At 52.0% G+C, this 98,890-nt stretch carries 77 protein-coding genes (1 of these 77 running past the window's edge); 52 read left to right on the top strand and 25 right to left on the bottom strand.

What is annotated here, in order from left to right; genetic code table 11:
* Positions 1-189 precede the first annotated feature (189 nt).
* Positions 190-813, bottom strand: coding sequence for a recombinase family protein (locus tag CRP01_RS11140; RefSeq protein ID WP_099150094.1), 624 nt, complete (start codon positions 811-813; stop codon positions 190-192).
* Positions 814-829: 16 nt separating this feature from the next.
* On the opposite strand from CRP01_RS11140, the gene CRP01_RS41860 reads away from it, so the two are divergent.
* Positions 830-1,159 (top strand): hypothetical protein, encoded by a 330-nt coding sequence (locus tag CRP01_RS41860; RefSeq protein WP_143473350.1) that lies wholly within the window; start codon positions 830-832, stop codon positions 1,157-1,159.
* A gap of 88 nt (positions 1,160-1,247) precedes the next feature.
* On the opposite strand, the gene CRP01_RS11130 is transcribed toward CRP01_RS41860, so the two are convergent.
* The 7 genes from CRP01_RS11130 to CRP01_RS11105 all read right to left on the bottom strand — a co-directional run bounded on the left by CRP01_RS11130 (position 1,248) and on the right by CRP01_RS11105 (position 7,675).
* Positions 1,248-1,520 (bottom strand): HU family DNA-binding protein, encoded by a 273-nt coding sequence (locus CRP01_RS11130; protein ID WP_099150092.1) that lies wholly within the window; start codon positions 1,518-1,520, stop codon positions 1,248-1,250.
* Between the two features lie 89 nt (positions 1,521-1,609).
* On the bottom strand, positions 1,610-2,041 hold the full coding sequence (locus tag CRP01_RS11125) for a hypothetical protein (RefSeq protein WP_099150091.1): 432 nt from the start codon (positions 2,039-2,041) through the stop codon (positions 1,610-1,612).
* A 7-nt stretch (positions 2,042-2,048) separates the two neighbouring features.
* Positions 2,049-5,090, bottom strand: a complete 3,042-nt coding sequence (locus tag CRP01_RS11120; protein WP_170110323.1) for a CHC2 zinc finger domain-containing protein — start codon at positions 5,088-5,090, stop codon at positions 2,049-2,051.
* Positions 5,091-5,260: 170 nt separating this feature from the next.
* The gene (locus CRP01_RS11115) at positions 5,261-5,662 is read right to left on the bottom strand and encodes a hypothetical protein (RefSeq protein ID WP_099150089.1); all 402 of its coding nucleotides are present in this window, start codon (positions 5,660-5,662) and stop codon (positions 5,261-5,263) included.
* 291 nt (positions 5,663-5,953) lie between these two features.
* Positions 5,954-6,706, bottom strand: a complete 753-nt coding sequence (locus tag CRP01_RS11110) for a hypothetical protein (RefSeq protein WP_099150088.1) — start codon at positions 6,704-6,706, stop codon at positions 5,954-5,956.
* A gap of 85 nt (positions 6,707-6,791) precedes the next feature.
* The gene (locus tag CRP01_RS42260) at positions 6,792-6,938 is read right to left on the bottom strand and encodes a hypothetical protein (protein ID WP_170110322.1); all 147 of its coding nucleotides are present in this window, start codon (positions 6,936-6,938) and stop codon (positions 6,792-6,794) included.
* A 467-nt stretch (positions 6,939-7,405) separates the two neighbouring features.
* Complete coding sequence (locus tag CRP01_RS11105) at positions 7,406-7,675, bottom strand: hypothetical protein (RefSeq protein WP_099150087.1); 270 nt, start codon at positions 7,673-7,675, stop codon at positions 7,406-7,408.
* Between the two features lie 130 nt (positions 7,676-7,805).
* On the opposite strand from CRP01_RS11105, the gene CRP01_RS11100 reads away from it, so the two are divergent.
* On the top strand, positions 7,806-8,141 hold the full coding sequence (locus tag CRP01_RS11100; RefSeq protein WP_099150086.1) for a helix-turn-helix domain-containing protein: 336 nt from the start codon (positions 7,806-7,808) through the stop codon (positions 8,139-8,141).
* A 273-nt stretch (positions 8,142-8,414) separates the two neighbouring features.
* Positions 8,415-9,116 carry a DUF4468 domain-containing protein gene (locus CRP01_RS11095; RefSeq protein WP_099150085.1) on the top strand — a complete coding sequence of 234 codons (702 nt, stop codon included), beginning with the start codon at positions 8,415-8,417 and terminating at the stop codon, positions 9,114-9,116.
* A gap of 285 nt (positions 9,117-9,401) precedes the next feature.
* On the opposite strand, the gene CRP01_RS11090 is transcribed toward CRP01_RS11095, so the two are convergent.
* On the bottom strand, positions 9,402-9,794 hold the full coding sequence (locus CRP01_RS11090; protein WP_099150084.1) for a GxxExxY protein: 393 nt from the start codon (positions 9,792-9,794) through the stop codon (positions 9,402-9,404).
* Positions 9,795-10,137: 343 nt separating this feature from the next.
* On the opposite strand from CRP01_RS11090, the gene CRP01_RS11085 reads away from it, so the two are divergent.
* The 14 genes from CRP01_RS11085 to CRP01_RS11020 all read left to right on the top strand — a co-directional run bounded on the left by CRP01_RS11085 (position 10,138) and on the right by CRP01_RS11020 (position 26,727).
* Positions 10,138-11,052, top strand: coding sequence for a helix-turn-helix domain-containing protein (locus CRP01_RS11085; RefSeq protein ID WP_099150083.1), 915 nt, complete (start codon positions 10,138-10,140; stop codon positions 11,050-11,052).
* A gap of 156 nt (positions 11,053-11,208) precedes the next feature.
* Positions 11,209-12,870 carry a carboxylesterase/lipase family protein gene (locus tag CRP01_RS11080; RefSeq protein ID WP_099150082.1) on the top strand — a complete coding sequence of 554 codons (1,662 nt, stop codon included), beginning with the start codon at positions 11,209-11,211 and terminating at the stop codon, positions 12,868-12,870.
* A 74-nt stretch (positions 12,871-12,944) separates the two neighbouring features.
* Positions 12,945-15,296 (top strand): alpha-L-rhamnosidase-related protein, encoded by a 2,352-nt coding sequence (locus tag CRP01_RS11075; RefSeq protein ID WP_099150081.1) that lies wholly within the window; start codon positions 12,945-12,947, stop codon positions 15,294-15,296.
* A gap of 95 nt (positions 15,297-15,391) precedes the next feature.
* Positions 15,392-16,312, top strand: coding sequence for a TolB family protein (locus tag CRP01_RS11070; protein WP_099150080.1), 921 nt, complete (start codon positions 15,392-15,394; stop codon positions 16,310-16,312).
* 243 nt (positions 16,313-16,555) lie between these two features.
* On the top strand, positions 16,556-17,458 hold the full coding sequence (locus tag CRP01_RS11065; RefSeq protein WP_099150123.1) for a helix-turn-helix domain-containing protein: 903 nt from the start codon (positions 16,556-16,558) through the stop codon (positions 17,456-17,458).
* Positions 17,459-17,566: 108 nt separating this feature from the next.
* On the top strand, positions 17,567-18,058 hold the full coding sequence (locus tag CRP01_RS11060; RefSeq protein ID WP_099150079.1) for a cupin domain-containing protein: 492 nt from the start codon (positions 17,567-17,569) through the stop codon (positions 18,056-18,058).
* A gap of 133 nt (positions 18,059-18,191) precedes the next feature.
* Entirely contained in the window at positions 18,192-19,349 is a 1,158-nt protein-coding gene (locus tag CRP01_RS11055; RefSeq protein WP_099150078.1) for an esterase, read from the top strand.
* 47 nt (positions 19,350-19,396) lie between these two features.
* Entirely contained in the window at positions 19,397-21,175 is a 1,779-nt protein-coding gene (locus CRP01_RS11050) for a tannase/feruloyl esterase family alpha/beta hydrolase (protein ID WP_099150077.1), read from the top strand.
* Positions 21,176-21,231: 56 nt separating this feature from the next.
* Positions 21,232-21,801, top strand: coding sequence for a DapH/DapD/GlmU-related protein (locus CRP01_RS11045; protein WP_170110321.1), 570 nt, complete (start codon positions 21,232-21,234; stop codon positions 21,799-21,801).
* Positions 21,802-21,807: 6 nt separating this feature from the next.
* Entirely contained in the window at positions 21,808-22,203 is a 396-nt protein-coding gene (locus CRP01_RS11040) for a (R)-mandelonitrile lyase (protein ID WP_099150076.1), read from the top strand.
* A gap of 65 nt (positions 22,204-22,268) precedes the next feature.
* On the top strand, positions 22,269-23,492 hold the full coding sequence (locus CRP01_RS11035) for a PQQ-dependent sugar dehydrogenase (protein ID WP_099150075.1): 1,224 nt from the start codon (positions 22,269-22,271) through the stop codon (positions 23,490-23,492).
* A 62-nt stretch (positions 23,493-23,554) separates the two neighbouring features.
* Positions 23,555-24,736: an esterase gene (locus CRP01_RS11030; RefSeq protein WP_099150074.1), complete on the top strand. Its 1,182-nt coding sequence runs from the start codon at positions 23,555-23,557 to the stop codon at positions 24,734-24,736.
* A gap of 182 nt (positions 24,737-24,918) precedes the next feature.
* A complete protein-coding gene (locus tag CRP01_RS11025; protein WP_099150073.1) occupies positions 24,919-25,776 on the top strand; it encodes an aldo/keto reductase in 858 nt (285 codons plus the stop codon).
* Positions 25,777-26,364: 588 nt separating this feature from the next.
* Positions 26,365-26,727, top strand: a complete 363-nt coding sequence (locus CRP01_RS11020; RefSeq protein ID WP_099150121.1) for a cyclophilin-like fold protein — start codon at positions 26,365-26,367, stop codon at positions 26,725-26,727.
* 38 nt (positions 26,728-26,765) lie between these two features.
* Here the strand turns inward: CRP01_RS11020 and CRP01_RS11015 are convergent, their stop codons facing one another.
* On the bottom strand, positions 26,766-27,638 hold the full coding sequence (locus CRP01_RS11015) for a DMT family transporter (RefSeq protein WP_222845705.1): 873 nt from the start codon (positions 27,636-27,638) through the stop codon (positions 26,766-26,768).
* A gap of 280 nt (positions 27,639-27,918) precedes the next feature.
* On the opposite strand from CRP01_RS11015, the gene CRP01_RS11010 reads away from it, so the two are divergent.
* From CRP01_RS11010 to CRP01_RS10945, 14 genes are all read left to right on the top strand, one after another.
* The gene (locus CRP01_RS11010; RefSeq protein WP_099150072.1) at positions 27,919-28,335 is read left to right on the top strand and encodes a Fur family transcriptional regulator; all 417 of its coding nucleotides are present in this window, start codon (positions 27,919-27,921) and stop codon (positions 28,333-28,335) included.
* Between the two features lie 5 nt (positions 28,336-28,340).
* On the top strand, positions 28,341-30,548 hold the full coding sequence (gene katG / locus CRP01_RS11005) for a catalase/peroxidase HPI (RefSeq protein WP_099150071.1): 2,208 nt from the start codon (positions 28,341-28,343) through the stop codon (positions 30,546-30,548).
* A gap of 280 nt (positions 30,549-30,828) precedes the next feature.
* The gene (locus CRP01_RS11000) at positions 30,829-31,656 is read left to right on the top strand and encodes a T9SS type A sorting domain-containing protein (protein WP_099150070.1); all 828 of its coding nucleotides are present in this window, start codon (positions 30,829-30,831) and stop codon (positions 31,654-31,656) included.
* Positions 31,657-32,121: 465 nt separating this feature from the next.
* Positions 32,122-34,227, top strand: coding sequence for a family 43 glycosylhydrolase (locus CRP01_RS10995; RefSeq protein ID WP_233752666.1), 2,106 nt, complete (start codon positions 32,122-32,124; stop codon positions 34,225-34,227).
* 297 nt (positions 34,228-34,524) lie between these two features.
* Positions 34,525-35,292, top strand: a complete 768-nt coding sequence (locus CRP01_RS10990) for a DeoR/GlpR family DNA-binding transcription regulator (protein ID WP_099150068.1) — start codon at positions 34,525-34,527, stop codon at positions 35,290-35,292.
* 48 nt (positions 35,293-35,340) lie between these two features.
* Positions 35,341-36,750: an L-fucose/L-arabinose isomerase family protein gene (locus CRP01_RS10985; RefSeq protein ID WP_099150067.1), complete on the top strand. Its 1,410-nt coding sequence runs from the start codon at positions 35,341-35,343 to the stop codon at positions 36,748-36,750.
* Positions 36,751-36,798: 48 nt separating this feature from the next.
* Complete coding sequence (locus CRP01_RS10980) at positions 36,799-37,644, top strand: transketolase (RefSeq protein WP_099150066.1); 846 nt, start codon at positions 36,799-36,801, stop codon at positions 37,642-37,644.
* A 20-nt stretch (positions 37,645-37,664) separates the two neighbouring features.
* The gene (locus tag CRP01_RS10975) at positions 37,665-38,639 is read left to right on the top strand and encodes a transketolase family protein (protein ID WP_099150065.1); all 975 of its coding nucleotides are present in this window, start codon (positions 37,665-37,667) and stop codon (positions 38,637-38,639) included.
* Positions 38,640-38,693: 54 nt separating this feature from the next.
* The gene (locus CRP01_RS10970) at positions 38,694-40,127 is read left to right on the top strand and encodes a DUF1593 domain-containing protein (protein ID WP_099150064.1); all 1,434 of its coding nucleotides are present in this window, start codon (positions 38,694-38,696) and stop codon (positions 40,125-40,127) included.
* A gap of 312 nt (positions 40,128-40,439) precedes the next feature.
* Complete coding sequence (locus CRP01_RS10965) at positions 40,440-41,366, top strand: D-ribose ABC transporter substrate-binding protein (RefSeq protein WP_099150119.1); 927 nt, start codon at positions 40,440-40,442, stop codon at positions 41,364-41,366.
* 51 nt (positions 41,367-41,417) lie between these two features.
* Complete coding sequence (locus CRP01_RS10960) at positions 41,418-42,029, top strand: DUF2291 family protein (RefSeq protein ID WP_099150063.1); 612 nt, start codon at positions 41,418-41,420, stop codon at positions 42,027-42,029.
* A complete protein-coding gene (locus tag CRP01_RS10955; RefSeq protein ID WP_099150062.1) occupies positions 42,029-43,522 on the top strand; it encodes a sugar ABC transporter ATP-binding protein in 1,494 nt (497 codons plus the stop codon). The genes CRP01_RS10960 and CRP01_RS10955 overlap by 1 nt, the downstream gene beginning before the upstream one ends.
* Before the next feature lie 52 nt (positions 43,523-43,574).
* Positions 43,575-44,549 (top strand): ABC transporter permease, encoded by a 975-nt coding sequence (locus tag CRP01_RS10950; RefSeq protein ID WP_099150061.1) that lies wholly within the window; start codon positions 43,575-43,577, stop codon positions 44,547-44,549.
* The gene (locus CRP01_RS10945) at positions 44,546-46,042 is read left to right on the top strand and encodes an FGGY family carbohydrate kinase (protein ID WP_099150060.1); all 1,497 of its coding nucleotides are present in this window, start codon (positions 44,546-44,548) and stop codon (positions 46,040-46,042) included. The genes CRP01_RS10950 and CRP01_RS10945 overlap by 4 nt, the downstream gene beginning before the upstream one ends.
* 53 nt (positions 46,043-46,095) lie before the next feature.
* Here CRP01_RS10945 and CRP01_RS10940 read toward each other — a convergent pair whose 3' ends face one another.
* The 6 genes from CRP01_RS10940 to CRP01_RS10915 all read right to left on the bottom strand — a co-directional run bounded on the left by CRP01_RS10940 (position 46,096) and on the right by CRP01_RS10915 (position 54,858).
* Positions 46,096-46,698 carry a hypothetical protein gene (locus CRP01_RS10940; RefSeq protein WP_099150059.1) on the bottom strand — a complete coding sequence of 201 codons (603 nt, stop codon included), beginning with the start codon at positions 46,696-46,698 and terminating at the stop codon, positions 46,096-46,098.
* 58 nt (positions 46,699-46,756) lie between these two features.
* On the bottom strand, positions 46,757-47,500 hold the full coding sequence (locus tag CRP01_RS10935) for a DoxX family protein (protein WP_099150058.1): 744 nt from the start codon (positions 47,498-47,500) through the stop codon (positions 46,757-46,759).
* A gap of 108 nt (positions 47,501-47,608) precedes the next feature.
* Entirely contained in the window at positions 47,609-48,796 is a 1,188-nt protein-coding gene (locus tag CRP01_RS10930; protein ID WP_099150057.1) for an alpha-hydroxy acid oxidase, read from the bottom strand.
* 560 nt (positions 48,797-49,356) lie between these two features.
* Positions 49,357-50,178 carry a M23 family metallopeptidase gene (locus CRP01_RS10925; RefSeq protein ID WP_099150056.1) on the bottom strand — a complete coding sequence of 274 codons (822 nt, stop codon included), beginning with the start codon at positions 50,176-50,178 and terminating at the stop codon, positions 49,357-49,359.
* A gap of 50 nt (positions 50,179-50,228) precedes the next feature.
* On the bottom strand, positions 50,229-50,900 hold the full coding sequence (locus CRP01_RS10920) for a hypothetical protein (RefSeq protein WP_099150055.1): 672 nt from the start codon (positions 50,898-50,900) through the stop codon (positions 50,229-50,231).
* A gap of 4 nt (positions 50,901-50,904) precedes the next feature.
* The gene (locus CRP01_RS10915) at positions 50,905-54,858 is read right to left on the bottom strand and encodes a hybrid sensor histidine kinase/response regulator transcription factor (RefSeq protein ID WP_222845701.1); all 3,954 of its coding nucleotides are present in this window, start codon (positions 54,856-54,858) and stop codon (positions 50,905-50,907) included.
* A 637-nt stretch (positions 54,859-55,495) separates the two neighbouring features.
* On the opposite strand from CRP01_RS10915, the gene CRP01_RS10910 reads away from it, so the two are divergent.
* The 7 genes from CRP01_RS10910 (at position 55,496) to CRP01_RS10880 (ending at position 70,628) form a co-directional block, all read left to right on the top strand.
* Positions 55,496-58,642: a SusC/RagA family TonB-linked outer membrane protein gene (locus CRP01_RS10910; protein ID WP_222845700.1), complete on the top strand. Its 3,147-nt coding sequence runs from the start codon at positions 55,496-55,498 to the stop codon at positions 58,640-58,642.
* Between the two features lie 126 nt (positions 58,643-58,768).
* Complete coding sequence (locus tag CRP01_RS10905; RefSeq protein ID WP_099150052.1) at positions 58,769-60,658, top strand: RagB/SusD family nutrient uptake outer membrane protein; 1,890 nt, start codon at positions 58,769-58,771, stop codon at positions 60,656-60,658.
* A 23-nt stretch (positions 60,659-60,681) separates the two neighbouring features.
* On the top strand, positions 60,682-61,374 hold the full coding sequence (locus CRP01_RS10900; protein WP_099150051.1) for a DUF3823 domain-containing protein: 693 nt from the start codon (positions 60,682-60,684) through the stop codon (positions 61,372-61,374).
* 436 nt (positions 61,375-61,810) lie between these two features.
* A complete protein-coding gene (locus CRP01_RS10895) occupies positions 61,811-62,860 on the top strand; it encodes a cellulase family glycosylhydrolase (protein WP_099150050.1) in 1,050 nt (349 codons plus the stop codon).
* Between the two features lie 592 nt (positions 62,861-63,452).
* Positions 63,453-65,564 carry a CehA/McbA family metallohydrolase domain-containing protein gene (locus tag CRP01_RS10890; protein ID WP_099150049.1) on the top strand — a complete coding sequence of 704 codons (2,112 nt, stop codon included), beginning with the start codon at positions 63,453-63,455 and terminating at the stop codon, positions 65,562-65,564.
* A gap of 205 nt (positions 65,565-65,769) precedes the next feature.
* Positions 65,770-69,318, top strand: coding sequence for a CRTAC1 family protein (locus tag CRP01_RS10885; protein WP_099150048.1), 3,549 nt, complete (start codon positions 65,770-65,772; stop codon positions 69,316-69,318).
* The gene (locus tag CRP01_RS10880) at positions 69,315-70,628 is read left to right on the top strand and encodes a vanadium-dependent haloperoxidase (RefSeq protein ID WP_222845698.1); all 1,314 of its coding nucleotides are present in this window, start codon (positions 69,315-69,317) and stop codon (positions 70,626-70,628) included. The genes CRP01_RS10885 and CRP01_RS10880 overlap by 4 nt, the downstream gene beginning before the upstream one ends.
* Before the next feature lie 42 nt (positions 70,629-70,670).
* Here CRP01_RS10880 and CRP01_RS10875 read toward each other — a convergent pair whose 3' ends face one another.
* Complete coding sequence (locus CRP01_RS10875) at positions 70,671-71,399, bottom strand: NUDIX hydrolase (RefSeq protein ID WP_099150047.1); 729 nt, start codon at positions 71,397-71,399, stop codon at positions 70,671-70,673.
* Positions 71,400-71,650: 251 nt separating this feature from the next.
* Here CRP01_RS10875 and CRP01_RS10870 point away from each other — a divergent pair, with 251 nt between their 5' ends.
* The 6 genes from CRP01_RS10870 (at position 71,651) to CRP01_RS10845 (ending at position 79,595) form a co-directional block, all read left to right on the top strand.
* A complete protein-coding gene (locus CRP01_RS10870; RefSeq protein WP_099150046.1) occupies positions 71,651-72,976 on the top strand; it encodes an amino acid permease in 1,326 nt (441 codons plus the stop codon).
* Between the two features lie 86 nt (positions 72,977-73,062).
* Positions 73,063-73,944, top strand: a complete 882-nt coding sequence (locus CRP01_RS10865; RefSeq protein WP_099150045.1) for a dimethylarginine dimethylaminohydrolase family protein — start codon at positions 73,063-73,065, stop codon at positions 73,942-73,944.
* 322 nt (positions 73,945-74,266) lie between these two features.
* Positions 74,267-75,070, top strand: a complete 804-nt coding sequence (locus tag CRP01_RS10860; RefSeq protein ID WP_099150044.1) for an SDR family NAD(P)-dependent oxidoreductase — start codon at positions 74,267-74,269, stop codon at positions 75,068-75,070.
* A gap of 167 nt (positions 75,071-75,237) precedes the next feature.
* The gene (locus CRP01_RS10855; protein ID WP_099150043.1) at positions 75,238-76,449 is read left to right on the top strand and encodes a multidrug effflux MFS transporter; all 1,212 of its coding nucleotides are present in this window, start codon (positions 75,238-75,240) and stop codon (positions 76,447-76,449) included.
* A 272-nt stretch (positions 76,450-76,721) separates the two neighbouring features.
* Positions 76,722-77,177 (top strand): (2Fe-2S)-binding protein, encoded by a 456-nt coding sequence (locus CRP01_RS10850; RefSeq protein ID WP_099150042.1) that lies wholly within the window; start codon positions 76,722-76,724, stop codon positions 77,175-77,177.
* Positions 77,178-77,342: 165 nt separating this feature from the next.
* Complete coding sequence (locus tag CRP01_RS10845; protein WP_099150041.1) at positions 77,343-79,595, top strand: xanthine dehydrogenase family protein molybdopterin-binding subunit; 2,253 nt, start codon at positions 77,343-77,345, stop codon at positions 79,593-79,595.
* 408 nt (positions 79,596-80,003) lie between these two features.
* On the opposite strand, the gene CRP01_RS10840 is transcribed toward CRP01_RS10845, so the two are convergent.
* Together CRP01_RS10840 and CRP01_RS42255 are read right to left on the bottom strand one after the other, a co-directional pair.
* Positions 80,004-80,978: a helix-turn-helix transcriptional regulator gene (locus tag CRP01_RS10840; RefSeq protein ID WP_170110320.1), complete on the bottom strand. Its 975-nt coding sequence runs from the start codon at positions 80,976-80,978 to the stop codon at positions 80,004-80,006.
* A gap of 130 nt (positions 80,979-81,108) precedes the next feature.
* Positions 81,109-81,570 carry a hypothetical protein gene (locus tag CRP01_RS42255; RefSeq protein WP_170110319.1) on the bottom strand — a complete coding sequence of 154 codons (462 nt, stop codon included), beginning with the start codon at positions 81,568-81,570 and terminating at the stop codon, positions 81,109-81,111.
* Between the two features lie 317 nt (positions 81,571-81,887).
* Here CRP01_RS42255 and CRP01_RS10835 point away from each other — a divergent pair, with 317 nt between their 5' ends.
* Complete coding sequence (locus tag CRP01_RS10835) at positions 81,888-84,377, top strand: TonB-dependent receptor (RefSeq protein WP_099150117.1); 2,490 nt, start codon at positions 81,888-81,890, stop codon at positions 84,375-84,377.
* 500 nt (positions 84,378-84,877) lie between these two features.
* Here CRP01_RS10835 and CRP01_RS10830 read toward each other — a convergent pair whose 3' ends face one another.
* From CRP01_RS10830 to CRP01_RS10820, 3 genes are all read right to left on the bottom strand, one after another.
* Positions 84,878-85,756 carry a dienelactone hydrolase family protein gene (locus CRP01_RS10830; RefSeq protein WP_099150039.1) on the bottom strand — a complete coding sequence of 293 codons (879 nt, stop codon included), beginning with the start codon at positions 85,754-85,756 and terminating at the stop codon, positions 84,878-84,880.
* A gap of 84 nt (positions 85,757-85,840) precedes the next feature.
* Positions 85,841-86,542, bottom strand: coding sequence for a LytR/AlgR family response regulator transcription factor (locus CRP01_RS10825; RefSeq protein WP_099150038.1), 702 nt, complete (start codon positions 86,540-86,542; stop codon positions 85,841-85,843).
* A complete protein-coding gene (locus CRP01_RS10820) occupies positions 86,539-87,567 on the bottom strand; it encodes a sensor histidine kinase (RefSeq protein WP_222845697.1) in 1,029 nt (342 codons plus the stop codon). The genes CRP01_RS10825 and CRP01_RS10820 overlap by 4 nt, the downstream gene beginning before the upstream one ends.
* Positions 87,568-87,781: 214 nt before the next feature.
* Here CRP01_RS10820 and CRP01_RS10810 point away from each other — a divergent pair, with 214 nt between their 5' ends.
* From CRP01_RS10810 to CRP01_RS10790, 5 genes are all read left to right on the top strand, one after another.
* Positions 87,782-90,166: a TonB-dependent receptor domain-containing protein gene (locus CRP01_RS10810; RefSeq protein ID WP_099150035.1), complete on the top strand. Its 2,385-nt coding sequence runs from the start codon at positions 87,782-87,784 to the stop codon at positions 90,164-90,166.
* Between the two features lie 123 nt (positions 90,167-90,289).
* Positions 90,290-90,898 carry a YceI family protein gene (locus tag CRP01_RS10805; RefSeq protein ID WP_222845696.1) on the top strand — a complete coding sequence of 203 codons (609 nt, stop codon included), beginning with the start codon at positions 90,290-90,292 and terminating at the stop codon, positions 90,896-90,898.
* 237 nt (positions 90,899-91,135) lie between these two features.
* Complete coding sequence (locus tag CRP01_RS10800) at positions 91,136-91,681, top strand: PepSY-associated TM helix domain-containing protein (RefSeq protein ID WP_099150034.1); 546 nt, start codon at positions 91,136-91,138, stop codon at positions 91,679-91,681.
* 191 nt (positions 91,682-91,872) lie between these two features.
* Positions 91,873-93,177: a prolyl oligopeptidase family serine peptidase gene (locus tag CRP01_RS10795; RefSeq protein ID WP_099150033.1), complete on the top strand. Its 1,305-nt coding sequence runs from the start codon at positions 91,873-91,875 to the stop codon at positions 93,175-93,177.
* A 423-nt stretch (positions 93,178-93,600) separates the two neighbouring features.
* Positions 93,601-94,791: a PepSY-associated TM helix domain-containing protein gene (locus tag CRP01_RS10790; protein ID WP_099150032.1), complete on the top strand. Its 1,191-nt coding sequence runs from the start codon at positions 93,601-93,603 to the stop codon at positions 94,789-94,791.
* A 257-nt stretch (positions 94,792-95,048) separates the two neighbouring features.
* Here CRP01_RS10790 and CRP01_RS10785 read toward each other — a convergent pair whose 3' ends face one another.
* Both CRP01_RS10785 and CRP01_RS10780 read right to left on the bottom strand, forming a co-directional pair.
* Positions 95,049-95,366 (bottom strand): hypothetical protein, encoded by a 318-nt coding sequence (locus CRP01_RS10785; protein ID WP_143473349.1) that lies wholly within the window; start codon positions 95,364-95,366, stop codon positions 95,049-95,051.
* Positions 95,367-95,368: 2 nt separating this feature from the next.
* Positions 95,369-95,881: a hypothetical protein gene (locus CRP01_RS10780; RefSeq protein WP_099150030.1), complete on the bottom strand. Its 513-nt coding sequence runs from the start codon at positions 95,879-95,881 to the stop codon at positions 95,369-95,371.
* Between the two features lie 165 nt (positions 95,882-96,046).
* On the opposite strand from CRP01_RS10780, the gene CRP01_RS10775 reads away from it, so the two are divergent.
* A complete protein-coding gene (locus CRP01_RS10775; protein WP_170110318.1) occupies positions 96,047-96,403 on the top strand; it encodes a helix-turn-helix transcriptional regulator in 357 nt (118 codons plus the stop codon).
* Positions 96,404-96,562: 159 nt separating this feature from the next.
* Positions 96,563-97,888 carry a BNR-4 repeat-containing protein gene (locus CRP01_RS10770; protein WP_099150028.1) on the top strand — a complete coding sequence of 442 codons (1,326 nt, stop codon included), beginning with the start codon at positions 96,563-96,565 and terminating at the stop codon, positions 97,886-97,888.
* Between the two features lie 91 nt (positions 97,889-97,979).
* Here CRP01_RS10770 and CRP01_RS10765 read toward each other — a convergent pair whose 3' ends face one another.
* Positions 97,980-98,890: the 3' portion of a PQQ-dependent sugar dehydrogenase gene (locus tag CRP01_RS10765; RefSeq protein ID WP_222845695.1), read on the bottom strand. The gene runs 229 nt beyond the window's last position; only the last 911 of its 1,140 coding nucleotides appear in the window; the start codon falls outside the window, past its right edge; its stop codon occupies positions 97,980-97,982.

Below are 98,890 nucleotides of genomic sequence, written 5' to 3'. Positions count from 1 at the left end.
GTGCGCCGGTTTCGATGTAATATATCTGTACGTCATCGAATTGCTCTAAGGCTAGCTTACACGCCACCGTCGAAGTAATTCCCGCGCTAAACCAAGCTAGTCTCATAAAACGTCCATTTAATTTTTAAAAATCCCCAAACAGGGGAGAATTCATCATTACAGTAAAAAGTGTAGCAAAAACGCTCCCCTTTAATTAGTCTGTTTTTGAGGCTTCTTTTCACGTTTTTTGCTACGCTTTTCATAATCCACCTCCATGTGGTCTAAATATCTATATATGGTAGACCTGGCAATTTCCAAATGTTCGGATATCTCCGTAATACTCATGTTGCTGTTCAGGTATAGACCAGCAGTTACTACTGCTTTTTGCTTAGACTTTTTTGACAATCCTTTTGGCCGGCCGCCAACACGTCCCTGCTTTTTTGCGCGTTGCAATCCTGCTTTGGTGCGTTCGCTGATCAGATTGCGTTCAAATTCCGCAAAGGCTGCCATCATATGAAAAAAGAGTTTGCCACCCGCAGTATCATCGAATTGCGTATTATCGGATACACTGTAAAAGTCAATGCCTTTTTTTCTCCATTCAGTTACTATAGTCGTTAGCTCGATGATTGAGCGGCCTAGCCTGTCCAGCTTCCATACATACACTTTATCTCCACGTCTAATATGCCGTTTCAAAGCTTCCAGTTGTGGCCGCTTAGACTTCACACCACTTACTTTCTCCTGGAATATTTCTTCGCAACCAGCAGCCTTGAGCGCTTCTATTTGCTGTTCCAAGTGTTGCTCTCCGGTACTTACCCTTGCGTATCCTACTTTCATTTCAATCTATTTGAGTGTGAGTAAATCAATTCAGCACCAATCCAAACCCAATCTTCCCACCACTCTCCCACCGATACGATACCAGCAGGTGCGGGCCGGTGGAATGGATGTGAATCAGATTAGCCGTGTGCAATACGTAGATCATGAGTTATATAATTTCCAGTTCCCGAAGAATAGTCCAACACTGCTCGGTAGTGATTCCGAACTTAGGACCAATGCAATTCACCGGCACCCCGTAGGCAATGTGCTGGCGAAGCGACTGCTGCAGTTTAGCGGATTTTCGTATCTGGTCGAGTTGCTTTCGGCCGGCGGCAACTTGGTGGCGGTCCTTCCGGTTTACATCTAAAATCTTTAGATTTGTGGTATTCATTTGACACAGTATTTTAGAACGGGCTGCCGGGCATGGTAGCCCGTTCTTACGTTAGGGAATAGGGTTACGAATTCACAGCTTCTTTCAGCCGCTTGTAGGGTTTGAAATTTACCACCCAGGCTTCCGGGATGATTAGCGTTTCACCGGTCTTTGGATTGCGGCCGAAGCGTTCTTTACGAAGACTGGTATTGAAGCTACCGATGCCGTCCAGGCGAAAGTTCTTATCCTCCTGGATACACTCTATCAGGACGTCCTTCACGGCGTTCACGAGTCGGTCCGCCTCTGTTTTTGGGATGTCCAGCTTTTCAGCCAACTTGGTTTCTAACATCTTTTCCATTGGTACTTGAAGTTTTTGATCTGCGAAAAGCAGCCCGGAGGGGACGGGCTACAACCACTCGCAGGATTGAAAAAAAAATTGGTTTATTCTTATCGGGGGTATTGGTCGTTGTTGAACATACTCCCCTGATTGACCTTGGCTTTGATCTCCGTATCCTGGATCATTTGTTTGATGTCCTGGATCCGGAGGCCGCGGGTACCGGCCAGCTCCATTACTTCCTTTAGCTCCTGAATAATCAGATATCTTTTGGCAGCTTCCTTGGGGCTTAGTTTTTTCTGTTGGGTTTGCTTGGTATACACCGCCTGACGCATGGTCAGCTCCCGGGTGAGTTCTTTCACGAAATCTTCTGCGGTGAGATTGAAATCTGATCTTTTGAAGGTTCCCATGATGGTTTCTGTTTGTGGTTCAGGGACGAAGGCCGGGGCCTTGTCTCCCCAAATCAGGTTTATAGCGATCAGGAATCCGGCGAGTACTACGCCGATGATACTGAGATCCCCGAAGGCTTTTAAGATGTTTTTCATTTGAGTGTTATTTATTGAAAGGTAAATTCATGCCTCTCAGATCGTCGTCATTGTCGATGTAGCTGGCTTTCCGGCTGGCGTCGAATTGGTTATTCGTCAGCAGGAAATATTCCTTTCCGTTGCTCTTAATGCGTAGCCGGTCATTCTTGGCGGTGGGATTATATGCCAGCCCGGCGTACTCGCAGTATACCTGTAGCTTTTCCTTAAACTGCCGACTGTCGCAGTACCGGCGTTCGCTCGGGAACGCATCCAGGAACTTCCCATATAGGTAGTTGCGCTCGCAGGTTTTGTTCAGGAAGATGCCGATCGGATCACCGGTATGGTCGGGCTCTTGATCGAATACCAGGTTGGCCCAGTCCAGGAACTTCTCACCCATATTCTGGCGCTGCCGGCGGCGCTCGATATCTTCTTCCGGAATGCGGTGATCCAGACCGAACTGGAGGTATACCTGGATGCAGGTGGCAATGAAATTGTAGAACAGGTTCCACTGCCGGTTGTCCCATTCGTGGAAAAGCTGGTAGCCGAAGTCATCCCCTACCGTGCGGTACTGGTTGTAGTAGTCGCTGAACGCGATCGGGTACTGGCGCCGGCGGAAGCTGTTACCTTCGCCATTGATGGCGTGGTTGGTATTGATGATGAACTTCTTCGGCGGCAACTTCGTCCGGCGCTCTCCTTTCGGGTTTACCTCTACGCCCCGGGTGATCTGGGAGAACAGCCATTCAAAAGGGAAATTTACCCGTACATCATCAAAGATGATTAGGTGCGTACGTTCATCCACCAGTTCATACAGGTGGTTATCATCTTCAATATTCTTTTTCTTACCGTCCACTACTTCCGTGGGCACCAGTTGTTCAAACTGCAAACTCCAAAGACTTTTACCAGTACCGCCCTGACTGCGGCCTACTTCGCTTTCGATGCCATCCATACAGACAATTGCTTTCATATTGGCATAATCCCGGTAATCGTGCATCACATATCCGGCGGCAATCATCTTGGTGACCAGGTGCGACCGGTGTAGCTGGATATCTTGCGGAGTGATTTCTTCCGTATTGCTTTTCAGATCGTAATACTTTTTGCCGTCGTCTTCCGCCAGCTTCTGTAGCTTTTTCCAGTGGAACATGCTGGTGTTGTTATAGAATTGCAGCATGTCACAGGCTTTGCCTTCGTCCGCTATTTTAAGCTTCCACTTTTTATCCTCATGCGTCACTTCCACCATGGGCTTACCGATATAGGTGGGCTCAAAGTCGTTGATCTTATCCTTCCATACGTAGTGTGGTAGTTCGCTGAGCGGCCGCTGTTCGATATCATTAGCCGTGATCTTCCAGTAGGTGGTCTTGAAAAACAGAAACATGCAATCCTTATCGCTCTGCATAAATTGGAGATCACGCTGGTACATATCACTCAGTTTATCCGGCCCCAGGTACTGTTTGCCGCCGCGGAGCAGTACTTCCAGCACATCTTTCTCTTCGATCTCTTCGGTGAATTCCATCACGTAGCGGCGGATCTTCTGCGCTGTGGTTTCCTTCACGATCTTGCTATCTACGTGGATGAAGCGGAACTGGTCCGGCTGGTGTTCATACAGGCCGTATCCCCTATTGCGCAGGAAGTGCCGGCAGTTGGTATAGTTGAAGACATATTTCACCCGGTTATTTCCACCCCGGTCTTCCCATTCTTCTTTGGTCCAGTACTGTTCGTGCGGCAGTATCTTCTGAGCCAATTCAAACTTATCCTCATTCTCGTTGTATCTCCAGCGCAAGCGGCCCAGCTTGAATTCGTGTAGACCTTTAAGTTCTTCCCGGTAGTGGTTGAGGAAGGCCGGATTGCTGTGCAGGTACCAGAACTCCTTCAATTTGTAATCACTCATCTCGGTGATCTTATGCACTTGTACGTGCTCTCCACTCCCCTCTCGATCAATCATCGCAGCTTTGAAGTCTTCCGCCAGCTGGGCCTCTTTCTCTTTCAGTTCGCGCACCAGCACGTCATCCATACCCTTAAAGGCTTTGTTCTTGCCGTAGCCAAAATAGATATTGAGGTATACCCCTGATCCGGAATAACTGTAGAAGTAATCCCGGAACTTCATCACGGCCTTAAAGAAGGTCTTTGGCCTGGTGTCCGCGGGCTTACCGTTCTTGACGCTGATATCCTGCCAGTCGGCATCGAGGACGAACATGACGTTGGCGACGGCACACTTCTTGATGATCTGCTCAAAGACCGCAGGCATACTGTTAGCCGTAGCGAAATTGTGGATGCCCATCACTCCTACTGCCGGCATACCGTGCAGGCACATCTTATCAGCCTTCTTCTCTCCTTCGCAGATGTACAGGGTCTCAATAATCTGCTCCTGCTTCACAGCCTTGATAATGAGGTTCGGCAACCACAAGTGCGAGCCGGATCCGTAAGGGCTCTGGTATTTCATCGGGTTACCATCCTTACTTCGGTGTAGATCCGGATTGGCCCAGCGCACCCGGATGAGCATCTGTTCCCGGGCACCATTCGCTTTGTACTTGATCGGCTGGCCATCGAGCCCCAGGTAATGCAGCACCATATCATCTCCGGCTACTACATTCCAATTCCGATCTATGCTGGCAGCCTGGTACCGGTCGGCTTCTACCTGGGTAGCATTGGCGTCGTTCTTATGCAGGAACCACTTTTGCTCCTTCTCCGATATTCCGGAGTCACGCAATTGTTGGTCCCGAAATTTCATTTTCCGGTTCTTGGCCTTCGTGGCCTTCGTCTTTTTTTCTTCAGTGATGGCGATATTGTAGCGATCGGCTAGGTACAGCAGCGCTTCCTGATAGGTCTTACCAATCATCTCGGTGAGAAACTGCACGGCATTGTTGCCGCCTTTCTCACATCCGCTGAAACATTTGTAGATCTTCTTCCCCGGAGTCAGTGTGAATTTCTTGGCGTGGCAGTGCGGACAATCCCCCACCATGCTGCTCCCCTGTTTTTTGAGCACGGCGAAGTCCTGCACGATGTCAGTCAGCACGGCGGCGTCCTTGATCTTCTCGGCAGTTTCTTTCGGTATATAAACTGGTGTCGATAACATAAAATGTTCTTGGGCTTCCTCCGGCATTGGTCAGCGGAGAAAAACGATGATTAATAGCACACCCAGATCGGATGCAGATCCAATAAAAATTTACTTGAGTGATTTGGTATGTAGTAGTCTAAAGCCCGGGAGGCAGCTGGGGGGTGAAATAGCCGCTCTCCTATTATTAATTACTGTAGTAGCTGCTCGTATATCGGTTTGGCCTGGTACGTTGATATTTGAAAAAGTAGGTAGACCAAATATTTCCTGTGGTGTAGACATAGCCGCACATCGATATCATCCCCTTCTCCTTTCACCCACCTTTGTACACCGGCATCCAGAAAATGGATGGAAGCACAAAGGGTTTCGGTGATGATCAGCCCGTCTTGAAAAGATATGGTTCCGTTGTTCTTGGCCTGCTCTACGATGGTGGCCGACTGATTCAAGTATTGCTTTAAGCGTTCCTGCTTGACACCGATTGTTTCAACTCTTTTGAGCAGGTCTTTGAAGCCGTCCAGGTAGAATTTCCACTCTTCCTTTTTGACTACAAAGCCATCCTTTTTTTGTACATCGGATAAGTCATTGATTCTCATAGAATTAAGTACGCTTAGGGCGACGCTTCGCCGATTTTGTAAATACTTGTTTTTCAGCTTCTTAAAAACATCAGTTCAATCTTTTCAACAGGTCTATTTTGCGGCTGTTTTCGTGTATTTCCTTCCGTGATCTGGTTTTGTATTCCTCCCTTCGGTGACTATAAAAGTTCATTCGATGGGCATCTGTGCAAAACAAACTGTTTGATCGTCGGTGTTCGATATTGACGTTGCACCAGAGGCAACATCGGATCAGGTCGGGCTCGATTTCCAGATCATCGAACCCGACCTCGATCAGTTTTTTACATGGCCGTTGCCATTCGTTGAAAAACTAAATAGGGGTTCACTGATCACGTCTTCTGCTTCTTCCTCTGGTTCGTGGGTGTGCTCTTCGATCAGTGGGGTAGGGGCCTGCTTCGGAGCAGATGTCGGTTGTCTTTTTCGCAGGGCCCCACTCAATCTATCTCTCTTCGCATATTCCAACTCAATCTTTGCTTCGCCGATGGCAATCTGTAGATCGGCATATTCCCGCTCGTAATCGATCACTTGCTGGATCATATCCGGATTGGCTACCAGCACGCTTCGGTTGGTGCGGTTGATCTCTCCCAGGAAGTAAGCTTCCAGGAAGAACCCGGCAACGATAAACCCGATGGCACTGATCTGGGCCGCATCTCCGATACCCTGACTGCTGAATAAGTGATGTACTTCATAGCAGGCCCACACGGTGAGCACAAAAGCGAATACCATGCCCAGGTATTCCCACATCTTACTGATCCGGTAGGGGTTGGCCTGATTGAAATAGACCAGACTGCCACGTATCATCTGGCCAAACAAAGCCATTGGTGCAGCCACTATCCAGGATAGGGTAGGGCCCAGGGTGAGCAGCGCATCCTGTAGGGATACGGCGATCATCAAGGCAGTGCTGAAGTAAGTAGCGCCCAATAAAAACACGATCAACTGGCCGATATGCGCCTGGATCCAGAGAACTACTATCTCAAATTTCGGGTTGTTTAAAACGTTACCCTTTGAATTTTCTGTTTTTTTCATGATATTTGAATTCGAAATGTTAATGATACCGGCCCTGCCGGTGTTGTTGCAAACAAGCCTCTTGCCGTCCTACCGGTAAGGGGCTTTATTCTTTCGGAGGACCACCGTACCGGTATTCCTTCCAGGTTACCTTATCAAATTTCTTTTCCGGAAGCTGCTCAATAGGATCTTCCCGCCGATTGAAGAAGGCGGTGAGTATACTTCCGATGATGATGAGCCAAACGATTTCCATGGCAATTATAATTTTTTGAGTGAAAGAAGCTCCCCGTCTCGAATAGGGGAGCCTCATGGTATACAAATCATAAATCTCATGCGTGGTAAAAAAGGCCGACCCATCGGGCCGGCCTGGAAATAAAACTAAACCCCAGTTATATTCGTGGATTCGTTTCAAAAACCCCAGGCTCAGCGCTCTATAGAGCCCGGGGGTTCTTCACATGAAACAAATTTACTTCCGGTCAAAAAGCTGCTGCACCCGTCGGTGCAGCAGGATTGGATTGTATTATGCAGTCTGCTGGTGAGACCTCATTAAAGCCATTCAAAAGGCACCCGGCTTTACTTACCTCCTTCCATCCGCCGGGTGCTATGTTCCTGGTGCCCGCTTTCGGACACCGTCCATCTTTTACTTCTTCAAAAAACCGGGGGAGGGGACACCCGGCTTACTCAAGGTATTGCCTAATCAAAAACCTAACTCTTGTATCTTCAAGCCGCTTCCGGCTGTTGTTCTTCGATCGGGGTGAAGAGATCTTCCATTGCGCAGTCTAATGATTCTGCAATCACTTTCATTTGCCAGGCGCTGATCTCACTTACTTCACCCAGTTTATAATTTTGAATCTTACGAAACTGGCTTTCACTGATATTCAATCGACTGCAAATGCTACGCACGAATGCACTCTTATCGAGTTTAGGCTCCGTAGATTCTACCTTTTCGGTGATCTTTTCCTTGATGGTATACTTTAATATCTCCGTCACTTTACTTAAATTCACTTCTTAATATGTTCGCCCAACGAACAATAAAAGTTCGTAACACGAACAAACATACTTTACTTTTTCGAATTAAACAAGGTTTCGATTTACTAAATCGAATAAAGTCCCAAAAAGTGTGGAAATAAATCAACGGATAAAGGGAATCATTGACTATTACCAATTGGAGCAGCAGGAATTTGCCGAAAAAATTGGAGTGTCTGAATCGACTATAAGTGTGACAGTTAGAAACATCAAGCCAGTAGGCGCAAAAGTTGTATTCAATATCCTTCGTGAATTCCCAGATGTGAGCTGTGAATGGCTGATAAGAGGGGATGGAGAAATGTTGCTTCGAAAAAGTGAATCGAAGCAGTTAAAAGAACCCCAATCTACTATAACCCAAACCCAATACCAGGACCTACTACAAAGACTAGAGAAACTTTCAAACGACTTTGATGATTTTAGGAACGAGTAACTTGATGATACTATAATTGCGACCTTTCACCAGGTTACTTTCACGCGCAAAGCCCTGGATATGGCAAAACAAAAGTCCAAAAAGGACGACTATGAAAAACTGCACACAATCCTCCGCAAATTGGAAGCAGACTTTGAGAAAATGAAGAAGGGGAAAAAACAAAAGCTACCACAGGGTTAGGGTAGTAGTTCGTAGTCAAAAACAGATCTGGTCCATGAAGTATTTAGAAGGGACGCCGGTAGGTGATGGGAATTTCTTTTTCAAAAAAAATACATGATGAAAACCTCAATTATTATTGCTGCTCTTTTGATGTCTACCCTAAGTTTTAGCCAGGTCGTCCAGCCGTCTGCTCCGGATACCCTTATCCTGAAGTCTGGCCAGCTGGCCGAAGCTGAAATTGTGGACAGGGAAGGAGGGGACTTGAAGTATTATCTATTGGGGAAGGAGGATGAACTGCGGCGATCGCCGATCCGGATGTTTAAAGAAATTATTGAACATAGTTTTTCGGAGCAAAAGTTCGCCAGGAGTGATGAGGGCAAAATTTTGTATAGTGAAGTAGTACCTGTGGAAGGACTGACCGCATCGAATATATTCACTTTAAGTAAAGAATACTTAGCAGACACCTACGGAAACCTGGATAAGGTGATTGAATTGGAGGATAAAGAATTGGGGATGATCTTAGTAGAAGGTTTATTCACAATATGGATCGAGCATTTAGGCACTGCTTTTGAATATAAGGTTTGGCATTCTTTGAAGCTTGAAATGAAAGACAATCGATATCGGTATCAATTATACAATTTTGAGGTCCAATTTGGATTAGAAGATAGAGTTGCCGCAGAATCAATGTTCTCGGACGAAGAGAACCTGAATAAAGCTCAGATTAAAGTTAAAGATAAGATTTTGAAGAGTATCCACTTATTTGGTAATGATATAAAAAAGAACATTGTGGCAAGATCTAAAGATGATAAGTGGTAACCTCATTATACCTCACATACAATCCCACAGACAACGGACTGTCTGTGGGATTTTTATTTTATTGATAATCAAGAGTTTGGAGAGGTGTGGGAGAGATCCCCCCTTCGGCACTGGAATAAAGCCGCAATCCTTAATTGGGTTGCGGCTTTTTTCATTTTATTCTATTACCTCCGGACCAGGATAGCCGGGATTGATGGATAAGCAGGATGTGATATCTTTGATGATAAACTTATGTTCTCCACTCAACTATGTCAATGCCTTATCCTGGCCATCCTAATATCCTGGCTATCGTGGTTTAGCTATTGGTTGATACTTCTTATTCAATAATCGTTTGTATTCCAGTCTGGTGGCGCCGAAATTTAGCAATAAGCCCACTTCTAAATTTAAGGCCTCCAAATAATTCAGTCCTTGTGCCAAATGCACATCTTCCAATTTGATCACAGCCTTCAGTTCAGTGGAGATGATACCTTCAATCAGAAAATCGACCCGGCGGGTACCTACATGGGCCTCTTTGTAATGGACCTCCATTTCAAATTCTCTGGCATAGGAAATGCCTCGAAGGGATAGTTCGTGGGCCAGGGATCGTTGGTAAATGACTTCCGGGAATCCATTACCCAGGAAGCTGTGTACTTCCATGGCCGCACCAATGATCTGGTGGGTGAGCGCGCGATGTTGCATGTATACGTTTTGTTGTCAGAGAGAATGATGACAGACAATTTAGGAAAAAATAGGGTGCCGGTCAAGTGAAGGGTAATGACGTACCAGGATTGCCTGGATGATTGGATGACCGGGATAGGATTCGCATAGATTTAGAAACTATATCTACTATTGGATTTCTCTCTTCCCAGGCCTTTCGTAGGAAAGATATCCCAAATGACCAGAGTAATGCTACACAACCCACAAACAGAGTTTCTCACACCTCCCTTCCACTCCCACATCCCGGTCATCCAAAAATCGTTGCCATCCCGGTATTTTACTTACTTTTACAACACGACCCACACCGTCGAAGCCCAAGAGCAGCATGCCAAAAAAAGACAACAAATCGGAAGTCCCAAAATTAGATGCGGTGCAGCTGCTCAGCCACCTTTTCGGTGATTGGAAAGAGCCCACGGAAGATCTGTACGAAAGTTTCCATATTGACCGGATCGAAAATTACAGGAACCTCATAAAGCTTCCCATCTTACCGCACCGCCGGTCCGTTTTCTATTTTGTGTACGTGGCTAGCGGAAAAATTACCAGATCCAAACTGCTGAACCAATACGAGGTCTTACCCAACAACTTTTTTTTTATAGCGGCGAACGTCACTACCTCGATTGAGGACATCGCTCCGGATACGACCGGGTTTTACTGTCACTTTCATCCCCGGATATTTCAGCAGCTCCGGCCGCAGCTGGATCTGCACATGGACTTTTCATTTTTCGATCTGACGGCGGAGCCGATCATCCCGGTGGCGGACAGTCAACCATTGGTGCGCTTGATGGAAGCGCTCAAAAGGGAATACGATAAGCACCAAAATAAACGCTTTGAGTTGATCCCGCTGTACCTGCTCACGCTGCTCACGGAGGTCAAATTGGCCAATCCCCCATCATCTGACCACCAGAAAATTAAAGATCCGGCCGCCTTGCTGACTATGCGTTACAAACGAGCCATTTTGGAGTTGATGTACGAAAAGTCGAAAGTTTTTGAATACGCCGAATATCTTTCCGTAACGCCTAATCACCTGAATAAATACGTCAAGGCGGCAACCGGAAAATCCGCCCGGGACCTGCTCAGTGAGATGAAAATAATGGAAGCCAAAGTGCTGTTAAAGCAAACGGATCTGGGAATAGGGGAGATCGCCTATAAGCTGGGCAAAATGAGTCAAAGTGACTTCTCGCGTTTTTTCAAAAGCAAAACTTCCCTGACTCCCAAGCAATACCGAAAAAATACACCATGATTGATATTGCATAAAAAAAATTAGGTTTTGCCTAAAATTGGAAGCGTACTTTATTTTAATTTGACCTGCCTTATTGAATAATAATTTACTGTTCTTGTTGTCTTGCCACTTTAAATTCTGAGCTGAAATTCATCCACTGAATCAATAAGATAGATAATGCAGAGGAGACATTTTCTGAAAGACCTGTCCTTTTCAACGGTCTCTCTATTAGCCATGCCCGGAATGGGAAACCTGTTGCCCACCGGAGCACGACCCCTAACGGCCAACGATTTCGTAGATGCGGAAACCGCCTACGGGAAAGTGCGCGGAACCCGCACTAACGGCGTTAACATCTTCCGGGGCATACCCTACGCCGGGAAAGTATCGGGCGAAAGAAGATTTCGCCGACCGGCACCGCTGGAGCCCTGGAGGGGCATACGGGAAGCCCTGGAATTCGGGCCACCGTCCGTGCAGCCGCCCCGGCAGAATGAACCGGCTCCGGCGGAGGACTGCCTGTTCCTCAATATCTGGACCCCGGCCAATGACGGAAAAAAGCGGCCGGTCATGTTCTACAGTCACGGCGGTGGTTTTGTCATCGGCTCCGGTGCGTCCTCCTGGCAGAATGGGGCCAATCTGGCCCGGTATTTCGACGTCGTGGTGGTGCAGACCAATCACCGGCTGGGTTTACTCGGCTTCCTCTATCTGGATGAACTAGCCGGTCCGGATTACGCCGGATCGGGGAATATGGGAACCCTGGATATCACGGCCGGTCTGAAATGGGTGCACGAAAATATCGCCGAATTCGGCGGTGATCCGGACAACGTGATGATCTTCGGTGAGTCGGGGGGCGGGGCCAAAACTTCCTGCCTGTACGCCATGCCGGAAGCTGCGCCCTATTTCAATAAAGCCTCTATTGAAAGCGGCCCGGGCGTTCGGATGACCACGCCCGATGCGGCGGCGGCGACCACGGCCCTGGTCCTGAAGGAGCTGAATATCGATCCGAAAAACTGGCGAAAACTGCTGGAGGTACCCGCGGCCGATCTGCTGGCGGTCCAGTCGAAGATCCCAAATGTGCCGCCATCGCTGGGCCGGCGCAAAAAAGGATCGGAACTGCCCACCGGTTTCGGTCCGGTGGTTGACGGGCGGGTATTGCCGCACCATCCGTTCGACCCCAAAGCGCCGAAGATCTCCCGCGATAAGCCCCTGATGGTCGGCTGGAATGAGGATGAGTATACCTTCTTTGCCTGGCAAAGCCGGGATGTCAGCTTCACTAAAATCGACTTTGACGGACTGCGGGCGAAACTGGAACCGCAGTACGGCACGGACACACCCAAGATCATCGATACCTACCGGAAAGCGAATCCCAAGGCTACCGCTCCGGAAATTTTCATCGCCGTAGCTTCGATCAATATGATGGGACTGGGATCGGTGGTGATCGCCGAGCGCAAAACCAAACAGGGTGGCGCTCCCGTCTATCTGTATAATTTCGGCTACAAGTCGGAGGTGAAGATCCCCGGGAGTGATTACGCCTTGGGTACGCCCCACGCGATGGACATTACATTCAAGTTCAACAACGAAGTACCGCCCGAAAAAGGCGGACAGGAAAGTTCATTTTTCGGAGGCAGCAGCCCGGATCGTTACAAAGCTTCCCACCAGATGGCCGAACTTTGGACGACCTTCGCCCGTACCGGTACCCCCGCCGCTGAGGGCGTGCCCGCATGGCCGGCTTATACCCGGAAGAACCGGGCCACCATGCGCATCGATACGGAATGTGAGGTAATCGAGGATCGCTTCGCGGAGGAACTGAAAATGTGGCGTTCGATCGGGAAATTATCTTAGCATTTGCTCTATATTAGACTAAGCCATTTTAGACACTACAATCCGTGCAACAAAACGTTAACCAGCAATTAATTATGAATAAACTTTTAACCATACTAATCTTATTCACGGCAATAAGCGCTCACGCTCAATTCGGTAATTCCCGACAGGGGGAACCCTGGAACGCCAGTTGGATTACCGCTCCGAATGCAGCCGGTGAGGAAGCGGGGCTGTATTTATTTAGAAAAACGGTGGAGCTCGGTGCAGTACCCGACACTTTTAAAGTGCACCTGTCCGCCGATAACCGCTACAAACTGTACGTCAACGAGCAACTGGTATCCGTCGGGCCGGCCTGGGGAGACATCAAACACTGGAATTACGAAACGGTGGATCTGGCCTCTTATCTCCGGCCGGGTCAGAACATCATCGCCGCTAAAGTGTGGAATGAGGGATCGCTCCGGGCGGTAGCGCAGTTCTCCTGGAAAACGGCCTTCATTCTGCAGGGTGTGGATGAGCAAAGCCAGGTGATCAACAGCGACGAAACCTGGAAATGTACCGAAGATAAGAGTTACACGCCCCTGGCCCAGCGGGTGCGGGGATACTACGCTGCCGGTGCCGGCGATCTGATCGATATGCGACAGCAGGTGGGCGACTGGAACACACTCAGCTTTGACGACAGCAACTGGAAAACGGCCAAGAAAGTATTTGAGACCGAAGCCAGAGGTTTCGGTTTCCGCCAGCGGGCCGGCTGGAACCTGGTGCCTTCCATCTTACCGTCCATGGAGCTCAGCGAACAGCGACTGGTGGAAGTGAGAAAAGCGGAAGGCGTATCGGTACCTGCCGGCTTTCCGGCCCGGGCGGTACCTGTCCGGATCCCCGCGAATACCAGCGCCAAAATTCTGCTCGATCAGACCATGCTCACCAACGCCTACCTGACCCTCGTGTTCAGCGGTGGGGAAAACAGCACCATCCGGCTGACCTACGCCGAAGGCTTATACGACGAAAAGGGAGCCAAGGGCAACCGGGATATCATCGAAGGGAAAAGCATCTCCGGCCGGAAGGACAGCCTGATTTCCAACGGGGCGGATCGGCAGTTGTTCACCACGCTCACTTACCGGACTTACCGCTACGTGGAACTGCAGGTAAACACGGATGCGACACCCCTGACCATCGACGATATTTACGGCACCTTCACCGGTTACCCATTTGAAATGAAGGCCAAACTGAGTTCGGACCGGGAGGAATTGGCGGATATGTTCGAGATTGGCTGGCGCACGGCCCGCTTGTGCGCGGTGGATACCTACATGGATTGTCCCTATTACGAACGATTGCAGTACATCGGAGATACCCGGATCCAGCATTTTGTTTCCTTTTACAATAGTGGGGACGACCGGCTGGCCAAAAATGCCCTGAACCTGATGGATTATTCCCGACAGCCGAACGGGCATACCCTGAGCAGGTATCCCGACCGGCAGAACCAGGTGATTCCGACCTATTCGCTCTGGTACGTCAGCATGCTGTACGATTATATGATGTACGGCACCGATCCGGATTTCGTTAAGGGTAAATTACTAGGGTCCCGGCAGATCCTCAATTACTTCATCACTTACCTGGATACGGACGGATCGTTGAAAAATGTACCGGGCTGGAATTATACGGATTGGGTGCCGGAATGGCGCTTCGGCACGGCGCCTATGGCCGAAGACGGATCTTCCGCTGCGCTGGACCTGCAAATGCTGCACGCCTTACAATCGGCAATCGCGCTGGAAAAACACGTCGGCAAACCAGAATTTGTGCAATTGTACACCACGCTAGCCGGCCAACTCACCCATACCATCAAAGACAAATACTGGGATGCTTCCCGCAATTTGTACGCGGATACTCCGGAAAAAGAAGTATTTTCTCAACACGCCAATGCGCTGGCCATCCTGGCCGGCCTGGTAGACGATGCGGATAAACGGGCTATGGGAGAACAGATGCTGGCGGATACGTCTCTGGCCCCGGCTTCGATCTACTTCAAGTATTACCTGCACCTGGCCCTGAATGAGGCCGGCCTGGGTGATGACTACCTGGATTGGCTGGATATCTGGCGGAAAAACATGGAACTGGGACTGACGACCTGGGGGGAGACTTCACAGGTGGAAACGACCCGTTCGGATTGTCACGCCTGGGGTTCCAGTCCTAATATCGAATTTTTCCGGATTATTCTGGGTATCGAGAGTGCGGCGCCTAATTTCCAGTCGGTCCGGATAGCACCGCATCTGGGGAGCATCGCAAATATTGCCGGAGAGATGCCGCATCCGGCAGGAACGATATCGGTTGCCTACGTGCGGTCGGGCGAGAAGTTACAGGCGGCGATCACGCTGCCGGAAGGTATCGGAGGGACTTTTGTGTGGAAAGGGAAAACCCATGAACTGAAGGGCGGTGCCAATCAACTGGACCTTTGATCCGGAATCGGTATTTGCTTCCATTTGGGTTGGTCTTTGCCCATTGCAACCATTTTTTGCCATTAATTTTCCAAGAAACTTAAACTGCTTACGTAATGAAAAACGTTCTCACCTGCTTATCGCTCCTGCTGCCTTTCCTGCTATCCGCCCAGGTACCCGAAGGCAGGCAGGTGATCAGTTCCCTGTACATTTACAACCTCAAATCGGGGAAATCCAAACTCATCCTGGAAGAAAAACGCCACTTCGAAGCGCCCAACTGGTCGAGAGACGGCAAGTACCTGCTGATCAATTCCGGAGGAAAGCTGGAACGGGTAAGCGTAAAGGGAAAAAAACTGGGTGTATTGAACACCGGCTCTGTGCAACGGGCCAATAATGATCACGGTTACTCTTTTGACGGTGAAACCCTCTTCATTTCCAGCGGAAAGCCGGAAGTGGAAGGGTGGTCGTCGTTTATTTTCAAGGTGTCGGCGGAAGGAGGTACGCCCACCCAGATCACACCGCTTTCCCCGAGTTACTGGCACGGCGTTTCTCCCGACGGGCAGTATGTGGTGTATTGCGCGCCCCGGGAGGAAAACTACGACGTTTATAAAATGCACGTTGATGGGGGAGAAGAGATCCGGCTCACCACTACCGACGGACTGGATGACGGTCCGGAATACTCCGCCGACGGTAAGTATATCTATTTTAATTCCTACCGCTCCGGCCGGATGCAGATCTGGCGCATGAAGCCGGATGGTGCCGACCCGGAGCAAATGACCTTTGATGAGCATTCCAACTGGTTTGCCCATCCGGCGCCCAGTAGCAAGGTAGCCACGATCATCACCTATCTGGAAGATCAGGAGCAGTCGCATCCCTTCGGCCGACAGGTAAAGCTTCGCCTGCTGGACCTGGAAACCAAAGCGGTAACCGATCTGACGGAAGCCTTCTACGGTGGGCAGGGAACGATCAATGTACCTTCCTGGAATCCGAAAGGCAACAAGTTCGCTTACGTGAGGTATGCGCTGGCGGATGAATGATGCACGAATAACGGCATGCCGGCCGCCGGTTTGTATTTTGTAATTATCGGTTTGAATTTTGTTAGGAAATGCCTGTTTGTATCTGCTTCTTTGTTTGGAGGAATACAGCGCATATTTTGGTGAATTATCGGGGCAATAATAGTGATTCTGCCGACCGGGAATTTCCGACTCCCACGCGCTCAAAACGAACAGGAAATGCAAACCGAGTGGATTCGTTTTTTTAATGACATCATAAAGCAACCTATGGATTCCGTCGAATCACTGGAAGAATTTTACAAACGTAAGTTTGAATTATTACCGGAAAACCTGGGGAAAGACATTGGTCATTTCAACATCTTCCAGATCGCTCCTTTCCGGGAAGGCAAAGCCCGGTCGGTGCCGTACCGGCGCCGGGATTTCTATAAGATCATGCTGTTGCAGGGAAACAGTCAGGTCTATTTTGCGGATAAGGTATACGAGATCAAAAAGCAGGCGCTGGCTTTTTCCAATCCCCTGATCCCCTACAAATGGGAGCAGCTCGATAAAATGTACGATGGGGTGTTTTGCATCTTTAATGCGCAATTTTTCCACCAGAATACTTCTTTCACCGATTATGAGATCTTTCAACCCGGCGGCAATCACATATTTGAACTCACGGATCGGCAGTTTGCGGAGATCCAGGAAATATTTGAGGCCATGGAGGCCGAGTTCAATTCCGGCTACAAGTATAAATTTGACGTGATCCGGAACCGGATCTCGGATCTCATCCACTACGGGTTGAAACTGGAACCTTCCACTTCCCTGTTCAATCATTCCGTAGATGCGGCTTATCGGATCTCCCGACTTTTTATGGAATTGCTGGAGCGGCAGTTTCCCATTGACGACAGTCATCTCTCCATCGATCTGAGGTCCCCCTCGGAATTTGCCGAGCACTTGAACGTCCACGTCAACAGCCTCAACCGGGCCGTCAAGTCTACTACCAGTAAGACTACTTCGGAAGTGATCGCTGATCGAATTTTACAAGAATCGAAAGTATTGCTGAAGCACACGACCTGGAGTATTTCCGAGATCGCTTTTGCCCTGGGATTCAAGGAAGTAACCCATTTCAGCAATTTTTTCAAAAAACATATGGAGCTGAATGCTTCCAAATTTCGGAATGCCGGATAGCGTACCGCTGTTTGATTTTTATAACTATTCGTTTGTATTCTGCAATTTATTGACCGCTGTTTCTACGAATTTTGACCTTTACACGCTTTAATTTAAAATACTTACAACATGAGGTCAATAACCATTATGCTGCTTTTAGCGAGCACCCTTTTCTTCGCCTGTACGGAACAGCTTGCGGAGCAAACCGAATCATCCACACCATCCACCGAAGTCCAGGCCATTTTCCCGCAGGGCCAGCGGGGATCGGCGGATCTGTTTACCGGAGCTGCCTACAATTACGGTCTGGTAGGAATGGATTCAACGTATACGACTGTTATCGGAAATGTCTATTTTGAACCGGGAGCCAGAAGTAACTGGCACACGCATCCGGCCGGCCAGATCCTGATCATCACCGACGGTGTGGGCTACCACCAGATCGAGGGACAGCCCCGGGAAACCATGCAAAAAGGTGATGTGATAAAGTGCCCGCCGAACGTCCGGCACTGGCACGGTGCCAGCGAGGATACCGGCTTGCAACAGATGTACATTCTTCCGAATACGGAAAACGGGATCGTGGAATGGATGGAAGCGGTATCCGACGAAACGTACGCCGGTAATTGATCCGGATGACCTATAGACCAAAGACTGAGATCGCATCGGGGCATTCGGCCCCGGGCGGTTTGCGGTAAGCTCCCTCCACTATTCAGGGAAGCGGACTGCCGTTCCTTGCAATGCCCGTTCAACTTTAAACAAGATGAGCAAATTACAACAAACCTTCAACTCCCTGCTCGGGATATTCCTGGTGTTTCAGGTCGCGGCTCAACCTCCGGGACCTCCGCCATCTCCGAATGATACGCTACAATCTACCCGGGTACTTCCGGACGGAAGTGTGGTGTTCGGTATCTACGCGCCCAAGGCCACGCAGGTGACCGTAGGTGGAGATTTTGCCGGAATAGCGGTTGATGCGTCCCGCCCTTTTTCCCGGGAAAATGCAATGACCGTAAATGAGGATGGGGTCTGGACTTATACAACCCAGCCACTGCCCGCGGATGCGTACTCCTACGTCTTTACGGTAGATGGCGTCCGGACTTTGGACCCGCTGAATACGCTCGTCAAGGAAAGTGAGAACAGCCTGTCCAACTATTTCATCCTGCCCGGAACTGCCTCGGAGTATTGTCAGAATCTCAATATCCCCCACGGGACTGTAGAAAAAGTATGGTTCCATTCGACCACTACCGGTAAAATGACCCGTTTCCACGTCTACACACCGCCCGGTTACGAAAGCATGACAGAGCAGCTTCCGGTTCTCGTCCTGCAGCACGGCGGTGGAGACAATGATGCGTCCTGGGCGACAATCGGCCGGGCCAATTTCATCATGGACAACCTCTATGCCGAAAACAAAGCTAAACCGATGGTGATCGTGATGCCGATGGGGCATCCGACCGAAGGCTTTTTTATGGGGCTGGGCGTTGAGGAAGATCCTTATTACCGGCAATTGTTCGATGAGATCCTGCCCCTGGTCCGGAAGAAATACCGGGTGAAAGACGACCGCTACCAAACTGCTTTTGCGGGGCTGTCCATGGGCGGATTGCAGGCGTTGAATATCGCGCTTTTTGCTCCCGAAAAATTTGGCTACGTGCTGCCTCTAAGCACCGGCTACTTTGAGGCACAACGCAAATTGCTGGAGGAAGAACACACCGCTGCTCTGAAGAATCCGGAGATCAACAAGCTGCGACTGTTCTGGATCGCCATGGGTGGCGAAAGCGATATTGCCTACCGGAATGGACTGGAGGTCAATAAGATCTTTGATAAGTATGGGATACAGTATGAAACCAATACTTACGATGCCGGACATACTTTTATCACCTGGCGTCATAATCTGCGGGAATTTGCACCATTGCTTTTCCGGTGATCCGTCGCATTCACCAAAAGCCAGTCTAAACCATAAAACAAAAAAACATGAGCAAGACCTTCTCCTTCCTCATCATTACCTTTTTGCTGGGTAGCTGTGTAACCCAACCGCAGGAGAGCACCAGTGCGGAAGTAACCATTACCGCCGCCGATATCGGCAAAGTTGGCACTTCCATCCCAGTAGACGAGATCGGCGAAGCGGTCGGATCCGTCAAACTCTACCCTCCGCGCTGGGTGGAAGCTGACGAAAACACTCCGGCCCACGCGGTGGTAGAAGGTTCGATCCTGCCGGTGGACCCTAACGGATGGCCCATCAACTTCCGGGTACTGTTGCCGGAGAAATGGTCAAAACGGGCCATGCAGCAGGGGGGCGGCGGCAACAACGGCGTAATAACGGTGGAAGAAGCCAATAACCGCATGTTCAATGTGATCAAATCCACGATGCTCCGTAAAGGTTTTGCGATGTACGGGAGCGATTCCGGGCACCAGACCGTCCGGAACCGGCCGGGAGCACCGCCGGCACCGGCACCGCTGGCTACCGGCCCCACCACCGGGGATGAGTGGTCGCTGAACGACGAAGCTATCCGCAATCTGGGATACATGCAAATGAAAAAGACCCACGATGCGGCCATGGTCATCCTGCAGAGATTATACGGGGCGGAACCCGCCTACAATTACTACGTCGGGAACTCTCAGGGCGGCCGGGAAGCCCTGACGGTGGCCCAGCGCTACCCCGAAGATTACGAAGGTATCATCTCCAACGTGCCCATTGTGAATTTTTCTACACTCATGCTCAGTCCGGTGCTGATCCGGATCCAGGAAAAGCCGGAAGCGAACTGGATACCCACGGCCAAGGTAAAAGCCATTACCGCCGAATTTCTGCGGCAGACCGATGAACTCGATGGCCTGGCGGACGGCATTATCAGCAATTATGTGGATGCACGGGAAATTTTCAACGTTCACGACGGCGTAGGTCCGGATGATCCCTGGGCGGCATTGCGGGCTCCGAATAATACGGATCCCAATCCCTCGGATACGACGGATGCGGCCAAATTGACGGATGGACAGATCGAAACCCTGGAATTTGTCTACAGTTCCTACCGCTTTCCCCAACCGCTGGCCAATGGCGTTACCTCCTTTGGGATGTGGACGCCGACTACCGAGCCCGATGGGTTTGGTCTGATCACTGATGCCCGCTACCGGGGGCAGGAGGGCGCTGGTACGGAGGCACCGATGTTCACCCACCTCGGCATTCTGGGCGTAAAGGGATTTCTGATGCAGGATCTTTCCGCCAATCCTCTGGACTACCGGGAAGGTCCGTGGGAAGAGCGGCGGCAACAATTGTCCGGCTGGCTCGACAGTACCGATCCCGATCTGTCAAAGTTCCACGAGCGCGGTGGCAAGATCATTTTCACCATTGGCGCTATTGACAATATCGCCTCTTCGGGCGCGCAGATGGATTATTACCAATCCCTGCTGGATGAAATGGGTAGAGAAAAAATCGATCGCTTCGCCCGCCTGTATGTCATTCCGAACGGCAACCACATCCTATTCGGCCGGAGTTATTCGGAAAACGGTAAGGGAGAGCCCGTACCGGTGAGGTCCATTCCCGCCGCCGATCATCTGCAGAAAATTGATCTGTTGATCGACTGGGTGGAGCGGGAGCAGGCGCCCGCCAAAACGCTGGTCATCGATGAAGAGGGGAACATCGGCACTGATAAGGAGGTCCGCGGCTATTTGCTGTGTTCTTATCCGAATTATCAGCAATATACCGGCGGGCCGGTAGAGATCGCCGCCTCTTACGAAAGCACCGCACCGGAGGAATAGAACCGCGAAGCGCTTGCTTCCAGGAATTTTACTAACAAGAATGAAAAAGTAAAGCTATGGCACCAAAGGATATATTTTCCAGAATGCGGTCGGGGGAAGCCGTTCCGATGACTGATCCCGATTACGGGCAGATCCGGGATGCGGTAAATCTGACCTTCGGCCGGCTGGCCCGTTTGAATACCGCTACTCATGTGGATGAGGTACGGGCCATCCTGGGGGAGATCATCGGTACGCCGGTGGAGGAAAGTACGACCCTCTTTCCACCGTTCCACACCAATGTCGGCCGCCACATCAGCCTGGGGAAAAATGTCTTTATCAACCACGCCTGCAGCTTCCTGGATCTGGGCGGAATCGTCATCGAGGACGATGTGATGATCGGGCCGAGGGTGAATATTACCTCCGAAGATCATCCGGTGGAGGTAGCCACCCGAAAGACCCTGGTGCCCGCAGCGGTGGTGATCAAAAAAAATGCCTGGATCGGGGCGGGGGCAACCATTCTTCCGGGCGTAACGGTCGGAGAAAACGCCGTGGTAGCGGCCGGAGCGGTCGTGAACAGGGATGTGCCGCCGAATACGGTGGTCGGGGGAGTACCCGCCAGAATATTGAAGGAAACACTAACTAAATAAAACATTATGGAAATTATCAAAAATGGAAAATTACCGTCCGTAAAAGGACCGCAGGATTGGTTCACCGGTTCGGTGCGGATAGACCCTTTATTCCAGAAGAAAGAAGTGACTAAGGCAGGGGGCGCAATGGTCACCTTTGAGCCGGGAGCGAGAACGGCCTGGCACACCCATCCGGCCGGTCAGACCCTGATCGTAACCGCCGGATTAGGCTGGGTACAACGGGAAGGCGGGCCCATCGAAGAGATCCGTCCCGGAGATGTGGTATGGTTTGAACCCAATGAAAAACACTGGCACGGCGCTGCGCCCGGGAAAGCCATGAGCCATATTGCCATTCAGGAAGAAGTAGACGGTGAGGTCGTTACCTGGATGGAGCAGGTTTCGGATGAACAATATGCCAAATAAGGTTGCGATTATTTGCTTTAGCAACCGTCCTTAAAAGCCCGATCACAACCAATAAATTTACGTGTATGCCAATTTTACGTCAGTATATTTCTTTTATCCTCATCGCATTAGGAGCTTTAACGATTGACGGACCTATTCTGGCGCAGACCAATCCACCGGTAGAACAGGGTCGAAAGGAAGCTCCGCAACAAAAACCGAACTTCCCAGAACAAACGCGCGTACCCACCGTGGGAACCCCCTCGCCGTACACCGCGACGATTATAACGGATGATCTTGAATTTCCCTGGGGACTGGACTTTTTACCGGACGGCCGCATGATCGTCAGTGAAAAACCGGGAAACATCCGGATCATCTCCAAAGACGGAAAGGTCAGCCAACCACTGGCCGGAGTACCACCGGTGCGCTACCAGGGATCGGGCGGCATGTACGACCTTAAACTCGCGCCGGATTTTGCCACCTCAAGACGGGTGTTCTGGACGTACGTCACTACCTCCGAGGGCGATGCCATGAACTGCGTGACTAACGGGATCTTATCCCGGGATGCATCCAGATTAGAAAACGTCGAGGTCATCTACCGGATCCAACCCACCCGGGGTGGACGGTTTCACTTTGGTTCCCGTATGCTTTTCGATCAGGACGGTCGCTTATACGTCACTTTCGGCGATCGATTTCGGTCGGGCCGGCCCGAAGTACAGCAACTGAATTCGGCCCTGGGAAAGATCATCCGCATCAATCAGGACGGTACGCCGGCGAAGGGGAATCCATTTGCCGGAAAAGATAAGGCCCTGGCGGAGATCTGGTCCGTCGGGCATCGCAATCCGCAGGGACTGGCCTTTAATCCGGTAAATGGTGAGTTATGGGAAACCGAACACGGACCCCGCGGCGGCGATGAGATCAATGTCATCCAGAAAGGCGGGAACTACGGCTGGCCGGAGGTTTCCTTCGGTCTGGAGTACAACGGTGGAGCGGTCAACGGAACCGGTCTGACGGAGAAAGAGGGCACGCAGCAACCTGTCTACTACTACGATCCGGCTGCCGCACCGAGTGGTATGACCTTTTACGACGGTAACCTGCTCCCGGAGTGGAAAAACAACCTCTTCGTAGCGATGCTGCGGGGCATGCATATTGCCCGGCTGGTCGTCGACCAAAAAACGGGGCGGATCATTAGCGAAGAACGGATACTGACGGAAGAGGGGCAGCGGTTCCGGCACGTCGTGCAGGGACCCGACGGTGCTTTGTATGCGCTTACGGATCACGAGAACGGTCGGCTTTACCGGATCGGAAAATGATCCCACTCCATTCAATTGGCTTTTAGAAAATACATTCTATTTCAAAAAGAAAATCAAGAGACATGAAACGGCTATACTTTACCCTGCTTTTAGGGATTTTAACCTACTCCGCTCACGCCCAACAGGATATCTTCCGGGAAGATCCGATAAATTCTCCGGAGATCCACGAGGATCATACGGTAACCTTTCGGATCAAGGCTCCGGATGCCGAAAAGGTAAGCGTCACCGGCAGCCTGGACGCAGACAAGGGCTTTGCCAGTATCACTTACGACCTGGAAAAAGGGGAGGACGGGATCTGGAGTTTCACCACGCCGGAATTGCCGTCGGAAATGTACCGTTATCACTTTACGGTGGATGGCGTCCGGACGGTTGATCCCGCTAATGCCCACGCCATTAGAGATGTCGGCAACTTGTCCAACGTATTCATTGTCGGTGGGGGGCAGGCTGATCTTTATAAAGTGAATGAGATCCCGCACGGCACGGTTGCTTACCGTTGGTACAATTCGCCCGGTAACGATAAAAAGCGCCGCTTGGCGGTCTACACTCCCGCGGGTTATGAAAGCAGTACCACTGATTATCCGGTCTTGTACCTGCTCCACGGCATTGGTGGAGATGAGGAGGCCTGGCTGGGATCGGGAAGAGCAGCCCAGATCATGGATAACCTCATCGCCGAAGGAAAGGCCAAGCCCATGATCGTGGTGATCACCAACGGCAATGTCGCTCAGGATGCTGCGCCCGGTATGGGCAGTGCAGGTTTTGTGAAACCGGTCTTCATGCTGCCGCACACCATGGATGGCCAGTTTGAAGCAACTTTTGGCGACATCATGAAATTTGTGGAGGATAATTACCGCACCGAAAATACCAAAGCGGGCCGGGCCATTGCCGGGCTGTCCATGGGCGGTTTTCACACGGCGAACATTTCCCTTTACTATCCGGATACTTTCGATTACATCGGTCTGTTTTCTTCGGCGCTGGGGGTTCGACCGCCAAACAACGGCGTTACGTCTCCGGTTTACCAGAACAAAGATGATAAACTGAAACGGCAGCGGGACAATGGCTACAAATTATACTGGATGGGGATGGGCATTGATGATATGGAAATGATCTATAAGGGCAACGCGGATTTCCGCAAGCAAATGGATGGTATCGACATGCAATACGAATATCATGAAACGCAAGGCGGTCATACCTGGAACAACTGGCGGGATTACCTAGTCATATTTGCACAGCGCTTATTCCAGTAAGTCAGGGCCTTTATTTGAAATCATTAATAGGTTATGGCTTTGAAACTGCATTATTCCAGTGATAAGATGCTTAGTTGTTTGAATTTCTTAAGTTTTGATTTGATAGTCATTATATACCCCTAGCCCGTCGGGCCTAATTTTGTAGTGTATTAAGACATTAGAAAAAGCAAAAAATTAACATCATGATTTTACAGGAAAAATATAAACTGTCCAACGGCGTAGAAATTCCAAAATTAGGGCTCGGAACCTGGTTCATCGGTAATGATGAGGTCGTACAGGCCGTGAAAGATGCGGTTGCTATCGGTTATCGCCATATCGATACCGCTCAGGCTTACCAAAACGAAAGTGGGGTAGGTAAAGGCATCAAAGCCTGTGGCGTAGACAGAGAGGAACTGTTCATTACCACCAAACTGGCGGCCGAAGTGAAGTCGTACGAAGAGGCGGTAAAGTCCATCGATGCTTCGCTGAAAGCCCTGGACCTGGACTATATCGATCTGATGATCATTCATAGCCCCAAACCCTGGCAGGAATTCCAGGGCGATGATCCCTACTTTGAAGGGAACCGCGAAGCCTGGAGAGCACTGGAAGAGGCCTATAAGGCCGGTAAGCTGCGCGCTATCGGACTATCCAATTTCGAAAAAGCGGACCTGGATAATATCCTGGAATCCTGCACCGTCAAACCGATGGTCAATCAGGTGCTGGCGCACATCAGCAATACGCCGAAAGGACTCATCGCGTATCATCAGGAAAAAGGCATCCTGACCGAAGCCTATTCCCCGATCGCCCACGGCGAATTGATGAAAAATGAGGAAGTGACCAGGATGGCGGAAAAATACGGTGTTTCGGTACCGCAACTGGCCATCCGTTACTGTCTGGAACTGGGCTTACTACCACTCCCCAAAACGGCAAATCCGGCCCACATGAAAAACAATGCAGCCGTAGCATTTGAGATCTCCGACGAGGATATGGAGTTGCTGAAAAATGTGGAAACGATCAAGGATTACGGTGAGGCGAGTAAGTTTCCGGTTTACGCCGGTTAAGGTTGCTCCCGAGCGGGTGGGGTGGAGATAGGACGGTGCGCTGCACCTCGAATGGTCTTGTAGCTTTTGGGTTGGAGATATGGCGGTGCGCTGCACCTTTTTCCCATCTTTGCCATAAGAAACAGGTACATCGCCCCTGCCGCATTTGATGTCTTACCTTATCTTCGATGCTAATTATGGGGTGGAGATAGGACGGTGCGCTGCACCTCGAATGGTCTTGTAGCTTTTGGGTTGGATATAGAGCGGTGCTCTGCACCTTATCTCGACTAATATCTAGAGGTGTCTAACTTAGGGTATCTCCCATGCTGTTTCGGGAGAGGAAAATAGAACGGCGCGCTGCACCTCTCTTTCCAAACCAACCATAAAAATCAGGTGCAGCTCACCGTCCTATTTCCAACCCGCAGGGAAGGAAATGAACAGAGCTATAGCGTAGCGACATCTCCAGATCAATTATTTGTCCGATCTTCACCGCCTCCGGATAATAACGAACAGATGAAACCAATTTTCTTTGCCTATCTATTTGGAATGCTGTGTTTAATCGACGGTATTCCGGCCGGGAAATTCCCGTTCCCCGAAAACCCCCTCATTATGGAAAATAAAAAGCTAAGGATCACTGCGGGAAAGGTAGTATTGATGGCTACCCTCTACGATAATCCTACCTCCCGGGATCTCATCACTATGCTTCCCATCACTGTAGTGCTGGAGGATTATGCAGGAATAGAAAAGATCTTTTATCCGGACCGTAAACTGTCCACGGCGGAAGCTCCGGCGGGTTTTGACCCCTCGGTAGGAGACATTACCTATTACGCTCCGTGGGGAGACGTCGCTATCTTCTACAAGGATTTCGGCTACGCCAATGGGCTGATCAGTCTGGGGCGTTTGGAGGGCAATGGCATCGATCAATTGCGAAAGCTGGGCGGAGTAAAGGTCACCATCGAGTTGGTACCATAGCGTGGGCTTCCTTCTCCCGGCAATCTTTCTGCTCTTCTTTATTCCCGCCGCGTCCCAAAGATATTGAGCAGCATTCCCCCAATCACCAGCGCAATACCCAATAGGCTGCCCGGGCCGTAGGTTTCCCCGAACCAGATCCAGCCGATGAGCAGGGCAAAAATGGCTTCCAGATATTTCATGGGGGCAACGGTGCCGACGGTAGCTACCTGGTAGGCTTTGGTCATGAACAATTGCCCGAAGAAACCGAACACTCCCAGGCTGACCAGTATCCACCAGTCCTGCGTTCGGGGTGTCTGCCAGTTGAACAGGGAGAGCAACCCACCGATGGCGGTGGCGCAGCCCATAAAGTAGGTAATGATCACCAGGGGATGTTTGCTCAATCCGATCCTGCGGATCAGCACGTAGACGACACCGCTAAAAAAAGCGGAGGTCAGGATGTAGCTCAGGCCGATCAGGTTGATCCGGGTGTCAAATCCTTTCAGTAACAATACACCGGAAAAGGCCAGGAAAAAGCACATCCACTGCCACGCGGTAATCCGTTCTTTCAACCAGGTAACCGCCAGGATCCCGGCAAAAATGGGAGACAGGTAGCGCAGGGAAACGGCCGATCCGAAGGGGATCTCCTTAACGGCCATAAAGAATAGCAGCATGGAAATGGTACCCGCAATACCCCGGCCGATCAGCCAGCCGACCTGGTCGCCTACCAGCGAGATACCTCTTGCCCGCAGCAGGATCAGACACAGGATGAGGGTGCCCAGTGCGCGGAAGAAAACGATCTCAAAGGGGGGCAGGTCCTGCAGGTATTTGACAAAGGCATTCATCACCGTGAACGCGAGAATGCTCAGCAGCATGTACAGGAGGACCAGCCAGATACTCTGGTCTTTATATTCGGTGGTATCGCTATTTTCCAATGCTTTTATTTCATGCGCAGGAACGGGAAGAATTCGGTGGGCGATAATGTACGAAGAAAGCCCGACAGATGGCTCCTGTTCATCCTGGCAAGATTTTTTCGCTACTACAGCATCCCATCCTACGATCCCATTTACCGCAGAATTGCCGGACAAAACTTCCCAAATCCAGCCGGCAACCAGAAAACCAAAACATTTTCCGGCCTCAGTTGTACTATTTCCAAAGGAATTCCTACATTTGCGCCAGTCTTAGAAGAGAATCATTCTCATTTAGTAATAATTCATGAATCAAGTAGAAATAGCCGAAAAGCTTTCCGCCAAGGGAATGAGGGTTACGCCCCAGAGGATTGCGATCCTGGGCGCGATCTTGAAATTGAACAACCATCCTACCGCAGAGAACATCATTGAGTACATCAAGATCAACCATCCGAATATTTCGATCGGAACGGTCTACAAAGTACTGGACTCCTTCGTCGAAAACCACCTGCTGAAAAAGGTGAAAACGGAAGGAGGGATCATGCGTTATGACCCATTGCCGTTCAACCACCATCACCTGTACTGTGAGGAAACGGACCGCATCGAGGACTACGAGGATCAGACGCTGGATGAACTCATCATCGATTACTTCGAAAAGAAGGGGATCAAGAACTTTACCATTCAAAATATTCAACTACATATAACCGGAAAATTTAAACATTAGAAGTTATGGATAAAAAGCATTCCGATGGTTCCGAGCTGTCCGAAGTAAATGATAGCTCCCGGGGGAGATGCCCGGTATTGCACGGGGGGATCACTACTACCCAGTCGTCCGTTACCGACTGGTGGCCCAACACCCTGAATCTGGATATTCTGCACCAGCATGACACCAAAACCGACCCAATGGGTGGAGATTTTGACTATCAGGAAGAGTTGAAAAAACTCGACGTTGATGCCCTGAAGCAGGATCTGCACGATCTGATGACCGATAGCCAGGACTGGTGGCCCGCCGACTGGGGACACTACGGTGGACTGATGATCCGGATGGCCTGGCACGCGGCGGGTTCTTACCGCATTGCCGACGGTCGTGGTGGCGGCGGTACCGGCAACCAGCGTTTTGCTCCGCTGAACTCCTGGCCGGACAACGTCAGCCTGGATAAGGCAAGACGACTGCTGTGGCCCATCAAGAAAAAATACGGTAATAAAGTAAGCTGGGCGGATCTGATGATCCTGGCCGGTAACATTGCTTACGAAAGCATGGGACTGAAAACTTTCGGATTTGCTTTCGGCCGGGAAGATATATGGCACCCGGAAAAAGACGTGTACTGGGGAGCTGAGAAAGAGTGGCTGGCGCCGAGTGACGAACGCTACGGAGATGTAGAAAACCCGTCAACCATGGAAAACCCGCTGGCTGCCGTCCAAATGGGATTGATCTACGTGAATCCGGAAGGGGTTAACGGTAAACCCGATCCGGCCAAAACGGCCGCTCAGGTACGGGAAACCTTCGCCCGGATGGCGATGAACGATGAAGAAACGGCTGCTCTGACCGCCGGCGGACACACGGTCGGTAAAACCCACGGTAACGGTGATGCCGCCCTGCTGGGACCGGATCCCGAAGCTGCGCCCGTTGAAGCCATGGGCATGGGCTGGGCGAACCCCCATCAGACCGGTAAGGGCCGCTACGCGGTAACCAGCGGACTGGAAGGTGCCTGGACCACCAACCCCACCAAATGGGACGGCGGTTACTTCGATATGCTGCTCGACCACGAATGGGAACTCACCAAGAGTCCTTCCGGTGGTCTGCAGTGGAAACCGGTAAACATCAAGGAAGAAGACATGCCGGTAGATGTGGAGGATCCTTCTATCCGCACCATGCCGATGATGACCGATGCCGATATGGCGATGAAGGTAGATCCGATCTACCTGGAGTACATGAAGAAATTCCGCGCCGACCATGCGTATTTCTCCGATACCTTCGCCCGCGCCTGGTTCAAGCTGACGCACCGCGATATGGGACCGAAAGCTCGCTATTTCGGACCCGATGTACCGGCTGAAGACCTGCTCTGGCAGGATCCCGTACCGGCAGGTACTACGGATTATGATGTGGATGCAGTGAAGGCAAAAATTGCCGCAACCGGACTTTCAGTTGCTGATATGGTAGCTACCGCCTGGGATAGCGCCCGGACTTTCCGCGGCTCTGATATGCGCGGAGGAGCCAATGGCGCACGGATCCGCCTGGCCCCGCAGAAAGACTGGGAAGCTAACGAACCGAAGCGTCTGGCCCGCGTACTGTCTGTACTGGAGCCGATCGCCGAAGAATTTGGTATCAGTATTGCGGATACCATCGTACTGGCGGGTAATGTCGGTATCGAAAAAGGTGCCAAAGAAGCCGGATTTGATATTACGGTACCTTTCGCCCCGGGGCGTGGAGACGCTACGGATGAAATGACCGATGCCGATTCTTTCGCTCCGCTGGAACCCGCTGCGGACGGATATCGTAACTACATGAAAAAGGATTACGTGGTCAGCGCAGAGGAAATGATGCTGGACAAAACGCAGCTCATGGGACTGACCGCTCCCGAAATGACCGTTCTGGTAGGCGGTATGCGCGTACTGGGCACCAACCACGGTGGTACCCGCCACGGCGTATTGACCGATAATGTAGGAGCGCTGACGAATGACTTTTTCGTCAACCTGACGGACATGGGTAACACCTGGAAGCCGGCCGGAAAGAACCTGTATGAGATCCGTGATCGTAACACCAACGATTTCAAATGGACAGCTACCCGGATCGACCTGGTGTTCGGTTCGAACTCCATCCTGCGTTCTTACTCCGAAGTGTACGCACAGGACGATAGCAAGGAAAAATTTGTCAATGATTTCGTGAAAGCATGGACCAAAGTGATGAATGCGGACAGATTTGACCTGAAGCAATAAATCTTTTGACTTAAAGTCAGATTTAGATACGGAACCCCACCACATTCTGGTAATGTGTGTGGGGTTTATTTTTTGGCGACCATTGACCCCAATCGCGCTGGACAGTACTCTATCCAACCAATCAATGACAGGAAATTGCACTTTTGTCATTTTTTGTCCTGGCAAATCTCACTATTCCTCTCTAAATTTATTGACCGGTGAGCCTCACTCCGCAGATGCGTTGCTTTAGGCCTCATCCCGATTTTCCATACGCTCCATTATCATCCTAAAACGCCGTCTGATGGATCTCAAACAAATCACATTGATCGCAGTGGGAATGCTCCTGCTGAGTCCCGTTCGGGGACAAGAACATTTTATTATTCCGGAAGGATACGGCAAATGGACTTACAGTCTCTGGGCGGATCCGGGGATAGCCTACGGCGAGCTGACCTATACGCTGATCGGCGATACGATGATCAATGCGGAAAATTATAAACAACTCTACCTGAATGACACCACCTACCTTGGTGCTATGCGCTACCAAAGTGATCAATTGCAGGTCATCCCACGAGATTCTTCGGTGGAGTATATGGTATTTGATTATCGCCTGAACGCGGGTGACTCCCTGGAACAGGTCTACCGGGGAGGTGCCCTGACTACGATCAAAGTTTTACAGACGGATTCCATTTTGGTCGGTACCGAATACCGGAAAGTGTGGCGGGAATCCTGCGGGGAATGGATCAGCGGAGTGGGCAGTACCTGGACTTTCTGGGGTGCGGAAGAAGAGACCGAATGTTTTTTCCAGAGTGTTTCCCTAGAATGTTTTGAAATTGACAGTACGGTGGTCTACGGGAATTGCCCGCTGCCCACTGCCGTCAAACAGACCGAGCCGGAACCGACAATATCGATCTACCCTAATCCAACGGATGATCTGCTGAAAGTGAGCGTCGATGCGGGGGAATGGGACTACCAGATCATCAATGCGCTGGGGCAGCCCCTACGCAGCGGTACTTTGACCCTGGAAACCTGGATAGATCTCTCTGCTCTGCATGCGGGCGCTTATACGATCGTGTTTCGGAAGCGTGAACGGCGAGTAGCGGTCAGCCGTCGATTTATCATCAGCCGGTAAAATGCCTAATGCCTGGCTTGCCCTTCTACCGTCCCTAAAACCCCGTGAGACCAATTTCACCCCTGCATATGGCTGATCATTCCCTGATTTTCCTCACCGCAATGACTTACTTGCGCAGGATTGGTAATTCGAACTGATGAGGAACATGGACCCGGAAACAAGCCGGTCGAGAAAAACCAATCTCCGGGCCGAAGGTGGATTCCCGCTGATTTGCGGACCATTGTAATTAATCTAATTTGCGATGTAACTTAGGTAGAGGGTTGAGGGATCACCTATCGTTAAAATGAGCGATTTTGCTCCATTTTAACGGTTGCAGTCTCTCTACCCTCCACCATCTACGCTCTACAATTCAAGTATCGAATCTTGAATTAATTATATTACGCGGCACTGGACAACTTCGGTAAATTGAAACCAACCAACTGATTAAAAAAACTACCTATGCAAATTTCGCGGACTTTGAGAACGATGACTTTGACCGGTCTAGCCATTTTTTTTCTGGCTTCCTGCCAACCCACCGAACCCGATTATTCGGCTTATCTGTTTGCCTATTTTACTGGTAACGGCCCCGGGGAGGAGCAGGTACACTACGCCATCAGTAAGGATGGTTACCACTATCAGGCGCTGAACGATAACCGGCCCGTGATCGATTCCAAAACGATCAGCGAGAGCGGTGGTGTCCGGGATCCCCATATTTTGCGCGGTCAGGATGGCCAGTTCTATATGGTCGTGACGGACCTGTACGTGCCCGAAATGGGATGGCAAAACACCGCCATGGTACTACTGAAATCCTCCGATCTAGTCAACTGGACGCACACCGTGATCGATATCCCGGCTACCTATCCCGACAACTTCGGCGATGTCAACCGGGTATGGGCACCCCAGACCATTTACGATCCGGAGGCTAAAAAGTACATGCTTTACTGGTCCATGCGGCACAATCAGGATGCGGATATCATTTACTATGCCTATGCCAACGCGGATTTCACCGGACTCGAAAGTGAACCGAAACAGCTCCTGTTCAAAAAAGGCGCCTGTATCGACGGCGATATCGTGCTGAAGGACGGCAAATGTTACCTCTTTTTTAAGAATGAAGACGAAGGGGCCAAAGGCATTATGCTGGCTATCTCGGATCAGATCAACGAAGGTTACGAAGTACAGGAGGGTTTCGTGGATCAGACCGATGACGCCGTGGAAGGCTCTGGAACTTTTAAATTAATCGGCACGGATCAATACATCCTCATGTACGATCTCTACACGGCGGGAAAATACCAGTTTTGTGTAACGGATGACCTGCAGAATTTCCAGGTCATTGACGAAGACATCAGCATGGATTTTCACCCCCGGCACGGATCGGTGATCCCCATTACCCGGAAAGAGCAGGAGCGCCTGCTGGACAAATGGGGGAAATTGTCGATGCTGGTGCTGGGATCGGAAAACGAGCAGGTGCGGCAGAACAATATCGAGATCGAGGAAGAGCAGATCGTACTTCCGGTGGCGCCGGGTACCGATCTCAGTGGATTTGATCCGGATTTCACCGTGAGCGAGGGTGTGGAAGTGACTCCCCCGGGAGCGCAGGATTTCAGCGGAGGACCGGTATCCTATACCTTCACCGCGGACGGAAAAACCAGGACCGTTGCGGTAAGCGTAGCAGGACGGGCGAATCCGGTACTGGCCGGATATTACGCCGATCCTGAGATCATTTATTCCGAACGGGAGAAAAAATATTTCCTCTATCCCACCAGTGATGGATTTAACGGCTGGTCCGGCAAGTACTTTGAGGTTTTTGCCTCGGATGATCTGGTCAACTGGAGTAACGAAGGCAAAATTATCGACCTGACCAAGGATGTTTCCTGGGCCGACCGCAATGCCTGGGCGCCCTGCGCCATTGAGAAGAAGGTAGGGGATTCGTATAAGTACTACTACTATTTTACCGCCGCCCAGAAGATCGGGGTAGCGGTAGCGGACAATCCGATCGGTCCGTTTAAGGATTCGGGGCAGGCACTGATCAACTTTAAACCCGATGGGGTAGAAGGAGGACAGGAAATCGACCCCGATGTTTTCCATGATCCCCAGTCGGGCAAGGACTATCTGTACTGGGGTAACGGCTACATGGCGGTTGCGGAGCTGAACGAAGATATGGTCTCGATCAAAAAGGAAACGATCAGGGTGCTGACGCCCGATAGGACTTACCGCGAAGGTACCGAAGTGTTTTACCGGGATGGCAAATATTACTTCCTGTGGTCGGAAGACGATACCCGCAGTCCCAACTACCGGGTTCGTTACGCGACCGCCGACTCTCCCCTCGGTCCGCTAAATATTCCCGAAAACAATCTGGTGATCGAAAAAGACCCAGATCAGGGAATTTACGGCACCGGTCATAATTCCGTGATCCACGATCAGGCTAATGACCAGTGGTACATCGTTTACCACCGGTTTAATAAACCAAAGGGTATTGATATGGGCGATGCCGCCGGTTTCAACCGGGAAGTATGCATTGACAAACTCACCTTCGATGCCGCGGGAGCTATCCAGGAAGTGCAACCGACGCTGGAGGGCCTCTTATCGGAATAAGTGCCAATGTCATAATGTAATTATAGCCTTTTCGGGCAGCGCATTCGTGGGGCAGCAGCTCCCACGAATGCGCCTGATTTAAATCTACTTTGCGGCCCACCGTAGCGCTCGCCATCCGTGGGCAGACTGATTGACTGGCAGAATTCCCCGCCATCGACCGGGGAAGATCAGGCCTTTCTATAAGCAGTAAAACCTCCTAAAAGCCAGTCAATGCCATATTTTCTTAATTTTTCGTTTATTTTCTTTTGTTTTCGATTGTTTACTTTTACTTTTGAATTGTAGCTCAAAAATCGAAACATGCTTCCCAACCAGCGGAGAGAGAATATACTGGACCTGTTAAAGGAAGATGGATCCGCCAAGGTGGTCGATCTGGCCCGCATCTTTAAAGTCACGGAGGTAACGATCCGGCAGGATCTGGAAAAGCTCGAAAAGGAAGGATTGATCGTTAAGGAACACGGTGGCGCTTACCTGAAGAACGTGGAGGATCAGGTGCGCAATTTTACACTGATCCACCAGGACCACCTGGATAAAAAAGAGGTGATCGCGGGTAAGTGCCTGGAATACATCGAAAGTGGCGATACGATCATCCTCGATTCGGGATCGACCACCACCGAGATCGCCAAAAAGCTCAAAGGACTGAAAAACCTGACGGTGATCACCAATGCCCTGAATATTGCCCTGATGCTGGGCGCCGAACCGGGCATAGAAGTAATCGTCACCGGCGGTGAATTCAAACCGCCGACCCTTTCGCTGACGGGGCAAAAAGCCGCCGATTTTTTCAAAGGACTGAACGTGCAAAAGTTATTTCTGGCTACCGCCGGTATTTCGTTGAAATCGGGCCTCACTTACCCATCCATTAGTGATCTGGTAGTGAAGAAAGCCATGATCGACGCGGCGGATATCACCTATCTGGTAGCGGACAGTACGAAGATCGGTAAAAGTGCACTGGCCAGTCTCGGCGCTTTATCCCTGATCGATTTCATCGTTACGGACCAGGGTATCGAAGAAAAACACAAGGCCGTTTTTCAGGAACACGAAATCGAACTGATCCTTGCGGGCGCCTGAACCGGTCACAGGAGCCGGATCCGAATAAATTAAAAACAACGAAAAATAATGAGCAAGACAAGTAGCCTCGGTATCATTATCGGAAACCGGGATTTTTTCCCGGATAGTTTGGTGGAAAGAGCACGACTCGAGATCATCGAGGTTTTTGAAAAACTGGATCTGCATCCGGTATTACTCGACCCGCAGGATACCAAGCTGGGAGGGGTAGAAACTTACCAGGAGGCCCGCAAGTGTGCCGATCTTTTCAAGAAGCACCGGGAAGACATCATGGGCGTACTCGTTTTGCTACCCAACTTCGGGGATGAAAAGGGCGTGGCCGATACCCTGAAACTGGCCAATCTCGACGTCCCGGTCCTCATTCAGGCCTATCCGGACGATCTGCAGAAAATGAACGTGGTCAATCGCCGGGATTCCTGGTGCGGAAAGATCTCCGTTTGCAACAACCTTTACCAGTACGGTATCAAATATTCACTGACCACCCAGCACGTGGTGAGTCCGTCGGATCCGACCTTTCAACAGGATCTGCTGAATTTCGTATCCGTTTGCCGGGTAGTAAAGGGCCTGCGCAATGTACGCATCGGCGCCATCGGTGCCCGGCCCGGAGCTTTCAATACCGTTCGCTACAGCGAAAAGATACTCCAGCGGCACGGTGTCACCGTGACCACCTTTGACCTTTCGGAAATACTCGGACGCGCGGAAAAACTCACCGAAGCGGACGCGCCGGTCCGGCAGCACCTCGAAAAAGTACAGGCCTACGCTCCCCACGGCAATGCGCCGAATACGGCTATGATCCAGATCGCCAAACTCGATGTGGTACTACAGCAGTATATGGAAGAATACGCGCTGGACGCGACGGCCATCCAGTGCTGGACCTCCCTGCAACAGAACTACGGTTGCAATGTGTGTACCAGCATGAGCATCATGAGTGAGAATATGCTGCCCAGTGCCTGTGAGGTGGACGTGACGGGTACGCTCAGCATGTACGCCATGCAACTGGCTTCCAACTCCCCTTCAGCTTTGGTGGACTGGAATAACAACTACGCCGATGATCCCAATAAATGTGTACTGTTCCACTGCGGCAACTGGGCCAAATCCTTCCTGCCGGATATTGAGATCAGCAATGCGCCGATCCTGGGAACCTCCGTCGGGGTGGAAAATACCTACGGAGCGCTCGACGGCCGCACCCCGGCGATGCCACTGACCTACGGCCGGATCAGTACGGATGATCCGCAGGGCGTGATCAAGGCCTATCTGGGAGAAGGAGAACTGACGGATGATCCCCTGCAAACCTTCGGCAACCGGGCGGTGGCCCAGATCCCCGATCTGCAGGGCCTTATGCAGTACGTTTGTCGCCACGGTTTCGAACACCACGTAGTGATGAATGCCTCCAAAACGGCGGGCATTCTGCAGGAGGCCTTTGCGAACTATATGGGCTGGGAGGTCTACGTGCACGAGTAGTCCGAACGAACTGGAAATTACCATTAGCGGAAAAGAAAATCAGGAAAAATGACCGATCGGGAATTGAAATTGAAGTCGGTGGAATACCGCCAGAAAATACTCCGGTATATCTACCATGCCAAGGCCGGACATACCGGCGGCAGCCTGTCCTGTATCGACATCCTCAATGTGCTGTACAACCAGGTGATGAACGTTTCGCCGGAGAATTTCGATGATCCGGGGCGGGATCGCTACGTACAGAGCAAAGGACATTCCGTGGAGGCGCTGTACGTCGTGCTGGCGGATCTGGGCTTTTTTCCGGAAGAAGACCTGCTGACCCTCTGCCGGTATCAGTCGCCCTACATTGGGCATCCGACCAAAAAGGTCCGGGGCATGGAGCAGAATACCGGCGGTCTGGGGCACGGACTGGCCATCTGTTCCGGCAATGCACTGGCGGCCAAAAAGGATAAGCTGCCGCTGCGGGTATTTACGGTGCTGGGCGACGGCGAAATGGCCGAGGGATCCAACTGGGAAGCCATGATGCTGGCCGCTCATTATAAACTGGATAACCTCTGCGCGATCCTGGATTACAACAAACAACAGATCACCGGGGCCAATGCGGATGTGATCGGTCTGGAACCGATCCGTCAAAAAGTAGAGGCTTTCGGCTGGGTAGTGCGCGAAGTGGACGGCAACGACGTTTGCGCCCTAGCAGATACCCTGCAGTGCCTGCCGTTCGAAGCAGGTAAACCCTCCTTTGTGATCGCCCATACGGTAAAGGGGAAAGGTGTCAGCTTTATGGAAGGTGTCCTGAAATGGCACCACGGCGTTCCCTCTCCCGAACAATACGAACAGGCTATGAAAGAACTGGAAGAGGCCCGGCAGAAACTGCTGGAGGAAGTGGTCGAAGCCTGATTGAGCAGCCTTTAAATCGAATGCCCATGGAAATGGTACAAACAAAAGATATCCCCAACCTGATCGTGTTTTCGGAAACCCTGCAGGCATTGGCGGAAATAGATCGAGATATTCTGGTGGTGACGAGTGATTCCCGCGGTTCGGGGAAGCTGGTCCCGTTCGGTGAAAAATTTCCGGACCAGATCGTGGAAGTCGGTATCGCCGAGCAAAACCTGGTGGGTATGGCGGCCGGTCTGGCCAGTATGGGCAAGAAGGCCTTTGCCGTCTCTCCGGCCTGCTTTCTGACCGCCCGTTCACTGGAGCAGATCAAGAACGATGTCGCTTATTCCGACAATCCGGTCAAGTTGATCGGCATCAGTGCCGGTGTCAGCTACGGAGCATTGGGGACCACGCACCACAGTCTGCACGATTTTGCCGTACTGCGGGCCATCCACAATCTGACCATTGTGGCGCCTTGCGATAATTTTGAAACGGCGGAATCCATCCGGCAGGCCGCGGAAATGGACAGCCCGGTCTACATCCGTTTCGGAAAGAAGGGAATGCCGACCTTAAACCGGACGATTGACCCGACATTTCGGATCGGCCAGGGCCGCACCATCCGGGAAGGAGAAGATCTGACCTTTATCGGTACGGGAGAGGCAGTCCTACCCTGTGAGGAAGCGGCAGAGATGCTGGCCGAAAAACACGGCATCCGTTGCCGGGTGATCAGTCTGCACACCATCAAACCCCTGGATGAATCACTCATCCTGGCGGCCGCCGCCAACGGGCAACCGGTCATCACGGCCGAGGAGCATTCCGTACACGGGGGACTGGGCGAAGCGGTTGCCGCGCTATTATTCCAAAATGGTTGCCGGAATAAATTTAAGATCGTCGGTTTACCGGATGAGTATACGGTTAACGGTTCGCAAATCGAGATTTTCGATCACTACGGGATTTCGGGTAAAGGCCTGATGGGTACGGCCCTGCAACTGCTTGGATCGGGGAGCGGTAAATAAAAGGTGAGCCAGGGAATTGTCTCCGGATTTTGAATCAAAACGAAGCTTTTTAGCATGCCAACTTTAAACAAAACAACCAGTCGCTACCTGCCTTTTTTTCTGCTGGTATCCCAGACGGCTTTTGCCCAGAACTTTGCGGAAAAACCACGGGTCTTTGTCCTCACGGACATTGAGAACGAACCGGACGACGCCCAGTCGCTGGTGCGTTTCCTGACCTATACCAATCACTGGGACGTGGAGGGCCTGGTGGCCACCACCTCCTGCTGGCAGCGGGATACCACCGCCGAATGGCGCATCAAAGAGATCGTAGATGCTTTCGGTAAGGTCAGGGATAACCTGGAGCGGCACGAACCGGGGTATCCGACCCACGCTTATCTGAGCAGTATCATTAAAAAAGGAGTGCCCCGTTTCGGTATGTCCGGCGTGGGGGCGGATCAGGATTCCGAAGGTTCGGAATGGCTGATCCAGGTGCTCGAAAAAGCGGATGAGCGCCCCGTCTACATCCAGGCCTGGGGAGGCGCCAATGTACTGGCCCAGGCGCTCTGGAGAATGGAGCGGACCAAAACGCCGGAAGAACTGGCGGCCATTATCCGGAAAATGCGGGTCTATACGATCTCCGATCAGGATGATACCGGCCCCTGGATCCGGAAGCATTTCCCGGACCTCTTCTACATTGTGAGTCCCGGCTATCAGGAAAACGGCGGCGATCAGTATCATTATGCGACCTGGTCGGGGATATCCGGTGACCGTTTCCACGGTCGGTTTACCGGACCGGATTTTACCCTGGTGGATAATCCCTGGCTCGATGAACACATCCGCGATGATCACGGACCGCTGGGTGCCGAATACCCGCAAACGGAGTACCTCATGGAAGGAGATACGCCGTCTTTCCTCGGGCTGGTCAATAACGGATTGAATAACCCGGAACATCCGAATTTCGGTGGCTGGGGCGGTCGCTACGAATTGTACATTCCGCCCTACAAAAAGTATATGTACGAACCCGAAACACGGCCCATCTGGACCAATACTCAGGATGAAGTATACAGCGAACTAACGGGCCGGTCGCATACCAGCCACCACGCCACGATCTGGCGCTGGCGGGAAGCCTACCAGCACGATTTTGCCGCCCGGATCGACTGGTGTACGACCCCGAATTACGAAGATGCAAACCACCCACCCGTAGCCAAACTGGACCACGATAATGTGATCAAAGTGAAGTCGGGCGAAACGGTAACCCTGAATGCCGCCGGCACTTCGGACCCGGACGGAGATGCACTGCAGTACAAGTGGATCTACTACGATGAACCGGGAACGCTCAATGTATACGGAAACGATCTAAAGATAAAGGATGAAGATCAGTCGGTCGCTACCTTCACAGCGCCGTCCGTCGATAAGGTGAAAACGATGCACATCGTGCTGGCCGTAACGGATGACGGGCAACCATCGCTAACGCGTTACCAGCGGGTGATTGTTAACGTGTTGCCGTGAGGCTGCTGGTTCGTCATACTCTGGGAAAATGAGAAAGACCTGGAGACAAGGAGACTTGGAGACTTGGAGACAAGGAGACGAGGAGACATGGAGATCAGGAGACGAGGAGACATGGAGATCAGGAGACTTGGAGACGAGGAGATCAGGAGACTTGGCGAAGGGGGTAAGGCAGTACGCTTCACCCATTCTCCCCATCTCCCACTCTCCCCATCCCCTAGTCTCCCCATCCCCCGCTCTGCGCATTTTGAAAATAGGTACCCAATTATGATCAATGGTTTAACAGTTCCGGTCACTTTCAATATCCTAAGCAATATGAAAAAGTCGATTTTGTATTTGATAATACTGTTGGGCTTAGCGGCCTGCAGTTCCGGAGGGAGTGGAAGCGAAGAAACCAAAAAAGTGGCAGTGGTAATTTCAACGCTCAACAACCCCTGGTTTGTGGTGCTGGCGGAATCAGCTGCGGAAAACGCCCGTGAGCTGGGTTACGAAGCCAAGATATTTGACTCCCAGAATAATCCGGCGACCGAATCCGACAATTTTGAAAACCTCATCGCCTCCGGCTTCGACGCCATCCTTTTCAATCCGACCGATGCGGACGGTTCCATCGTGAACATCATGAAAGCCAAAGCGGCCGAAGTACCGGTCTTTTGTATGGACCGGGAAGTGAACGCCGACGATGCCGCCACCAGTCAGATCCTTTCGGATAACTATTCCGGTTGTGTGGAGATCGGGATCGAATTTGTAAAAGCTCTGGACGGTCGCGGGAAATACGTGGAACTGCTCGGACTGGTCGGAGACAATAATACCTGGGCCCGATCCGGCGGATTTCATTCCGTTGTGGATGAATTTCCCGGCCTGGAAATGGTGGCGCAGCAAAGTGCCGATTTTGACCGGAACCGCGCCATGGAAGTCATGGAAACCATTCTGCAGGCCCAGCCGGATATCGATGCGGTGTTCTGCGGGAATGATGCGATGGCCATGGGCGCTTATCAGGCCTTGCAGGGAGCCGGTAAAGCCGACGCGGTAAAGGTATTCGGTTTCGACGGCGCTGCGGATGTGATCGAAAAGATCGGAGAGGGAAAGATCGTTGCTACGGGCATGCAATACCCCAAGGTAATGGCCCGAACGGCGGCCGAATACGCCCACGAATATTTTAACGGACGGCGGGAATTTCCCCAGCGGGTGCCGGTGGAAGTGGAACTGGTAGATGCCGGTAATGTAGACCAATATCAGGAATAACGGACCGGACCCGGCCTACTGGTCTTCGGTCACTTTATAAAAGTCAAAACGATGAAACCTTACCAATACGGCTTATTGTTCCTCGCTTTTTTGCTGCTGGGCTATAACTCGGTTTATTTCGAAAAACTGAGCGATCGCCAGGCCGGAGCGGAAGCGGATTTCGATTATGGGGCCTATGCGGATTCCCTCTATTACCAGGGAATGCTGCAAGAGGTAGCGGCCGTGGAACTCGCCACCCTGTTGGCCGATATCCGGAATGATGCGGATGCTGCTTTTAAAAATTACGGCAACCGCCTGGGCATCGGTAATTCGGCTTACTTCATGGTCAAAGGGAGCGGCGTGATCACCGGGATCACGGAAGATGCGATCCGCCTGCAGGCCGCCGGAGTGGGCGATGTGGGGATCAATACGAGGTACATTTTCGGCAATGCCCTGCGCGATGCCTCCGGACTGGTAAAACTGACCGACTTCAAGACCAATGCCGAATTTAACCGGGTTTCCGAAGCCCTGAATGCTCTGGTGCGAACGAAGGTAATGCCGCCCTTAATCGATGCCCTAGAGACCGGTGACAGTATCGCGGTGGTTGGTGCCGTAAAACTGAGTAAAAAAGCGCTGGACGATCCGGCCCTAATGATCACTCCCGCTCAAATAATACCGCAATAATGCTACTAGAAGCCAGGAATATTTCCAAATCATTCCCGGGCGTCAAGGCTCTGGATGATGTTAGTCTGCAGTTTTATCCCGGTCAGGTCAACGTAATTCTCGGAGAGAATGGAGCCGGTAAATCCACCCTGCTGAAGATCCTCACCGGTGTATACCCACAGTACGAGGGCAGTATACTGCTGGATGGCAAGGTGCTGCGTTTCGGGAGTGTCCGGGAGGCACAACGGGCGGGTATAGCCATTATTCACCAGGAACTGAACCTGATCCCCCAATTGACGGTGAGTGAGAACCTGTTTCTGGGTCGGGAGTTGCACCGGGAGCTGGGATTGCTGGATTCCACTGAGATGAACCGGCAGACGCAGGCCGTTCTGGAAAAACTGCAACTGGATATCGCTCCCCAGACACCCGTGCGCCGGCTCAAAGTAGGGGAGCAGCAACTGGTGGAAATTGCCCGGGCCCTGCTCACCGACGCTGAGGTGATCCTGATGGACGAGCCGACCTCGGCGCTGAGCGATACGGAGATCGACAACCTGCACCGCATTATCCGGGATCTGAAAGCGGACGGAAAAACCATCGTCTACATTTCCCATAAGATGGACGAATTATTCCGCATCGCTGATCATTATACCGTGCTGCGGGACGGCGTTATGGTCGGTACCGGAAAAATGGAGGATACCACCGAAGCGGAACTGATCCGGCTGATGGTAGGGCGCGAACTTAAGATCGAAGCCAAAACGCTGGTCACTCAAAGTGACGAAGTAGTGATGCGGGTAAAGGACCTGGATCTGGACCACCCCTACGTCCGGCAGCGCAAGGTCCTGGAGAACATTTCTTTCAATCTGAAACGAGGAGAGATACTGGGTATTTTCGGCTTGATGGGGGCCGGCCGCACGGAGCTGCTGGAAACCCTTTTTGGCCTGCATCCCGGACGCAGTCGGTATCGCCTGGAGATAGAGGGCACGGCCCGTCAGTTTAAGTCGCCCCAGGAGGCCATCCGGCAAGGCTTGGCCTTTGTGACGGAAGACCGCAAGGCCGAAGGTTTGATCCTCGGAATGGATATTGCTGCCAACATCAGCCTGCCGACCCTATCGGAAACCCCCATGCTGCAACCGCAACGGGAAAAAGAGCTGGCCCGGTCTTACGTGGACCAACTGGCCATCAAAACCCCTTCCGAGCGTCAGTTGTGCCGCAACCTGAGTGGGGGCAATCAGCAGAAGGTGGTACTGGCCAAATGGCTTTCCACCCGGCCGAAGATACTGTTCATGGATGAACCCACCCGGGGCATCGATATTAAAGCCAAGCATGAACTATATGAATTAATGAAACAACTGGTTGCCGACGGCCTGAGTATCCTGCTGGTATCCTCCGAGATCCCGGAAATACTTACGCTTTCTGACCGGATACTGGTAATGGCGGAAGGTCGGATCACGGGCGACTTTTCGGTCACCGAAGCGGATGAAGACCATTTGCTCAAGGCCGCCCTTCCGGGATAGGAAGTTCGTAATCGCCGAAACCCCACTCCGTCACCATAACCTTAAACAAACGATGAACCTTACCTTCAACAATCAACTACTCAGAAAATCGCAATCGCTGATTGCTCTGTTTCTGCTGTGCCTGCTCATTGCCCTGCTGTCGGATAAATTCCTGACGACCTCCAATCTATGGAACGTGCTCCGGCAAATTTCGGTAAACGTCTGTATCGCGGTGGGTATGACCCTGGTGGTGCTCATGGCGGGCATCGATCTTTCGGTCGGATCCGTTCTGGCCTTTTCCGGGGCGATCTGCGCCGGACTGATCAAATTTGGTTTCGCCTTTGAATCGCTGGACCTATTCGTTGGATTTACGGTACTCGGCGGTATCCTGGGCGCGATGCTGGTGGGCCTGCTGCTGGGGCTATTCAACGGCTGGGTGATCACCCGTTTTGTCGTACCGCCCTTCGTGGCCACGCTGGCCATGCTGACCATCGCCCGCGGGCTGACGATGCTGTATACCAAGGGTATTCCGATCTCCAATCTGGGCCCCGGCCTGGAATTTATCGGATCCGGCTGGTTGCTGGGCATCCCGGTACCGGTATGGATCTCGCTGATCGTGGTGTTGGTATTTGTGTTCATTAGTCGCAAGACTGCCTTCGGCCGCTATATCTACGCCATCGGTGGCAACGAAAAGGCCGCCTTCCTGTCCGGGATCAATATCAACCGGATCAAGCTGGCGGTTTACGGACTGGCCGGCATGCTGGCGGCGATCGGCGGGGTACTGGTGACGGCCCGCCTCAATTCCGCCCAGCCCAATGCGGGGATGACCTACGAACTGGATGCCATCGCGGCGGTCGTTATCGGCGGGACTTCCCTGTCGGGCGGTGTCGGTTCCGTAACGGGAACCGTGATCGGAGCGGCGATCATCGGTGTGCTGAATAACGGCCTGGTCCTACTGAATGTATCTCCATTCTGGCAACAGGTGGCCAAAGGCGTCGTCATCCTGCTGGCGGTGATCATTGATAAAATGAATCGGAAGGAAGCATGAACCGGAAGCAATACCTACTCGCTATAGATCAGGGTACCAGCAGTACCAAAACCATACTCTTCGACGACGCCGGTGAGGCGGAGGCCAGGGGATCTGCGGCCCTGCATACGGAGGCTTTCCCCAATGGTTTTGTCGAGCAGGACCCGGAAGGCATCTACCGGAACGTACTGGAATCCGTACGGCAGTGCCTGGAAGTATTTATGCAAAAAGGGCACACCCTGGCCGAAATCGCCGCCTGTGGGATCAGTAACCAACGGGAAACCTTTATGCTCTGGGATGAGCAGGGGAGGGCGGTGAGCCCGGCCGTGGTCTGGGCCTGCAAACGATCCACCGGCATTTGCGATGAATTAAAAGCGGCGGGGCAGGAAGCAATGATCCGGCAAAAGACGGGCCTGATCATCGACCCCTATTTTTCGGCTACCAAATTGTTGTGGCTGTTGCGAAACGATGCGGATCTGCAGCGGCGGGTCGATGCGGGTGAGATCTACTTCGGGACCGTCGACTGTTGGCTATTATTCAAACTAACGGAAGGCCGGCAATTTCGTACGGACCATACCAACGCCCACCGTACCTTGCTGTTCAATATTCACACCCTGGACTGGGACCGGGATATACTGGACCGCTGGGGCCTGAGCAAGCTGCGTTTACCGGAGGTGCAGCCGTCCGCTTTTGCTTTCGGCCACAGTAATTTTGCCGGACTATTTCCGGAAGCTTTACCCATAACCGCGATGATCGGAGATTCCCACGCCGCCGCTTTCGGAGAAGGTTGCTTTGCACCGGGAACCGGTAAGGTCACACTGGGTACGGGAAGCTCCATCATGATGAATATCGGTGATCAACCGCTGACTTCCGCCAACGGTATGCTGACCACCATTTGCTGGAGTATCTCCGACCGGGTAGATTATGCATTGGAAGGAGCCATCGTGGCCTGCGGTTCCACTCTGGAATGGCTTAAAAATGAATTGCAGCTGTTTGCCGATCCTACCGAAACGGAAGCCATGGCGCAATCCGTTCCGGATAATGCCGGCGTGTATCTGGTGCCGGCCTTCAGCGGACTGGGGGCTCCGCACTGGCAGATGAACCGGCGGGCTTCCATTGTGGGTATGACTTTCGGAACGACGAAAAACCACATCGTCCGGGCCGCGTTGGAAAGTATTCCCTATCAGATCAAAGATGTAATGGAGGCGATGCAGCAGGATATGGGCACTCCCTTGCGGGAGATCGCCGTCAACGGTGGGATCTCCAACAATCAGTTCGTCATCCGCTTTTTAACCGATCTGTTGGAACTGGATCTCAAAAAGAAGAAAAATACTGATGTCTCGGCGCTGGGAGCGGCTTATCTGGCGGGCCTGGAAGCCGGTATCTATTCGGGAATCGATCAACTGGTAGCACTGAACCGGGCGCAGACGGAATTCATTCGGCCCGATCCGGATAACACATTAGTACGGGGTTTTTACCGTGGATGGCAACACGCGCTACAGGCTGGGAATTGAATTCTGTTCCACGGGGCGTAATCTTATAAAAAGTTAAGCAAGTCAAATTGTGCCTATTCAAATTCCACCAGTTTAAGGGTAAAATTTCCTTCGACCTCCAGATCTTCATCGATGAGTTTCATATAGCCCGTTAGTGCGATCACCCGGCCCGTGCTGTAAATCATACTACTAAATGATTCCCCCTCAGCTATTTTCACCTCATCAATCCGGAAGATATCGTTCGAATCTTCTCCATAGTCGGAATAATAGACCTCGGGTTTTTCAAACACCCGAACCCGCAGCAGGGGCCTGGCTTCGGCCGATTGGAGTATTTCCTGCCCATCCAGCTGTCGGATGGTCTCAAAATCCGGCTTACCGTCGAAATGGAAATAGAACTCCAGGCCCCGGGAGGAGGGCACCGGATTACCAAATCTGCTTCTCGTCGCATAGTCCCCGCCACTTCCTTCCAGAATTACACTAGGGTCATCAAAAATTAATGCTTCTCCATTGAGCGTACCTTCAAAGGCAAAGACAATGGGTTCTGCCGTCTCTTTCGTACAGGCAGCTTGGAAAAGGACAAGACTGAACAGTGATAGCCAAAAGAAGGTGAACTTTATTCCCGTACCGGGAAGTAAACTGGCAGGTTTGGACCATTGGGAAACCCATTTTCTAGACATACAGAGGAGCTTTACGTTGAGCAATAGGTTGAGAACGAGCGTTTATGTTTCGGACTTGTTACTGGTTCGGGGGCCGATCTTCACCCGCAGCGCGGTAGGTTTCCAGGCATTGATCCAGTGACTGTCCGTTTTCGTGAATGCAATCGCAAAATTCAAAACAGGCCTGGGAATTGTTGCTGTCCCGGCACTGGGTCCTACATTCTGCTAACGTGTTGCGGGGTTTTATGTTGTAGAGGTTGAAAATGATAACAGCTACGGTGAAGACGGTTGCCGCCACTCCCGCGAAGAAACGGAACGGGAATTTATTACTCCTCACCTTGGGCGGAACGATCGTTGCGGGTACGGCCGGTTTATAGAATGGCAAAATGAATTTCAACTTGTCGTAATCCCAGGCCAGAAGATACAAATTGGCCAGCACCATCAGCGGCGAAGTAAGCATGGAACCGTCAAAGCGTACCGAATAGGTCAGGATGAAAATATTCAGAATGATAGGGAAATACAGCAGCGCCCCCAGCGTAGCGGTGCGGGGGATCAGTAGCAAAATCGCCGCCGTCATCTGCGCTACTCCAATGAACGTATAGTAATACCCGGTATGGAACAGCGCCTCCAGATAATGTCCCATCGGATGATTGTTGGAAAGCGACGTGAACCGTTCTCCCGCGATCTTCACAAATCCGGATGGCAAAAAACCGGCCGCCAGGGCCACGCGATTAAAGACGGTAAAATACCGAAGCCAGCGATTCCCCTTGATGCGGGCGTGGTATCGGTCGAGTTTGGTGGAAAGGTTTGTGTTTGGTGGCATGGTGGTTGGTTTTGGGAGGGGGGAGAGAGGTGCGAGGTGTCAGGGGCGAGGTGTCAGGTTTCAGGAGAGAGGTGTCAGGTGTCAGAAGTGCTGTCCTGCCCCTGACCCCTAAAACCCTGACCCCTGACCCCTCTCGCCTGACCCCTCTCGCCCAATCAAATGCTTCCGCAGATCCCGGGGCGTTTCGCAGCACACCTGTTCCATGACCTGTTGCAACTGTACTTTGAGCATATTGATGGTATGTTGGCCTCCCTCACGGCCGAGCGCACCCACGCCGTACATGAACGAGCGGCCGAGGAAAGTAAAGTCGGCGCCGCTGGCCATGACGTTGGCAATATCGGGACCCGAACGGATACCGCTGTCCATCATGACAGGTAGTTGATCGCCGAATTTTTTGGCGATGGCGGTCAGGGGGGTGATAGCGGCTTCGCCTGCGTCCAGTTGCCGGCCACCGTGGTTGGACACAATAATGCCGTCCAGTCCCCATTCGATGGCCTTGCGGGCATCTTCCTCGCTGGCCACACCTTTGATCACCAGTTTACCTTTCCAGCGGTCCCGCAGGGCTTTGACCCGGTCGGCATTGAGGCGGCCGGAGAAGGTCTTATTCATGAACAGGCCCAGGTGGCGTAGACTCATTCCTTTGGGAATATAGGGTTTCAGCGTTTTGAATTCGGGCGTACCGGCCAGCAGGGTGCGGATGGCCCAGCTTGGTCTTCCGGCGATCTGCAGCATATTGCGGAGGGTCATTTTGGGGGGTATGGCCAGTCCGTTCTTGATCTCTTTGGAGCGGTAGCCGAAAGTAGGTACGTCCGACAGGATCACCAGTACATTGTAGCCGGCGGCTTCGAGCCGTTGGAGCAGATCGTCGCGCAGTTCTTCTTCGACCGGATGGTAGAGCTGAAACCAGGCCTGCCCTTCGGTGATCTCACTGATCTTTTCCAGGCTGGCCGTTGCAACGGTGCTCAGGATGAAGGGAATATTGCTTTCGAAGGCGGCACGGGCCAGTATTTCGGAAGCCTCGGGCCAGATCAGTCCCTGCAGCCCGATCGGAGAGATACCGAAAGGCGCCGAGTAGCGGTGACCGAAGAGTTCGGTTTCCAGGGAGATACCGCCGTAATCCCGCAAATAATAAGGTTTGAGCTGTACTTCCCGGATAACTTCGGTGTTGCGCCGCAGGTTGATCTCCGCGTTGCAGCCGCCGTCCACGTATTCAAAGGCAAAACGGGGGATCCGTTTCCGGGCTCTGGCCCGAAGGTCCGGAATGCTTGGGTACTTCGGATTGTAGGCTAATGACATGATGTTCAGTTATGCTCGGTGTGTTCCCGGGAACAGGACCCGGCGAAGTGATCCGCAGCGATGGCTGGCGGATTATTGGTAATGGGCCCAAAATACATGCTTTGCATTTTCTGGCCAACCTTTAACCGGATAATATGCCGGACACCAACGGGAAGCATTATGTACAACGGAAAGCCAGCTGGGCGTAGAGAATTGCCCGGAAAAAGAATGATCCGCCGTCATTTCGATCACATTTATACGCGTTAAAAAATAAGGTACGGACGACGGATCTTCTCAAAAATGGATTAGTACTACAACTTAGTTGATCAAACTGCAAGCCGGATGACTAGTCCGGCTAACTCATAAAACCTTTCAAAACATGCATCTTTTTAACAAATCGTAGTTTTACTATTATTAGGACAAGCGAAACTTTTTATAGTTTTAGGAAGAGGAACATTTCATGAAAATTTCTTTGTCGAAACCAGCAGATAGGAGAAATGGCCCATTTAAGGAGGATAAATGGAATGAAGCGATGGCGCTATGCATAGGAGATCCCGGGAGCGTTACAAAGTGTCCGCAGGCTAGTGGTTGCGTTTGTATCTTTTTCCCTGTTTAAGTGCTTTGCCTTCATAGCCGGTAAAGTAGACCGGAATAGCCTGATCCCTTTCCTTCCTGACTACAAAATGCAGATGCGGACCATTGGTGTAACCGGTCAGTCCCGAAAATCCGATCTTTTCCCCGGCCGCTATCTGCTGTCCTTCGGCTACCAGACTACCCTGGAATTGGAGGTGCACGTAGCTGGCAATGGTCCCGTCATCGTGCAGCACGACGATCCGGTTGGCGGCATTACGCAGTTCGGGGCCACCCTGTTTGGTAAACCAGTCCACTACCTTGACTACCAGCCCGGGCCGGGCCGCGAACACCGGTTCTCCCACATTTAGCTGAAAATCTATGGCGTATCGGGACTGCTCACTATGGTGGGAAGTCTTCCCGTTGAATCCCTGACTGACTTCGTATTTCTTTCCCTTGCGAAAGGGGAAGAGGTAGGGATAATTCAGATCCGCTTTGATCAGATCCGGATGGCCGAAGTAATATCCAATCTGCAGACTGTCCCTGATCTTTGCCCGAACGGCTTCCAGCTCCGGGCCCGTCATTTCCAGCACCATTATCTGTTCAAAAGAAGGTAGTAAAACGGAGCGGACTTCCGCCTGGGAGGATCGATCCGTCAGGAGGACCTCGATCGGCGCGTGGGATCGGCTTACCGCCCACAGCTTGTGGGAAGTGCCTTCCGACTGCCATTCGAAATCCAGGTCGTCTTGGTAGGAAAGCGGTTCATCGGGCGCTTTCTGGGCGTTTAATACCCAACAGGATATAAAGAAAAATGCGGTCAATACGCCTTTCATGTTGAAGGTGAATTTTGGAAGGAATTCATCTGGTGATTGGTAATACACGGCTATTCATTTAAAAAACTTCGCACGTTTAGACTGTCCAACGCGATGAATTGGTCACATATTTTAAGGAAATCGGCGGTACCCTCAGTTACCTGGGGGGAATTTCGGTGTACGACGTGATAGTTCTTATCGGTGCAGTTCTTATCGTGTCGGTAACCTTCGATCATCCAGCCGGAACCATCCAGATAACCGTCGTCGGCCGCAATATCCGTAGTCATTGTCCAGAAGCAGCTTTGCTCAATGGCGCTGGAGATCGATTCCCATTGGTCCTTCGACAACCTGGTCGACACCCAACTGACCAGTGAGTCTGCTCTGTAACTCACGGTAGTGGAAACCGCGTATGTTTTTATCTGCAATTGGTAATTCCGGGAAGACCGGTCTATTCTATAGATCTTTAAAAAGTCCGCCAGCAGGACCACCACCGAAAACCGATAAGATTCCACTTTGCGCTCGGTGAGCAAAGGTTCGTGAAAGCGTTTCCAATAATCCCCAAATCCGGAATCCGGCGACAGGCTCCGTGAATAGATCACCCGCTCGTTTTTCATAAGCTGTTCTGCATCCGGATCGCAATGACAGGGCTCGGCCCCGCAGCCGGCAGTAAAAACGATCAGACCGCTCAGGAATAAGCAGATAATCTTCCTAATTGCAGGAACCTCTTTTGCGAACCGCTTCATCCGATCAGGATTTCACGTATTCCGAAGGAGTCATATTGAACTGTTTCTGGAAATTCCGGCCGAAGCTGGTCTGGGAATTATAGCCGACCATTTCGGCAATCTCGTAGATCTTGTAATCACCCTTCTTCAATAGTTCCGCGGCCTTTTTCAGCCGGGCGATGTTGATCAGTTCATTCGGGCTCAGGTCGGACATTTCCTTGATCTTCCGGTATAGGGTAGACCGGCTCATGTGCATGATCTCCGCCAGGGTCTCTACGTTCAGTTCTGGGTCGGAGATGTGTTCGCTCATGGTTTCGTCCAGTTTCCGAATAAAGTTTTCGTCGACTTCGGTATGCGCAATGCTGCGAATATGCGCCAGCGGTGAACTGGAAAAGTGTTCCAGAATATACCGTCGGTTGGCCAGCAGATTGGCGATCTGCGCTTTCAGGTGCTCCATCGAGAACGGTTTTTCGATGTAGGCATCCGCGCCCGAAGCCAGTCCTTCGATCTTGGACTGCAGGGCGCTTTTGGCCGTGAGCAGAATGACCGGGATATGGCTGGACTCCAGGCTGGTCTTGATATGTTTACACAGCGCAAAGCCGTCCATACCCGACATCATGATGTCGCTCACCACCAACTGTATTTTTTCCTGCTGCAGGAACTCCCGGGCGGCCTCCGCACTGGTGGCTTTGAATACCTGATAGTCTTCCACCAGGTCCTTGGCGATGAAATCCAGCAGATCCTCGTTGTCTTCTACCAGCAGGATCGCGGGCTGGTTGGCCGATTCCGCAAGTTCCAGGGCCTGTCGTTCCACCACTTTTTCCGTTTCCGCCTCTTTGGACAGATAGAGGGGGAATTCCCGCTCCTGCCGCAGCGGCAGGCGGAGCACGAAAGTATTCAGGTGACTGGAACTGGTGTCCAGCCGGAGGCTGCCGTGGTGCAATTCCGTAAGCGAATGAGCCAGTGACAGGCCGATACCGGTACCGGTTTGTTTCTGGTTTTCCGAGCCCGGTACCCGGTAGAAGGGTTCGAATATCTTACCGGCGAGATGGGCGGGGATCAGCGGACCGTCGTTCCGGACCTGCAATTCAAAAAAGTCCTCGTTTTTCTCCAGGGAAATGCCCACGCTGTTCTCCGCGTATTTGATGGCGTTACTGATCAGGTTACTCAGTATCTTTTTGATCGCTTCGGCGTCGACGAATGCGTAGATGTCTTTCTCGGGTTGGGAGATCTCAAGGTCCAGCTTTTTATCCTTCACCGAGGGGCTGAAGCGGGTAGAGGTATTGCGCACGAGGTCCGAAATATTGAGCTTTACGAACGACAGATTGATATCCTCCAGTTCGGTTTTCCGGAAGTCGAGGAGCTGATTGACCAGATCCAGCAGGCGGGAGGTATTTTTGTCCATGATGGACAGGTTTTCTCCCAGTTCGGATTTGAGGTCCGCCTTTTTCAGCATCTTTTCCAGCGGACTTTTGATGAGGGTCAGCGGGGTGCGGATCTCGTGGGAGACATTCGTAAAGAATTCGATCTTGGCCTGGAATACTTCTTTCTCCTTTTTGATGCCCAGTTCCCGCAGCAGTTCCTTGTTCCGGGATTTTATTCGCTGGTGGTAAAAGCGCAGTCCCAGATAAAAGAGGAAACCAATAAGTCCGATATACAGACCGTAGGCCAGGTTGCTTTTCCAGAACGTAGGAAGGACCTTGATCTGCAGGGCCGAGGCCTCCTCGCTCCAAATCCCGCTGTTGTTGACTGATTTTACCTTGAAATTATAGTCCCCCGCCGGCAACTCAGTGAAGAAAACCTTGTGGTTTTTTTCCAGCGGCACCCATTCCTCATTGAGCCCGCCTAGCTGGTACCAGTACTCGGTCATTTCCGGCGTGGTATAGCTCAGGGCCGAGAAATCCAGACTGAAGGAAGATTCCCGGGGTTTCAGTTCGATTTTTTCGGTAAAGGTGACGGATTTGGCAAGCGGCGATCCCCCGGAATTAATGGGCACGGGCCGGTTATTGATCTGGATACCGGTGATGTAGATCGGCGGCTTGTAGCTGTTCACCACGAAATCGCGGGGATCAAAACTGATCAGTCCGTTCACACTACCGAAATACATCCGGCCGGTCCGGTCCTTATGCGCGGAGCAGTAGTTGAACTGGTTGGTCAGCAGGCCGTTTGCCTGGGTATAGATCTTTTTATCCCCACTTTCCGGATCGTAGACTACCAGTCCATTGGCCGTACTGATCCACAGCTGGTGCTCATCATCTTCGATAAAAGCGTAAAATACATTGCTGGGAAAGCCGTCCTCCATGGTGAATTTCCGGAACGTCCCCTTGGCCTTGTCGTAGAGGTTCAGTCCGTGTTCGGTGGAAACCCAGAGGTTCTTGCTGCTATCCTCAAAAATGCCGTTGATCTGGTTGTGACTAATGCATTCGCCATCTTCTCCGTCCTGCAGGAAACTACCTTTTTCGCCCGTTTTCGGATCGTAGTAATAGAGCCCGTCCCAGTAAGATCCGGCCCAGATCTTTCCCGCATCGTCTTCGATCAGGCAGGTGTAGGCCATATTCTGGGGAAAAGCATCGACGAGCAGGAACTTATCCTGCACCGGATCGTAGGTTTGAATGCCTCTGGTGGTGACCACGTACATCTCCCCCGACCGGGTCTGATAAAGGTGATATACAAAATTACTCAGCAGCTCACTTTCATCATCTACATTGTAATGCCCCACTACGCGACCGGTAGGGATATCCAGGATGTCGAGGCCATGCTCGAACATGCCGACCCATAATTTATCTCCCACCGGCAGCACCGCATGAATGTTGAAATGAGACAGGGTGCCGCCGCGGTCAACTGAGGTGTAGTGCGTAAATACCTCCCTATCGGGATCATATTTGTTGAGCCCACCGTCTTCGGTCCCGATCCAGATGCTGCCGTATTGATCGGAATGGATCTCCCGCACGGCATTACCACTGATGGAGTTTTCCGACACATTGGGAAAGAATTTCCGGAAGGGGGTATAGGGTTTGGGATAGTAATTGACCCCGCCGAAATAAGATCCCGCCCACACTCCGCCTTCCTGATCCAGGGCTAGGGTATAAATGGCGTTGTCGGACAGGGCGTAGGGATCATTGTAGTTCTTCCGGGGATTGGTGTAGGATTGATCCTGCAAATTATAGATATGGAGCCCGGATTCCGAGGCAATCCAGAGCTCGTCGCCCCGCCGCGTGATATCCCGTACGTAGACGGGGTCCTGCGTCGGCAGAAAATCCCAGGTGCGGGCGTTTTCCAGGTCGTAGGCAATTACTCCGTGGTTGCGGGTGCCGAGAAGGATGGTGGTTGGGTCGAGGGAAAAGGATCGATTGATGCGGAAGGGACGCTCGGCGCTACTCTTTACCTCAAGGTCCAATTCCTGAAAAGAATCATCGGCTTTTTGGTAGAGGTACAGGGCATCGGAGGAGGTGATGAGTAAGCGGCCATCCTGGAGCAGGGTGATATCCACATACTCCATATTATTCGGTGTAGGAAATTTGTGGATCGCTCCGGATTCGGTGTGGTAGCGGTGAAGTTGATTGGCCGCGATGAACCAGAGATTTCCCTCACCGTCATTTTCAATGTCCGCGAGGGCCAGGCCTTCCGTGGGTCGCAGCAGCTCAAAGTTTTCGAGTTCTTCGTCGTATTTGAACAGACCGTTGTCGGTGCCCACCCACATAGGCCCGTACTCGTGCAGACACTGGACGTAACTGCCGAGTAAACTCCGGGGATCGCTGGGATCCTTTTGGAACAATTTAAAGGTGTACCCATCGAAGCGATTGAGGCCGTTTTTTGTGCCAAACCACATAAAGCCCTTGGAATCCTGCAAGGAGCTCATAACGGTATTGTGGGAGAGCCCGTCCTCTACTTTAAAATGCCTGAAGTAATACTTTTGCCCCCATGAAAGAACCGGCCAGAAAATTAATGCCGCCCAGATGTAGATAGTGACCTTTTTCAACCCCATCAAGTTTGAATGAATTTTACGCAATTGCAGGAATACAATTCATCTCATCGTCCTGCAACCTGTTTCACGAATGCACATTACTTATTTGAAAGAGCAAAGTTGAATAAATTGTACGTGATACTGAAACAAATTGTATATGCATATTAAAGTAAAAAGTGGCACATTGTCGAAGTTATAAAATTTTGTTTTGATGAGCAGACTTTTGGTTCTGTTTAAATGTATAAGCGGGACCGGACGCTTCGCCATTGCCCCCCGGCGGAAACCATGAAAACCGGTCATCGGAGCGGACGGACAGGAATGGGAATGACCGATCCGGTCCTTCCCGCTGATCAAAACGTCTCAAAATTCTACAATATGTCTCAAAAGCGTCCCTATGGGGTGTTTTAGCGAGAATTTGAACGATTCTGGTGTTAGAATGAGACAAAATAAAAAACGGCCTACCTGTCAAAAATCTTTTATTTGTATGGAATTACACGATAATCCCACCTAATCATTTTGAAACCATAGCCAGGGTCCTTTCGGACCGATTTTAATTCTAACCAACTGTTCCAACTAAATATGCCGGACCGGGGTAGCGAGATGCTCCCGGTCGGAATGGACCTCGTATCGCTATATTCATAAATGTAAAACAATGAAACAACAGCCAATGCAACTTAGGCAGATAGTGCTATCTGTCATCTTGCTGTGCACCTGTCTCTTTCAGGGGTTAGCGCAAGATCAAATTACCATTACAGGAACGGTAACTTCAACAGACGGCAGTGAAACCTTACCGGGGGTATCGGTTATCATCAAGAATACCACCGAGGGGACCGCTACCGATTTTGATGGGACCTATTCCGTGCAAGCACCGGCCGACGCCACCTTAGTCTTTAGCTTTATCGGTTATCAGAGTATGGAAGTGCCGGTCAACGGACGAACGGTACTTGACGTCGAGCTGGTGTACGATGTCTCGACGCTCGAAGAAGTAGTGGTGACCGGTTATACCACCCAGGAGGCCCGGTCGATCACCGGTGCCATTTCTTCGGTGAACAGTGATGACCTGGAAAATGTGCACGCCGGGGCCTCGGTCAGTTCCGGGCTCGCGGGTAAATTGCCGGGGGTCACCTTTAAAATGCCGGACGGACGACCGGGGGCTACGGCCAACGTTCAGATCCGGAACCTGGGGAACCCACTCTTCATCATTGACGGTATTCAGCAGGATGCCGGCCAGTTCAACAACCTCGCTCCGGGAGATATCGAAAGTATCTCCGTACTGAAGGATGCTTCCGCCGCCATCTACGGGGTACGGGCGGCAAACGGTGTAGTGGTGGTCACTACCAAACGGGGCCGGAAGAACACCAAGAACGTGGTGAACGTGAACGCTTACTACGGTGGGCAGAACTGGTCGCGCTTCCCGGAAGTGGTCAACGACTCCTACGAGTACATGAGCCGGAAGGCCGAAGCCGAACTGAACGAGTTCGGAGAAACTCAGATCACCCAGGAAGAACTGGAGAAGTACCGCTTGGGAACCGAGACGGGGTATCGTTCTTTCAACTGGAAAAATTTCATCATCAAGAACAACGCGCCGTTGTACAGCGTCAACCTGAGTACAACGGGTGGATCGGAGAACACCAATTACTACATTTCGGCTACACACCTGAAGCAGGAAGCCGTATTGGGCCCCGAATTCAACTTCGAACGGACCAACATCCAGAGTAACCTGGATGCCGACATTACCCGTCGGTTGAAAGTGGGTGTGCAGATCAACGGCCGCATCGAGACCACCGATAATCCGGGGATTCCCGGGGCGGATGATTATTGGCTGCCGCGTTTCGCCATTCTGCGGAACCGTCCCTTCGAACGGCCCTACGCCAACGACAATCCCGAGTACCTGAACGATATCGGTCACAACGAAACCAACTGGGCGCTGCACAACAAGAAGATCGGCGGTTATTCCACCAATACCTGGCGGGTGCTGCAATCCAACTTTAGTGGAGAATACGAGTTCGGCGGGATCGCCGAAGGGCTCTCCATCCGCGGGATGTACTCCTACTATCTGGCCGACCAGGTCCTGAACGGTCACGAATACACCTACGAAGCCTACACCTACGATGAAGATACGGATACCTACAATGTGACCGGCGGTAGTACCAACCCCTGGCGGGAACGCAGAAACCGCAAGATCCAGAAAAATGTCTACCAGGGACAAATGCAGTACAAAAAAGCCTTCGGTGAAGGTCACCGCGTGGAGGGCCTCTTCCTCGTAGAACGGCAGGAGGAGCGCGATCAGAACCAATGGATGCGCTCCGTACCGGAAACCAATGTGCTGCCGCTGATCTACTACGCCAATGTGGTCGACTTCAACGATCTGGATAACCAAATTGCCCGTATCGGTTACATCGGTAAGTTCAATTACAATTATCGCTACAAATACTTCCTGGAACTCTCCGGCCGGCAGGATGCTTCCTGGAAATTTGCTCCCGATAAACGCAAAGGTTTCTTCCCCTCTTTCTCCGTGGGTTGGAGACTGAACGAGGAAGAGTGGTTCCGGAATATAGGTGGCGCCAATCCGCTGTTTGCCGAATTCAAACTTAGAGCTTCCTACGGTATTCTCGGGGATGACAATATCGGCATCGGCGCCTACGATTATCTGCCCGGTTACAACTACAACGTAGGTACCGCCATTCTGGACGGACAGCCCGTGGTGGCGGCCCGTGATAAAGGTCAGATCGTGGATAATATTACCTGGTTTAAAAGTAAGATCACCGATATCGGTGCCGATTTCGTACTGTTCGACGGTAAACTTTCCGGTTCGGCCGACTGGTTTTACCGGGAGCGTACCGGCCTCCGCGGATTCAAATACGACATCCTGATCCCGAGCGAACTCGGATACAGCCTGCCCGATGAGAACGTGAACAGCGATGCCCAGTCCGGATTTGAAGGCTCTCTGAGCTATACCGGCAACATCGGTGCTCTGAACCTGACGATCTCCGGTAACGGATCCTACTCCCGGGGTAAGTTCATCGAATCGTACAAACCGAGATTTGAGAACTCCTGGCACGAATACCGGGCTTCCAGTGAGGGCCGGTACAACGACATCCGCTGGGGATACAATGTACTCGGGCAGTTCACTTCCCAGGAACAGATCAACAATTACACGGTGGATATCGACGGACAGGGTAACCGGACCCTGCTTCCGGGCGACCTGATCTACGAAGATCTTAACGGCGACGGGCGGATCAACGGCTTCGACGAAATGCCGATCGGTTACGCTTTCGGGCGCCAGCCTTCGGTCAACTACGGGCTGAGTATCCGCATGGGTTACCGCGGCTTTGATTTTACCGCTGAATTTTCCGGCGGCTCGGGTTACTCCTGGGCCCAGGAATGGGAAACCCGCTGGGCATTCCAGAACCAGGGCGCGCTGAACACCATTTTCCTGGACAGCTGGCGCCGGGAAGATCCCCGCAATCCCAACAGTAGCTGGTTACCGGGTAAATATCCGGCCCTGCGTTACAACAGTGCTTATCACAGCAATTACCGTTTTGGTCAGGCTTCAACTTTCTGGATGCACAATGTCACCTACTTGCGGGCGCGGACCATCGAGTTGGGGTATTCGTTGCCGGAAAATCTGTTGCGTAAGCTGGGATTACAGAAAGCGCGCTTCTACATCAACGGTTACAACCTATTCTCCATTGATAACCTCGCCAAGTTCGGCATCGATCCGGAAGTGAACGATACGAATGGCCTGCAGTATCCGCAGAATAAGTTCGTGAATGTGGGGATCAACCTATCCATATAAGCTTTAGTGAGTGAGTCATGTATACCAACTTCGATGAGGCGTTGCCGGACCGGTTCCGGGTGGTCTCATCGGAAGTTGCTTTACCAGGGGACTCACCCGCTTCAGGTTCTATAAAATACAGTCAAAATGAAAAAGCATTTATTTTCCATATCCTTTATCCTTTTATTCATCACATCGTGTACCAAGGATGATGCCTTGTTCCTGGACCGGCCGCCCAGTTCGATACTGACCCAGGAGCAGGTCTTTTCCGATCCGAGTGTGGCCCTGTCGGTACTGGCCGACCTCTACAACCGCTACGAAGATTTCGCGAGGCTGGACGACTGGGCAACCGTAGCCCGCTTCAATATCGCATTCTGGTCCGAAGCCGGTCGCTATCCGGAATTTCAGAACGGCGGCTGGGGTTTCGGTGCCTGGGGCATCTGGGACTACGGTTATATCCGGGAGATCAACCTCTTCCTGGAACGTTGCGAAGCGGCAACCGAACTGACGGACGCGGTGAAATCCCGCTTTTTGGCCGAAGCCCGTTTTCTGAGAGCGTCTTACTATTTTGAACTGGTGAAGCGCATGGGCGGTGTTCCGCTGATCCTGGAAGCCCAGGAATACGATTTCAGCGGAGACGCGTCTTACCTGCAACAGCCGCGGGAAACCGAAGCGGCTATTTATGATTTCGTGATCAGTGAGGCCGAGGCCATCAAGGATTTGCTGCCGGCCGATGCCGGATCCAAATCCAGAGCGACCAAAGGGGCGGCGCTGGCCATGGAATCCCGGGCGGCGCTCTACGCAGCTTCTATCGCCAAATACGGCCAGAACACGCCGCAGGTCTCCCTGCCGGGTAACGAAGTGGGGATCCCTGCTTCCAGAGCCGACGAATACTACACGACCGCTTTGAATGCGGCCCAATCCATCATCAACGGTGATGCCGGCGCTTACGGCCTGTACAACAAGAAGCCGGATCTTTCCGAGAACTTCGAGGCGCTGTTCTACGATAAGGCCAACAATCCGGAGGCCATTTTTGTGGAAGACTACCAGGTAGGTGGTGGAAAGGTACACTACTTCACCGGCTGGAACCAGCCCCGTTTCGGCGCGGAAGAGGAAGAAGGCGGCCGGATCAATCCGAGTCTGCAATTCGTCCAGTCTTTCGAACTGCTGGACGGTACCTACGCGCCGCTGCCCAATCAGGAAGGCGGTAGTCCGATCTACTACGACAACATCGACGATATTTTCGAGGGCAGAGATGCCCGCCTGGCGGCAACAGTTATTTTGCCGGGTTCCAGCTTCAAATCAAAACCCGTGGACATCTGGGCGGGCGTCGTTCTCGAAGACGGCTCCATTGTAACCGGTGATTCCCGGGGGCAGGAGAAAACATTACCGGGAGCCTCCCAGCAGGTGCAGGTAGTAGGTTTTGACGGCCCGATCGACGGCTTGGAATTTACGGCCCAGAGCGGATTTTACATTCGTAAATACCAGGACCCCACCGTGGGATCCGGTCGCCGGGGTACCCAGAGTGACGTGTGGTTCATCCGCTACCGCTACGCCGAAGTATTGCTGAACGCGGCGGAAGCTGCCTTCGAACTCGGACAGGCCGATCTGGCGGCGGACTACCTGAATCAGGTGCGGGCGAGAGCCGGCATCACTACGGCCCTGACCGGAGCGGATGTGGATTTCGACCGGATCTACCATGAGCGTTACGTAGAACTGGCCTTCGAAGGGCTGCATTTCTTCGATCTGAAGCGCTGGAGACTGGCCCATATCATTCTGGACGGCAATCCGATCAGCGAATCTGAGGTCACCCAGGATATCGGTGTGGCCACTAAACGGGAGACCCAGCCCTACAGCATCTGGCCCTACAAGTACCACAACCCGGGAGATCCCAACGACGGTAAGTGGTTGTACAAGATCCTGCGACTCTCCCGGGTTACCGGAGCGGATCGCTTCCAACTGGGGAATTATTACTCGGAGATCAGCCAGAATGTGCTCAACAACAATCCCCGTCTGGTGAGAAACCCGAATCAGTAATCAAATCATAAACAGAAAAGGCTATGAAAGCTCAGATATATATATTGCTCTTCGGCGCTTTGCTCCTGGCCAGCGCCTGTGAACTCGATAATTTTCAGGAACCGGATGCCTTCTTTACGGGCCATATCGTTTACCAGGGCGAACCCATTCCGGTGGCCCGCAACCAGGTGTGGTTCGAACTCTGGCAGCCGGGTTTCGGCCTGTCCGCACCGATCGATGTAGCGATCGCTCAGGACGGAAGCTACAGCAGCCGTTTGTTTTCCGGACAGTACCAACTGGCCTTTCTGCCGGGTGAGGGGCCGTTCCGGGCACCGACAGACACCATTTTCCTGGACCTGAACGGAGATGAGATCATGGAACTGGAAGTGACGCCTTATTACATGATCCGGACGCCGCAGTTCTCCCATTCGGGAGGCACGGTCAGTGCCAGTTGTTCACTGGATCAGATCATTACCGGTGATGAAGCCCGAGAGGTAGAGCGGGTCACCCTGATCATCAACCGGACGCAGTTTGTGGATGCCAACAGCGGAGGCGAAGGCAGCCTGGCTCAGTCCAATGCCGCCGATATTTCCGACCTGAGCCGCATTTCACTGTCAGTCGATATCCCCGAGGATGCTAAAAAACCGGATCAGGGCTATTACTTTGCCCGGATCGGCGTAAAGATCGCCGGGGTGGAAGACATGATCTACACGCAGGTGGAAAAGGTAAGCTTGTAATTACAGAAGTCTTTGGACTACTGGTTCCGGCGGAGTATCCGCCGGGGCAGAATAGTTTATGGATTACTCCGGTGACCGGTCTGCTTCCCAGCGTGGGAGTGGGCGTCCCGGAGTGTAGGACCGGGGCATTCAGTTGCTAAATTATTCCATTTTAAAATGGCAATTTCAATAGCAATGTCAATTTAAATAACTCAAGAAGCTGGATTTTCCCTTGCTATTTAATTGCGGTTGGAAAAGACCTTTGGCAATTTTTTAGAACTGAATAGCCCTGCCGAAAACAGGGGGCTCCTGTAATTCACCCGTGTCCAGCCGGTCTTAGCGGCCGGTTGGCCGGGGAACCCCATCTGCAGGATTCCGACTGCTGCCGGCAGCGGAAGTTTTTATTGAAGTACATTAATAAAAAAAGAAACTTGTGAAAAATACATTATTCCTCTCCATGATCTTCGTGTTGTTTGCTGTACAGTGGTCTGTGGCCCAGGAAGATCTGTTGCAAAAGAATAAGTGGTCTATTGAGAAAGCACACGCCTGGTATGCGGAACACGACTGGATGACCGGTGCCAATTTTAATCCAAGCACGGCTATCAACCAACTGGAAATGTGGCAGGAAGCCACTTTTGATCCGACTACGATCGATCGCGAACTGGGCTACGCCGAAGGCATCGGTTTCAATACCATGCGGGTGTACCTGCACAGTCTCGCCTACAAAGCGGATCCGGAAGGATTCAAAAAACGCATGGATACTTATCTGGAAATTGCCGACAAGCACGGGATCAAAACCATGTTCGTCTTTTTCGACGATGTATGGGGAAAAACGCCGAAAATAGGCAAACAGCCGGAACCGGTAACCGGCACCCACAATTCCGGTTGGGTGCAGGATCCCGGTGATCCGGCATCAAAACAAAACGAAAACTTTCCCGCGCTGGAGACCTACGTCAAGGACGTGCTGAACACTTTCAAAGATGACGAGCGCGTCCTGATGTGGGATCTCTACAACGAACCGGGCAACACCGGCAAACTCACCAGCTCCATGCCTTTGCTGAAAAGCATCTTTATCTGGGCCAGAGAGGTCAATCCGAGTCAGCCGATCTCGGCCGGTATCTGGGCCTGGGATTTCCAGGAACTGAATGCATTTCAGGCACTGAATTCCGACATCATCACCTACCACAACTACAGTGATGAAAAACACCATCAGCACATCATCAACCTGCTGAGAACGCACGGCCGGCCCATGATCTGTACCGAATACATGGCCCGTACCAACAACAGCCGCTTCTCCAACATCCTGCCCCTGCTCAAACGGGAGAATATCGGGGCCATCAACTGGGGACTGGTTGCGGGAAGATCCAATACCAAATACGCCTGGAATACGCCCATTGAGGATGGCGGAGAACCGATCGAATGGTTTCACGAGGTCTTCCGGAAAGACGGTACGCCTTACCGTCAGGATGAAGCGGATCTGATCAAAAAATTGAACGAGCAGGAATAAGAGACTGTTTGAAAACTTCTGCTGCCGGAGAAAAACCCGGATTTTGGCGTCAATTGAAAGCTATTTTTCACTGCATAGCCCAGCTACGGAGTTAAAAATAGGTGCAAAGTGGTGGCAAAAGCCGCGTTTTGTAACCCAGTGAGAGGTTTTCAAATAGTCTCTAAGTAATTACCGATTGGGAAATCACGGAAGGGCCGGCGGAAGGTGGTGAAAACCGGCCGGCCCGCATTACTGGACAATGCTTTCCATCTATAGCACCGGGACATCGGAGTAGGTAAGATCAACCGTACTGCGGGTCCCGGATCTATATACATCAAGGTGGAAATGGACCCGGAAGTGATGCAAGGCCAGGAGAGTAAAGAAATGATGAACCTGCAATAATTTTCGCTTCATAAATCCATACCTCGCCCGGGGGAATTCGTTGGATCTCCCCCGGGTATTTTTTCCGAACGGAGGAACATCGGCGATGCCGGTTACCTAACCGATGTCCCAAACTGAATCAACTCCTAAAACCGGATGTACTGCCCGGCTGAAACCGACTGCGAATTAGCAGGTTTTTGGTATTTTAATGGGCTCAGAAAAACCTCCCCGTATGAACAAGTATCTCTTTTTGCTCCTTTTGCTGTCCGGCACTGTAAACCTGCCGGGCCAGGAAATCTCCGATCGCTTGCACACCGATGATTACGATCCGGACTGCGGCCTGTCTTACCGGATCGAAGGGGAACAGCTGCGGCTACAGTGGAGTAAAGGCGACGGTGAGGATATGTACCTGCGCATCCGGCTGGACGAGCGCCGGGCACTCATTCAGTCGCTGGGACTAGTCCAGCAGGAAACGGAAAAGGAATTGTTCAATGAACTGCATCCGGTGTACACTTTCTGGCACGGTGAACGCAATCTAAAAGGAAAGGATGACTGGACCATCTTTTTCGACCGACCGGATCGCAAGCCCTTCACTATCGAGAAAAGTATCCTCCGTCCGGATTCTCTGATCCTGAGTAGCACCGGAAAACGATGCACCCTGTCGGTAACCGGCCTGCAATCGGCTTCTTTCCGTGGAGCTATCAATTTTATTTTCTACCCGGGCAGTGCCCTGGTCCGGCTGGAAGCAGCCGTGCAGACGGATGTGCCCGATATGGCCTACCTCTACAGCTTTGGTCTGATGAATTATTCCAACAGCCTGCAATCCGTCCACTGGGAGTCACCGCTGGAGGGCTGGCAGAGCATGGAACGATCTGCCGCCCGGGGCGAGGTTCGCGAAACGGCTTTCCGCACGGTGCTGGGGGCCTCCGAAGCGGGCGCTCTGGCCTTATTTCCGCCGCCCCATCAGTTTCTGTATCCGCTGGACTTCGTGGAGAACTATGGGTACAACTGGTCGGGTACGGACTATCTGGACCTGTTCGAAGGCTTCGGGATCGGCCTCAGGCAGCCACCCTATGGAGATAGTAGGTGGGTACCCTGGATCAACGCGCCTCCCGGCAGTGTGCAGCGGATGGGCTGTTTCCTGCTGGCGGATGATGCCCCGGCGGAGGAAGTGCTGGAGCGGGTGAAGGAATACACCCACCACGATCGCTTCCCCGACCTGCCCGGTTACCGGAAACTGACGAGTCATTATCACGTCGAACATGCTCTGAATTATCTGGAAGAACAGGAGAAGCAGGGAACGGACGGCATCCCCGCCGGCCTGGAAGACCCCGATTTTGTCCAGGTTTTCAAAGATATGGGCGTAGATATGGTGCATCTGGCGGAGTTCCACGTCGGGCGAACGCCGAGGCTGCCGACGGACGAAAGGTTGAAACAACTGCGCATCATGCACCAGGAGTGTGAGCGGTTGTCTTCCGACGATTTCCTGTTAATCCCCGGAGAGGAACCCAATGTACACCTGGGCGGGCACTGGATCAGTCTTTTTCCCAAACCCGTAGACTGGGTACTCAACCGGCCGGAAGACCAGCTATTTCAACGGGAAACCGAAACGGGAACGGTCTATCACGTCGGCAGTAAGGAAGATGTCTTGCGCCTTTTTGAGCAGGAAGATGGCCTGATGTGGACCGCGCATCCCCGGATCAAGGGCTCCAAAACCTTTCCGGATGATTACCGGGAGGAGGCCTTTTATCGCTCACCTCATTTCTTCGGCGGGGCCTGGAAAGCGATGCCCGCTGACCTGTCCAAACCCTTCCTGGGAGAACGGGTACTGGACCTGCAGGACGATATGGCAAACTGGGGGGAACGAAAGCACATCATCGGCGAGGTGGATATCTTTAAGATCTTTAAAGGCTACGAGCTGTACGGCGCCATGAACGTCAATTATCTCAAGATGGACCGCATCCCACGCTTCACCGACGGCTGGCATCCGGTACTGGATGCCCTGCGTTCCGGTAACTATTTCACCACGACCGGGGAGGTCATCATTGAGTCATTTACGGTTGACGGCGTGCCTCCCGGTGGGGAGTTAACACCGGATAGTTCGGAGGCAGTCATCGAAATGGACCTCAACTGGACGTTCCCGCTGAACTACATCCGGATCATTACGGGAGACGGTACGACCACCTCCAGCCGCATCATCAACCTGGACGAAACCGGGACTTTTGATCGCGATCATTTTTCCCTGCAAGCTGATATTCGGGGACAATCATGGCTCCGGCTGGAGGTCTGGGACGTGGCCGCCAACGGAGCCTTTACCCAGATGGTCTATCTGACGAAAGAATGATCCGTCCTTTCTGCTGGATGTCCCGAAATGCCTCATCTACAGCCTGTTCTCCGGGCGAGAGACCCCATTTTGGCACAAATTGACGAACAATTGAACAGTATGGGGAAGGTCGATCTTTTGCCGAAAGTTAAATTTGTTCGTGTTCATTTGCGGGGCGATCGCGGCCCCGAAACAGCTTTAAACGAGTAAATTTTAGATTGGCAAGATGATGAAGATAAGAAGCAATGCATTCCTATTTACCCTGGTCGTATGCTGCTACCTTCGGACGCTCCCGCTGTCCGGCCAGCACAACGGCACCCTCTTCCAACTGTTGCCGGCGGCCGAAACCGGTATCGATTTTAACAACCAGCTTTTCGAAAGTGATACCCTGAATATCCTGAACCAGGCCAACCTCTACAATGGCGGTGGGGTAGGGGTGGGCGACTTCAACCGGGACGGCCTCATGGACCTCTATTTTGCCGCCAACATGGTCTCCAATAAATTATACCTCAACCAGGGAGAGCTGAAATTCCAGGATATCACGGACCGGGCCGGGGTGGACGGACAGGGGCGCTGGTGTACGGGCGTGGCCGTGGTGGATATCAATACGGACGGCTGGCCGGACCTGTACGTTTCGGCTTCTTTCCGGAGTGACGCGGAACGGCGGACCAATCTGCTCTACCTCAATCAGGGGCTGGATGCCCATGGCGTACCGATCTTTAAACAATCAGCCTCCGAATATGGATTGGACGATACCGGATTCAGCACCCAGGCTTACTTTTTTGACTATGATCTGGACGGAGATCTCGATCTCTACCAGGTGACCAATGAGATCTACGATCCGAGAACGCCCATTCGCTATCGCTCCAAGCTGACCGACGGCAGTGCGAAGAACACGGACCGCTTGTATCGCAACAACGGCAACGGGAGCTTTACGGACGTCTCCCGGGAAGCGGGCATCAATATCGAAGGTTGGGGCCACGCTGCTTCCATTACCGACATCAATATGGACGGCTGGCCGGATATCTACGTAGCCAATGATTTCATTTCCAATGATCTGTGCTACATCAATAACCAGGACGGTACCTTCACGGACCAGTTAGGTGTATACTTCAAACACACGGCCTGGAACGCCATGGGGACTGACATTGTGGACATCAATAATGACGGCTATTCCGACCTGATCTCTCTGGAAATGCTGCCGGAAAATAACCTGCGGAAGAAAAGAATGCTGAGCGGCAATGAATATTACAACTACATCAATAATGAGCAGTATGGGTACAACCACCAGTATGTGCGCAATATGCTGCAGTTGAATTCCGGCCCGACTCCGGATGGGCAGCCGGTATTTGAGGATGTCGGTTTCATGTCAGGCATCTACCAGACTGATTGGAGCTGGTGTTCGCTGGTGGCGGATTTCGACCACGACGGTTTTCGGGACCTCATTATTACCAACGGTTTGCCGCGGGATGTGACCGATCTGGATTACATCGCCTACGGTAACGGCCAGAGCGGCGCTTCCGAAAGTTATACCCTGGCCATGACCGATTCGCTGCCGGTGGTCAAACTGGCGAACTACGCTTACCGGAACACTAACGGGGTCCTGTTCGAAAATACGGCCCGGGCCTGGGGGCTGGACGACGAGTCGTTCTCCAACGGCGGAGTCTATGTGGATCTGGATAATGACGGCGATCTGGAAGTGGTCATCAACAACATCAACGGTCCGGCTTTTTTGTACGAAAATACCCTGCAGGACAACGACCGCTACCTTTCGGTCCGCTTCGAAGGGCCCGCTGCCAATCCGGACGGACTGGGAGCGACCCTGCAGATCTATTACGATCAGGGCCAACAGCAATTTTACGAGCATTATCCCATTCGGGGTTATTTATCGACCAACGATCCCCGGGCACACTTCGCACCGCCTGTGAAAAGGATCGATTCCCTGCTGGTTCGCTGGCCGGACGGCAGTAGTCAGCAACTCGAACGCATCAAAACGGGACAAACCATCACTCTGAACCACCAGGCTGCCGGACGCCGGATAGAAAAAGCACCGGCCGACCGCTTCGATGCTACACTGCTCCGGAATACCACGGCGGAACACGGCGTCCGGTACCAGCCCGTAGAAACCGATTTTGCCGATTACAACATCCAACGCACCCTGCCCCACAAACTGAGCCAGTACGGTCCCGGTATTGCGGTGGGCGATATTGATCAGGATGGCCTGGACGATTTTTACGTCGGGGGTTCTTCCGATCATCCCGGCGTCTTTTTTATGCAGGATGCCAATGCCCGTTTTACCGCTGACAATTCGCGCTTTTTGCAGGAAGAAGATATTCTGTACGAAGATATGGGCGTATTGCTATTCGATGCAGACAACGATGCGGACCTTGATCTCTATCTGGTGAGCGGTAGTTACGAGATTCCCGCGGAGCACCCCATCAGCAACGACCGATTTTTCCTGAACGACGGTAAAGGCCATTTCGCCCGGGCCGAAGGAGCCCTGCCTGCCGATCTCACCAACGGTTCCTGCGTGAAGGCGGCGGATTTTGATGGTGACGGTGACCTGGACCTCTTCGTCGGCGGACGGGTAGTTTCGGCCGCTTATCCGATGGCGCCCAGGAGTTTCCTGCTGGAAAACAACAACGGAAAATTCACGGACGTCACGGAACGGTACTTCCCGGAACTCCGGCATATCGGCATGGTTACCGACGCGCTGTGGAGTGACTTCAATGCGGACGGAAAGCCGGATCTGGTGCTGACCGGCGAGTGGATGCCGGTTGTATTTCTGCAAAATACAGGTATGGCTTTCCGGCGGATCGAGACGGGCCTCGATCAGCGCACAGGCTGGTGGAACAGCCTGACCGCCGGTGACTTTGACGGCGACGGCGATATCGATTATGTGGCCGGAAATCAGGGGCTGAACACCAATTATACGGCAAGTCCGGAAGAACCCATGACGATCCTGGCCAAGGATATGGATGGAAACGGACTAATCGATCCCATGGTCTTTTGCTACATCAAAGGGGCGGACGGTGTGCGACGTGCTTACCCGATGGCTTCCCGCGATGACCTCGTGAGTCAGGTAGTGAGTATGCGCAAGAAATTCCCCACCTACACGGCCTACGGCCTGGCGTGTATGGACGATATCTGGTCTGCGGCCGACCGGGGAGATGCCATCCAACTGGATGCTACGGAAATGAGGACTTCTTACATCGAGAACCGGGGAGATGGCCGTTTCGTGATGAGCCCGCTCCCATTGGCTGCCCAGGAAGCGCCCGTTTACGGAATGATCAGTCGCGATGTCAATGGCGACGGTCATCTGGATCTTTTACTCGTCGGCAACGATTACGGAATGGATCCCTACAGCGGCCGACACGACGCCTTTTCCGGCCTCTGCCTGCTGGGGGATGGACAGGGACACTTTACCGAAGTGCCGCTGCAGGAAAGTGGATTTTTCGTCCGGGGCGATGCCAAAGGGCTGGCGAGTCTGCAAACTGCCAAAAAGGAAATGGCCGTCATTGCTACCCAGAATCAGGACGATCTGCTGGTGTTCAATGAGAACAGTTCCACCCGCAGGGAGATCACCCAATGGATCGATCTGCAGGCCAACGATTTTTCGGCCGACATCCTTTACCGGGATGGGAGCCGGCGGCGGGTAGAATTTTATTACGGCGCTACCTATTTGTCCCAGTCATCCCGAAAATTCCCGATCAATAACCAGATAAAAAGTATGACCATTACCGATTTCAGCGGTAATAAAAGGAAAGTATTATGATGCGATTACTGTGGGGTAGTCTGATCCTGGCATTTGTGCTGCAATCGGACGACTGGAAAAGCAAAACCGAACAGCCCGATTATATCCACCGGGCCATCAAGCAAGTGACGGATGTAATGGTTTACGACATCTACTCACCGCCGGTCACGAGCCGGACTTACGCCTATATTTCCGTGGCAGCCTACGAGACGCTGATCCAGGGGGACCCTACCTACCGAAGTATGGCCGGTCAGTTACTGGATCTGGAAGCGGTACCGGAGCCGGAAGCGGGCCGGGAAATCAGCCTGACCCTGGCCGCCGTGCACGCGGTGCTTACCTCGGGTAAAGCTTTTGTCATTTCGGAAGAAAAGATCAACGACTTTGAAAGTGCTTTGCTCACAGAATTCAGGGGACACGGTATGCCGGAGGAGGTGTTGGAAAATTCCCTGGTTTACGGTCAGCGGGTAGCGGCCCACATCCTGGCCTGGGCGGGCGGCGACAATTACCACAAGATCCGCTCGATGCCCGAATACCGGGTCCAATACGATGAAGGTTCCTGGAAACCGACCCCGCCGGCCTATCTGAAAGCGATCGAACCGCACTGGAATCAGTTGCGTCCGTTTCTGCTGGATGCTGCCGACCAGTTCAAACCGGAACCGCCACCATCATTCTCCGTGGATACCACCAGCCGGTTTTATAAAGATGTCACGGATGTTTACCAGCAGGTACGATCCAATACGGCGGAAGAGAATGAGATCGCCAATTTCTGGGATTGCAACCCCTTTAAAATGAACGTGCGCGGCCATGTGATGTACGCTACCAAAAAGATCTCGCCGAACGGCCACTGGATGAACATCACGGCCCTGGCCTGCAAGAAGGCCGGAGCGTCGACGGTGGAATCGGCGGAAGCCTACGCCAGCGTGGCGGTCACCCTGGCCGATTGCTTCATCAGTTGCTGGGATGAAAAATACCGCAGTTCGGTCATTCGCCCGGAGACCTACATCAATCAGTACATTGACCCCAACTGGACGCCGGTACTGCAAACGCCTCCCTTTCCCGAGTATACCAGCGGGCACAGTGTGGTCTCTTCCGGCGCGGCGATCATGCTGACCCGCATGTTCGGTGACGATTTTGCTTTTGCCGATTCGACGGAAATGGAGTTTGGCCTGCCCACCCGGCACTACAGTTCTTTTCGGGCTGCAGCCGACGAGGCGGCCATCAGCCGGTTTTACGGGGGCATTCACTATATGCCCGCCATCGTTAACGGGCAGGAGGAAGGCTTTGCAATCGGGCGTTATTTTGCGGAAAGGCTGCGTACGAAAGTGGAATAAGGTAGAGCAAAGTCGTTACTGCAAGCAATCATTTACTCTGTCTTATTGCTTGAAGCGGTAGAGATATGGCGCCTTATTGGCCGCCCCGGTGAATTTTTTACCGATCCGTTCCAGCACGTTCAGGTCGAGGATCTTTTTCTGGAAATTGGAGCGGACGAACGTGCGGTCAAAAATGGTTTCGTACAGCTTCTGTACGTCCTTGATCGTAAAGGTATCCGGGAGCAGGTTAAAGGCATTGAGCTTTTGGTCCAGATCGTGCCGGAGTGCTTCCAGGGCACATTCGGTGATCTCCCGGTGGTCCAGGATCATCGGTGGAAGCTCGGTGATATCGTACCACCGGATCGATTCGTCGATCTCGCTTTTTCCCAGTTTTACTTTGGTCATGTCCGCCAGCGCGTAAAATCCGATGGAAACAAATCGCCGCGCGAACCAGCGGTAGATGGCGTGATCGTCCTGATCTTTGCGTTCCAGGTCCGGATTGAGGGCAATGAGCTGGTCCAGGAATTCCTGATTTTTGCGGGCGGCCTTCCCGAAAACGTGGAATTGCTGCAAATAAATATCGGCAATGCCGGTCCGGTATTGTAAGACGCGGTGCGCCGCCTGATCGATATCTTCCTCCTGATAAATAAAACCGCTGGGCAGACCGTAAAAATCCCCCGCAAAGTTCAGTTTGCTGACCAATACCTTAAGCTGCCGGTCCTGGTAGCCGAAGATGACACAATCAACGGAGAGTTGCTGGATGTAATTCTGTTCGGGTAAGCGCTCGTACATATGGATCAGCGGTGGTATTGCGATAAATAAATAAGGAATGGGGCCGGATGCGCAGCCCCCTTGGTAGCCTCCCGGCGAAGTTCGCAATTTTTTGGCAGGCCTTCAGGACCAAAACGGGATTTTGCTGCGCAATGCCGCTGGGATCGCAATCCACGGTCGGTCCTTAAAAGGGTTCCCCACATTACTTTTCCTCCGGGATCAGAATAAATGTCCACTTCATTTCCTACCTTTTGCCTCACAATTGTTCGCGTATGAATGAATCAAATCCGGAGGTAAAAAAGAAGCTGGGACTGTGGATGAGTATGGCGCTGGTGGTCGGCAACATGATCGGATCGGGCGTGTTTTTTCTACCGGCTTCGCTCGGGGCCTACGGCGGCATCAGCATTCTGGGGTGGATATTTTCGGCTGTGGGGGCTTTTTTCCTGGCCCTGGTTTTCAGCCGCCTCAGTCGATTGGTGCCCGATCTCAGCGGCGGGCCGTACGTATACGCGCGGGTGGGATTCGGAGAATTTGCGGGATTCCTGGTAGCCTGGGGTTACTGGATATCCATCTGGTGTACCAATGCCGGAATTGCTGTGGCCCTGGTCAGTTATCTGAGTGTGTTTTTTCCCATTCTGGCCGAAGATCCGCTGATCGCCGTGCTGGTCGGGCTGGCCGTCATCTGGCTGCTGACCTGGGTCAATACCCGGGGCGTACGCTCGGCGGGGCGGGTCCAACTGATCACCACCGTGCTGAAAATAACCCCGCTGATAGTCATCGCGCTGGGCGGACTTTTTTACCTGGATCCCGCGAATTTTGTTCCCTTTAATCTAAGTGACCGCTCCGATTTTTCCGCGGTAACGGCTACGGCCACCCTGACCCTCTTTGCCTTTCTCGGGCTCGAATGTGCAACGATCCCGGCCGCTGATGTGCAGGATCCGGAAACGACAATACCCCGGGCAACCATTTGGGGAACCCTGATCACCATTCTGGTCTACATCCTGGGCACCGTAGCCGTGATGGGCATCGTGCCGCCGCAGGAACTGCAGCAATCCAGTGCTCCCTTCGCCGATGCCGCCGCCCGGATCTGGGGCGAAGGTGCCCGGCAACTGATCGCCGCGGGCGTGGTTATTTCCACCTTTGGTGCCCTCAACGGCTGGATCCTGATCCAGGGGCAGATCCCGCTGGCCGCAGCAAAGGATCGCCTGTTCCCACCGATCTTTAAAAAGGAAAATAAAAGGGGCATGCCCGGGATCGGCATTGCCATTTCCAGCATTCTGGTGAGCCTGCTGATGGTAATGAACTTTACCCGGGGATTGGCGGCCGCTTTTAAATTTATGATCCTTCTTTCCACGCTCACGGTACTGGTGCCCTATCTCTTTTCGGCCGCTACCTTTGCCTTACTGTCCTTAAAGCGGGGTATCCGCAGCGGGAAAAAGTTCTGGGGCAGTATGGTAATTGCCCTAATCGCTTTTGCCTATTCGCTCTGGGCGGTGGCCGGATCGGGGCAGGAAACCGTTTACTGGGGATTCCTGTTGTTGATGGCCGGTATCCCGTTTTACGTGTGGCTGAAAAAGGATAAACCACCGGTGGAATAAAGCTATACATGATGCGAATTGGTTGGGATTGCCCAAACCAATTTTACGTCAGCATAGAACTCATTGCTAACCCAAATCTGTGAATTATGTCCAGCACCCGTCATTCCGAATCCGGCACCCTGCGATCGGTATTGATCAAACCCGTGGAAAACGCTTTCCTAAGTCCGGAGCGGATCGAATCCGAATGGGCCGCCCTGAATTATCTGTCTCCACCCGATCTGGAACGGGCCCAATGCGAATACGCCGCTTTCGAAGCTATACTGCGCGACACCGGAGCGGAGATCTACCAATTGCCGACCGATGAAGGGCTGACTATGGATTCCGTGTACTGCCGGGATGCCGCCATTGCTACCGACGCAGGAATGATCCTCTGCAATATGGGGAAGATTGCCCGCCGGCACGAACCCCGCGCCCTGGGCGATGCTTTTGAGCGATTGGGGATTCCGGTATTGGGAGCGATCCGCTCTCCGGGTACCCTTGAAGGCGGAGATGTCGCCTGGCTGGATGCCCAAACCCTGGCGGTTGGATATACCTATCGTACCAATCTGGAGGGGATTGCGCAACTGGAAGCCTTACTCCAGCCGCAGGGCGTACAGGTGTTGCGGGTGGATCTGCCCCACTATCGGGGGCCTGACGACGTTTTTCACCTGATGTCCATCTTCAGTCCGGTAGCCGAGGATCTGGCGGTAGTCTATTCACCGCTCATGCCGGTGGCCTTCCGGGAAGAACTGATCCGGCGGCAGGTGCGGCTGGTAGAGGTGCCCGAAGGAGAGTTTGACAGTATGGGCTGCAACGTCCTGGCGCTGGCCCCCCGTCTGTGCCTGATGGTAGAAGGCAACCCGCTCACCCAGGCCGAACTGGAAAAAGCGGGATGCCGGGTCATCACCTACCGGGGAGAAGAGATCAGTGTGAAAGGCGGCGGCGGACCGACCTGCCTGACCCGTCCAATTGACCGGGTTAGGGTATAGACCTAGCTTACAAAAAGGAATTTGCATAATAACGTAGGATACGATAAGTGGCCGCAAGCGGTCCTAATCAGGTCATAAAATTTAATGTATAAAATTTATACAATAACGCTGTTTTTATCCTAAGTTTGTAAGAGGACGGGGCCATAACGGCGGTTGTGGTATGGTTGCTCTAAGCAAGGAATCCGGGAGTTCAACTGGTTGAATCGGGTTTTGGAATGACCGGTTTCCTGTACAAGGCCAGCTTCTATTGGCCCAATATGGATTACCGCTCCCAAATAAGGATCATTTTGGCTGATAAGCCTAAATATAAAAGCACTGCGTTATGAAGATTAAAGATAAAGTATGGGTTGTCACCGGCGGTGGCAGTGGCATGGGCCGCGAACTGGTTTTGCAACTGCTGGCCAGAGGGGGCCGGGTAGCGGTTGCGGACATCAACGAAGCCGGTATGCAGGAAACGGCCCAACTGGCCGGAAATGTCGGAGCCAGGCTATCCATCCATACCCTGAATATTGCCGATAAAGAACAGGTACTGGCTTTTCCGGAACAGGTGCTGGCCGCCCACGGCGCAGTGGACGGACTCATCAACAATGCCGGCATCATTCAGCCGTTCATCAAGGTGAACGACCTGGAATTCGCCGCGATCGAAAAGGTGATGAATGTGAATTTTTACGGTACGCTGTACATGGTCAAAGCCTTTCTGCCTCATTTATTGGAAAGACCGGAAGCGCACATCGCGAATATTTCGAGTATGGGTGGTTTTTTGCCGGTACCGGGTCAGACCTTTTACGGAGCCTCCAAAGCGGCGGTTAAACTTCTGACCGAAGGTTTGCATTCCGAATTGATCGATTCTCCGGTAAAAGTTACCGTTATTTTTCCGGGAGCCGTCAACACCAACATATCGGTAAATTCGGGGCTGCAAGCGCCCGCCGAGCGGCAGGCCGAAGACAGTCCGATCCAACCGCTGGATGCCGGAAAGGCGGCGGAGATCATGCTAGACGGCATTGAAAAGGACAAATACCGGGTGCTGGTCGGTAAGGACGCCCGCTTTATGGATGCGTATTCCCGGCTCAGTCCCAAAGGCGCCGCGCGGCTCATTTATAAAAAAATGAAGGAGCTGCTTTCCTGAGTTGCTCTGGTTAAGCGGTGTTTGCGGTTCGGGCCGGCCTCATCCCCATTTGTGAGTCCGCGCTGAATGATTGAAAAGTGTAGTTTTTTGTTTGGTTAATGTTACCTGATATCTGGTAATTGCATCAATTTTGCGCCCGATTTATCAGTAATGTATCCAAACTAGCTATGAACACTTATCAGAAAAAAGAGCGCTTCTTCCTGGTGCTGATCCTTGGTCTGCTGACCGCCATGGGGCCTTTGTCCATCGACCTCTATCTGCCCGCCTTCGGAGATATTGCGCAGAGCCTGGGTACCGACATCAGTAGCGTTTCGCTTTCACTTTCCAGTTACTTTATCGGCCTGTCCATCGGTCAGGTGATCTATGGACCGTTCCTGGAACGTTTCGGAAGAAAGAAACCGATCTACATCGGCGTCCTCATTTACATCTTTGCGGCTTTGGGCTGCGCGGCTACTACTTCGGTGCAAGGCCTCATCGTTTACCGTTTTTTCCAGGCGTTGGGAGCCTGCGGGGGGCTGGTAGCCGCCCGGGCGGTGGTCCGCGATCTGTTTGATACCCGGGAGGTGGCACGGGTTTTTTCCATGCTCATTATGGTGGTGGCCGTTTCACCCATCATTGCGCCCACGCTTGGCGGCTATATTACCACGCACTTTCACTGGCGTTACGTCTTTGGGTTGCTGGTGGTGCTGGCCCTGCTGATCCTGGCGGGCACCATTATCCTGTTGCCGGAAAGCCGGCCGCCCAACCCGGCTTATTCCATGAGACCGGCTTCCATTTTGAAGAACTACCGGGAAGTACTGCGGAATCCGCACTTCTTCATTTTTGCAATTTCGGGCTCTATCGCCTATGCGGGGGTGTACGCCTATCTGAGCGGCTCACCCCATTTGTATCTGGAGATCTTTGGTGTCAGTCAGAGCCAGTATGGATTGATCTTTGCGTTTGTCGCGGCGGGCCTCATCGGGGCCAGTCAGGTCAATAACCTCATTTTGCACCGGTATTCCAGTGAAAACATAATCTGGATGGCTTTAATCCTGCAGTCGGCGATTGCCGTGATTTTGCTGGCCGTGTATATGCTGGATTATGCGGGCTTTTACACCATTACCTTGCTGCTGTTTGCCTATCTATGCTGTCTGGGATTTATTTTCCCGAACGCATCGGCGCTTTCCCTGTCCGGGCTTGGCCATACGGCCGGGAATGCATCCGCACTGTTAGGCGGCATTCAAATGGTAATGGGGGCGCTGGCTTCTGCCCTGGTGAGTTTTTTCCTGGACCAGACCTCAATTGCCATGTTCCTGGTACTGAACGTTTGTGCGTTCAGCGCTTTGGGACTGCTGAGTTTCGGCAGCAGAAGATTTGCGATGCGACTTAGTGGTAGTTAAGTAATGGGAGAATTTGCCTGGGTATCTATTTCCTTCGTTGTGCCGGGAATGGAAGACTACCCGTCTATTTACCGGTTGGTTTGAATTTTGTAAGCTTTCATTTGATAAATATAATTTTTAGAAAAAAATTATTTAGTAATTTATGGCAACACAAATTCAACGGATTGCCAGGGCAAAATGATTTAAGCTGATTTCCTCGTTTTGGGATTCGCAGTTGATCATGCACCGCCGGCAATAGTTTGCATCACTTCTAACCGGGAACATTCCAAATTATGGCAAATTTCAATCTGAACATCAACGGAAAAAAATTACAGGTAGATGTAGATCCCACCACGCCCATGCTCTGGGTGCTGCGGGACCACCTCAATCTGGTCGGCACCAAATACGGTTGCGGAATCGCCCAGTGCGGAGCCTGTACCATTCACCTGGACGGTGCGGCTATGCGTTCCTGCCAGTTGCCGGTATCGGCGGTAGGGGAACAGGCGATTACCACGATTGAGGGTTTATCCGAAAATGGAGATCATCCGGTGCAAAAGGCCTGGGTGGAGCACGATGTACCGCAGTGCGGATATTGTCAGGCCGGACAGATCATGAGCGCCGCCGCTCTGCTGAAGAACAATGCAGATCCCAGTGATGCGGAGATCGACGCGGCCATGAACGGCAACATTTGCCGTTGTGGTACCTACCTGCGGATCAAAGCCGCCATTAAAACCGCAGCAAACGGTTGATCCGTACAGCGGACGATTGCTGCCGGTCCTTACTTTATTACAAGACCCTTTTGGCTGCTTCGCCAGGATCCGAATGCCGTTTCGCATTGGTTTGGTTTGGAGACGGTGTATTGCCGACCATGAACCACTCCCTTTTTCCATCCCTTTTATCCTAAATCCATAAAAATGACTTTTATTAAAACCACGCATAACCGGCGTTCCTTCCTCAGATCTACCGCTTTGGCCGGGGGCGGAATGCTGCTGGGCTTTAACTTTTTTGCCGCCTGCCGACCCGAAAGCGAATCGGCGGAATTATCCATGCCGGAGGAATGGTCCGAGATCAATGCCTATCTGAAGATCGGAGAGAACGGTCTGGTTACCATTATGTCGCCAAATCCGGAAGGCGGGCAGAATATAAAGACGTCCATGCCCATGATCGTGGCAGAAGAGCTGGATGTAGACTGGAAAAACGTTATCGTCGAGCAGGCGCCCCTCAATACGGATGCTTTTACCCGGCAATTTATCGGGGGCAGCCAGGCTATTCGACGCGGCTGGGAAAGCCTGCGGACAGCCGGAGCATCCGCCAGATATATGTTGCGGGCCGCCGCGGCTGAGGCCTGGAATGTGCCGGTTGGAGAAGTAAGCACTGAAGCTGGTGTACTGCACCACCGGGCCAGTGGGAAAAGTGCCGGTTACGGAGAAATGGCGGCCGCCGCGGCCGCTATCCCGGTACCAGAAGAAGTGGAACTGAAGGAGCGGAAGGATTTTCGGATTATCGGGACCTCCCGCAAGAATGTGGATGGCAAAAAGATCGTCACCGGGCAGCCGCTCTTCGGGATCGATTACCAGCGGGAAGGTATGTTGATCGCTATGATCACCCATCCGCCGGCCTTCGGGATGAAGCTGAGTGCCATCGATGACTCAGAGGCCCGCACCATGCCGGGGATCCGGGACATTTTTCCCATCAAGACCTTCAAGGAGGATTACGCCCGGCAATATTTCGACACCTGTACCTTTATGGATCTGGTCGCCATCGTCGGGGATTCTACCTGGGAAGTCATGCAGGCCAAAAAAGCACTCAAGGTGGAATGGGAACCGATCGCGGATTCCAGTTATACGCGCAGCCGCGGAGATAGCCAGGAAGTGATCCCCATCCCTGCCGGTCTGGAAAATACCGACGATCATCACGCGAAAATGGCGGAAATGGCCAGCGGTACGGTAAATGTCCGCCGCAAAGACGGCGACCCAGAAGCGGCTTTCAAAAATGCGGCTAAGGTGATCGAGCGGACCTACTCCGCCCCCTTCCTGGCGCATAACTGTATGGAGCCAATGAACTTTTTCGCCCACGTCACGGCCGATAAGGCCGAACTGGCCGGTCCGCTCCAGAAACCGGAATATACCGAAAAGACCTTATCGGAGCGCATCGGTATGCCACTGGAAAACATCGATATTCAGATGACCCGCCTGGGCGGCGGCTACGGACGCCGGTCTTACGCCCACTGGCTGGTAGAGGCCGCGCTGATCTCCCAAAAGGTGGAAGCGCCGGTTAAACTGATCTATACCCGCGAGGATGATATGACCTCCGGTATCTACCGGCCCACTTACCAGGCCACCTACCGGGCGGCCCTGGATGCGGATAATAAGCTGATCGCTTTTCACGTGAGGGCCGGCGGTATCCCGGAAAGCCCGTTGTATCCGGATCGCTTCCCGGCCGGTGCGGTGGATCATTATCTCGCTGAGGACTGGTCGATCGACTCCAATATAACGGTTGGCTCTTTTCGGGCCCCACGTTCCAATTTCATCGCCGGGGCCGAACAGTCGTTTCTGGATGAGGTAGCGGAAGCTGCCGGAAAGGACCCGATCGAATTCCGGCTGGAACTGCTGGAACGCGCCCAAACGGATCCGGTAGGCGAGCGCAATGATTACGAGGCGGATCGTTACGCCGGTGTGCTGGAACTGCTCCGGGATAAGTTAGCGGCAGCTCCGGAACAACCAGATGTACACCGCGGGGTGGCGGCTTATTTCTGTCACAATTCCTACGCCGCGCAGGCGCTCGATATCACGGTGGAAAATGGGAAACCGACTATCCAAAAGGTCTGCAGTGCGGTAGACTGCGGGATCGTCGTTAACCCGGACGCTGCGGTCAATATGGGCGAGGGGGCGATCGTGGACGGCATCGGATGTGCGATGTACGGCGCTCAGACCTTCAAGGATGGCGTCGCAGAGAAAAACAATTTCGACAGCTATCGTATGATCCGGATGGCCGAGGCGCCCAAGGAGATCGACGTCCATTTCGTGGAAAATGATATCGATCCCACCGGACTGGGCGAACCGCTTTTCCCGCCGGTGATCGGCGCGCTGGCCAATGCCTTATACCGCGCAACGGGGAAACGGCATTACCAACAACCTTTTCTGGGGGCTGAACAGGTGCTGGGGTAGATCTGTTGCGATTGGACCGGAAATGGCACGGTGTGCTGCACCTTGATTGATCCCTGTCGGGCTGGAGATAGCGCGGTGCGCTGCACCTGTTTCACCATCAGATTCCTGTAAAATTGAAAGGAATTAGGTGCAGCGCACCGCATTATCTCCAACCCAGAATGTGTAATATATTCCAGGTGCAGCGCACCGCAATGGCTCGACCTATCCGGGATACAATTAGGACGCTACGCTGTAGCTAGATTGATCTTCATCCGTACGGTTGGAAATAGGACGGTGCGCTGCACCTTGATTGATCCCCGTTGGGCTGGAGATAGCACAATGCTTTGCACCTGTTTCACCATCAGATTCCTGTAAAATTGAAAGGAATTAGGTGCAGCGCACCGCAATGGATCGGGTCATCCGCAACCATCATTCCCCATCGATCCAGCGTTTGAATTTCACCACCTCCTTGCGCGAGGAGATATTCAGTTTCTGGTAGATGCTGTAGACATGGCTTTTAACCGTGCTTGGTTCGATGTGCAATTCCCCGGCGATCTCCTTGTTGGTTTTACCGGTATGGAGATGGTACAGGATCTTCCGTTCCTGGGGAGAAAGATCTTTAAAGGCGGCCGGCGGCCGCTGCAGGATCAAGGTGAGCACACCACCGATCAAAACCAACAACACCAGCATCCCGCCCCAGAGGGCAGGCCGTGTATTGTTTGCCACCGGCAGGGGTATTATCCCCTGCAGGTAAGGATGGTACGAAAAACGTTCGGCGATCCGGGCCCGGGCACTCTGTAGCTCCTGACGGTTGATGCCCCAGTCCGCATGCTGCACCGCGTAGAGGGCCGGTAATAAAAAACGACAGCTATCCGCAAAGGCCAGCAGGGTAGCCGCCTGTTCTTTCTGCACCATATTTTTATACGCTATCGAGGAAAATGCAGTGTCGATGGCTGCAAAATAAGTCCGGAGGGAATCGATGGTGTAGAGCGCCTGGTTGCGCGGATCCTGCGTGACGGAAAAATGATCGAACAGGCCCTCCGTGGCCGGTTTCAGTTGCAGCCGACTATCTTTATCGAGCGCCAGGAAACAGTGATTTTCGTCTTTGCCGCCGATCACCAGTGTAGCCGGCGGATCTCCCTTTTTATTGACGTGGATGCGGACGAGGTGCGGCCGTTCGGGAAATATATTGCCCCGAAGCACGAATTGCCCATCGTCCCGGATGTCGGATTTGGCCATGATCAGGTGCTCGGAACAACGGAACATATCTTCCAGGTCGGGGATCAAACTGAGATAAACCGTTCTTTCCCAGGTACTATCCAGCCGGACCGTGCCGCGGATGGCATACTGGCCGGCCAGATGGATCGGCAACAGCAGACCAATGAATATGGGCAGTAATTTCAAAATATGGAGTTTTGATCGGGTGATTAAATGGGCATCCGGAACGGCGGAGTGGCCCGGCTTCCCGGCGTTTTGTCCACTGGGTACCTGGCGTTCCGCTACAGTTAGGATCTGCTGAAAAACGGATAGAGGCCTATTCCGTGATCTGCTGAATATTGGCATCCAGCTTACCGTCGACACTGTAGGCATCGATCTCGACTTTCCACTGGCCGGGCATGGGTTTGGATACCTGTTTGCGCATGCTTCCTCTGGCCTGTGATCTGGATTTGCCGATGATGGAATAGGTATACGATTTGTCTTCGCCTTCCTGCTGTTCTGATTTTTCTTTCGCTTCATCCCGGCTGACGGCCTCCAACTGGAAGGCACCTTCTTTTTTACCATTGGGGTCCAGGATCCGGACTTTCAGGCTTCCGCCTTTGATCTTTCCGGAGAACTGGAACATGATCTTACTGACGTCGGTCCCAATAGGTACCAGGATCTCTTTTACCTCGGTGGTATTTTCAAAATCAAAATCTACGGACAGGTCTCCATCCTGTTGGGCTTGCAGGATCAGACCGCTAAAAATAAAACAGACGAGCATTCCAATTTTTTTCATGGTAAAGATTTATAAGTGGATTAATACTGCTAAAAACGGATTTCCTGCCCCGAATTGTCAGTTTCGGGGGTGGTAAAAAAGTAGGAGAGGGGTAGTAAATGTCGGTTAGGGAAGCTATTTGCTAAAAATTAGGGCTTCTTCAAGCTAAAAACTAGGTATCGATCCGGGGCGTGACCTCCCATTTATTCATCAACTTTTGGTATTGTGAAGCATTTCCTCAGTATCTACATTTGCAGAGCTTATTTTTATTTAGTCTAAATAAGTGATTTAAAATACACTTTATCCATTATTCTATATCAATCAATCTGCAAATGATCATGAAAAGAATTTGTACACTCTTATTTTTTTGTTTCCTCTTTTTACAGACCGGCTGGATGCAGGAATCGGCGGCCATCCTCTACGGCCATGTGACCGGAAAAGCCGGCCAGAAGCTGGCGGGCGCCAATGTGGTATTGGCCGAAACCGATCTCGGTACCTTCACCGACGCTTCCGGCATTTTTTCCATCGGACCCATTCCGCCGGGCACCTATAACGTTCATATTTCAACGGTAGGGTATCATACCCGGATAGAAAAGGTCACTTTACATGTAGGACAGCGGACCGAACTAAACATCGAGCTCGAACCTTCCAGTCTGGACCTTACGGAAGTGGAGGTTTTCGGTAAACCCAACAAGCAGGTCGAAAAACTGCAAACCATCACCCGCCTGCCGCTGGAGCCCAGCGACCAGATCCAGAGTATTTCCGTGATCTCGGATCGCCTCATTGAACTCCAGGGAAATCTGACCATTTCCGAAGCGGCCCGCAATGTACCCGGCATTTACACTTTTGCCACCTACGGCAACCAGCGGGAGAGTATGTCGGCTCGCGGCTACCGGGGTATTCCGCTGTTGAAGAACGGCGTCCGCGTGAATTCCGATTTCCGGGGTATCGGTATCCTTTCCGATATGCAGGGCGTGGAAAGCATTCAGGTACTGAAGGGAGCCAGCGCGATCACTCAGGGTATTGCCACGGATCTGGGGAGCCCGGGCGGTGTGATCAATCTGGTGACGAAAGTGCCGCGCTTTTACAACACAGCTTCGGTCAGTCTGCGAGTAGGGAGCTGGGGGCAGATCCGTCCTACCTTTGACGTTCAGGGACTCCTCAACCAATCGCAAACGCTCGCCTTCCGGCTGAACGGTGCGTACGAACACGCCAATAGTTACCGCACCGGCGTTTCACTGGAAAAATTCTACATCAACCCTTCGCTGGCCTGGAAACCGGATCCCCGAACTACCGTAACCCTGGAAATGGATTTTCTCGATGACAGCCGCACGCCGGATCCCGGTACCGTCAACCTGGCGGCCAACGATACCAATGCCATCTACGACCTGCCCTACGACCGTTTCCTGGGTTTTTCCTCGAACCGGGCCGTTACCCGGAACGGTACTTATACCGCCCGCATCCAGCGGGAGTTGAACGATCAGCTTCAACTGCGGGCCGCTTATATCTATTCCGGGCTGGATATTTCCTCCATCACCACCAGCCTGTCCTCCGGTGGGCGTGGGTTGCCCAATCTCTCGGAGTTCAATCAGCGCTACCGCACGATCGGTGCCTCCAGCCGGATAGACAAGAATTCCGTATTGCAACTGGACCTGATCGCTCAGGAAGTAAAGACCGGTGCTGTAAAGCACACCCTGCAGGTAGGGGTGGATTACCGGACGAATTTCCTGGAAACGAGCAGCAGTTCGCAGGCCGGCCTGCACTACGTAGACATCATTGATGTGTTCCAGCCCGTGCCGAACGATCTCCCGGAAACGGGACAGGTCTACGTGGCTCCGGTACGGGACGAATACGGCAATGTGATCAGCGGCGGACAATCCGAAGCGGCTGCCATCGAATTGCTGGCGGGCGATCCGGTGCGTTCCCGGAGTAGGTCCTACGGGCTCATGTTGCAGGATGTGGTGGAACTGACCAATTGGGCATCCGTTTTTCTGGGTATTCGCTACAATTCCCAGGAGAGCACCGGATCGGCCACCGAAACGGAAATATCGCGCGGCAACGCCTGGAATCCCCAACTGGGGCTGATGGTGCGGGTAAAAGAAGGCCTGAACGTTTTCGGTTCCTATACTTCGAGTACCAGTCTCCGGGGAGCCGGCAATGTGGACATCAACGGCGTCGAACTGGGTAACCAGCGGATCGACCAGCTGGAAGCCGGCATCAAATCCGACTGGTACGACAATCGCCTGCGATTCAATCTAACGCTTTACAAGATCAACAACACCAATATGCCGCTGCCGGTATACGATGCCAACTGGAACCCGACCGGCTACTACCAAAAGGGCGGCAATGACGAACGCAAAGGCATCGAAGTGGAACTGATCGGTCGCATCTTACCGGAACTGGAGATCGTTGGGGGCTACGCCTACATCGATGCCCGCTACAAGGAACATACGTCCTTCTACCGGGATTCGGCTCCCCTCAATACGCCGAAACACACGGCGAATGCCTGGTTGAATTATACGGTCGGTAAAGGTAAATTCAGCGGTCTCAACCTGGGGGCCGGGGCTTATTACATCGGCGAACGTCCCGTTAATGACTGGGCCACGACCGTCACCCACGAGGGTATCGTACCCGATCAGGAACCTTTTAACATTGAATCCTATACGGTAGTCAATGCCTATCTGGGGTATCGGGTCTCCAATTACGGTTTCCGTTTGCTGTTCAACAACATCTTCGATCAGATCGGTTACAATGCGTACCGGACCCGTTTTATCAATCAGACGGATCCGCGAAGCTTTGCCGCGGTTATTAGCTATGATTTTAGATGATCGGACTCAGTTAGCTCGATAGCCGGAGTCTTAATGCGAAACATGAATCATGCGAATCCGGGGTTAAACTTGGAATCAATGTGCGTTTAGGCACAAAATGGAGGTAGCAAAATGACCATTTCCCGGCTTAGCGTGCCGTGGGTACGCCATGTAAAACCATATTGCGTACCTATGGCACGCTGAACCCCCCGAATTATTGGACGGACTACCTATAGCTCGTCCCTATGGGAGGAATCACTCCGAACTTTATAAAAAGCGGTGTATGACCTCAGAGAGGTTGAATATTCGTAGCATTTAGCCTGGATAAGCGTTTTTCGATCTCACGAGATCGCATATATATCACATTGCTCCATGTTGTGCGACCTCCCTGAGGTCGAAACCAGCATTTCGACTATTTTTCTACGAATGTTTAACCTCTACGAGGTCATTTTAAATCCTGAAGAAATTCAGGATGAACTCATGTTCCTATTACTTTAAAGCCCGTAATGAGGAGCCGGTAGTTACTTCAGTTTGTCGCTAAAGAAACGGATCGTCCGCTCCCAGGCGAGGTTGGCCGCATCCCAGTCGTAGCGCGGCGTCGTATCGTTGTGGAAACCGTGGTTGACGTTGGGATACAGGTGGGCACTGTATTCCTTATTGTTTTGCTGCAGGGCCGCGGCATAATCCGGCCAGCCGGCGTTGACCCGTTCGTCGTTTCCGGCAAAGTGCAACAGCAGGGGCGCTTTGATATTAGGTACTTCCTCGGCGGCGGGCTGGCCACCGTAGAAGGGGACAGCGGCGGACAAGTCCGGTACTTTCACCGCCATCATGTTGGAGATCCAGCCACCGAAGCAGAATCCTACCACCCCGATCTTTCCCGTGCACTCATCGTGGTTTTTCAGGTGCTCGAATGCGGCGATGAAATCTTCCAGCATTTCGTCGCGATCCCGTTCCCGCTGCAGGGCCCGTCCGTCGTCGTCATTACCGGGATAACCGCCCAGTGGGGTCAGAGCATCCGGCGCCAGGGTAATGAAACCGGCCAGCGCACCCCGGCGGGCGACATCGGCGATGTGTGGATTCAGTCCGCGGTTTTCGTGAACGACGATGATCCCGGGCAGTTTTGCCTGATTGTTCATCGGCCGGGAGAGCTGGCCTTTGATGGTGCCGCCACCTTTCGGCGATTCGTATTCAATGGTTTCGGTTTTGAGACGGTCGTCGTCGATCCGGATCTGTTGCTTGTCTTCGTAGTTTGGCAGCAGGTAGTCCAGAATGGCCGGAACCGTGAGGCCGCCGACGGCATAGAGCTTGATCTTTTCGACAAATTCCCGGCGGTCGATCTTGTTGTGGGCGTATTTGTCGTACAGATCGAATACTTCCTGTTTAAGTTTCAGTTTTTTCATTTTTTCGGTTTTGGACTTTTAGAAATGGAAAGTTAATGGAAATAGGCTTACTATTCAGTAGTGAATTAGCGTAAAGCCCAGTTGTTATTTGACCACACGCTTCAGAAACTGCTCTTTGTAGGCTCTGCCGATGGGGACCACGATCTCCTCTTCCTGCAGATAGATCTGATTGCCGGCTACCTTTTCGATCTTCCCGGTATTGACGATATAGGATTTGTGAACGCGCATAAACTGATCGGCCGAGAGGTTTTCCTCCCAGTAGCGGAGGGGCTCGGCGGAAAGCACCCGCTTATTGGGCAGGAAGATCTCCGTGTAATCCGTGTCCGACTTCAGGTAGATTATATCGCTGATGGTCACCTTGATGTGTTCGTAACCGGATTTGATGAAGATCTCCTGGCGTACCGACGGTTCGGGGGACGTTGGGACGGCGGGCGCCGGATTTTTTTCGGGAACTTTGGTCACCGCCTTAACGAAACGCTGAAAGGAAAACGGTTTCAGCAGATAATCCACCACATTGAATTCGTAGCTCTCCAGCGCATAATCCGGAAAGGCCGTGGTCAGAATGACGTGCGGCGGGTTCGGCATGGTTTTCAAAAAGTCGATCCCGGAGATTTTCGGCAGGTGAATGTCGAGGAAGATAAGATCGACGGCTTGATGCTTGAGAAATTCCATCGCCTCAATGGCATTCGAAAAGGTCGCTTGCAGTTCCAGCGTACCGATATCCGTGATGTATTTTTTCAGGATACGCTGAGCGGGCGGCTGGTCTTCGATGATGATACAGTTCATACCTGCTGGTTCTGGTTCAAGGCTATGGATAAATGCACCGTGTACAGATCTTCAGTTTCCGTGATATCGAGCCGGTGGGCGTCCGGGTAGATCAGATCCAACCGCTTTTTGACGTTTTCCAGGCCGATCCCCTGCGACAGACTGGCCGTATTACTGGTCGGATGGTAATTGTTCTTACAGTAAAAATCGAGCCGGCCCTGCTCGGAAACACCGACTTCAATATCGATAAAAATATCTTCAGATTGGCTAGCCTGGCTGTGTTTAAATGCATTTTCTATAAAAACGATCATGATCAGAGGGGCAATCTGGAAACCGGAAGTATTGCCCCGGGTCCGGAACCGGACTTCTCCCCGTTCTTCGATCTGTAATTCATTGAGTTGGGTGAAATTCTCCAGTTGGGCGATCTCCTTGGATAAGGGGACGAACTTTTCCCGGCATTCGTACAGCATGTAGCGCAGTACCGAACTCAGTTCCAGAATGATGGCCGGCGTTTTCGGAGAATTCTCAATCGCGTAGGCGTACAGATTATTCAGGTTGTTGAACAAAAAGTGCGGATTGATCTGGGACTTCAGGAACTGGAGCTCACTCTCCTGCACGGTATTCCGCAGTTCGTCCACCTCCCGCTGTTTTCCGAGAGCATCCCAGGCAAATTTGAAGCCCACCAGGATGGAGATCACGGGCAGGATCTGGACCAGCGAGAAAAACACCCCCGGAAAGGTGCTGGCCCGCTGACCGGGAAAGTAGATCGGTTCCCACAGCAATTCTTCCAGCACGATAACCGCTCCCAGCGTCAGAAAGAAGGACAGGAAGAACTGCAGGTATTTCTTTCGGTAGAAAAAGAGGGGAAGCATCCAGTAGTTGATGAAGGCGGCAGCCACGGCGTAGGTCAGAAAATAGGTGACCTGGTAGGCCGCGATCTGCGGGTGGTACCGGTCAAACGAAAAGAATATGAAGACCAGAAAGTGCAGGACCAACTGGAAGATCAATTCCCTGGAAGACATCAATGTGGCGGCAGTTCTTCTCATGAATATTCAAAACTAAGGTTTCGACCCCAATTATACTAACCCGATCCCACCAACGACCGATTCTATCCTTTCAACGGCATTCGGTGCGCACTCAAAGGGAAAATGTCGTTTACCTTGAAAATAACGTCGTTCAAAGATTCCATTTTTCTTTTTGGAGAAAGCGCCGCTTCTTTGTATGGTCCGATCATTTTCAAAATAAATCAGAAAAACCATCATGAATTTTAAAATTATCCTTTGTTTTTGGTTCGCTTGTTTGGTGCTTGGCCCGGGAAACCTGATCGCCCAGGATCAGAATATCCGGATCACCGGTACGGTTTTGGACGGCTCCAGCCGGCAACCCATCGAATTTGCTACGGTAATGGTTGGGAATAAAGCGACCCAGCAGCCCATCACCGGGGCAACTACCGGCGCCGACGGCTCCTTTAGTGTCGAGGTACAAACAGAGGATTTTTACGTAGAGATCAGCTTTATCGGATTCGCATCCCGGAAGATCGAGGATTTTTCAGTTGTAGACGGTGCGGTGGACCTGGGCGAACTGTCCCTGTCCAACGACAGCCAGATGCTGGACGAAGTGACCGTTCGGGCCGAAAAATCCCAGACGGAGTTCAAACTGGATAAAAGGGTGTTCAACGTCGGAAAAGACCTGAGCAGCACCGGTGCCAGTGCCCTCGAAGTACTGAACAATGTACCATCCGTAAACGTAAACATCGAAGGCGATATCAGTCTGCGCGGCAGCCAGGGGGTACAGATCCTGATCAACGGCAAACCGTCGGTCCTGGCGGCCGAAGGCGGAAATGCCCTGGGAACGATCACCGCGGATATGATCCAGCAGATCGAGGTGATCACCAATCCCTCGGCCAAATACGACGCCGAAGGTACTTCGGGCATCATCAATATCGTGATCAAAAAAGAGGAACGTAAAGGACTAAACGGTTCCGTTTCCCTGAATACGGGTGCGCCCCACAACCACAGTTTCGGACTGAGTCTGAACCGGCGTACGGAGAAGTTTAACCTGTTCACCCAGTTGGGGGCCGGATACCGGGAGTTGCCCAATGACTCGGAAAATATCAACCGGGACCTGGTTAACAACACTACCATTTTCAGTACCGGTGAAGAATTCCGGAATGAGACTTTTTACAATTTCATTCTGGGAACCGATTACCACATCAATGATCGCAACGTGCTGACCCTTTCGGGTAACTTCGCCTACGAGGTGGAAGACCAGCCCTCCCAGACCAATTTCAGTTATGTAGATGCTGCGGGGACCACGCTCTCGGAATGGGTTCGCACTGAGAACACTCAGGCTACCAATCCCAAATGGCAATACGAACTCCAGTACAAAAGAGATTTTGAGGACAGTGAAGACCACACCTTACTGTTCAGTGCGCTGGGTAACTTTTTCGGCAAAGATCAATCTTCCGAATTTTTCGATTCCACCGTTTCCGGTAGTGATTCGGACGGTACCCAGCGAACCAGATCAGATTTTCAGGAGGCCGAAAATACCTTCAAACTGGATTACACCAAACCTTTTTCCAAGGAATTCACCGTGGAAACCGGAGCGCAATATGTGATCAATGACGTAAGCAATGATTTTGCCGTAAACAACCTGATCGATGGAGAATGGATCAATGATGAGCGGCAGACCAATATCTTTGAATACGATCAAAAGGTATTCGCCGTTTACGGTACCGGTGCCTACGAAGGCGATAAGTGGGGACTGAAATTAGGTTTGCGGGTCGAAAATACGGACCTGAAAACCTTCCTGATCAACACGAATGAAACCAATGATCAAAATTTCACCAATTTGTTTCCCAGTGCGCATACTTCTTATAAACTGTCGGATGCCATTTCCGTACAGGCCGGCTATTCCCGCCGGATCTTCCGGCCGCGGCTGTGGGATCTAAACCCCTTCTTCAACATTCGGAATAATTTTAGCATCCGCACCGGTAATCCGGATCTGCAACCCGAATTCACGGATTCCTACGAGCTGGCCAGTATTTTCATCCTTGGAAAAACCTCTCTGAACTTCACCGTGTACCATCGCTATACGACCGATGTGGTAGAGCGGATCTCTACTTTTGAAAATAACGTGAATACGACCATGCCGCTCAACATTGGTACCAACGGGGCTACGGGATTGGAGCTGAATGGTAAGTATACGCCCAACAACTGGTTGTCTTTCACGGGAGATGTTAACTACAATTACTTCAATCGGAAGGGAGAACTGGAAGCGACTTCTTTTGATTTCGACGCCGATCAGTGGTCCGGCAAGTTAACCACCAAGCTTAAATTACCCGCCGGTTTTGACTTTGAGGTAACGGGCCAGTACCAGTCGGCCGAACAGAGGATCCAAAGCCGACAGTCGGATCAGGTATTTGCCGACCTGGGCCTGCGCAAAAAGATCCTGAACGGCAAAGGCGTATTGAATATGAGCGTACGCGACGTATTCGCTTCCCGGATCGGGGAAACCATTACGGACCAGGCTAATTTTTATCTCTACAGTCGTCGCCAGCGTGGCCGGTTTATTACCCTTGGCTTTAGCTACGGCTTTGGCAAAGGAGAGGCGATGGAATTCTCCGGTGCCCGGAGACATCATTAATTGCACAAGCTGTTTCTACAATAATTTCAAAATGACTAACAGTAGCAGGTAGTCAGCCTAAAGAAGGCTGTACCTGATTACCGATTAGAGAAAACTTGCATCCACTAAAACTTTTCAATTATTATGAAAAAGATCACCATGTTTGTAGTCCTGCTGGCAGCAGCGGGTTTCCTGAGTGCTTTTACCGTTGTGGAATATACGGCGGTGGCTCCCACCTGGCAGGTGGACAAGGGGCACAGTTCCGTGGCCTTCTCCGTTCGGCATTTCTTTGCTTCCGTGATCGGTACGTTCGATGAGTTTGACGGTACCGTTACTTTCGATCCGGAAGATCTGGAGGGAAGCAGTATTGACTTTTCCATTAAAGTGGCCAGCGTAAATACCAAGAACGAACGCCGGGACAACCACCTGCAATCGGCCGATTTCTTCAATGCGGAAGAATGGCCGGAAATGACCTTCAAGTCGAGCAATATCACCAAATCCGGAGATCAGTACCTCGCTAAAGGGGAAATGACCATCCGCGATGTGACCAAGGAAGTAGAGATTCCGATCCAGTTTCTGGGGCAAATGGAACATCCCCGCCGGGCCGGTTCCTACATCGGTGGTTTTGCAACCGAATTTACCATCGACCGGAACGAATACGGTGTCGGTACCGGTAACTACGCTGCTACCGCCACGATCGGTGGAGAGGTGAAAGTAACCATCAACCTGGAAGTGAATCGCAGCGATTCCTAATCTGAATTTCATTTTAAACCTGCATATTTAATCAACGCAACATGAATCACCGCGAATTTTATAAAAAGCGGTGTATGACCTCAGAGAGGTCGAATATTCGTAGAATTTGGCCTGGATAAGCGTTTTCCGACCTCAGCATTATGACTATTTTTCTACGAATGTTTAACCTCTACGAGGTCATTTTTGAGTCCTGAAAAAATTCAGGATGACTCATGTTGCTCTTTCAATGCTTGATCCATGAAACTGACGGCAAGAAATATCCACCGGGATTTCGCCTATTTTTATCTGGGACTGATCATTTCCTTTTCTCTGTCCGGGATCTTTCTGAACCATCGCCGAACCTGGCACCCGATGCGTTACCAGTATGCGTCGCAGGAAATTTCCCTGCCCAGTCCCGTAACCGCCGAACAGGTTGATGATGCCTACCTGAAGGATTTTACCGAAGAGTTCCAGATTGATGACCAGATTCGGCGGTACGCCGTTGACGGTGACGTCCTGCGGGTGACCTACGCGGACCACGAAGTAGAGGTGGACCTGACTTCCGGTAAAGGGAAGATCGGCGAATACCGGCAGACACCATTACTAGGGCAAATGACCGAATTGCACGTAACGACCAACAACTGGTGGATCTATTATTCGGATATTTTCGGACTGGCCATGCTGACCATTGCCATTACGGGTATGTTTATCAGCAAAGGAAAAATGAGTTTCCGGAGCCGGGGTTGGAAACTGGCGGTAGCCGGCGTACTCTTTCCGCTGGTCTTTCTGCTGTTGCTTTCCTGAGCCCAACTACGGCACCGCCCGGTGCCGGGGAAAAGTTGTCATTTGGTAGGTTGATCTAAAGAACCCTATTTTAGGATGCAGAATTATCGCATTCCAGCAACCGGATCCTTCAAATTTCTGCTTACAATAATTAGGGATCCGGTCCAGGCGGTCACCCAAACTTCAACCTTTAACAAAATAGGAACCCATTTATGAAAAAACTGATCCAATCCATCATCCTTATGCTGCTGGTATGTACCGGCAGCCAACTACTTTACGCTGAAACGACAAATCCCGCAACCGCCATCGCCGGTGGTAAATACACCGCCGTGGTGGAAGGCTACGACTGGGGACCGGCCGTCAGCAAAGTCATCCTTTCGCTGGAGGAAACGGTCACTTCCGTCGATTGGAAAGATTATACCGTATCCGTAGAACGGAAAACCGACTGCGTGGAGATCCCGGCCGATCAGGCATCGGGGGAGCGGCAGGTAGTCTATGCCTACGTGTCGAATGCGGAAGGTGCCCGCTTTCCCGAGGGCAAATTCGTCACGCTCGTGCTGGCGGTAGCCCCCAACCAGCCGCTCGGTTCACCGATCCAGTATTCCCGGAATGAGAATTGCCGCGGAAACAACTGGATCGATTACCACATGAAGATCACCCAGCAATCCAGTGACCGGGTGTGGGACCAGGAATCCGACCGCATCGTACCGCTGATCGATCGTTTCGACCTGAACGGGAAATTCAAACATAAGGGGACGACCCTTTCCTACGCGGCTTTTGCTCCCGATAGTGAGGGCGAAAAGTCACCGCTCATCATCTGGTTGCACGGTGGGGGAGAAGGCGGTACCGACCCGTCCATTCCCCTGATCGCCAACCGGGCCGCCAATTATGCATCCGATGAGATCCAGGCGATCTTCGGCGGCGCCTATGTCCTGTCACCCCAGAGCCCCACCTACTGGATGGATAACGGAGAAGGCATGACGCGCGGTAAAGACAACGATATTTACAACGAAGCGGTGATGGCATTGATCCGGAAATACGTGGCGGATCATCCGGACATCGATACGGATCGCATTTATGTGGGTGGCTGCTCTAACGGCGGCTACCTGACCCTGAAACTGGTACTGGAACATCCGGATTATTTTGCGGCGGCCTTTCCGAGTGCCCTGGCTTACCATTCCGAGTTCGTTTCCGACGAACAGATCGAAAGCATTAAAAATGTGCCGATCTGGTTCATCCAGTCCAAAGACGATCCCGTGACCATTCCGGATGATACGGCGGTACCGGTATACCACCGGCTCGTTGAGGCGGGAGCCCCGAATGTGCATTTTTCCTACTACGATCACGTAGTGGATATCACCGGATTTTTCGGTGGAAAGGATTATCACTACAACGGACACTGGTCCTGGATCTATTCCCACGCCAACCAAGCCCGGCTGGATTTTGACGGTAAACCCGTACTGCTGGACGGTCGTCCGGTGACGATCATGGAATGGATGGCGGCCCAGTCTAAATAATTGATCTCCCGGCCGGGCCAATTATTCGAAGGGTAGAGAAGTCCGGCCGTAAGATTACTAATATACCTATTGCCACCTAAGACTTGCTGGGGAGGCCGGCGACTGTAGCGGTTGCTGTACCGGTCTCCCTGCGGGCTTTAGGTGGTTTTTTATTGCCGGAAGGTAGCTATCGTTCCGGGTGATCTCAGATCCATTCGCCATTTTTCACCGACGATTAGGTATAGCCTGATCACCAGAAATGATGATTGTGATAAAGGCCTGGAAAACTTAGCTTTGTGTCCTATTTAGACTGAGTCTGAATAAGCCTGGTGAAGGTGCTGAAATGTGGGGCGGAAAAGATTGTTGGCCGCAGCCTTCTGTACCGGACCTTGATCCATACCGAACAACACGAACCAATTAACAATCACATTAAAGTTGCGCCAAATGACATCTTCAATTTTTTCCTGGAAGCGGATCCGAAAATTTTTCAATGACATTCATCTGTGGCTGGGTATAGGAGCGGGCCTGATCCTGTTCGTGGTTTGCCTTACCGGTACCATCTACACCTTCCGTACGGAAATTGAAGAGTGGCTGGAACCGGAGAAATATTTCGTCGAAGCACCGGCAAATGCCGAGCCCCTGCCGGCGGCGGAACTGATCAGTCAGGTCGAAAGTGAGCTCAATGTCGGCAAAGTCGGTTCCATTACCATTCCGGCCGATCCCGAGCGGGCCTATACCCTCAACATCAAAAAGGAAGGGGAGCGCCGGGGCGCTAATTATTACGTCAACCCTTATTCGGGTGCCGTCACCGGTGACGGAGAAAGTGTAGCTTCCGGTTTCTTTATGACCGTATTTCGCCTGCATCGCTGGTTGTTGCTGGACACGGAAGTTGGCCGACCCATTGTGGGCTGGGCTACCGTGATCTTTGCCTTTCTAGTCATAACGGGTATGGTCATCTGGTTTCCGCAGCGGATCAAATCCTGGAAGCAGGGGCTGAAGATCAAATGGAACGCCAACTGGAAAAGGATCAATCACGATCTGCACAATGCGCTGGGTTTTTACGCCTCTTTCTTTCTGCTGATCATGGCGCTGACCGGCCTCTTCTGGTCGTTCGACTGGTACCGGGATGGCCTTTATGCCGTATTGGGCGTGGAGAATAACCGGGATGGCGGCCCCGGTGAAGCCCGGGAAAATGCACCGGAAGCCCCGGCTGGCGAGTTGCTCAGTCTGGAAGAACTCCTGGCCGTTGCGGACGGAGAACTGGCCTATACCGGAGATTACCGCGTATCTCTGCCCAATGAAAAACAATCCACGGTTTCCATCAGTAAATATAAAACGGGTTTCTTTGCGCCTGCTGCCGGGGATCAACTCAGCCTCGATCCCGTGAGCGGTGCGGTCACCGGTAAGGAGATCTTTGCCGAAAAGCCGTTCAACCAGCGGGTAGCCCGCTCGATCAAAGCCCTGCATGTTGGCAATGTATACGGCACTTTTTCCAAGATCATCTACTTTATTTCCTGTCTTATCGCTACGAGCTTACCCATTACCGGAACGATCATCTGGATCAATAAACTGAAGAAAAAGCGGAAGCGGAAAGTAAAGCAGGCCGGGAAACGGGCCGAGGCGGTTTTGCAGTAAGGATAGGGACAGTTGTAAGGCCTTGAGTCGTAATTCTGGGTAAGTGTGCTTATTTAACGATTGCCCGCACATAAAATTACCAGGAGTAACCGTCCAATAAGCAAGCGGGTTTCGGAGCTTCTATTGTCAAAATGGCTACCTAGTTGATCACTGCAAAACTATAGCTATAGCCAAGCCATCCAACAATATGACAATCTAAGCTCCCAAACCCGAAATGATGCCTACCTGCCAATCAGTTAGCTCACAAGTTCATTTAACTACTCATCCAAAACCTCCGTCAAACGCCATCGATCATTAATATAGGAAGCAAGTTCTTCCGTTTCCAACCAGAACAAGCGTGGCAGGTGCCGTAGCATTTCCGCTTTATAATCAATAGAACCGTTGATTACTTTTTCCTTAGGGATATTAATGACCAGGAAACTGTCTCCCTGATCCTCCCAGGCATCGTCGGGTTCATTTTCCAGCGTGGTGAAGATGAAGTAGATATGATCATATTGCCCTCTGAGCATTTCCTCGATGAAGCGGATATCGAAGGATGGACTGGTTTCTATGTCAGTACGAACATTTGTTCTCATAATCATCTTAATCTGGTGCCGCTTCCCGGCGGGGTGATTAACCTACGCTTTATTGGCCTTCTTAAATTGTCAGGATATAAAGGATATTCAGCCATGAATGTCGTTTCAAGTATCAACATTTCTGTATAGTTTCCAATGGCTATTTGCTCATATCTCAAATTCCATCTGGCTAACTCCGCTTGACTATAGCGGTGGTTTTCAGCCATCGTGATCCCATATTTATATACCTCTTTATAATTGAGGAAGTATTGGTTGTTGCTCGAAGCTTCCGGTGGACAAAGCGGACATATAAAATAGCCATTCGATGCCGCTACAAGTTGATAAAAAACGGTTTTATGCTCAATTCGATCTACCCGATCCGCTATTTTGTCCGAAGTAGCATCATCAATCGAGTAAGATCCATCCGGATTTTGAATAACTACATCTTCCCATCGAATATAGGCAAAAATAAGGACACTTGCCGAAAGTAATAACAGCAGATTATAGGGGATAGGTATCTTTTCGGCGCGTTCCATAAAGGCAATACAAAAGCCTTTTCCAAAGTAAGTCCACTCGGGAAAAGTTTTATTAAATTTAGCAGTGTATTATTGGCTATACAAATATATGGCATAAATTTAAAAAGTCAATAATAAAATGACTTTTTATGTCAAAAATGGACTTATTCTTACGATTTAATGCATTTGAACAAAAACATTAAGTATCTAAGGCGCACCAGATCCTGGACCCAAACGGAGTTTGGCCGGTTGATCGATGCCAGTAAAGGTTCTGTTAGCAGCTACGAAAAAGCGATCAATCAACCGACTATAGATACGCTGATCAAAATGGCCCAACTCTTTGAAATATCCATTGATGATCTACTCTTTCGCAATATAGCAGAAGAGGGGATCGCCTACAAAACGCCACCGATACCGGGAAGGGTGGAAGAGCCTTCCGTGCAGGAAATGAACCGGTTGCTGAAATTACGGATCAACGAACTGGAACGAGAGATCCGCCGAAATAACCCGGACTTGGCGGATGAGTTGGGCATCACTGGATAACTAAAGCTGCCGGTAAACAGTAGTCGGCCATACGGCCCGTACCGGAGTTGTCAGTTATAGCGTTAGCGACTAAAAAAATCAGAAATTGACTACATTTTTGAAGCGCAAGGAGCCTGTCTAAGTTCAATTTAAAATCGAAAAAAGCCTAATTACATAATCATGGCCATCCACATCCGTTCAATTATCGCTATTTTATTTATGGTCGTTTCGTTCAGCTGCATTGCTCCAACGGAAGAGAATTCGGATCCGGTCACTACGGAAGCGAACCGCATCGAAACCCTGACCGACGACGGTGTCTGGTGCTGGTTTTCCGATCCCCGGGCGATCTATCATCAGGGGCAAAAGGAACAGATCTATTTCGGCACCATCACCAGTGGGGGAGACGTTGTGATCGGCGCCAAAGATCTGGCTTCCGGAATGGTAAGTTCTTTTATCCTGCACGATTCACTCGAAGTAGACGACCATAATGTACCGGCCATCCTGATCCTGCCGAATGGTCATCTGCTGGCTTTTTACAACGAACACAATGGCGATGTCTTTATGCGCCGGAGCAGCCGTCCGGAAGACATCAGCGCCTGGGAACCGGAACGGGTGATCTGCCAGTCAACGGAGACTTACCGCTACACCTATACCAATCCGGTACAACTGAGCGGCGAGAACGGACGCATCTACCTGATCGGCCGCAAAGTGGGGCCGACCCGTTCTTTTGAACACTGGTGGCAATACATCAAATATTCGGACGACGAAGGGCAAAACTGGAGTGAAGAGGTTATCCTGCTGGATAATGAAGGGCGAAAAAATCCCCCTTATCTGAAAGTAGCTACGGACCATCAATCCCGAATCGACTTTTTATTTACGGATGGACATCCGAAGATCGGACCGGATGTTTCCGTTTTTCATATGTATTACCAGGATGGCGGTTTTTTTCAGACGGACGGAGCGCCCATTGCCCGCTGGGCGGAGGCACCCATTGCGATCAGAGCGGTCAACAAGGTTTACGATGCCGTACCTTCACAGGTCCGGGGCTGGATCTGGGACATCGTGCTGAAAGACGGCCGGCCGCATGTCACCTACGCCCGTTTCCCGTCGGAAGCGGATCATATCTACCATTACGCTTACTGGGCCGACGGCGACTGGCAGGACCAGAAAGTGGTGAATTCGGGCAGCTGGATGGTTAATCTACGGCAGGGTGATCAGGTGCGGGAAGCCCATTATTCCGGCGGGGTGGTCATGAACCCCAATCGACCGGACCATCTATTCCTTTCCCGGGATGTAGCGGGTAAATTTGAGATCGAGCACTGGGAAGCACTGACTGAAGGTCTGTGGACGAATGCGGACGTTACGGAGAATTCCGAAGTCAATAATGTTCGGCCCTATGTTGTCTATCAGGCGCCCCCGGATACAGTGTATTTGCTGTGGATGAAGGGCATTTATCGCCACTACACGGAATACGATATGGGTATACAGCTGATGGAATTGCACTAGGTTGTCTACGGGTTTGGTCGGAGATGAAAAATGAAAAGGTGTGATCAGCCTTAATGATCACACCTTTTCAGGTTCTTTTTACAGATTCAGTTTATTTCCAAAGTCGCAGCACTTTGCCGTTCCCTTCGTCCGTCAGCACATAAACGGAACCGTCCGGCGCCTGTTCCACGTCGCGGATGCGGGCCTGCAGACTTACACGATCCTTCTCGGCGGCCTGCTGACCGTTGACTTCCACTACGACTACGCCTTTGGCCGAAAGGCCTCCGATCAGCATATTTCCTTTCCATGCGGGAAACATATTGCCTGAATAAAAAGCCATACCCGAAGGAGAGATCACCGGGGTCCAGTGGACTACGGCATCGGCATACTGGGGCTGAGTGGGGGGATCGGGAATATCCGTACCGTCGTAATTCTCGCCCCAGGACACTTCCGGCCAGCCGTAATTTTTTCCGGCTTCCGGCTGGTTGAGCTCATCGCCTCCACGGGGTCCCATTTCGGCGATCCATAGATTACCGGTAGCGGGATCGATAGCGGCAGCTTCAATATTCCGGTGGCCGTAGGACCAGATCTCCGGCTGGGCACCCTCTTCGCCAATAAAGGGGTTGCCATCCGCCGGGGAGCCGTCGGGTTTGATCCGGACGACGGTCCCCAAATGATTGCCCAGGTCCTGAGCCGGTGCGAACTGGAATCGTTCCCCCGTGGTCAGAAATAAATTACCATCGGAAAATACGATCCGTCCGCCAAAGTGATTCGGTCCGTTGAGCTTCGGTTGCTGGCTGAAGATGGTAGTGAATCCCGTGATCCGGTCATTTTCCCAGACGCCGCGGCCGACGGCTGTAGAGGCGCTACTGTTCGGCCCCGGTTCTGCAAAGGAGAGATAGACATATTTGTTGGCGGCAAAATTGGGATCCAGCACGATATCCAGCAGACCACCCTGACCGTTTACTTTTACCTCCGGTACACCTTCTACCGGGCCGGATAGTTTATTATTCTGGTCCAGAA

This window comes from Flavilitoribacter nigricans DSM 23189 = NBRC 102662 (assembly GCF_002646595.1).
Taxonomy (GTDB): domain Bacteria; phylum Bacteroidota; class Bacteroidia; order Chitinophagales; family Saprospiraceae; genus Flavilitoribacter; species Flavilitoribacter nigricans.
The sequence above is the reverse complement of the archived record's forward strand: the minus strand, read 5'-3'. Positions and strand labels throughout refer to the sequence as shown.

Coding starts and splice junctions, on each gene's coding strand:
- CRP01_RS11115 (WP_099150089.1), bottom strand. CDS start 5,662: ATGAGAATCAATGACTTATCCGATGTACAAAAAAAGGATGGCTTTGTA.
- CRP01_RS11020 (WP_099150121.1), top strand. CDS start 26,365: ATGGAAAATAAAAAGCTAAGGATCACTGCGGGAAAGGTAGTATTGATG.
- CRP01_RS11025 (WP_099150073.1), top strand. CDS start 24,919: ATGATTTTACAGGAAAAATATAAACTGTCCAACGGCGTAGAAATTCCA.
- CRP01_RS11090 (WP_099150084.1), bottom strand. CDS start 9,794: ATGCAACATCGCGCGCTCACCCACCAGATCATTGGTGCGGCCATGGAA.
- CRP01_RS10975 (WP_099150065.1), top strand. CDS start 37,665: ATGCCCATGGAAATGGTACAAACAAAAGATATCCCCAACCTGATCGTG.
- CRP01_RS10980 (WP_099150066.1), top strand. CDS start 36,799: ATGACCGATCGGGAATTGAAATTGAAGTCGGTGGAATACCGCCAGAAA.
- CRP01_RS11040 (WP_099150076.1), top strand. CDS start 21,808: ATGGAAATTATCAAAAATGGAAAATTACCGTCCGTAAAAGGACCGCAG.
- CRP01_RS10895 (WP_099150050.1), top strand. CDS start 61,811: ATGATCTTCGTGTTGTTTGCTGTACAGTGGTCTGTGGCCCAGGAAGAT.
- CRP01_RS11110 (WP_099150088.1), bottom strand. CDS start 6,706: ATGAAAAAAACAGAAAATTCAAAGGGTAACGTTTTAAACAACCCGAAA.
- CRP01_RS10960 (WP_099150063.1), top strand. CDS start 41,418: ATGAAACCTTACCAATACGGCTTATTGTTCCTCGCTTTTTTGCTGCTG.
- CRP01_RS11000 (WP_099150070.1), top strand. CDS start 30,829: ATGGATCTCAAACAAATCACATTGATCGCAGTGGGAATGCTCCTGCTG.
- CRP01_RS10795 (WP_099150033.1), top strand. CDS start 91,873: ATGAAAAAACTGATCCAATCCATCATCCTTATGCTGCTGGTATGTACC.
- CRP01_RS10780 (WP_099150030.1), bottom strand. CDS start 95,881: ATGGAACGCGCCGAAAAGATACCTATCCCCTATAATCTGCTGTTATTA.
- CRP01_RS10875 (WP_099150047.1), bottom strand. CDS start 71,399: ATGTACGAGCGCTTACCCGAACAGAATTACATCCAGCAACTCTCCGTT.
- CRP01_RS11030 (WP_099150074.1), top strand. CDS start 23,555: ATGAAACGGCTATACTTTACCCTGCTTTTAGGGATTTTAACCTACTCC.
- CRP01_RS10835 (WP_099150117.1), top strand. CDS start 81,888: ATGAAAAGAATTTGTACACTCTTATTTTTTTGTTTCCTCTTTTTACAG.
- CRP01_RS11095 (WP_099150085.1), top strand. CDS start 8,415: ATGATGAAAACCTCAATTATTATTGCTGCTCTTTTGATGTCTACCCTA.
- CRP01_RS11120 (WP_170110323.1), bottom strand. CDS start 5,090: ATGTTATCGACACCAGTTTATATACCGAAAGAAACTGCCGAGAAGATC.
- CRP01_RS10790 (WP_099150032.1), top strand. CDS start 93,601: ATGACATCTTCAATTTTTTCCTGGAAGCGGATCCGAAAATTTTTCAAT.
- CRP01_RS11050 (WP_099150077.1), top strand. CDS start 19,397: ATGAGCAAGACCTTCTCCTTCCTCATCATTACCTTTTTGCTGGGTAGC.
- CRP01_RS11140 (WP_099150094.1), bottom strand. CDS start 813: ATGAAAGTAGGATACGCAAGGGTAAGTACCGGAGAGCAACACTTGGAA.
- CRP01_RS10880 (WP_222845698.1), top strand. CDS start 69,315: ATGATGCGATTACTGTGGGGTAGTCTGATCCTGGCATTTGTGCTGCAA.
- CRP01_RS11125 (WP_099150091.1), bottom strand. CDS start 2,041: ATGAAAAACATCTTAAAAGCCTTCGGGGATCTCAGTATCATCGGCGTA.
- CRP01_RS10995 (WP_233752666.1), top strand. CDS start 32,122: ATGACTTTGACCGGTCTAGCCATTTTTTTTCTGGCTTCCTGCCAACCC.
- CRP01_RS11130 (WP_099150092.1), bottom strand. CDS start 1,520: ATGGAAAAGATGTTAGAAACCAAGTTGGCTGAAAAGCTGGACATCCCA.
- CRP01_RS11035 (WP_099150075.1), top strand. CDS start 22,269: ATGCCAATTTTACGTCAGTATATTTCTTTTATCCTCATCGCATTAGGA.
- CRP01_RS11055 (WP_099150078.1), top strand. CDS start 18,192: ATGAGCAAATTACAACAAACCTTCAACTCCCTGCTCGGGATATTCCTG.
- CRP01_RS42255 (WP_170110319.1), bottom strand. CDS start 81,570: ATGAAAAAAATTGGAATGCTCGTCTGTTTTATTTTTAGCGGTCTGATC.
- CRP01_RS10785 (WP_143473349.1), bottom strand. CDS start 95,366: ATGAGAACAAATGTTCGTACTGACATAGAAACCAGTCCATCCTTCGAT.
- CRP01_RS10945 (WP_099150060.1), top strand. CDS start 44,546: ATGAACCGGAAGCAATACCTACTCGCTATAGATCAGGGTACCAGCAGT.
- CRP01_RS10850 (WP_099150042.1), top strand. CDS start 76,722: ATGGCAAATTTCAATCTGAACATCAACGGAAAAAAATTACAGGTAGAT.
- CRP01_RS10885 (WP_099150048.1), top strand. CDS start 65,770: ATGATGAAGATAAGAAGCAATGCATTCCTATTTACCCTGGTCGTATGC.
- CRP01_RS42260 (WP_170110322.1), bottom strand. CDS start 6,938: ATGGAAATCGTTTGGCTCATCATCATCGGAAGTATACTCACCGCCTTC.
- CRP01_RS10825 (WP_099150038.1), bottom strand. CDS start 86,542: ATGAACTGTATCATCATCGAAGACCAGCCGCCCGCTCAGCGTATCCTG.
- CRP01_RS10845 (WP_099150041.1), top strand. CDS start 77,343: ATGACTTTTATTAAAACCACGCATAACCGGCGTTCCTTCCTCAGATCT.
- CRP01_RS11045 (WP_170110321.1), top strand. CDS start 21,232: ATGGCACCAAAGGATATATTTTCCAGAATGCGGTCGGGGGAAGCCGTT.
- CRP01_RS10910 (WP_222845700.1), top strand. CDS start 55,496: ATGAAACAACAGCCAATGCAACTTAGGCAGATAGTGCTATCTGTCATC.
- CRP01_RS10950 (WP_099150061.1), top strand. CDS start 43,575: ATGAACCTTACCTTCAACAATCAACTACTCAGAAAATCGCAATCGCTG.
- CRP01_RS10890 (WP_099150049.1), top strand. CDS start 63,453: ATGAACAAGTATCTCTTTTTGCTCCTTTTGCTGTCCGGCACTGTAAAC.
- CRP01_RS10990 (WP_099150068.1), top strand. CDS start 34,525: ATGCTTCCCAACCAGCGGAGAGAGAATATACTGGACCTGTTAAAGGAA.
- CRP01_RS11070 (WP_099150080.1), top strand. CDS start 15,392: ATGAAAAACGTTCTCACCTGCTTATCGCTCCTGCTGCCTTTCCTGCTA.
- CRP01_RS10900 (WP_099150051.1), top strand. CDS start 60,682: ATGAAAGCTCAGATATATATATTGCTCTTCGGCGCTTTGCTCCTGGCC.
- CRP01_RS11065 (WP_099150123.1), top strand. CDS start 16,556: ATGGATTCCGTCGAATCACTGGAAGAATTTTACAAACGTAAGTTTGAA.
- CRP01_RS10930 (WP_099150057.1), bottom strand. CDS start 48,796: ATGTCATTAGCCTACAATCCGAAGTACCCAAGCATTCCGGACCTTCGG.
- CRP01_RS10870 (WP_099150046.1), top strand. CDS start 71,651: ATGAATGAATCAAATCCGGAGGTAAAAAAGAAGCTGGGACTGTGGATG.
- CRP01_RS11010 (WP_099150072.1), top strand. CDS start 27,919: ATGAATCAAGTAGAAATAGCCGAAAAGCTTTCCGCCAAGGGAATGAGG.
- CRP01_RS10905 (WP_099150052.1), top strand. CDS start 58,769: ATGAAAAAGCATTTATTTTCCATATCCTTTATCCTTTTATTCATCACA.
- CRP01_RS10955 (WP_099150062.1), top strand. CDS start 42,029: ATGCTACTAGAAGCCAGGAATATTTCCAAATCATTCCCGGGCGTCAAG.
- CRP01_RS10985 (WP_099150067.1), top strand. CDS start 35,341: ATGAGCAAGACAAGTAGCCTCGGTATCATTATCGGAAACCGGGATTTT.
- CRP01_RS10770 (WP_099150028.1), top strand. CDS start 96,563: ATGGCCATCCACATCCGTTCAATTATCGCTATTTTATTTATGGTCGTT.
- CRP01_RS11060 (WP_099150079.1), top strand. CDS start 17,567: ATGAGGTCAATAACCATTATGCTGCTTTTAGCGAGCACCCTTTTCTTC.
- CRP01_RS11085 (WP_099150083.1), top strand. CDS start 10,138: ATGCCAAAAAAAGACAACAAATCGGAAGTCCCAAAATTAGATGCGGTG.
- CRP01_RS11075 (WP_099150081.1), top strand. CDS start 12,945: ATGAATAAACTTTTAACCATACTAATCTTATTCACGGCAATAAGCGCT.
- CRP01_RS10970 (WP_099150064.1), top strand. CDS start 38,694: ATGCCAACTTTAAACAAAACAACCAGTCGCTACCTGCCTTTTTTTCTG.
- CRP01_RS10855 (WP_099150043.1), top strand. CDS start 75,238: ATGAACACTTATCAGAAAAAAGAGCGCTTCTTCCTGGTGCTGATCCTT.
- CRP01_RS11080 (WP_099150082.1), top strand. CDS start 11,209: ATGCAGAGGAGACATTTTCTGAAAGACCTGTCCTTTTCAACGGTCTCT.
- CRP01_RS10965 (WP_099150119.1), top strand. CDS start 40,440: ATGAAAAAGTCGATTTTGTATTTGATAATACTGTTGGGCTTAGCGGCC.
- CRP01_RS10810 (WP_099150035.1), top strand. CDS start 87,782: ATGAATTTTAAAATTATCCTTTGTTTTTGGTTCGCTTGTTTGGTGCTT.
- CRP01_RS10925 (WP_099150056.1), bottom strand. CDS start 50,178: ATGAAAGGCGTATTGACCGCATTTTTCTTTATATCCTGTTGGGTATTA.
- CRP01_RS10820 (WP_222845697.1), bottom strand. CDS start 87,567: ATGAGAAGAACTGCCGCCACATTGATGTCTTCCAGGGAATTGATCTTC.
- CRP01_RS10800 (WP_099150034.1), top strand. CDS start 91,136: ATGAAACTGACGGCAAGAAATATCCACCGGGATTTCGCCTATTTTTAT.
- CRP01_RS10860 (WP_099150044.1), top strand. CDS start 74,267: ATGAAGATTAAAGATAAAGTATGGGTTGTCACCGGCGGTGGCAGTGGC.
- CRP01_RS10805 (WP_222845696.1), top strand. CDS start 90,290: ATGAAAAAGATCACCATGTTTGTAGTCCTGCTGGCAGCAGCGGGTTTC.
- CRP01_RS10935 (WP_099150058.1), bottom strand. CDS start 47,500: ATGCCACCAAACACAAACCTTTCCACCAAACTCGACCGATACCACGCC.
- CRP01_RS10920 (WP_099150055.1), bottom strand. CDS start 50,900: ATGAAGCGGTTCGCAAAAGAGGTTCCTGCAATTAGGAAGATTATCTGC.
- CRP01_RS10940 (WP_099150059.1), bottom strand. CDS start 46,698: ATGTCTAGAAAATGGGTTTCCCAATGGTCCAAACCTGCCAGTTTACTT.
- katG (WP_099150071.1), top strand. CDS start 28,341: ATGGATAAAAAGCATTCCGATGGTTCCGAGCTGTCCGAAGTAAATGAT.
- CRP01_RS10865 (WP_099150045.1), top strand. CDS start 73,063: ATGTCCAGCACCCGTCATTCCGAATCCGGCACCCTGCGATCGGTATTG.
- CRP01_RS10830 (WP_099150039.1), bottom strand. CDS start 85,756: ATGAAAAAACTGAAACTTAAACAGGAAGTATTCGATCTGTACGACAAA.